The 90004-nt window shown below is 70.5% G+C and carries 72 protein-coding genes, 1 tRNA gene and 2 pseudogenes; 46 read left to right on the forward strand and 29 right to left on the reverse strand.

The window, feature by feature from the left end:
• Positions 1-42: 42 nt before the first annotated feature.
• The 3 genes from ACLQ2T_RS25880 to ACLQ2T_RS25890 form a co-directional block, all read right to left on the reverse strand.
• Positions 43-1686, reverse strand: a complete 1644-nt coding sequence (locus ACLQ2T_RS25880) for a type I restriction-modification system subunit M (protein ID WP_425768957.1) — start codon at positions 1684-1686, stop codon at positions 43-45.
• 345 nt (positions 1687-2031) lie between these two features.
• The gene (locus tag ACLQ2T_RS25885) at positions 2032-2226 is read right to left on the reverse strand and encodes a DUF397 domain-containing protein (protein WP_425768958.1); all 195 of its coding nucleotides are present in this window, start codon (positions 2224-2226) and stop codon (positions 2032-2034) included.
• Positions 2219-3118, reverse strand: a complete 900-nt coding sequence (locus tag ACLQ2T_RS25890) for a helix-turn-helix domain-containing protein (RefSeq protein WP_425768959.1) — start codon at positions 3116-3118, stop codon at positions 2219-2221. The genes ACLQ2T_RS25885 and ACLQ2T_RS25890 overlap by 8 nt, the downstream gene beginning before the upstream one ends.
• Before the next feature lie 633 nt (positions 3119-3751).
• Between ACLQ2T_RS25890 and ACLQ2T_RS25895 the strand changes: the two genes are divergently transcribed.
• From ACLQ2T_RS25895 to ACLQ2T_RS25915, 5 genes are read left to right on the forward strand one after another with little or no spacing between them, the layout of a single operon-like run.
• Complete coding sequence (locus ACLQ2T_RS25895) at positions 3752-4006, forward strand: hypothetical protein (RefSeq protein ID WP_425768960.1); 255 nt, start codon at positions 3752-3754, stop codon at positions 4004-4006.
• Positions 4003-4230, forward strand: coding sequence for a hypothetical protein (locus ACLQ2T_RS25900; protein WP_425768961.1), 228 nt, complete (start codon positions 4003-4005; stop codon positions 4228-4230). Before ACLQ2T_RS25895 ends, ACLQ2T_RS25900 begins: the two co-directional genes overlap by 4 nt.
• Positions 4227-4967, forward strand: coding sequence for a GOLPH3/VPS74 family protein (locus ACLQ2T_RS25905; RefSeq protein WP_425768962.1), 741 nt, complete (start codon positions 4227-4229; stop codon positions 4965-4967). Before ACLQ2T_RS25900 ends, ACLQ2T_RS25905 begins: the two co-directional genes overlap by 4 nt.
• Positions 4968-5007: 40 nt before the next feature.
• Positions 5008-6501: an APC family permease gene (locus ACLQ2T_RS25910; RefSeq protein ID WP_425768963.1), complete on the forward strand. Its 1494-nt coding sequence runs from the start codon at positions 5008-5010 to the stop codon at positions 6499-6501.
• Between the two features lie 13 nt (positions 6502-6514).
• Positions 6515-7171, forward strand: a complete 657-nt coding sequence (locus tag ACLQ2T_RS25915; protein ID WP_425768964.1) for a GNAT family N-acetyltransferase — start codon at positions 6515-6517, stop codon at positions 7169-7171.
• A 111-nt stretch (positions 7172-7282) separates the two neighbouring features.
• On the opposite strand, the gene ACLQ2T_RS25920 is transcribed toward ACLQ2T_RS25915, so the two are convergent.
• Positions 7283-7891: a TetR/AcrR family transcriptional regulator gene (locus ACLQ2T_RS25920; RefSeq protein WP_425768965.1), complete on the reverse strand. Its 609-nt coding sequence runs from the start codon at positions 7889-7891 to the stop codon at positions 7283-7285.
• 93 nt (positions 7892-7984) lie between these two features.
• On the opposite strand from ACLQ2T_RS25920, the gene ACLQ2T_RS25925 reads away from it, so the two are divergent.
• Positions 7985-8941, forward strand: coding sequence for an NmrA/HSCARG family protein (locus ACLQ2T_RS25925; protein ID WP_425768966.1), 957 nt, complete (start codon positions 7985-7987; stop codon positions 8939-8941).
• 212 nt (positions 8942-9153) lie between these two features.
• Here ACLQ2T_RS25925 and ACLQ2T_RS25930 read toward each other — a convergent pair whose 3' ends face one another.
• Positions 9154-9744, reverse strand: a complete 591-nt coding sequence (locus tag ACLQ2T_RS25930; RefSeq protein ID WP_425768967.1) for a DUF1707 SHOCT-like domain-containing protein — start codon at positions 9742-9744, stop codon at positions 9154-9156.
• Between the two features lie 189 nt (positions 9745-9933).
• Positions 9934-11262 (reverse strand): glycosyltransferase family 4 protein, encoded by a 1329-nt coding sequence (locus tag ACLQ2T_RS25935; RefSeq protein WP_425768968.1) that lies wholly within the window; start codon positions 11260-11262, stop codon positions 9934-9936.
• A gap of 370 nt (positions 11263-11632) precedes the next feature.
• Here ACLQ2T_RS25935 and ACLQ2T_RS25940 point away from each other — a divergent pair, with 370 nt between their 5' ends.
• Positions 11633-13543 (forward strand): Xaa-Pro dipeptidyl-peptidase, encoded by a 1911-nt coding sequence (locus tag ACLQ2T_RS25940; RefSeq protein ID WP_425768969.1) that lies wholly within the window; start codon positions 11633-11635, stop codon positions 13541-13543.
• Positions 13544-13617: 74 nt separating this feature from the next.
• On the opposite strand, the gene ACLQ2T_RS25945 is transcribed toward ACLQ2T_RS25940, so the two are convergent.
• Positions 13618-15552, reverse strand: coding sequence for an amylo-alpha-1,6-glucosidase (locus ACLQ2T_RS25945; RefSeq protein WP_425768970.1), 1935 nt, complete (start codon positions 15550-15552; stop codon positions 13618-13620).
• A gap of 42 nt (positions 15553-15594) precedes the next feature.
• On the opposite strand from ACLQ2T_RS25945, the gene ACLQ2T_RS25950 reads away from it, so the two are divergent.
• The 3 genes from ACLQ2T_RS25950 to ACLQ2T_RS25960 all read left to right on the forward strand — a co-directional run bounded on the left by ACLQ2T_RS25950 (position 15595) and on the right by ACLQ2T_RS25960 (position 20592).
• Positions 15595-18294: an MGH1-like glycoside hydrolase domain-containing protein gene (locus ACLQ2T_RS25950; RefSeq protein ID WP_425768971.1), complete on the forward strand. Its 2700-nt coding sequence runs from the start codon at positions 15595-15597 to the stop codon at positions 18292-18294.
• A 591-nt stretch (positions 18295-18885) separates the two neighbouring features.
• The gene (locus ACLQ2T_RS25955) at positions 18886-19581 is read left to right on the forward strand and encodes an HAD family hydrolase (protein ID WP_425769022.1); all 696 of its coding nucleotides are present in this window, start codon (positions 18886-18888) and stop codon (positions 19579-19581) included.
• A 450-nt stretch (positions 19582-20031) separates the two neighbouring features.
• Positions 20032-20592: a cysteine hydrolase family protein gene (locus tag ACLQ2T_RS25960; RefSeq protein ID WP_425768972.1), complete on the forward strand. Its 561-nt coding sequence runs from the start codon at positions 20032-20034 to the stop codon at positions 20590-20592.
• Positions 20593-20669: 77 nt separating this feature from the next.
• Here the strand turns inward: ACLQ2T_RS25960 and ACLQ2T_RS25965 are convergent, their stop codons facing one another.
• The 3 genes from ACLQ2T_RS25965 to ACLQ2T_RS25975 all read right to left on the reverse strand — a co-directional run bounded on the left by ACLQ2T_RS25965 (position 20670) and on the right by ACLQ2T_RS25975 (position 22249).
• Complete coding sequence (locus ACLQ2T_RS25965; RefSeq protein ID WP_425768973.1) at positions 20670-20939, reverse strand: hypothetical protein; 270 nt, start codon at positions 20937-20939, stop codon at positions 20670-20672.
• A gap of 47 nt (positions 20940-20986) precedes the next feature.
• A complete protein-coding gene (locus tag ACLQ2T_RS25970; RefSeq protein ID WP_425769023.1) occupies positions 20987-21418 on the reverse strand; it encodes a hypothetical protein in 432 nt (143 codons plus the stop codon).
• 252 nt (positions 21419-21670) lie between these two features.
• Positions 21671-22249 carry a DsbA family protein gene (locus ACLQ2T_RS25975; protein ID WP_425768974.1) on the reverse strand — a complete coding sequence of 193 codons (579 nt, stop codon included), beginning with the start codon at positions 22247-22249 and terminating at the stop codon, positions 21671-21673.
• Between the two features lie 246 nt (positions 22250-22495).
• Between ACLQ2T_RS25975 and ACLQ2T_RS25980 the strand changes: the two genes are divergently transcribed.
• The 5 genes from ACLQ2T_RS25980 to ACLQ2T_RS26000 all read left to right on the forward strand — a co-directional run bounded on the left by ACLQ2T_RS25980 (position 22496) and on the right by ACLQ2T_RS26000 (position 27682).
• Entirely contained in the window at positions 22496-23776 is a 1281-nt protein-coding gene (locus tag ACLQ2T_RS25980) for an ABC transporter substrate-binding protein (RefSeq protein WP_425768975.1), read from the forward strand.
• Between the two features lie 28 nt (positions 23777-23804).
• Complete coding sequence (locus tag ACLQ2T_RS25985; RefSeq protein ID WP_425768976.1) at positions 23805-24806, forward strand: carbohydrate ABC transporter permease; 1002 nt, start codon at positions 23805-23807, stop codon at positions 24804-24806.
• Position 24807: 1 nt separating this feature from the next.
• Complete coding sequence (locus ACLQ2T_RS25990) at positions 24808-25644, forward strand: carbohydrate ABC transporter permease (protein WP_425768977.1); 837 nt, start codon at positions 24808-24810, stop codon at positions 25642-25644.
• 10 nt (positions 25645-25654) lie between these two features.
• A complete protein-coding gene (locus ACLQ2T_RS25995; protein WP_425768978.1) occupies positions 25655-26836 on the forward strand; it encodes an ABC transporter ATP-binding protein in 1182 nt (393 codons plus the stop codon).
• A 150-nt stretch (positions 26837-26986) separates the two neighbouring features.
• Positions 26987-27682: a class I SAM-dependent DNA methyltransferase gene (locus tag ACLQ2T_RS26000; protein WP_425768979.1), complete on the forward strand. Its 696-nt coding sequence runs from the start codon at positions 26987-26989 to the stop codon at positions 27680-27682.
• A gap of 13 nt (positions 27683-27695) precedes the next feature.
• Here ACLQ2T_RS26000 and ACLQ2T_RS26005 read toward each other — a convergent pair whose 3' ends face one another.
• Entirely contained in the window at positions 27696-29402 is a 1707-nt protein-coding gene (locus tag ACLQ2T_RS26005; protein ID WP_425768980.1) for an L-lactate permease, read from the reverse strand.
• Between the two features lie 337 nt (positions 29403-29739).
• Between ACLQ2T_RS26005 and ACLQ2T_RS26010 the strand changes: the two genes are divergently transcribed.
• Both ACLQ2T_RS26010 and ACLQ2T_RS26015 read left to right on the forward strand, forming a co-directional pair.
• Entirely contained in the window at positions 29740-30975 is a 1236-nt protein-coding gene (locus ACLQ2T_RS26010) for a hypothetical protein (protein ID WP_425768981.1), read from the forward strand.
• A gap of 108 nt (positions 30976-31083) precedes the next feature.
• Entirely contained in the window at positions 31084-31497 is a 414-nt protein-coding gene (locus ACLQ2T_RS26015) for a hypothetical protein (protein WP_425768982.1), read from the forward strand.
• Here the strand turns inward: ACLQ2T_RS26015 and ACLQ2T_RS26020 are convergent.
• The 7 genes from ACLQ2T_RS26020 to ACLQ2T_RS26050 all read right to left on the reverse strand — a co-directional run bounded on the left by ACLQ2T_RS26020 (position 31481) and on the right by ACLQ2T_RS26050 (position 37611).
• Positions 31481-32545, reverse strand: a complete 1065-nt coding sequence (locus ACLQ2T_RS26020; RefSeq protein WP_425769024.1) for a winged helix DNA-binding domain-containing protein — start codon at positions 32543-32545, stop codon at positions 31481-31483. The two genes, ACLQ2T_RS26015 and ACLQ2T_RS26020, sit on opposite strands and share 17 nt — an antisense overlap.
• Before the next feature lie 364 nt (positions 32546-32909).
• Positions 32910-33500: an HAD family hydrolase gene (locus ACLQ2T_RS26025; RefSeq protein ID WP_425768983.1), complete on the reverse strand. Its 591-nt coding sequence runs from the start codon at positions 33498-33500 to the stop codon at positions 32910-32912.
• Positions 33501-33536: 36 nt separating this feature from the next.
• Entirely contained in the window at positions 33537-34025 is a 489-nt protein-coding gene (locus ACLQ2T_RS26030) for a GNAT family N-acetyltransferase (RefSeq protein ID WP_425768984.1), read from the reverse strand.
• A 100-nt stretch (positions 34026-34125) separates the two neighbouring features.
• Entirely contained in the window at positions 34126-34743 is a 618-nt protein-coding gene (locus ACLQ2T_RS26035; RefSeq protein WP_425768985.1) for a response regulator, read from the reverse strand.
• The gene (locus ACLQ2T_RS26040; protein WP_425768986.1) at positions 34740-35951 is read right to left on the reverse strand and encodes a sensor histidine kinase; all 1212 of its coding nucleotides are present in this window, start codon (positions 35949-35951) and stop codon (positions 34740-34742) included. The genes ACLQ2T_RS26035 and ACLQ2T_RS26040 overlap by 4 nt, the downstream gene beginning before the upstream one ends.
• Positions 35948-36775 (reverse strand): ABC transporter permease, encoded by an 828-nt coding sequence (locus ACLQ2T_RS26045; protein ID WP_425768987.1) that lies wholly within the window; start codon positions 36773-36775, stop codon positions 35948-35950. Before ACLQ2T_RS26045 ends, ACLQ2T_RS26040 begins: the two co-directional genes overlap by 4 nt.
• Positions 36772-37611, reverse strand: coding sequence for an ABC transporter ATP-binding protein (locus tag ACLQ2T_RS26050; RefSeq protein ID WP_425768988.1), 840 nt, complete (start codon positions 37609-37611; stop codon positions 36772-36774). The genes ACLQ2T_RS26045 and ACLQ2T_RS26050 overlap by 4 nt, the downstream gene beginning before the upstream one ends.
• Before the next feature lie 149 nt (positions 37612-37760).
• On the opposite strand from ACLQ2T_RS26050, the gene wrbA reads away from it, so the two are divergent.
• On the forward strand, positions 37761-38378 hold the full coding sequence (gene wrbA, locus ACLQ2T_RS26055; protein WP_425768989.1) for an NAD(P)H:quinone oxidoreductase: 618 nt from the start codon (positions 37761-37763) through the stop codon (positions 38376-38378).
• An 88-nt stretch (positions 38379-38466) separates the two neighbouring features.
• Here the strand turns inward: wrbA and ACLQ2T_RS26060 are convergent, their stop codons facing one another.
• Positions 38467-40380 carry an anthranilate synthase family protein gene (locus tag ACLQ2T_RS26060; protein ID WP_425768990.1) on the reverse strand — a complete coding sequence of 638 codons (1914 nt, stop codon included), beginning with the start codon at positions 40378-40380 and terminating at the stop codon, positions 38467-38469.
• Between the two features lie 254 nt (positions 40381-40634).
• On the opposite strand from ACLQ2T_RS26060, the gene ACLQ2T_RS26065 reads away from it, so the two are divergent.
• The 3 genes from ACLQ2T_RS26065 (at position 40635) to ACLQ2T_RS26075 (ending at position 45060) form a co-directional block, all read left to right on the forward strand.
• Entirely contained in the window at positions 40635-42020 is a 1386-nt protein-coding gene (locus ACLQ2T_RS26065; protein WP_425768991.1) for an FGGY family carbohydrate kinase, read from the forward strand.
• Positions 42021-42091: 71 nt separating this feature from the next.
• The gene (locus ACLQ2T_RS26070; RefSeq protein WP_425768992.1) at positions 42092-44641 is read left to right on the forward strand and encodes a nitrate- and nitrite sensing domain-containing protein; all 2550 of its coding nucleotides are present in this window, start codon (positions 42092-42094) and stop codon (positions 44639-44641) included.
• The gene (locus tag ACLQ2T_RS26075) at positions 44638-45060 is read left to right on the forward strand and encodes a roadblock/LC7 domain-containing protein (protein ID WP_425768993.1); all 423 of its coding nucleotides are present in this window, start codon (positions 44638-44640) and stop codon (positions 45058-45060) included. Before ACLQ2T_RS26070 ends, ACLQ2T_RS26075 begins: the two co-directional genes overlap by 4 nt.
• A 79-nt stretch (positions 45061-45139) precedes the next feature.
• Here ACLQ2T_RS26075 and ACLQ2T_RS26080 read toward each other — a convergent pair whose 3' ends face one another.
• Positions 45140-46633: a GH1 family beta-glucosidase gene (locus ACLQ2T_RS26080; protein ID WP_425768994.1), complete on the reverse strand. Its 1494-nt coding sequence runs from the start codon at positions 46631-46633 to the stop codon at positions 45140-45142.
• A 950-nt stretch (positions 46634-47583) separates the two neighbouring features.
• On the opposite strand from ACLQ2T_RS26080, the gene ACLQ2T_RS26085 reads away from it, so the two are divergent.
• The 6 genes and pseudogenes from ACLQ2T_RS26085 to ACLQ2T_RS26110 form a co-directional block, all read left to right on the forward strand.
• On the forward strand, positions 47584-50484 hold the full coding sequence (locus ACLQ2T_RS26085) for a glycoside hydrolase family 48 protein (RefSeq protein ID WP_425768995.1): 2901 nt from the start codon (positions 47584-47586) through the stop codon (positions 50482-50484).
• Positions 50485-50882: 398 nt separating this feature from the next.
• Positions 50883-52085 carry an IS110 family transposase gene (locus ACLQ2T_RS26090; protein WP_425768996.1) on the forward strand — a complete coding sequence of 401 codons (1203 nt, stop codon included), beginning with the start codon at positions 50883-50885 and terminating at the stop codon, positions 52083-52085.
• A 23-nt stretch (positions 52086-52108) separates the two neighbouring features.
• A complete protein-coding gene (locus ACLQ2T_RS26095; RefSeq protein ID WP_155222115.1) occupies positions 52109-52603 on the forward strand; it encodes an HAD domain-containing protein in 495 nt (164 codons plus the stop codon).
• A 275-nt stretch (positions 52604-52878) separates the two neighbouring features.
• The gene (locus tag ACLQ2T_RS26100) at positions 52879-53766 is read left to right on the forward strand and encodes a phosphatase PAP2 family protein (protein ID WP_425768997.1); all 888 of its coding nucleotides are present in this window, start codon (positions 52879-52881) and stop codon (positions 53764-53766) included.
• A gap of 323 nt (positions 53767-54089) precedes the next feature.
• Positions 54090-54425: pseudogene (locus ACLQ2T_RS26105) on the forward strand (maleylpyruvate isomerase N-terminal domain-containing protein); the annotation flags it as partial.
• A 129-nt stretch (positions 54426-54554) separates the two neighbouring features.
• Positions 54555-55085 (forward strand): annotated as a pseudogene (locus ACLQ2T_RS26110) (maleylpyruvate isomerase N-terminal domain-containing protein); the annotation flags it as partial.
• Between the two features lie 22 nt (positions 55086-55107).
• On the opposite strand, the gene ACLQ2T_RS26115 reads toward ACLQ2T_RS26110, so the two are convergent.
• Positions 55108-56028 (reverse strand): DUF1028 domain-containing protein, encoded by a 921-nt coding sequence (locus tag ACLQ2T_RS26115; RefSeq protein ID WP_425768998.1) that lies wholly within the window; start codon positions 56026-56028, stop codon positions 55108-55110.
• 132 nt (positions 56029-56160) lie between these two features.
• Here ACLQ2T_RS26115 and ACLQ2T_RS26120 point away from each other — a divergent pair, with 132 nt between their 5' ends.
• Positions 56161-57141: an LLM class F420-dependent oxidoreductase gene (locus ACLQ2T_RS26120; RefSeq protein WP_425769025.1), complete on the forward strand. Its 981-nt coding sequence runs from the start codon at positions 56161-56163 to the stop codon at positions 57139-57141.
• Between the two features lie 33 nt (positions 57142-57174).
• On the opposite strand, the gene ACLQ2T_RS26125 is transcribed toward ACLQ2T_RS26120, so the two are convergent.
• The 5 genes from ACLQ2T_RS26125 to ACLQ2T_RS26145 all read right to left on the reverse strand — a co-directional run bounded on the left by ACLQ2T_RS26125 (position 57175) and on the right by ACLQ2T_RS26145 (position 67008).
• Positions 57175-59481 carry a transglutaminaseTgpA domain-containing protein gene (locus ACLQ2T_RS26125; RefSeq protein WP_425769026.1) on the reverse strand — a complete coding sequence of 769 codons (2307 nt, stop codon included), beginning with the start codon at positions 59479-59481 and terminating at the stop codon, positions 57175-57177.
• A 41-nt stretch (positions 59482-59522) separates the two neighbouring features.
• Positions 59523-60725 carry a DUF58 domain-containing protein gene (locus ACLQ2T_RS26130; protein WP_425768999.1) on the reverse strand — a complete coding sequence of 401 codons (1203 nt, stop codon included), beginning with the start codon at positions 60723-60725 and terminating at the stop codon, positions 59523-59525.
• Between the two features lie 14 nt (positions 60726-60739).
• Positions 60740-61735: an AAA family ATPase gene (locus ACLQ2T_RS26135; protein ID WP_425769000.1), complete on the reverse strand. Its 996-nt coding sequence runs from the start codon at positions 61733-61735 to the stop codon at positions 60740-60742.
• A 26-nt stretch (positions 61736-61761) separates the two neighbouring features.
• A complete protein-coding gene (locus ACLQ2T_RS26140; protein ID WP_425769001.1) occupies positions 61762-64383 on the reverse strand; it encodes a fibronectin type III domain-containing protein in 2622 nt (873 codons plus the stop codon).
• 186 nt (positions 64384-64569) lie between these two features.
• Positions 64570-67008, reverse strand: coding sequence for a tetratricopeptide repeat protein (locus ACLQ2T_RS26145; protein ID WP_425769002.1), 2439 nt, complete (start codon positions 67006-67008; stop codon positions 64570-64572).
• Positions 67009-67193: 185 nt separating this feature from the next.
• On the opposite strand from ACLQ2T_RS26145, the gene ACLQ2T_RS26150 reads away from it, so the two are divergent.
• From ACLQ2T_RS26150 to ACLQ2T_RS26160, 3 genes are all read left to right on the forward strand, one after another.
• A tRNA-Leu gene (locus ACLQ2T_RS26150) sits at positions 67194-67277 on the forward strand.
• A gap of 246 nt (positions 67278-67523) precedes the next feature.
• Positions 67524-67850, forward strand: a complete 327-nt coding sequence (locus ACLQ2T_RS26155; RefSeq protein ID WP_425769003.1) for an AbrB/MazE/SpoVT family DNA-binding domain-containing protein — start codon at positions 67524-67526, stop codon at positions 67848-67850.
• Complete coding sequence (locus ACLQ2T_RS26160; protein ID WP_425769004.1) at positions 67847-68878, forward strand: tyrosine-type recombinase/integrase; 1032 nt, start codon at positions 67847-67849, stop codon at positions 68876-68878. The genes ACLQ2T_RS26155 and ACLQ2T_RS26160 overlap by 4 nt, the downstream gene beginning before the upstream one ends.
• A 205-nt stretch (positions 68879-69083) precedes the next feature.
• Here the strand turns inward: ACLQ2T_RS26160 and ACLQ2T_RS26165 are convergent, their stop codons facing one another.
• Both ACLQ2T_RS26165 and ACLQ2T_RS26170 read right to left on the reverse strand, forming a co-directional pair.
• Positions 69084-70202 (reverse strand): tyrosine-type recombinase/integrase, encoded by a 1119-nt coding sequence (locus ACLQ2T_RS26165; RefSeq protein ID WP_425769005.1) that lies wholly within the window; start codon positions 70200-70202, stop codon positions 69084-69086.
• Complete coding sequence (locus ACLQ2T_RS26170) at positions 70199-70555, reverse strand: hypothetical protein (RefSeq protein WP_425769006.1); 357 nt, start codon at positions 70553-70555, stop codon at positions 70199-70201. The genes ACLQ2T_RS26165 and ACLQ2T_RS26170 overlap by 4 nt, the downstream gene beginning before the upstream one ends.
• Positions 70556-71594: 1039 nt before the next feature.
• On the opposite strand from ACLQ2T_RS26170, the gene ACLQ2T_RS26175 reads away from it, so the two are divergent.
• Positions 71595-72044 (forward strand): hypothetical protein, encoded by a 450-nt coding sequence (locus tag ACLQ2T_RS26175; protein ID WP_425769007.1) that lies wholly within the window; start codon positions 71595-71597, stop codon positions 72042-72044.
• 157 nt (positions 72045-72201) lie between these two features.
• On the opposite strand, the gene ACLQ2T_RS26180 is transcribed toward ACLQ2T_RS26175, so the two are convergent.
• A complete protein-coding gene (locus ACLQ2T_RS26180) occupies positions 72202-72507 on the reverse strand; it encodes a hypothetical protein (protein WP_425769008.1) in 306 nt (101 codons plus the stop codon).
• Between the two features lie 136 nt (positions 72508-72643).
• On the opposite strand from ACLQ2T_RS26180, the gene ACLQ2T_RS26185 reads away from it, so the two are divergent.
• From ACLQ2T_RS26185 to ACLQ2T_RS26250, 14 genes are all read left to right on the forward strand, one after another.
• The gene (locus ACLQ2T_RS26185) at positions 72644-73231 is read left to right on the forward strand and encodes a hypothetical protein (protein ID WP_425769009.1); all 588 of its coding nucleotides are present in this window, start codon (positions 72644-72646) and stop codon (positions 73229-73231) included.
• Positions 73228-74145 carry a transglutaminase domain-containing protein gene (locus tag ACLQ2T_RS26190; protein ID WP_425769010.1) on the forward strand — a complete coding sequence of 306 codons (918 nt, stop codon included), beginning with the start codon at positions 73228-73230 and terminating at the stop codon, positions 74143-74145. Before ACLQ2T_RS26185 ends, ACLQ2T_RS26190 begins: the two co-directional genes overlap by 4 nt.
• A 78-nt stretch (positions 74146-74223) precedes the next feature.
• Positions 74224-75102 (forward strand): diiron oxygenase, encoded by an 879-nt coding sequence (locus tag ACLQ2T_RS26195; protein ID WP_425769027.1) that lies wholly within the window; start codon positions 74224-74226, stop codon positions 75100-75102.
• Complete coding sequence (locus ACLQ2T_RS26200) at positions 75083-76672, forward strand: AMP-binding protein (protein WP_425769011.1); 1590 nt, start codon at positions 75083-75085, stop codon at positions 76670-76672. Before ACLQ2T_RS26195 ends, ACLQ2T_RS26200 begins: the two co-directional genes overlap by 20 nt.
• A 13-nt stretch (positions 76673-76685) precedes the next feature.
• A complete protein-coding gene (locus ACLQ2T_RS26205) occupies positions 76686-78623 on the forward strand; it encodes an NAD-dependent epimerase/dehydratase family protein (RefSeq protein ID WP_425769012.1) in 1938 nt (645 codons plus the stop codon).
• Positions 78620-79789, forward strand: a complete 1170-nt coding sequence (locus tag ACLQ2T_RS26210) for a DegT/DnrJ/EryC1/StrS family aminotransferase (protein ID WP_425769013.1) — start codon at positions 78620-78622, stop codon at positions 79787-79789. Before ACLQ2T_RS26205 ends, ACLQ2T_RS26210 begins: the two co-directional genes overlap by 4 nt.
• A gap of 49 nt (positions 79790-79838) precedes the next feature.
• Entirely contained in the window at positions 79839-81110 is a 1272-nt protein-coding gene (locus tag ACLQ2T_RS26215) for a B12-binding domain-containing radical SAM protein (RefSeq protein ID WP_425769014.1), read from the forward strand.
• 103 nt (positions 81111-81213) lie between these two features.
• A complete protein-coding gene (locus ACLQ2T_RS26220; RefSeq protein WP_425769015.1) occupies positions 81214-81999 on the forward strand; it encodes a phytanoyl-CoA dioxygenase family protein in 786 nt (261 codons plus the stop codon).
• A complete protein-coding gene (locus tag ACLQ2T_RS26225) occupies positions 81986-83104 on the forward strand; it encodes a nucleotidyltransferase domain-containing protein (protein ID WP_425769016.1) in 1119 nt (372 codons plus the stop codon). Before ACLQ2T_RS26220 ends, ACLQ2T_RS26225 begins: the two co-directional genes overlap by 14 nt.
• Positions 83105-83124: 20 nt before the next feature.
• Entirely contained in the window at positions 83125-85011 is a 1887-nt protein-coding gene (locus tag ACLQ2T_RS26230; protein ID WP_425769017.1) for an ABC transporter ATP-binding protein, read from the forward strand.
• Positions 85008-86894: an ABC transporter ATP-binding protein gene (locus ACLQ2T_RS26235; protein ID WP_425769018.1), complete on the forward strand. Its 1887-nt coding sequence runs from the start codon at positions 85008-85010 to the stop codon at positions 86892-86894. Before ACLQ2T_RS26230 ends, ACLQ2T_RS26235 begins: the two co-directional genes overlap by 4 nt.
• Before the next feature lie 24 nt (positions 86895-86918).
• The gene (locus ACLQ2T_RS26240; RefSeq protein ID WP_425769019.1) at positions 86919-87983 is read left to right on the forward strand and encodes a phytanoyl-CoA dioxygenase family protein; all 1065 of its coding nucleotides are present in this window, start codon (positions 86919-86921) and stop codon (positions 87981-87983) included.
• Positions 87980-89020 carry a glycosyltransferase family 2 protein gene (locus ACLQ2T_RS26245; protein ID WP_425769020.1) on the forward strand — a complete coding sequence of 347 codons (1041 nt, stop codon included), beginning with the start codon at positions 87980-87982 and terminating at the stop codon, positions 89018-89020. Before ACLQ2T_RS26240 ends, ACLQ2T_RS26245 begins: the two co-directional genes overlap by 4 nt.
• Complete coding sequence (locus tag ACLQ2T_RS26250) at positions 89020-89934, forward strand: DegT/DnrJ/EryC1/StrS family aminotransferase (protein ID WP_425769021.1); 915 nt, start codon at positions 89020-89022, stop codon at positions 89932-89934. Before ACLQ2T_RS26245 ends, ACLQ2T_RS26250 begins: the two co-directional genes overlap by 1 nt.
• Positions 89935-90004: the final 70 nt, after the last annotated feature.

The raw sequence follows: 90004 nt of genomic DNA on the forward strand, positions 1-90004 counted from the left end.
CGCATTCGTCACCCTCGCCGCCGCCCTGACCTGCCACAAGCGCTACCTCAAACTCACCACCTGAGACACGCTCTTAGTCTTGGCCCAGTCGATCCAGGCGTCAGGCACATTCGGCTTCACCTCGATGTCGAAGTAGGCCTGAATGACCTCGACCTTGCCGGCCGCACCGGCAGTCGAGCCGCCGTAGGTGAACGGGACGTTCTCGGTGTCGCGCTTCTTGGTGTTCGGTTTGGTTTTTCCCTTGCGGTCGAGCACTGGCTGGCCAGAATCGTCGAGGAGGGGGCGTTCGATGGTGATAGTCCAGTAACCGAACTCGTCGTTGCGCAGCACCTTGGAGTAGTCCGGGTCGGCGTCGGTAAAGGCGGCGTACAGCTTGACGACCCTGGCGAGATCAGCGTCGCTGATCTCGCGGCCCTTGGAGCCGAGGTTCTTCCGCATCTTGGTCCAGAATGACGTGCCGTCTATGAGCTGAACCAGGCCCCTGCGGTCGGGATGCTTGGTGTTGTCGAGGATCCAGATGTAGGTGGCAATTCCGGTGTTGAAGAACATGTTGGTCGGTAGAGCGACGATGGCATCGACTAGGTCGTTCTCCAGCAGCCATTTTCGAATGTTGGAGGGGCCGGATTCGGCGGCGCCGTTGAAGAGCGGCGAGCCGTTCATGACGATCCCGGCCCGGCCACCGCCGTCCTCCGGTGCCCGCATCTTGTGGGCCAGGTGGAGCAGGAAGAGCATCTGTCCGTCCGAGGTCGACGGGAGGCCGGGGGCGAATCGGCCGTAAGGCCCGGCTTCGTCGCGCTCTTTCGTGACCGCCTTGGCGTACTGCTTCCAGTCGACACCGTAGGGCGGATTGGACATACAGAAGTCGAACGGGCGACCCTTGAAGGCATCGTCGGTAAGCGTGTTACCGAAGGCGATGTTGCTCGCATCGTAGCCCTTGGCCAGCAGGTCAGACTTGCAGATTGCGTACGACTGCGGGTTGTACTCCTGGCCATACAGCCTCAGTTTCGCACCGGGGTTCTGGGCAAGCAGGTGCTCCTCGGCTAGGGCAAGCATGCCACCAGTGCCTGCAGTGGGGTCGTACAGCGAGCGGACGATGCCGGCCTGAGTCAGGTCAGCGTCCTTCTCAGCGAAGAGCAGGTCTACCAGCAGTCGGATCGCGTCCCGCGGAGTGTAGTGGTCGCCGGAGGTCTCGTTCGCGGCCTCGTTGAACTTACGGATGATGTACTCGAACGCGTCGCCCATATCGGCATTGGAGACGACGTTCGGATGCAGGTCGATGGCCTTGAAGGACGTAATGATCTCGCGCAGGAGCCCTGCCTTCTCCAGGGCGAGGATCTCTTTCTTGAAGTCGAAGTACTGGAACACGTCGACATCAGGCGAGAACCGGTCGATGTAGTCGGCCAGGTTGTCCGCCAGCCCATCGGCGTCAGTCAGCAGATTGGCGAAGGAGTAGTTCGAGGTGTTGTAAAACGGCTGGCCGGTCGCCTTCTTGACCTCGATCTTGAGCCGGTTGGGATTGTCGTACTTCGCCGCCAGCGCGCGCACCGTGTCCCGGTCGGGTTCAAGGATGCAGTCGAGTCGTCGCAGGATTGTGAGCGGGAGAATCACGTTGCCGTACTGGTTGGGGCGGTAGGGGCCCCGAAGCTGGTCGGCGATAGACCAGATAAAGCTACCGAGGGTGCTCACAAAGCTCCTTACGGGATTCACTCGACGATAGGTGTTGGACGCCCCGCACTAGCCCGCGCACGCCGTTAGAGCAAGCGGCGCACAGTCTGCAGCAGCCGGTGCGTCACAAGAACATCATCAGCCATCAGACACGATGCGTGTCATGGGGGCGGCGGCACCACGCCGGTCACGTTGAGTAAGTCCTCGTAACCGATCGAACGCCGCTCATGCCGCAGATAGGTCACTACGACCGGTGTCCGCCGATGCTGAACCGACGAGGTTCCGTGCTGGAAACCGATCGGGATAAGAGCTGGTAGTGGCCGCTGGGTCAGCGGCCACCACCAGCACAGGGATGGGGTTGCGGGTCTAGGGGGTGGGGGTACGCAGGCTGGTGGTGAAGGTGGTCCAGGAGGTGGGGGAGAAGGTCAGTACGGGGCCGTTGGGGTCCTTGCTGTCGCGGACGCCCACGCCGCCACCGGGAAGTGCGTCGGCAACTTCGACGCAGGCTCCCTGGTTGCCGCTGCGGCTGCTCTTGCGCCACTGGACAGTCGTGTCAGCCACGGGTGAATGCCTCCATTGTTGCGGTTATCAAGGTCCTCGACGACTCCTCGTCGAGTGCTCGTGAGGTCACGTCGTCCCACGCGAGTTTGTACGCCGCGACCTCGGTTGCCTTGTCGAGGTAGAGCGCACCGGTGAGGCTGTCGACGTAGACCAGCGGTGGCTCAAGGGGTTCCGAGGTGCCGGGCACATTCGGGAACTCCAAGATGAAGAACGCGGATGTCATGCCGCCATGCGCCCCGGCTGCGAAGGGGAGGATCCTGATCGTCACGCTGGGGGACCGGCTGACATCGAGCAGGTGTTGAAGCTGGGCTGCCATGACCTCCGGCCCGCCGACGGCTCGTCGGATGGCGCCTTCGCCCAACACGACCGCAAGGTGCGGTGGTCGCGGGTTGGTGAGCAGGCGTTGACGCTCCATCCGGAAGTCGACCTGCCGCTTTACATCCTCGGGGTCGATGAGGCCCTTCGGCACACCCGTCACGGCCGTGGCGTATTCACGGGTCTGGAGGAGTCCGGGCACCGCTTCGGGGCCATACTCCCGAATCCGCTCGGCACTGCTTTCCAGCCTGACGAACAGGCCGAACCAGCTCGGTAGGCGGGTGTTGGTGTAGTCGTGCCACCAGGCGCTGGCGCCCTTGGTGCGGGTTTCGCCGCCGAGGGCGAGTAGTTCGGCGCGGTCTTCGGCGCTGGCCTCGTACAGCTCGCACATCGCCTTGATCTCGATGTCGCGGAACTTGATGCGGGGGTCGCCGGCTTCGATTCGGTGGATGGTTGCGGGGCTGCGTTGGAGAAGGATGGCAGCCCTCTCCTGACTCATCCCTGTCTCTTTGCGGAGGGCCGCCATCTTGCGGCCGATCCTCCGCCTCAACAGGGCCGATCCGTCAGTGTCGGACACGGAGCCTCCTATCACCACTTTGCCAAACAGCAGCATACAAACGATGGGCCACTTGATCACGTTCTGCGCATTGCTGCCCTGACCAGGGCTAACGTCTTGTGAAAGCGCTAATGTGCAATCCCTTTCATGATTTGGATTGATGTGCTGCATTGCATTCTGCCCTATCGCAGCCAGACGATGACTCTCAGCAAGTTGTCCGGCATCCCCGGCGACAGCAAAACCTCACTTGTGGACGGCCAGCGGCTGTCCGTTGAGGACTTACCCGCCCCACCGTGCCGCCCACAGGCGCCACGAGCCGGGTGCGGGGATCGCACCGCTTCCCCCGATCGGAGCGGTCCCCGCACCCACCCCGTCGGGGTGCGCGGTCGGTGCCAGGGAAGGCCCGGCCGCGCATCTCTCGCAGAAAGGTGATGGCAGTGCGCCTCAAGTGGTTCGTACCGGCCAACGCCGACCACTCGTTCCCCCCGTTCGGCCTCCGCCCCACCGGGACCCCCACCCGCCCAGTTGATCGAGAGGTTCTGGTCTCCGGAGATGCCCATCGAAGACCAGAACCTCTTGATCAACCCCGAAGCGGCGGGGGCGACGACCAGGGCGGGCGCGGTGGGCGGGAGGGGGTGGAGCATGGGGCGGGCGGTGCCTGAGGTTGCGGCGGGGACGCTGCTGCGGCTCGATCCGGGTGACTGGTCGTACGGCCGGGACCTGATCCCCGGTACCGCCGTGGCCGTGACCGTCGCCTGCGTCCGTGAGCTGCCGAATCGGGCGGACGAGTGGGTGTGGGTGCTCGGTCACCGGCCGGAGTGCGAGTACCCGCACGTCGACCGGCATCCGCCGTGCATGGAGGTGCGGGTCAAGGTCACCGCGCTGCATGACCAAAGGCAGGCGAGGTGACCGGCACCGACGACGGTGACCGTCCCGTCGATCGCTTCGAGGCCGCGCGCAACACCGTGCGCCAGCACCGCGACGGGCGCACCTGCTTCCACTGTCAGGACGGCGGGTGCGGGCAGCACACCTGGGCGGTCGAGGAACTCGGTCGCCATCCCGGCGGCCGGAAGCTCCTTCGGCGGCTCGGGTTTCCCATCGACGATTCGACCGAGGAGGGCCGGCCGCGGTGAACAGCACACCCCATGGCGACTATGCCCCACACCTGCGCGAGCATCCGGCGCCGGTCGAGCCGGCCCGGCCGGTGCGCGCCGTCGGCAGCGCCGCGATGCCGAACAGCGTGCGTCTCGCCGACGAGTTCTTCTACCTGGCGCACGACGACCAGACCGGCCGGTCGCGGCTGTTCGAGTCGGCGACGGCGTACGGCCTGTCCGCCGCGCTGCTCGCCGAGCTGTACGGCGAGGGTCGGATCACCTTCGAGGGCCGACGCCTGCGGGTGATCAACGCTGTCCCGCCGAAGGACTGGCTGCAACACCTCGTCCTCGACCGCCTGGTGGCGGAGCCGCGTCACACCGAGACCCGTACCTGGTTGGCGTACTTCGCCACGGCCGCCTACGAGCAGGTGGCCACCCGGATGTGGCAGCGCGGGCTGCTCCGCCAGCAGCAGGTCGGTCGGCTGTGGCGGCAGCGCACCGTGTACGTGCCGACGGACATGAACACGGCCGCCTGGTCGTGGGCCCGGCTGTCCTTCCAACTGCGCAACCATCGACCCCTGAACGCCTTCGATGTGGCCCTAGCCGGTCTGGCGATGCACACCCAACTCGATCCGATCCTGCTCGACGGCACACCCCTCGCCGTCCGTGGGTTCCTGCGTCAGCAGGTCGAGCAGGCCCCGCCACCGCTGCGGGACCTGCTCGCCGACCTCGGTGCCGTCGTCGGCAGCGCCGTCCTGAGCCACCGCACCACCTGACTGTCCCTTTCGTTCATCCCTTCTCGTTGAGAGAGAACCCATGTCCCACTCGAAACCCGACACCGTCTCCGCCGTCCTCGCCCGAGGGCGGCTCGGTATCCCCTCGGTGGTGTTCTTCGTGATCGCCGCCGCCGCACCGCTCACCGTCGTCGCGGGCGGCGCGACCACCGGGTACGCGGTCACCGGGGTCACCGGCATCCCCGTGTCCTATCTGGTGGTCGCGGCCGTGCTCGCGTTGTTCGCGGTCGGCTACGTGGCCATGTCCCGCCGGATCGTCAACGCGGGCGCCTTCTACACCTACGTCACCCGGGGGCTCGGCCGCCCGGCCGGGGTCGGCGCCGCCATGATCGCGCTGCTCGCCTACAACGCCATGCAGATCGGCCTCTACGGTGGGGCCGGCGCTGTCACCGCCCAGTTCCTCAACGACCGGTACGGCGTCGACCTGACCTGGTGGGTCTGCGCCCTCGCCGTGTGGGCGGTCGTCGCGGTGCTCGGTGTCGCCCGGATCGACCTCAACGGCAAGGTCCTCGCCGTCGTCCTGGTCGCCGAATGCGTCGTCGCCCTGACCTTCGACGCCATCATGGTCACCCACCCGGCCGACGGGACCGTCAGCTTCGACACCCTCGCCCCCTCCCACGTTGTCGCCGCCGGTATCGGCGCGGCCCTGGTCACCGCGATCACCGGGTTCGTCGGCTTCGAAGGCACCGTCGTGTTCAGCGAGGAGACCAAGGACCCACGGCGCACCATCGCCCGCGCCACGTACATCGCGGTCGCCGTCACCGGTCTGCTGTACGGACTGTCGGCCTGGGCGATGTCCGTGGCCACCGGCCCGGACCGCATCGTGGCGGCGGCCCGCGCCGACGGCACCGACCTGATCTTCAACCTGGTGTCGCCGTACCTGGCCGACAGCATCATCACCGTCGCCCGGATCCTCTTCATCACCTCGCTGTTCGCCGCCCTGCTCAGCTTCCACCACACGGTGGCCCGGTACCTGTTCGCGCTCGGCCGCGAGCGGGTGCTGCCCGCCGTGTTCGGTCGCACCAGCCGCCGTACCGGCGCCCCGAAGGTCGGCTCCCTCGCCCAGAGTGCGCTCGCGTTCTGCGTGCTCGTCGGCTACGCCGTGGCCGGGGCCGATCCGATCGTGCACCTGTTCTTCTGGGTCACCGTCACCGGTGGGCTCGGGGTGCTGATTCTGATGACGATCACCTCCGCCGCCGTGATCGGCTTCTTCGCCCGCATCACGCATACCGAAGGACCGTGGCGGTCACTGATCGCACCGGGCCTGGCCACGGTCGCGCTGGGCGGGATCCTCACCGTGACGCTGCGGGAGTTCGCCACGCTGCTCGGCGTCGCGCCGGACTCGCCGCTGCGCTGGGCATTCCCCGCCGGGTACGCCGCCGTCGCGCTGCTCGGCGTCGCATGGGCGCTGGCCCTGCGCACCACAAACCCCGAGGTGTACGCCGCAGTCGGCCTGGGCGCGGACCGCGACACCGGACCCCTGCGCACCCCCGACACCCTCCGCCAGCCCGCCTGACCAGGGAGAAGCCGTGACCGTCAGCAACAACGATCTGCTCGTCCGCCCCGCCGCCGAGGCCGACGCCGGGCCGCTGATCGGCGTCCTCGCCGAGGCGTTCCACGAAGGCCCGCTCGCCGACTGGCTCATTCCCGACCCGGTCGACCGGCGGACCGTCTACTACGAGTACTTCGCCGACGCCTTCCAGCACGGACTGGAACACGGGCAGGTCTACACCACCGGCGACCAGACGGCCGTCGCGATCTGGTACCCCCGCCTCGAACCCACCCCGGTCGACACCCACAGCCGACTGGCGACGTTGGAACGCATCGCGGGCCCGTACGCCCCGAAGTTCGTGCTGCTGGAGGAGATGTTCGACGCCTTCCACCCCGACGACCCGCACCACTACCTCGCCTACCTGGCCGTCGCCCCGACCCGGCAGAACCGGGGCATCGGCGCCGCGCTGCTCGCCGACCAGCACCGTCGTCTCGACCAGCTCGGCCTGCCGGCGTACCTGGAGGCCAGCAACATGCGTAACCGGCGGCTCTACCTCCGCCTCGGCTACCACGCCGGCCCCACCATCGTGCTGCCCACGAAAGGGCCCGTCATCTGGCGGATGTGGCGCGGCGCCCCCACCAGCGGCGGCCGGAGCCCCTTCCCGCGCACCCGGCTACACCGGCGGTCCCTGTGACCGCCCCCCACCACCCGCGACCAGCTACCGGTCACCGTCGACCTCGACCCCCGCAAGCTTGCCGTCGACTCGGGTGAGCCCGCACGGCAGGTCGGCCGGCGTGGGGGTTGATCAGGTCCGGCGCGAGGTCGCCGAGTCGGCCACCGCCGAGCCGATCCCGGGACTGATGCCGGTGATGGCCAGGTCGAGCAGGCGGGCGGCCTCGGCGGCGGGGTCGGGGTGGTGGGTGGTGGCCAGCGCGATGCCGGTCATCAGGGTGAGCAGGTCGTCGATCGTCACGCCCGGAGCGAGAGCCCCGGCGGCGGACGCGCGCCGGACCAGTGGCTCGCCCGCGGCGGTGAGTTGCGCGCAGGCACAGTAGACGTGGGTGTCGTCGGGGCCGGCCACCCGGTCGCGATTCAGTGCCTCGGCCAACCCGCTGATGGTGGTGGCGGAGGCGATGACGGCCCTGAGCCACTCCAGCAGCGCGGCACGCGGATCGGCTCGTTCGGCCCGGTCGGCGGCGTGCGCCGCGAGGGCCTCGACGCGCTCGCGGAAGACCGCCGCCAGCAGTGCGTGACGGCTGGGGAAGTGCCGCCGTACGGTGCCTGAGCCCACTCCGGCGACGCGGGCGATCTGCTCCAGGGATGCGTCGGCGCCGTGTGCGGCGACCTCCTCCACCGCGACGGCGAGCAGGCGTGCGTAGTTGCGCCGCGCGTCGGCGCGCTGCGCAGCGGTCATGGTCGCTCAGCTCCAAGGTTGCTAAGTGGCGGGGTCCGCCGTATCTTACCGGAGTAGAAACGGCGGGCCACGCCGTTTAGCGAGAGGGGTCTCATGTCCAACGAACTCGTACCCGTTCTGGTCGTCGGCGCCACCGGACGACAGGGCGGCGCGACCGTCCGCGCGTTACGGGCGGCGGGCGTACCCGTCCGAGCGTTGGTGCGTGACCCGGAGACCGACCGAGCGAGAGCCGTCGCCGCTCTCGGTGCCGACCTGCGGACCGGTGACCTGAACGATCGTGGCTCCCTGATCGCGGCCGCGGAGGGAGCCCGCGCGGTCTTCTCGGTCCAGATGCCCGAGCTGAAGGGGGAGTCCCTCGACTTCGACGGCGAGGTGACTCAGGGCGTCAACCTGATCGAGGCGGCACTTGCCGCCGGGGTGCCACAGTTCGTGCACACGTCTGTCTCCGGCGCCGGGCAGCACGCCGAGGCCCCCGGCTGGCACGAGGGCCGGTGGACTGCCCTGAAGCCCTACTACGACGCCAAGACCGCCATCCAGGATCGGGTACGCACGGCCGGGTTCCAGCACTGGACGCTGATCAAGCCGGGGTGGTTCATGGAGAACTTCCTGCCCTCGATGGCCTACCTGCTTCCCCGGGGCGTCGAGGGCGGGCTGGTGACCGTGCTGCGGCCGGAGACCCGGTTGTCCCTGGTCGCGGTCGACGACATCGGTCGAGCGGCGGCGGCGGCGATCGCGGCACCGGAGCGCTTCCACCAGGTCGAGCTGGAACTGGCCAGCGACTACCTGTCGATGACGGAGATCGCCGAGGTCATGTCGCGCGCCCTGGGTGTGCCGCTGACCGCGCCGAGGATGACCGAACAGGAGGCGCTGGCGGCCGGTATGCCGGCGTTCGGGGCCGTCTCCCACTGCTTCGTGGAGGTGGCCGGGCAGCCCGCCCGTCCGGAGTTCGCCCGGGACCTCGGCATCCCGCTCACCTCCTTCGAGGAGTGGGCCTCGCGGTACCTGTCCATCGGGGTGCGGCCGGGCGGCGAGGACCCGGGTCAGGACTAGCTCAACCACGCCGCCGCGCCGGACAGCGCGGCCGATTGACGCGGCGACGAGGATCCGCCCAACCACGCCGCAGCGCCGCACAGCGCGGCGGTTGACGAGGTGATCGACTCCGTTTCGCCGTAACGGCGGGGTGCGGAGCGGTGGGAAACCGCCGTTTCGCCGAAACGGCGGCGGGCGGCCGAACGGCGGCGGCCAGCGTCGGTCAGCGTCGGTCAGATCTTCCAGCGTTTGCGGGGTGGGCGGACGGTGAGGTCGCCGAAGACGACCCGGCAGCGGACCTCGATGACCGGAGCGCCCGGGGCGACCGGACCCTTCAGTTTGGACTTCTTCTCGCCGAAGACCGCGGAGCCGGTGAGCCGGACCTCCGTGCCCTCCGGCACCACGATGGTGATACTGCCGAAGATGACGTTCGCCTCGATGGTGGTCACCTGTCGAGGCAACCGGGCCTCGTGCAGCTCGATCCGGCAGTCGCCGAAGACGGCCCGGGCGTCGATGTGTTCCGGCACCGACCAGGCGCCCTTGCGCACCTCGCTGCCGAAGACCGCGAGCAGCTTCTCCGTCGTCTGGGCGAGCGCCCCGGCGGGGCGGGCGGGGGAGCGGCCGGGGGCGTTCGGCAGGTCCGTGGTCAGCCGGGCCAGCTCACCCCGGGTCTGCGCGGAGTGGGCCGCGCCGACCCGATCGGTGTACTCGTCCAGGGTCAGCCGGCCCTCGGCCGTGGCCTTGCCGAGCAGTTCCACGATCTCCTCCCGTTCCCGGTCGGAGACGCGCAGTCGGTCATCGTCGTTGTGCCGTTCCCACTCCACGCACCGAGCCTACTGGTGCCCCGCACCGACCTGGGCAGCCGATGGTCCGGGCTTGCCCTGCCCCACAGGCTGCGGGCCGGAGCCGGTCGCCGCGATCCGTTTGCGCCCTCAGCTCGACAGGGCTCGCCGACCACCTGTCGCCCTCCGTCCCACCATTCCGGGCGCGGGCCGGAGAGCTGGACGACAGAGCTAGCAGGCGGCCGTGCCGACGAGCAGGTTGCCGTGTGGGATGTCGATCGATTGCCGGGGGGCCGGCAGGTCGACGGTGGGACGGCGGGTCTGTGCCGGGGCGTGCGCCCGGCGGGCCACCGCGTAGGTCTCGGCGGTACGGGCGGCGATGGTGGCCCAGCCGTACCGTTGGCCGACCATGCTGCGGGCCTGCCGGGCCACCCGGCGGGCGAAGACCTCGTCGCCGATGAGTCGACCGACCGCCCCGGCCAGGGCCGGTGGGTCGCTGTGCGGGAAGGTCACCCCGGTGACGCCCGGCTCGACGATCTCGGCCAGGCCGCCGGTACGGGCCACGGCCAGCGGTGCTCCGGCCGCCGCCGCCTCCAGGGCCACCATCCCGAACGGCTCGTAGAGACTCGGTACGACCGTCGCGTCCGTGGCGCCGAGGACCGCCGGCAGTTGGGTGTTGTCCAGGAATCCCGCGAAGCGGACGGTCCCGCCGAGACCCAGTTGCCGGGTCCGCTCCTCCAACTCGCCCCGGTAGGGGCCGTCACCGGCGATCAGCACCCGCAGCCCGGGGTGCCGGTCCCGCAACTGCGGCACGGCGTCCACCAGGTGCTGTACCCCCTTCTCGTAGACCAGTCGGCCGGCGTACCCGATCAAGGGGCCGTCGGCGGCGAACCGGGCGCGGGCGGCGGCGACCGCGCGGGGGCGGGCCCGCCAGGCCCGGTCGTCCACCCCGTTGGGCACTACGGCGACCTTCTCCTGCGGCACCTCGAACAGGGTGGTGACCTGATCGCGCATGTACCCGGAGCAGGCGATCAGCCGGGTGGAGGCGGTGCTGAGCCAGTGTTCGACACCGTGGATGGTGCGGTTCATCTCCTCCGGCAGCCAGCCCTGGTGCCGGCCCGCCTCGGTGGCGTGCATGGTGGTCACCAGGGGCAGGCGCAGGTGCTCGGCCAGGGTGATCGCGGTGTGCGCGACCAGCCAGTCGTGGGCGTGGATGACATCGAAGTCGCCGGTGGCGGCGGCGTGCAGGGCGGTGCGGGTCAGGGTGTGGTTGAACGCCATAGTCCAGGCCAGCAGCGAGCTGGTGGCCAGCGGAAAGGTGACCGGGTCCTCGGCGGCCCGCAGGATGCGTACCCCGTCGAGGTGTTCGGACAGCGGCGCCCCCGCGGCGTGGCGGGTGACGACGGTGACCTCGTGGCCGGCGGCGGCCAGTGCCACCGACAGAGCGTGCACGTGCCGGCCGAGGCCACCGACCAGGACCGGCGGATACTCCCAGGACAACATCAGGACCCGCTGCGGACGTACGGGGTTGATGTCGATGACGTCAGCGTTCGGTGACATGCGCGCCCCTTCTTGAGATGTCTGTGCGCGGCCCCGTCCCTGCGCCCGGCGGGTGGTGCTGCGCGGCTGCGGCCCAGTCACGACCCATCCTGCTGGCAGCTGGATAACCAGCGGAGACATCCCGATTGCGGGGCTGTAAAGCCCGTCGGTACGGCCGTCGGCGGCACCGGGATCGGACGCCGGGCGACATTGCGCCCAGGCCTGCGACAGGCGTAGCAGTCGGTGACCCGCACCTCCCGCATCTGTCTGATGACCTTGCCATGGCCCGGTTCGTAGGTTCTAACCGGACGCAGCACCGAGGGGCTCATGGCCCGTGCGCCAGAACCGGCGGGCGGTGCTCGGCACCCGGTGCCTGGAAGGAGAAACCACAATGCGAACCACGAGGCGATGGTTGGGTAGAACGGTGGCGGTCGCTATGACCGCCGCCGTGCTGCCGGTGACCCCCGCGCTAGCGCAGCCCGTGCAGGCGAACCAACTGGTCATCGCGAACGGTGTCACCCAGCCGGTCTTCGGCTACGCCGACGCCATCCGCGAACGGATCTTCGTCACCTCCGACGTCGACACCGACTCCGACGGCGCCCTCGACGTCGTGGCGATGGACATCATCCGGCCCAAGGCCAGCGACCAGGGCCTGCGGGTGCCGGTGGTCATGGACGCCAGCCCCTACTACTCGACCGTCTGCCGCGGCAACGAGACCGAGTGCAAGGCCGATCTCGACGGCGACGGCCTGCTCGACCAGTGGCCGCTGTTCTACGACAACTACTTCGTGCCGCGTGGCTACGCGGTCGTGCTGCTCGACATGATCGGCACCAACAACTCGACCGGCTGCCCGGTCACCGGCGGTTACGCGGACAACATCAGCGCCCCGACCGCGATCGACTGGCTCAACGGCCGCCGCAAGGGCGTCGACGCCGACGGCAACGAAATCGTCGCGAACTGGCACAACGGCAAGTCCGGCATGATCGGCAAGTCGTACGACGGCACCCTGGCCAACGCCGCCGCCGCCACCGGCGTCGACGGCCTGTCCACCATCGTGCCGATCTCGGCCATCTCCAGCTGGTACGACTACTCGCGTAGCAACGGTCTGGTGACCCGGGCCAACAACTACTCGGGCAGCCTCGCCAACACCGTCACCAACCCGAACCGTCGGGCGTACTGCGCCCCGGTGCGGACCCAGCTCGGCCAGGCTGGCGACGACGCCACCGGTGACTACAGCGACTTCTGGGCCGAGCGGGACTACGTGCCGCACGCCGACAAGGTCAAGGCCAGCGTCCTGCTGGTGCACGGCATCAACGACGACAACGTGCGGGCCGACCACTTCAGCAAGTGGTGGTACGCCCTGGCCGAGAACAACGTGCCGCGCAAGCTGTGGCTGACCGGCACCGGTCACATCGACCCGTTCGACTTCCGTCGCGCGGAGTGGGTGGACACCCTGCACCGCTGGTTCGACTTCTGGCTCCAGGGCATCGACAACGGCATCATGCGTGAGCCGATGGTCGACCTCGAGCGGCTGCCGGACGTCTGGGAGACCCACGCCAACTGGCCGATCCCCAAGTCCCAGCCGACCCAGATCTGGCTGCGCCCCGGCACCGACGGCGACCCCGGCGACATCTCGGTGAAGCCCGGCCCCGGCAACAAGAAGGCCACCTTCACCGACACCCCGACGATGAGCCAGGCCAACGCGATCCGGCACCCCTCGGACCCGGCGGCGAACAAGAACAACCGGCTGGTCTTCCTGTCCGAGCCGCTGAAGGCGCCGCTGCACATCTCCGGCACCCCGATCGTGCGGATCAAGGCCTCGGTCAACGGCGAGGACACCAGCTTCGCCGGTCTGCTCGTCGACTACGGCACCCGGGAGCGGTTCAGCACCTCCGGTGACGGCGTCCGCACCGTGACCACCGAGGACTGCTGGGGCGAGTCGGCCAACTTCGGTGGGCACAACGAGGAGGCCTGCTACCGGCAGGTCGTCAAGAACGTGGCCAGCAACCCGCAGGAGCTGGTCACCAAGGGCATCTACGACGGGCTCAACCTCGACTCGCTCTACACCTCCACGCCGCTGGTGCCGGGTGAGAAGAACGCCGTCGACATCCCGCTGCAGCCCGAGGACTACGTCTTCGAGGCCGGCCACCAGATCGGTGTGGTCCTGCTCGGCTCGTACTCCGGCTACAGCAGCCGGGCCAAGCAGACCCGCGCCGAGATCACGGTGCACTTCGACAGCACCCGGATCACCCTGCCGATCGTCGGTGGCCGTCAGGCCGCCGTGGCAGCCGGTCTGAACTGATCGAACGGTGGGACGCCCTCAGGGGCGTCCCACCAACCTCGCGTTCAGCTATGCGACGGGCCCGTCGGTGCGTGTCACCGGCGGGCCCGCAGCAGTTCCGCCACCGACCAGGCCTGGAAGGGGCAACCGGTGGCGGTGTGCGGTGCCGAGCCGTCGGCGGTCTCGCTTACCGAGCCGAGGCCGTACTCGCGCAGGTGCGCCTCCAGGCCGGTGAACAGCTCCGCCACCGGCAGGCCCGCCCGGCGGCCGGCGTCGGCGTACGGACCGATCAGCCACGGCCAGACGGTGCCCTGGTGGTAGGCGCTGTCCCGCTCGGCCGGCCCGCCCCGGTGCCGTCCGGTGAAGCCGGGGCAGTCCGGGGAGAGGCTGCGCAGACCCAGGGGGGTGAGCAACCCCGCACCGACCAGACCGACCGCCTGCGGGTCCGGCCGCAACGGCGCGTTCGGCAACGACCAGGCCAGCAACTGGTTGGGTCGCAGCAGGTCGTCGTCGTGGACGGCCGCACCCCCCAGGGGGTACGCGGGCGCGGGCGCGTCGACCACGTCGTGCAGCCAACCGGCCGGGGCGGGGAAGCGCCGCCGGAAGGCCTCGACCGCCTGCTCGTGCAGCCGGTGCAGCCCCTCGGCGTCCTGCCCGGCCAACTCGGTCAGCTCGGCGACCCCGGCCACCCCGTTGATCCACAGGGCGTTGACCTCGACCGGCTTGCCGTGCCGGGGGGTGACCGGCACCCCGTACACCCGGGCGTCCATCCAGGTCAGGGCGGCCCCGGGGGCCCCGGAGGTGAGCAGCCCGTCGGCCGGGTCGACAGCGATGCCGTACCGGGTGCCGGTCAGGTGGGCGTCGACCACCCCACGCAGCGCCGGCAGCAGTTCGTCCCCCAGGTCGGTGTCACCGGTGACGGTGACGTGCCGGCTGACCGCGTGCAGGAACCACAGGGTGCCGTCCACGGTGTTGTACTCCACCCGGCCGGTGTCGGCCGTGTTGGCCAGCATCCCCTCCGACAGGGTCGCCGCGTACCTGCGCAGCAGTTCCCGGCCCAGGTCAGCACGGCCGGTGCAGAGGAACAACCCCTCGTAGGAGATCATCGTGTCCCGGGACCAGGCACCGAACCAGGGGTAGCCGGCGACCACCTCCACCGGCGAGTCGTTCGTCCGCACCACGAAGGCGTCGGCGGCCAGGGCCAGGGTGGCCGCGACGTCGTCGGCCGGCTTGGCCGCCGCCACCACCTCCCGGTTGCGTCGCCGGGCCGCCGCGACCACCTCGACGGCGGACGGCGGGGCCGAGTCGGGGTCCTGGGCCCAGGCCAGCACGGACACCGTGTCGCCGGGGTGCCGCAGCAGGTCGCGGAACTGGCCCGCGTACCAGAGATCTTCTTCCGGATGCAGGCCCCGGGCGGCCTCCTCCCGGTGGTAGGCGCCCTGCCACCAGTGGCCCTGCGGGGTCCAGCCCGGCCCGGAGAGCCGGTACGCCCCCTCGATCACCGCCCCACCCTCGACCGGGTCCATCCGCAGGGGCGGCCCGTCGGCCCGGCGCTCGCCGTGCGCGTCGCGCCAGGTGCAGGCGGCGGCCAGTTCCAGCTCGACCGGCCCGCCGCTGACCAACCGGTGCACCACCGCCACACAGGAGCGGCCGTGCAGCATGGCCAGCTCCCGTTCGATCACCACCTCGCCGATGCGCCACCGCCAGCGGGGCAGCCCGTCGGTGAGGTCGAACCCCTCCAGCAACTCGAACCCGCGCGGGTCCACGTCGCCGGAGGCCCACTCGTGGGCACCCAGGCGTACCCGGGCGCCTGAGGGCAGCACCACGGCCGGATCGAGACTGGCCAGTCCCACCTTGCGGGAGGCCGGGGTTTCCCCCGGTACCACCAACAGCCCGTGATACCGGCGGGTACGCAGCCCGGCGACTGTGCCCATCGCGTATCCGCCGAGGCCGTCGGCCAGCAGCCACTCCCGACTGGCGGCGCTGGTCAGCTCACCGCAGACCTGGGTACCGAAGCGAATCTCGATCAACTTTCCTCCACCGGCGGCGAGGTGTAACACGACACGACGACAATGGTCGCTGTGGTGAAGTACCCCAGCGGCATCCAAGATGTAAAGGTGATCATTGACGGTTCGCCCTCCGCCCCTGACGCCGAACGAGTCCGGCTGGCCCAGGCCGATGCCGGTGAGCAGGACTGGCGGGCATGGGGTCCCTATCTGTCCGAACGGGCGTGGGGGACGGTACGGGAGGACTACAGCGAGCACGGCACAGCCTGGGACTACTTCCCCCACGACCACGCGCGGTCCCGAGCCTACCGGTGGTCCGAGGACGGCATGGCGGGCGTCTGCGACGACCGGCAGACCTTCTGCTTCGCCCTGGCGCTGTGGAACGGGCGCGATCCGATCATCAAGGAGCGGATGTTCGGCCTCGGCGGCGACGGCGGCAACCACGGCGAGGACGTCAAGGAGTACTGGTGGTACGAGGACTCCACGCCGACCCACTCCTGGATGCGCTGGCGCTACCACTACCCCCAGGCCGCCTTCCCGTACGACGAACTCGTCGCGGTCAACGGGCTGCGCGGCCGGGACGACACCGAGTACGAGCTGGTCGACACCGGCATCTTCGACGACGACCGGTACTGGGCGGTGACGGTCGACTACGCCAAGGCCGGCCCGACGGATCTGTGCATCACGGTGACCGTGACCAACCGGGGGGCGGAGCCGGAGCGGCTGCACGTACTGCCGCACCTGTGGTTCCGCAACACCTGGGGCTGGGGGCTGCCCGGCACGGACGAGCGGGTGCCCCGCCTGGTCGGGCAGGGCCGACGGCTGGTCGGCGAGCACTGGGTGCTCGGGCAGATCGTGCTGGAAGGTGACGGTGACCCGACCCCCCTGCTGTGCGACAACGACAGCAACGCCGAACGGCTCTGGGGGCTGCCCAGCCGCACCCCGTACCCGAAGGACGGCATCAACGACCACGTGGTGACCGGGGCCGACACGGTCAACCCGGAGCTGACCGGCACCAAGGGGGCGCTGCACTACGTGCTGGACGTGCCGGCCGGGGCGCAGCGGCAGATCCGGTTGCGGCTGACCCGTACCGCTCCGCCGCCCGGCGACGGCGACCCGCCCTCGGCCGACCTGGGTGACGACTTCGAGACCGTGGTGTGGGCGCGGCGGGCCGAGGCGAACCACTACTTCGCCGGAGTGATCCCCGAGCAGGCCAGCGCCGACGAGGCCGCCATCGCCCGGCAGGCCATCGCCGGGCTGATGTGGGGCAAGCAGTTCTACCACTTCGACGTCAAACGGTGGTTGGAGGGCGACCCGGGCTCCACCCCACCGGCCGGGCGCCGGCACGGGCGCAACAGCGCCTGGGCGCACATGACCAGCTTCGACGTCATCTCCATGCCGGACCCCTGGGAATACCCCTGGTACGCGGCCTGGGACCTGGCCTTCCACTGCGTGAGCATCGCCCGGGTCGACCCCGGCTTCGCCAAGGAGCAACTGCTGCTCCTGCTGCGCGAGTGGTACCTGCACCCCAACGGCCAGATCCCGGCCTACGAGTGGGCCTTCGGGGACGTCAACCCGCCGGTGCACGCCTGGGCCGCGTTGAAGGTGTTCGAGATCGACGGCAGCCGGGACCACGACTTCCTGGCCCGGATGATGCACAAGCTGCTGATGAACTTCACCTGGTGGGTCAACCGCAAGGACACCGGCGGCAACAACGTCTTCGAGGGCGGCTTCCTCGGGCTGGACAACGTCGGCCCCTTCGACCGGTCGGCGGCCCTGCCGGTGGCCGGGGTGCTGGAGCAGTCCGACGGCACCGGCTGGATGGCGATGTACGCCCTCAACCTGCTGGACATCGCCATCGTGTTGGCCGAGCACGACCGGACCTGGGTGGACACCGCGACGAAGTTCTTCGAACACTTCGCGTACATCGCCGCAGCCGCGTACGACCAGGGACTCTGGGACGAGGAGGACGCCTTCTTCTACGACGTGCTGCGGCTGGCCGACGGCACCAAGGTCCCGCTGAAGGTCCGTTCGGTGGTCGGGCTGCTGCCACTGGCCGCGGTGACCCGGCTGCCCGCACGCACCCTGCACCGGCTGCCCGAACTGGGCGCCCGGCTGCGCTGGTTCCTCACCAACCGCCCCGAGTACGCCTCGGTCATCGGCGCCCGCCGGATCGGCCCGGACGGCCGCCAGCAGCGACTACTGTCCATGTGCGGCCCGGAACAGATCGTCCGGCTGCTCGCCCGGATGCTGGACACCGACGAGTTCCTCTCCGAGTACGGCCTGCGTACCCTCTCCCGCGCCCACCTGGACAAGCCCTTCACGGTCACCCTCGGCGGCCAGGAGTTCTCCGTCGGCTACGAGCCGGCCGAGTCGACAAGCGGCCTGTTCGGCGGCAACTCCAACTGGCGCGGCCCGATCTGGATGCCGACGAACTTCCTGCTGATCAGCGCGTTGCGCGATCACGCGGCCTTCTTCGGCGACGACCTCCAGGTGGAATACCCGACCCGCTCCGGAGTGAAGAAGACCCTCGACGAGATCGCCGACGACCTCTCCGCCCGGCTGATCGCCCTGTTCACCCGCGACGACTGGGGACGCCGGCCGATCTACGGGGCGGCCCAACTGTTCCAGACCCACCCGGACTGGCGGGACCTGATCGCCTTCCCGGAGTACTTCCACGGCGACAACGGCGCCGGCCTGGGTGCCTGGCACCAGACCGGCTGGACCGCCCTGGTAGCCGACCTGATCCTCACCCTCCGCCGCTAGCCTGCCCCGACCCCCGACCCCCGACCCCCGACCCCCGACCCCCGACCCCCGACCCCCGACCCCCGACCCCCGGCACCGGCCCGCTCGCGCTGTCTGCCGGCGCCGCTTGCCTGCCCCGCCCGCGCCACTTGGCCATGCTGCTGGCCCGCGTCGCGTGCGTTGCTGGCTGGCCGGGCCGCTTGCCTACGCCGTTACGCCGCGATGGCGGTATCCCGGCGCCCGCGATACCGCCATTCCGCCGAAACGGCGAGTTCGTTGATCACGCTGGGTGCGTGGAGCGGCCTCGCGGCTTGGTGATGCCCCCTCGCGGCCGACTCCGCCCCGAGGCCCACGACCAGCCAAGCCCCTCAGCCGCCACCTCCCCGCCCTCCCCAACCCATCCCCACCCCCTGCCCGTCGATCTTGCACTTTTGGTCGCCTATATGCCCCTGTTTGAAGCTTTTGTGGAGGCAAAAAGTGCAAGATCGCGGCGGATAGCGGGGCGGAAGACGAGGCGGGATGGGGGAGGGAGGGGGAGCAGGAGGGGGTGGGGTTATTGGGTCGTGGGGGAGGGGTGGGGGTGTTTAGAGTCGCGGGGTGACTGGTGAGGTGATGGGGGTCGAACCGGGGCGGGTGCTGGTGTTCGACGCCGACGACACGCTGTGGGAGAACAACGTCGTCTTCGAGCGGGTGATCGACGACTTCCTGGCCTGGCTCGATCATCCGACGCTGGACCGGGTGCAGATCCGGGGTGTCCTGGATGACATCGAGCGGGCCAACGCGGTCGCCCACGGGTACGGCAGCAAGGTCTTCCTGCGCAGTCTGCGGGAGTGCCTGGAGCGACTGCGGGAGCGACCGGCCACCATGGCGGAGCAACACGAGATCGACGAGTTGGCGATGGCGCTGGTGAACCACCAGGTCGAGTTGATGCCCGGGGTGGCCACCGCGTTGGACGAGTTGGCCGGCCGCCACGAGTTGCTGTTGCTGACCAAGGGCGAACGCGAGGAGCAGCAGCGCAAGCTGGATGCCTGCGGGCTGCTGCACCATTTCACGGCCGCCCACATCGTGTCGGAGAAGAACGTCGACACCTACCGGTGGCTGGTCCGGGAACACGGGATCGACCCGACTCGGGCATGGATGATCGGTAACTCGCCGCGCTCGGACATCCTGCCGGCCCGCGCCGCCGGTTGGCGTGCCGTGTTCATCCCGAACGCCAACACCTGGGTGTTGGAGCACGACGAACTGGACCCGGCGGACGAGGGGGTACTGCACCTGCGGGCCTTCCCGGAACTGCTGCACCACTTCTGAGGTACGGCCCGATTTCGATCAGCGCTGGCGGCCTGCGTGCTGTTACCACCTCCGGCGGCTTTTGCACCCTGCTGGTAATCGTCCGGTCGGGCGGGCCCGGGCCGCCTTCGGGCCACCTAACCTCCCCTGCGGTGTCGCGATTCGCCAGGGGTCGGTCGCGACACCGAAGTTCGGTGTGGGCACCGTGGAGCTGAGTGCGGGCGCGCCGCCCGCCGCCCTGGCGACGGTCGATGGACCGGACCAGGGCATCGGTTGGCCGCTGCCACGCCGAGCTTGGGGTCAGGGCCGGGGCGTGCGGATCCGGTCCTGACCCGGCCCGGGGCACGCGGGGAGGGTGCCCCCGGGTCGCCGAAGCGCCCCGCACCTGGACGACGGAGGGGCGGCGATGCCTGCGCCGTTCTGTCGGACCCCCCATCTAGTGTGGCCACACATCTATCCGACGGGGGAGTCGTGACCACTCTGGAGAACCGGCCGCACACCGCCTTGCTCGTCATCGACGTGCAGAACGGGGTCGTCGCCACGGCGACCCGACGGGACGAGGTCGTCGCCAACATCGCCGTTCTGATCGACCGTGCACGTCAGGAGGGCGTGCCGGTGGTCTGGATCCAGCATTCCGACAAGGGGCTGGCCCGGGGCAGTGAGGACTGGCGGATCGTCCCGGAACTGACCCGGGACGACACCGAGCCACTTGTGGAGAAGAGCTACGCCGACTCCTTCGAGGCGACCGACCTGGAGGCCGTCCTGGCGGGGCTCGGCGTCGGTCGGCTCGTGGTCAGCGGAGCACAGACCGACGTGTGCATCCGCTCCACCCTGCACGGGGCGTTCGTGCGGGGCTACGACGCGACACTGGTCAGCGACGCGCACACCACGGAAGATCTCACCGCCTGGGGTGCACCCCCGCCGGCGCAGGTCATCGCCCACACCAACCTGTACTGGGCGCACCATTCCGCCCCGGGCCGCACCGCCGGCACGGTCACCACGGCCGAGGCCACCTTCGCCACCGCGCCCTGAACGCCGGCTGCCCGGCGCCGACGGGCCCGCAAAGCTTCGTTCCCGCCGCAGCCACACCGCCGGCCGGGCGCGTCGTCTCAGGGGGCCTCGCCCCGCACGATGGCGACCGCGACCCGGCAGAACTCGTCCATGTCGGGTTGGAAGCCGGCGGCGATGTCGGGGTGTAGCCCGACTCGGGTCTCGTCCAGCAGTCGTTGGCAGACCAACTCGACCGGCTCCCCGGCGTACTGGCCGCGGACCCGGTCGATTGCTGCCTGAAGCGCCGACGTCAGCTGCTGCTCCAGCGGCCCGCGCAGCTTCTCCTGCACCGGGTCACGGGGTTCCAGCGTGACATGTGGCTCCGACATCGGCGCTCCCTTCGTCGGCGGCTGCGGTACCCCACCGCGGCCGTCGGTCAAACCGCCTCTGGTACGGCCGCGACGCGAACCTGGTACGAGAACTCCTCGGCGGGTTCCTCGGCGTACGAGAGCCGGCGGATCTGCTTGTCGTCGCCGTAGACGGCGACATCGACCAGGACTCCGAGGTGGGCCAGCCCGATGTTGGCGACCCGCTTCTTGTCCTGCAACACCGCGCACACTCCACCCAACAGGGTGCTCGCGTCGGAGGTGCGACGCCCGGGTGGACAGCGCAGGGTCAGGTCCACCTCGATCGGGCCGGACAGTGGGGTCCAGCCGGTACGCTGCGCCGCCTCGCAGGCAGCCTGGAGCAGCGCGCGTACCCTGGTCGCCTGCCGGTGCCCGGCGGCGAAGATGGACAACGCCTCGGTTTTGACCGGTGGCAGGCCGCTCACCTCGAAGGTCAGGGTGAGAGCGCGGGTGTCCTGCACCACGACGGCACCTCCTCGTTGGAGATGATCCTGCCCAATCGGTGCGGCGGTGCGCTGTTCGCGGGAGAACCAACCGATCGGGCGGATCGGGGTCGGCCGGTGGCGTATCGACGGCGACGGCGTACGCGCTGACGGCGATGCGCGTTCAACGCTAGTGGGTCAGACAACTTCGGGGAAGATGTCCCTGCCGGCGTGGCGAGGCGACATCTTCCCCGAAGTTGCACGAGATCCCGGTCGAGATCCCGGTGAAGGTCAGTGGCGGCCGCGTTTGATCTCGTGGAAGGACGGCATGCGCATCAGGGGGAGCATGTTGTCCCAGATGGTCAGCGCGTCCTCGGTGCCGGGCACCTCGGTCAGGATCGGGCCGTGGATGCCTCGGTCGGCGCCGGGGACCATGAGCACCGGTGAGCCGATGTCCGGACCGGCGGAGGCGTACGCCTCGGCGTGGGAGGCGTGGACGGCCTCGTCCCAGCGTTCGTCGTCGAGGGCGGCGACCATGTCGTCGAGCCCGGCCGCCTCGACGGCCGATTCCACCAGCTTGCCGCTCGGCGGATTCCCGGCGTCGTGGGTGCGGGTGCCCAACTCGGTGTAGAACCGGCCGGCGTCTGCGTGGCGGCCCTCGGCCCGCAGTGCCTCGACCAGCCGCAACGCCCGACCGGAGGCGGCCACCGCATCGGCGTACTCCGGGGGGATGTTGCCGCCGCTGAGGATGCTCAGGCTGAAGGCCCGCCACTCGATGCTCAGGCCACGTGTCTCGGCGACGGCCACCAGCCAGCGGGAGCTTCGCCAGGTCCACGGGCAGGCAGGGTCGAAGAAGAAGGTCGCATCCATCGTCCGAGGGTAGCGCCGGGCGGTACGGGCTCCGGTCGGGTGTGATCTGGGCCACCGAGGCGGCTGTCGATGTCGGCTCACCTGGGTCAGGTTTCGCGCCTCCGCAGGTCGGGCAGTGTTGCTGGCACGACACGTCGGGCCCGGAAACCAGCAGGTCACAGGCCCTGACCGTCTCGCCGTGCGCCGGGGCACGGAACCCTCCCCGGATGTTGGCCCACCTAGGAGGAGGGGGAGGGGGATGCCGACATGAATGACCCGGACGAGGGCCGGCGCCGACCCCGCGTACGTGTGGCGGCTGCCGCCGCGGCGCTGACGGTGATGGCGCCGCTGGCGGCCTGTGCCTCAGGCGACGACACCGGCGTACCCGTGATCAATCTTTATTACCCGCCGGAGCAGAACCTTCAGCAGGTGGTGGACCGGTGCAACACCGAGGCCGCCGGGCGCTACCGGATCGTCAACCGGGTGCTGCCGCGGGAGGCCGACGAGCAGCGGGTGCAGTTGGTGCGACGGCTCGCCGCCTCCGACGACGGCATGGACGTGCTCGGTCTCGACGTGACCTGGACCCAGGAGTTCGCCGGCGCGAAGTGGATCCGGGAGTGGACCGACAAGGACCGCGCCGAGGTGGAGGAGGGCACCCTTGAGGGCCCGCTGGAGACCGCGCGGTACGAGGACAAGCTCTACGGGGCGCCGAAGAACACCAACGTGCAGCTGCTGTGGTACCGCAAGGACCTGGTGCCGGAGCCGCCGACCAGCTGGGACGAGATGATCTCGACGGCGCAGGGGCTCAAGGAACAGGGCAAGCCGCACCAGGTGCTCACCATGGGGGCCCAGTACGAGGGCCTGGTGGTGCTCTACAACACCCTCGTGGCCAGTGCCGGCGGCAACCTGCTCAACGAGGACGGCACCGAGGCCGTGGTGGACGACGGGGCGGTGCGGGCCCTGGAGGTGCTGCGTACCTTCGCCACCTCGGGGGTGGCCTCGCCGTCGTTCAGCAACGCCACCGAGGACCCGGTACGGCTGGAGTTCCAGTCCGGCTCCGGGGCGTTCCAGGTGAACTGGCCGTTCGTCTACCCGGCGATGCAGGAGGCCAACCCGCAGCTCGCCGAGCAGGTGGGTTGGGCCCGGGTGCCGGGGGTCGACGGGGACACCCCGAGCCGGGTGACCATCGGCGGGGTCAACCTCGCCGTCAGCCGGTACTCCAAGCATCCTGAAGAGTCCTTCGAGGCGGCCAAGTGCCTGCGCAACGCGGAGAACCAGAAGTTCTCCGCGATCAACGACGGGGTGCCGCCGACCATCGAGAGCGTCTACGACGACCCGGAGATGGACGAGGCGTACCCGATGAAGGAGACCATCCTCGAACAGTTGCGGGATCCGGCCGTCCGGCCGCTGACCCCGGCGTACCAGAGCATCTCCACGGTGACCTCGGCGATCCTGTCGCCGCCGGCGGCGATCGACCCGCAGAACACCGCGAAGGAACTGCGTGCGGCGATCGCCGACGCCCTGGAGTCCAAGGGGGTCCTGCCATGAGCCGGCGACACCACACGGGGGTGCGGGCATGAGTGTCAACGCCACCCCGGCGGGCGCGGACGTGGCCGCCGACGGGACCGACACCCGCACCGAGGGTCGGCACGCCGCGGTCCCCGCGCAGCGGAACAACCGGCGGCGCAGGACGCCGTTGAGCGAGAACAAGCGGGCCGAGCGTCGGCTGGGTCTGCTGCTGTGCGCCCCGGCCGCGCTGGTCATGATCGCGGTGACCGCCTACCCGATCCTCTACTCGGTGTGGCTGTCGTTGCAGCGCTACGACCTGCGTTTCCCCGCCGAACGGGAGTTCGTCGGCCTGCAGAACTACGTCACCGTGCTGACCAACGAGTTCTGGTGGACGGCCTTCGGGGTGACCATGCTGATCACGGTGGTCACCGTGGCCGTGGAACTGGTGCTCGGCATGGGGCTGGCCCTGATCATGCACCGTACGCTCGTCGGCCGCGGCATCGTGCGGACCTCGGCCCTGATCCCGTACGGCATCGTCACGGTCGTCGCGGCCTTCTCCTGGCGGTACGCCTGGACCCCCGGCACCGGCTACCTGGCCAACCTCTTCTCCGACGGGGCGCCGTTGACCGAGCGGGCCAGCTCGCTGGCGATCATCATGCTGGCGGAGATCTGGAAGACCACACCCTTCATGGCGTTGCTGCTGATGGCGGGCCTGGCCCTGGTGCCGGAGGACCTGCTCAAGGCGGCCTCCACCGACGGGGCCACCGCCTGGCAGCGGTTCACCAAGGTGATGCTGCCGGTGATGAAGCCGGCCATCCTGGTGGCGCTGCTGTTCCGCACCCTGGACGCCTTCCGGGTCTTCGACAACATCTACGTGCTGACCTCCGGGGCCAACGAGACCTCGTCGGTGTCGATGATCGCCTACAACAACCTGATCCGGGGGCTCAACCTCGGCATCGGCTCGACCATGTCGGTGCTGATCTTCATCGCCGTGGCGATCATCGCGTTCGTCTTCGTGAAGTTGTTCGGTACCGCTGCCCCCGGCAGCGACGACGGGGAGAGGCGTTGACATGGCTGACACCACCGCCCGCCGCGCCAAGCTGCAATGGGGCCTGCTGAACGCCGTCGTGGTCGTCTTCGCCCTGATCCCGGTGCTGTGGATCATGTCGCTGTCGTTCAAGACCCCGGCCACCCTCACCGACGGGAAGTTCATCCCCCGGGAGTGGACCCTGGACAACTACCGGAACATCTTCGGCACCGACCAGTTCGTCCGGGCACTGATCAACTCGATCGGCATCGCGATGATCGCGACCGTGATCGCCGTCGTGCTCGGCGCGATGGCCGCGTACGCGATCTCCCGGCTGGACTTCCCCGGCAAGCGGCTGCTGGTCGGGGTCTCCCTGCTGATCGCGATGTTCCCCCAGGTGTCACTGGTCTCGCCGCTGTTCGAGATCGAGCGGCAGTTGGGTCTCTTCGACACCTGGCCCGGCCTGATCCTGCCGTACATCACCTTCGCGTTGCCGCTGGCGATCTACACCCTTTCGGCCTTCTTCAAGCAAATCCCCTGGGATTTGGAAAAGGCGGCCAAAATGGACGGCGCCACCCAGGCGCAGGCCTTCCGGCGGGTGATCGCCCCGCTGGCCGCGCCGGGGCTGTTCACCACGGCCATCCTGGTCTTCATCTTCTGCTGGAACGACTTCCTGTTCGCCATCTCGCTGACCTCCACCGAGCGGTCCCGCACGGTGCCGGTGGCGCTGTCGTTCTTCACCGGCGCCTCGCAGTTCGAGGACCCCACCGGGGCCATCTGCGCCGCCGCCGTGGTGATCACCGTACCGATCATCCTGTTCGTCCTCTTCTTCCAGCGCCGCATCGTCTCCGGCCTGACCTCCGGCGCCGTCAAGGGATAGGTGAGTACTCGTGGCTGACATCGTGCTCGACAAGGTGAGCAAGAAGTTCCCGGACGGCACCACGGCGGTACGGGACGTCGACCTGGAGATCGCCGACGGCGAGTTCGTGATCCTGGTCGGCCCCTCCGGCTGCGGCAAGTCCACCACCCTGAACATGATCGCCGGACTGGAGGACATCAGCTCCGGTGAACTGCGCATCGACGGGCAGCGGGTCAACGACAAGGCGCCCCGGGACCGGGACATCGCCATGGTCTTCCAGTCCTACGCGCTGTACCCGAACATGACCGTCCGGGAGAACATGGCCTTCCCGCTGCGGCTGGCCAAGCTGGACAAGGAGACCATCACCCGGAAGGTGGATGAGGCCGCCAAGGTCCTGGAGTTGACCTCCCTGCTGGACCGCAAGCCGGCCAACCTCTCCGGCGGCCAGCGCCAGCGGGTGGCCATGGGTCGGGCCATCGTCCGGCAACCCAAGGCCTTCCTGATGGACGAGCCGCTGTCCAACCTGGACGCCAAGCTGCGGGTGCAGATGCGTACGGTGGTGTCCCGCCTGCAGAAGAAGCTCGGCACCACCACGGTCTACGTCACCCACGACCAGACCGAGGCGATGACCCTGGGCGACCGGGTAGTGATCATGCGGGGTGGGGCGATCCAGCAGGTCGGCCCGCCGCAGGAACTGTACGACCACCCGAACAACCTCTTCGTGGCCGGTTTCATCGGCTCACCCTCGATGAACTTCCTGCCCGCGACGGTCGAGGAGGGCCGCCTGCGTACGGCGTTGGGTGACCTGCCGATCGGCGACCGGATCCGCCGCGAGTTGGAGGGTGCCGACGCTCCCCGGGAGCTGATCCTCGGCATCCGCCCCGAACACTTCGAGGACGCCGAACTGGTCGACGAGCAGAGCCGCGACCAGGGCATGGAGTTCACCGCGCCGGTGGACATCGTCGAGTCGATGGGCTCGGACAAGTACGTCTACCTGACCGTCGAAGGGGGCCGGGCCACCGCTGCGGAACTGGAGGAGTTGGCCGCCGACGCCGGTGCCGCCGACTTCGCCGGTGCCGGCTCCAACCTGGTCACCCGGCTGTCGGCCGAGTCCACGGTGACCGAGGGGGAGGACCGGCGCATCTGGTTCAACCTGGAGAAGCTGCACCTGTTCGACCCCTCCAACGGCCGCAACCTCACCCTGCCCGACTGAATGTAAGGAAGGGCACCTTATTAACGCCTGCGGTAGAGGAAGGGCCCCCTGCTAACACGCGTGCATGGCGGGCCTACGGACGCCGCCGCCCGCGCCCGGCGACGGGGATGTCGCCAGCGCGGGTGGCGGCGTTGGTGCGATGATGCCGCCGTGAGTTCCACGGCCCCGGCTCCCGGTGAATCCGTCCCCTCGCCCCCCGGCGGGTACGCCGGCGTGCGGCGCGCCTACGACACCGTGGCGCAGGACTACGCCGCCCACTTCTCGGACACCCGGGCGGAGGCGCCGCTCGACCGCGCCATGGTCGACGCGTTCGCCGAGTCGGTGCCGTCCGGCGGCGACGCACGGGTGCTCGACGCGGGGTGCGGCACCGGCCGGATGAGCCGCTACCTGGCCGACCGTGGCTGCCGGGTCCAGGGCGTCGACCTGTCGCCGGGCATGATCGCCATGGCTCGACGGAACAACCCGGACCTGGCCTTCGCGGTGGGCTCGTTGACCGAGCTGCCCTACCCGGACGACCGGTTCGACGGCGTGCTGCTGTGGTATTCGATCATCCACACGCCGCCCGCCGGTCAGGCGCAGATCTTCGCCGAGGTCGCCCGGGTACTCCGCCCCGGCGGACATCTGCTCGTCGGCTTCCAGTCCGGCGAGGAGATCCGCGACGTGTCCGGGGCGTACCGTCGGTTCGGCCACGAGATCCAGCTCGAACGCCACTGCTACCGCCCCGACCAGGTCGCCGCCCACCTTGCGGCGGTCGGCCTACGCGAGGTCGGCCGGATGGTACGACGTGCCCGGGAAGCCGAGCGGGACGACCACGCTGCCCTGCTGGCTTCGGCCGGGCCTGCCTGACCCGGTACCGCCGTTACGGGACCATCCAGCTCAGCACCGGAGTGGCCTGCAAACCGACCAGCAAGGCCATCGCGCAGATCAACACCACGCTCCAGCCGAACATCCGGCGGAACAGGTCGCCCTCGCGGCCGTCGAGCCCCACCGCGCTCGCCGCGATCGTCAGGTTCTGCAACGAGATCATCTTGCCGACCACTCCGCCGGAGGCGTTGGCCGCGGCGAGCAGCACCGGGTCCAGACCGGCGCGCTGGGCGGCGGTGACCTGCAGGGCACCGAACAGCGAGTTGGACGAGGTGTCCGAGCCGGTGAGCGCCACCCCCAGCCAGCCGAGCACCGGTGAGAGCAGCGCGAACAGGCCCCCGGCACCGGCCATCCAGGTGCCCAGCGTCGCGGTCTGCCCGCTGCCGTTCATCACGAAGGCCAGCGCCAGCAGTCCGCACACGGTGAGGATCGCCCAGCGCAGCGAGGCCAGGGTCTGCCCGTACGCGACCAGCGCGGTGCGTGGGGTGACCCGCAGGAGCGCCATCGTCACCAGTCCGGCCAACACCAGCAGGGTGCCGGTGGAGGAGAGCCAGTTGAACCGGAAGACCGGCAATGTCGACGGCGTCCCCGACACGGTCAGCAGGTGCAGTCCGGGCCAGTTGAACGTCACCGTGACCGCGTTGAGCGCGTCCGCGATCGCGGGCACCTGCGACAGACCGAAGATCGCCACGATCACCAGGTACGGGGCGTACGCCCGCCACACCTCGCCGGAGGTGTCCGGCGGCTGCGAAGCCACATCCGTACGACTGGCGACCGCCACCGCAGGGTCTGCCGGTCCGCCCGGTCCGCCTGGCGTGCCCGACGTGGCCGGCGTGCCGCGTTCCGCCGGACCGTCGGCGTCGGTCACCTGGTCAACGTGGCGTCGAGGGGGCCACAGTCGCGCGGTCACGGTCACCACCACGGCGCTGACCAGCCCGGCGACGATGTCGGCCAGGGCCATCGCGAAATAGTTCGAGGTGAGGAACTGGGCCAGCGCGAACGACACACCGCAGGCGAGGGCGATGTGCCAGGTCCGGCGCAGCCCTCGGCGACCGCCGACCATGCCGACGAGCAGCAGCGGAATGAACAGCGCGATCACCGGTACCTGTCGTCCGGCCATCGCGCCCAGGTCGCCCGTGGGCAGGTCGGTCACCCGGGCCAGGGTGGTGATCGGCAGGCCGAGCGGCCCGAAGGCGGCCGGCACGGTGTTGGCCACCAGCGCCACCGTGGCCGCCTTCATCGGACTGAAGCCCAGCGCCAGCAGCATCACCGTGGTGATCGCGACCGGAGTGCCCTGGCCGGCCAACCCCTCCAACAGCGAACCGAAACAGAACGCGATCACCAGCGCCTGCACCTGCTGGTCGTCGCTGACCCGGGCGAACGAGCGCCGGAGCACGTCGAAGTGTCCACTCGTCACGGTCATCCGGTAGATCCAGATGGCGGTGCCGAAGGTCCACACGAGCGGGAACAGCGCGAACGTCGCGCCCTGGCTGGCGGTGAGCAGCGCCTGTCCGGTCGGCATCGAGTACGCCAAGACGGAGACCAGCAGCGCGACGGCCAGGGCGCCGAGCGCGGCCAGCCACGCCCGTACCCGTAGCACGCCGAGCAACAGGAACAGCGTGACGATCGGCAGCCCGGCGACGAGGGCGCTCAACGCCAGCGAGTCGGCGAGCGGGTCCAGGATCGGGCGGTACACACGCACCTCCGGGCACCATGTCGGCCGGCCGATCGCCGCACGAGAGTGCGCCCAGTGTGCTCGGTCGACCACGCCGCGTCTTCTTCGTGATTGCGCTGTTTGCGCACAAGACCGCCAAGATCTCCGCGCCCCGCGGCAGAGGCCCACCCCGAGCCGGGATCGTCGTGTGTCGTTGATGACCGGCGGAGAGCTGTTCGGGCCGCGTCGGGTGCCGGTCACCGCAGTCGCCCTGAGCCGCGCTCTCGCGTCTGCGGGATCGTCCGATCCACCCGACCTTGCGAGTGGTCGGTACGGACAGGTATCGTCGGCAGCAAATATCTGTCGCCTTTGCTTGCGGGGGAAAATGGCGCAGTTGCTGCGGCGACGCATGCTCTCATCGATTTCTGTCTTCGTCGTACTGGTCGCCGCCGTCACTCTTCCCGGTCGATCCGCTGCCGATCCGAAAGCGCCTGATCGGGCCTTTGCAAAGCTGGTCAGCGAACCTTCGCTCATGCGTCACTCAGAGGTGGCCCAGGCAATTGGTGAGCTGGGCCATGGCGACTACCGCACAATTTTCTCGGGAATGCGAGTCGATCCGGCCAACGATCGGGTGACTGTGTATGCGACGGACCTCGATCAGGCTCAGCTACTGCTGGATCGTGGCGTCGGTCCGCTCTCATCGACCAAGCGGGGTGCCACCTCCATCGAGGTACGGAAGGCCAAGTACTCGCGTCACCAGATGGAGGCTGCCAGCAAGGGCATCTGGGACGCGGCAAAGCAGTGGAAGAGCGTGGGTGCGCAGGTCTACTCCATAGTGCTGCTCAGCGACGGCAGCGGTCTGGAGGTCCGCACCAGCGATCCGGCTCGGGCGGCCTCGAACGCGTCGAGATCCTTGTCGCCAAGCATTCTGGACGCGGCGGACATCCGGTACGTCAAGGGCAGTCCGGTCCGTCCTGCCGACCGACACAGTCCGTCTGCTCCCTGGCAGGGGGGAATCCCTATCCGACACGACGTCAACATCTCCGGATACCAATGCACATCGGCCTTTGGTGTTCGTGACCGGACCTACAACGCCGAATATCTCGTCACCGCCGAGCACTGCTTCAGCGTCGGAAACGGAATCGAAGCGCAGGGTGGCACGGGAATTGGTCGGGTCCAGCAGGAGAACAATCCGCATGATGCGGCGATCATCAATGCGAACGCGTCGTCCCAGGTGTGGGTCAATGACGACTACGTATTCAACTTCGGTGCCGCTCAGTACTCATGGGACGGTGAGTACGTGTGCCAGAGTGGGTACACCAGTTACCCCAACCGCTGCAATATCGTGGTGACGAACGAAGCCGTCCAATGGGACTTCGGTGACGGCAAGGGCGTACGACTGGGGGTTGAAGGCTGGCAGTGCTCCGGTTGCGCGGCGGTCGCGAAGGGTGACAGCGGCGGGCCGGTCTGGGCGACTCGCTCCGATGGCGTGTTGACGAGTCGAGGAATCGTGAGCGGATTCCACACCGATGTGGATCCCGGACGGTCCGGCGAGTTTATTCTCTGGACGGAAACCCCGTCCGTGTTGACGGTGCTCAACCTGTCACTGCAAACGTCGTAGGTGGCTTGGCAGGTCCTGCCACCGACACCGCCGGGTTGACCGGGCACGGCACCGACCGAGGGTCGGTGCCGTGCCCGCGTCATGGTCCGCATACCGTGGGAAGATGTGATGTCGAAGGTGGTCATTCGAGCCGCCGCCGTCGCTGGCGCGGCAGGAACCCTCATCGCGGTATTCGGCCTGCCCTGGGCCTGGTACGGCGACCGGGCCGTACGCCTCACCGAGTTTCCCGGGTGGGCCTGGTATGTCGGCGCGGCCGCCTTGCTCAACATTGTCACCGCGGGGACGATCGTCGGGCCGGGCCGTCGAGGATGGCGGATGCTGGTGGCGGGTGGGCTCGGTGTCGTCACGATCGTGGCCGCCGTCGTTGTCATGACCCACTACGCCAACGTGTTCCTCGGCCCGGTCGTCCCTTCGGTCCGTCCGTCGCTCGGACCTGGCGGACCGGTCGCGGTGCTGGCCGCCCTCGCCAGCATGACCGCCGTCGTCGGCTCGCCGTACCCGCGGTTCAATCGCTCCAGGTGACCCGGGGCGGCAGGGCGAGGAAGCCGGCGTACCGGCCGAGAGCCTGCTCGACCTGCGCCCGTCGGGCCGCTCCCAGGTCGACCAGGGGCCGCACGGCCAGGGTGACGCGGGTCTTGGCCAGGCTTCGTTTCCAGGTGCCGACCACCCGGCCACCGACCACGACCGTGGCCTGGAAGACGCCGTTGCCGCCGGGAATGATCGCCTGCTTGTGCTCGGGGTCGAGCATCAGCGCGCGGTCCTTGAAGCCGAGCAGGTACTCGTCGAAGCCGGGCAGCACCAGCACGTCGTCTCCCGGCTCGCGGGGCGCGTCCAGCGTCGGTGCGTACAGCGTCGCCTCGGTGCCGTCGACGTGCACGGTGACCAAATCGTCACCGGCGGCGGCGATGGCGCGTTTCGCGTCGGCGGCGGTCAGGCCGGTCCAGCCGGCGAAGTCCTGCCGGGTGGTCGGGCCGTGGCTGCGGAAGTAGCGCAGCGCCAGGGCGGCCAGCGCCTCGTCCCGGTCGAGCCGCTGCTGGCCGGGTGCCCACTCGTCGAGCAGCGCGAAGGTCTGCTCGGTGCCGATGTTGGGGGCGATGCAGGTGACACCGCGCTGGGCCGCGTACCACAGCAGGTGGTAGCCGCGCTGGCCGGCGCCGTCGATGCCGGCCGCGACAAGTGCGGCGATGCACTCGGCGCGGGTCAACCGGCCGCCGCCGGCCAGCGCCTCGCCCAGCACGTCGACCGCCCGGTCGGCCTCGGCCTCGGACAGGCCGAGGAACTCCCGCCGCTTCGCGGCACCGGCCAACGCGCGTACGCCGGTCAGCTCCAGCAGCCAGCGGGCGTCCCGGGCCGGAACCAGGTGGATGGTGCCGCGCATCGGCCAGGTCCGCAGGGCCTCCCGACGCTCCAGGGCGGCGTGCACGTCCGCGTGGGTGGACCCGGGCAGTCGTACCCCCAATGACCACATGCCGCTGGCCAGGTCCTGCGCCTGCATGGCGCCGAACCACTCCACCACCTCGGCCACCGTGGCGGGTGCGGTGGCGGTGGGAGCCAGCAGCAGGCTGGTCATCCGCAGGGTGAGCGCCTCGGCGCCGGTCAGCGCTGTCGAACCGGTGGGTGCCACGAGATGGGCCGCCTTCCCTTGCTGGTGGTCCACGCAGCATAGGAGGGGCCACCGACATCAGCGGGCCACGGCATCCAGGCGCGCAGCACCCCTGATCGCGCGGGGTACACCCCTGATCGCGCTACGCCAGCATCGTTGGTGGCGGAGCGCGATCCCCCGTTCAGGTTCGCCGCTGCGGGTTGGCGATGAGAGTCGCCGATCCCGTCTTCTCAGGATGGCGCTTTCCACTCCGGCCGAGAACCATGTGCAGGGCACCTTGCGGAACTCTTGAGCAAAGGCGCTAGCCCGGGTGGTGGCCCGGCCGCACCGCTCAGCCCTGGCGGGGCTGCGGCACCCGGACCGCCGCCATGCCGGCGGCCGTGGCGGCTTCGATCCCAAGGTCGGCGTCCTCGAAGACCAGACAGGCCTCCGGAGGTACGCCGAGCAGTTCGGCGGCGCGCAGGAAGGGCTCCGGGTCGGGCTTGGGTCGGGTGTAGTCGCCGGCACAGACCAGCACCTCGAACCGGTCCAGGATGCCCAGCGCGCCGAGGGAGGCGGTGACGGCCTCGCGGGTACTGCCGGAGACCACCGCGAAGGGGATCCGGCCGTGCGCGTCGTCGATGTGGTGCAGCACCCCGGGGATGCCGGCCGCGGTGGGCAGCAGTTGCTGGTAGAGCGCCTCCCGCCGGGCGATGACGGCCTCCAGGGGCATGTTCAGCCGCTGCTGTTCGTTGAGGGCGGCGACGATGTCGGCGGTGGGTCGACCGGCCCAGGCGTAGAATAACTCCTCGGGGAAGTGGCAGCCCCACTCGTCCAGGGCCTGCCGCCACGCCGAGTAGTGCTGGGGCATCGAGTCGACGATGGTGCCGTCGCAGTCGAACAGGTACGCCTGGAAGTCGCCGGTGGGCAGGGGAAGCATCACGCCGCCCAGGCTATCCGGCCGTACGGAGGCCCTGGATCAGAGCCGCTGGTACATCACCAGCAGGTCGTCGTAGCTGTCGTCGGGACGCCGGAAGCCCTCCGGGATCCGCCCGACCACCTCGAACCCCAGTGACCGCCACAGGGTCACCGCCCGGGTGTTGCCGGCCACCACGGCGTTGAACTGCATCCCCCGGTAGCCGTCCGCGCGGGCCAGGTCGAGCACATGAGCGCCCAGGGCCCGGCCGATGCCCCGCCCGGCCGCCCACGGGGCCACCATGAAGCTGGCGTTGGCCACATGGTCGCCCGGGCCGAGCTGGTTGGGGGTCAGCTTCGCCGAGCCGAGCACGGTGCCGTCGGGGTCGACCGCGACCACCGTACGACCGGGTGGGGACACCAGCCACATGCGGCGAGCCTGTTCCTCACCGATTTCGCGGGGCCAGGTGTACGTCTCCCCGGCCGCGACGATGTCGCGCAGGAAGGGCCAGATGCCCGGCCAGTCCGCGGCCGTCGCGATCCTGATCTCCATGGCCGCGAGGATGTCAGACGACACCGGCCCCGAGCCAGCGATTTCGGCGCAGCCCACCCGGCTCACCGCAGCCCACCGGGCTCAAAGCAGCCCACCCGGCTCACAGCAGGCCGGCGGCCATGGCGGTGGTGACCGCGGCGGTCCGGTCGGCGACGTCCAGCTTGGCGAAGGTACGCAGCAGGTGGGTCTTCACGGTCGCCTCGCTGATGTGCAGCTCCCGGCCGATCTCGGCGTTGGACAACCCCCGGCCGACCAGCCGCAGCACCTGCACCTCGCGGGCGGACAACATGCCCCGGGCCGGTCGGCGGACCTGGTGCAGCAGCCGGGTGGCCACCGAGGGGGCGAGCACGGTGCCCCCGCCGGCCGCCGTGCGTACGGCGGCGATCAGGTCGGCCCGGGTGACGTCCTTGAGCAGGTACCCGGCCGCACCGGCCTCGACGGCCCGCAGGATGTCGGTGTCGGTCTCGTAGGTGGTGAGCACCACCACCCGGGTGGCCGGTGACTCGGCGAGGATCTGGGCGGTGGCGCTCACCCCGTCGCCGTCGGGCAGCCGGAGGTCCATCAGCACCACCTCGGGACGCCGGGACCGGGCGACCGCGACCGCCTCGGCGGCGCTCCCGGCCTCCCCGACGACCTCGATGTCCTCGGCGGCGGCCAACATGCCGGCCACCCCGGCCCGGACCAGCGGGTGGTCGTCGACCAGCAGTACGGTGATCACCGGCCCGGTACCTCCACCCGGATCGTGGTGCCCGCACCCGGTGCCGAACGGACCGTCAGCGACCCCTGCACCTGTCCGACCCGGGCCCGGATGCCGGGCAGTCCGTAGCTGTCCGGGGCGTCGGCCAGGTCGAAGCCGACCCCGTCGTCGGTCACGTCCAGCACGATCCGCCCCTCGTCGTGGTGCAGCCGCAGGGCGACCGAGGTGGCACCGGCATGGCGGCCGACATTGGTCAACGCCTCCTGGGCGGTACGCAACAGCACCACCTCGGTGGCGGTGCCGACCACCCAGCCGCCAGGCAGGTCCGTGGTGCAGGTGACCGGCACCGCGCTCTGCCGGGTGAACCGTTCGGCCAGCCGGTGCAGGGCCTGCTCCAGCGGGGCGCCGTCGAGTTGGGTGGGAGTCAGGGCGGCCACCAGGGTCCGTACCTCGATCAGGTTCTCCCGGGCGGTCTGCCGAGCCAGGTCGAGGTGGTGGCGGGCCCGCGTGGCGTCGTCCGCCAGGTCCGCCTCGGCGGCCTGGATGAGCATCACCACGCTGGACAGGCCCTGCGCCACGGTGTCGTGGATGTCCGCGGCCAGCCGCTGGCGTTCCTCGGCGACCCCGGCCTGACGGGACAGCTCGGCCAGCTCAGCCCGGGTGCGTTCCAGCTGGGCGATCAGCTCGGCCCGGCGACCGCTCTCGGTCACTGTGTGTTGCGACCAGACCCCGAGCACACTGACCACGAAGACGGTCAGCAGGGCGATCAGCAGCGGGGCGGTCAGTTCGCCCAGCTCCGGCAGGCGGACCGCCAGCACGATGACGTGTACCGAGGTGAGCAGCAGTACCGCGCTGACCGCCGGTACGGCCGGGAGCACCATGAACGCCTGCGGGCAGAGCACGAACAGCAGGAACGAGGCGTTGCCGTCGAGGAGTACCGCCGGCACGTACAGCACGACCACCCCGGCCAGGTACAGGTAGCCGCGCCAGTCCTCGACGGCGTCGCGCATCAGCCGCCGCCCGAAGCCGACGTACCAGCCGGCCAGGGCGAGGAACAGGGCCAGGACGCCGATCCGGGCCCCCGGTGACCACCCGCCGCGGGTGGTCACCGCCACCGCCACGGCCACACCGGTCAGGGCGAAGTAGCTGTCCCAGAGCCAGAACCGGTCACCCCAGGCGTCCGTGGTGACGCCGGCCCCGGTGAACGGTGAGGTCGTGGACCCGCTCATCGGCCGCGTCGGCCCTGCCAGCGGAAGGTGGTCAGGCACAGCACCATTCCTCCGATGCACCAGGCGGCGAGCACGAGCGCGACGCGGCCGTGTTCCCAGGAGGGTACGACCTCCTGGCTCAGGATGGTGTCGGGCAGGAACACCGACCGGAAGCCCTGCGCCATCCACTTGAGCGGAAACAGCGAACCCACCGTGATCAGCGGTTCGGGCAGTGCCCGGATCGGGGTGTAGAAGATCCCGGAGATGAAGGCCAGCACCAGGTAGGGCAGGTTCATCACCGCGGCGGCGCTGCGGGCCGACCGGGCCAGGCTGCTGGCGGCGATGCCCAGCAGGGCGCAGGCGGTGGTCCCGAGCAGGAACACCCAGCCGAAGGTGAGCCAGCGGGCGGGCTCGGTGGGCAGCCGAAGGTCGAAGGCGGCCACCGCGACGCCCAGCAGCAGGACCGTCTCGCCGATCGTGAGCACCAGCGCCATCAGCACCTTGCCGAGGAGGTACGCGGCCGGGGGCATCGGCACCCCCCGTAGCCGGCGCAGGGTGCCGTCGTCACGGTCGGCGGCGATGCCGGTGCCCAGGTTGATGAAGGTGGTCGAGGCGATTCCGGCGGCGATCATGCTGGGTGCCAGGTACTGGGCGGAGGTGACCTCGCTGCCCGGGTAGACCCCGTCCACGATGGAGCCGAGCAGGGTGAGGATCACCACCGGCAGGGCGAGGGTGAACACCACGGCGTCGCGTTCCCGGAGGAAGCCGGTCAGTTCGATCGCCGCGCGGTGCAGCGCCAGCCGGGCCAGGGAGGGGCGGCGGTCGAGGTCGGGGAGGGCGGTCACGAGGCTGCCCCGATCAGGTCCAGGTAGACGTCCTCAAGGGTGGGTCGGCTGACGCTCAGCCCCGGCACGGTGCCGCCGTAGCGGCGGGTCAGTTCGGCGACCAGGGCGGCCGGGTCCTCGGTCTCCTGTCGGCCGTCGGCCCAGATCACCACGCTGCGGGCGGTGGCCCGGCCACCCAGAGCGGTCGGGGTGCCCTCGGCGACCACCCGACCGGCGACGAGCACCGCCACCCGGTGGGCCAGCGCCTCGGCCTCCTCCAGGTAGTGGGTGGTCAGCAGGATCGTGACCCCCTCCTCATGGGCCAGCCGCCGGATCAGGGTCCAGAACTGTCGGCGGGCCTGCGGGTCGAAGCCGGTGGTCGGCTCGTCGAGGAAGAGCAGCCGGGGTCTGCCGACGACACCGATCGCCACGTCCAGGCGGCGGCGTTGACCGCCGGAGAGGGTACGCACCCGGGCCCTGGCCTTGCCGGTCAGGCCCACCAGCTCGACGACCTCGTCCGGGTGACGGGGGTGCGGGTAGTAGCGGGCGAAGTGGCGTACCGCCTCCTGGACGGTCAGTTCGGCGAGGTCCGCGCCGTCCTGGGTGACGATGCCGATGCCGGCCCGCCAGTCGAGGCCGGCGTGCGCGGGGTCCTGGCCCAGCACGCTGACCGTACCGGCGTCCCGGTCCCGGTGGCCCTCCAGGATCTCGATGGTGCTGGTCTTGCCCGCACCGTTGGGACCGAGCAGGGCCACCACCTCCCCGGCGGCGACCTCCAGGTCCAGGTCGGCGACGGCGAGGGTGCCGCCGTAGGTCTTGCGTAGTCCGCGTACGCGGATGACGGGGTCAGGGGTCATGCCTAGATCGTCGGCGTGCACCTGCGGGGTCCGGGACGACCGGTGGACGGAAAGGAGTTGTCCGTCGACCGGTGGACAACGCCGGTGTTTGTCGGCGCAAGCATCGGGTAGACGCCGAAGCTAACCCCGAGGCAGGAAGGACGCGTGCGATGGCGGCAAAGGTCAAGGTAGCGGTGATCTATTACAGCGCTACCGGCATCACCTATCAGATGGCTCAGGCGGCCTGCGAGGCCGCAGGCGACGCGGGGGCGGAGGTACGCCTGCGCAAGGTGCGGGAGTTGGCGCCGGACGAGGCGATCCGGTCCAACGCGGGATGGTCGGCGCACCACCTGGAGACCCAGCACGTGGAGGAGGCCGAGCCGGACGATCTCAGCTGGGCCGACGTGGTCATCTTCGGCTCGCCCACCCGGTACGGGATGATCGCCGCCCAGCTCAAGCAGTTCATCGACACCACCGGGCCGCTGTGGGCCAGTGGTGCGCTGGCCAACAAGGTCTACTCGGCCTTCACCTCCACCGCCACCAAACACGGCGGGCAGGAGTCGACCCTGCTGTCGTTGTTCAACGTCTTCTACCACTGGGGCGGGATCGTGGTCACGCCCGGCTACACCGACCCCAGCCAGTTCGTCGCCGGCAACCCGTACGGTGCCTCGCACGTCAGCAACAACGGCGAGACCGCACCGGATGACATCGCCCTGGCGGCGACGGCCCTGACCGCCAAGCGGGCGATACAGATCGGCGCGGCGGTCAAGCAGGGCCTGGCCGGCTGACAGCCGGCGGACCGGTGGTCCGGGCGAGGGCTCTCAAACCCGCCCGGTCCACCGGTCCTTTCTCCAGCGCTACCCCGGATCGGGGCCGCTATGCCTGTCCGGCGGGGGACAGCTCACCGGCCGGCGCCGGCAGCAGCTCCGCCAGCAGGTCGACCAGCACGGCCAGGCCGTCCGGACTGAGCACGGACTCGGGGTGGAACTGCACCCCGGCGAAGCCCCGGCCGCGCAGCGCGTGCACCGCCCCGTCGGTCTCGTCGCGGGCCAGCTCGACCGGACCGTACGGGCTGTCCTGACGGTCCGTGGCGGCCCGGGCGGTGAAGGTGGCGTAGAAGCCCAGCCGCCGCAGAGCGCCGAACAGCGGCACCGTACGTTGCAGGCCCTGGTAGGGCGCGGCCCGGCGGTCCACCGGCAACCCCAGCAGCCCGGCCAGCAGCTGGTGGCCCAGGCAGACGGCCAGGGTCGGTCGGCCGTCCGCCAGCAGGGCCCCGAGCAGGCCGCGCAGACTGCGCATCTTCGGGGTGTCGCCGTTCGGGTCGCCGGGGCCGGGGCCGACCACCACCAGGTCGTACCCGGCGACCGGTGGGTCGGTGTGCCAGGGCGCCACGGTCACCGCCAGCCCCAGCGCGCCCAACTGGTGAGCCAGCATCCCGGTGAAGGTGTCCTCCCCGTCGACGATCAGGGCCCGGCGGCCGGTCAACCCGGGCACGGCCAGGGCCCCCGGCGGTCGCTGGTCCAGCCAGAACCGGGACAGCGGCGCGTTGCGGGCGGCCAGCGCCGCGCGTACCTGGGGATCGTCGGCCAGCCGGCGCACCGGGCCGGTGCCGGTGGTCGGTGCCTGCGGCCCCAGGCCCAGGGCGGCCAGTACCCCGGCGGCCTTGGCGTGGGTCTCGGCCACCTCGGCCGCCGGAGTGGAGTGGCGGACCAGGGTGGCCCCGACCGGCACCCGCAGGGCGCCGTCCGGGGTGATCTCGGCGGTACGGATGAGGATCGGCGCGTCGAGGGTCTGCCGACCCGTGTCGTCCTGCCCCAGCAGGGCCAGCACCCCGGCGTAGTAGCGACGGCCGGTGCCCTCGTGCCGGGCGATCACCCGACAGGCGTTCTCCATCGGGCTGCCCGTCACCGTGGGGGCGAACATGGTCTCCCGAAGCACCTCGCGGACGTCCCTGGAACCGCGACCGGCCAGCAGGTACTCGGTGTGCGCCAGGTGGGACATCTCCTTCAGGTACGGCCCGACCACCTGGCCGCCGTGCTCGGCCACGGTGGCCATCATCTTCAGTTCCTCGTCGAGGACCATGTACAGCTCCTCGACCTCCTTGGTGTCGGCGAGGAAGCGCAGCAGGGCGGCCCGGTCGGCCGCGACCCCGGTGTGCCGGAAGGTGCCGCTGATCGGGTTCATCATGACCAGCCCGTCGTCGACGCTGACGTGCCGTTCCGGGCTGGCCCCGACCAGGGTGCGGGTGCCGGTGTGCACCACGAAGGTCCAGTACGCCCCGCGTTCGCGCAGCAGCAGGGACCGCATCGCGGCCAGCGCGGCGGTCAGCGGCGCACCCTGCACCCGGGCGTGCAGGGTGCGGTGGATGACGAAGTTGGCCCCCTCGCCGCGACCGATCTCCTCGGCCAGCACCCGGGCCACGATGTCGGCGTACTCGTCGTCGCCGATGTCGAAGGCCGCCTCGGTGGTGCGTACCGGGCCCTCGGGAAGGGCCGCCAAGGCCTCGGCCAGGGGTAGTCGTACCCGACGGTCGATGCGCAGGCACTCCAGCGGCACACCGTCGTCCAGGCAGGCGAAGCCGCGCTCGGCCACCTGCCGGAACGGCACCAGAGCCAGGGTGGCCGGACCGGGCGGCCCGGCCGGTAACGGAATGTCGGCGAGCCGGTCGACCGTGCCCACCGGGCCGGTGAACAGGTCCAGATGCTCGGCACCCTCGCGGCGGATCAGGGCGAACGGGCCCGGATCGACGCCTTCGGCGAGGGCGGTCAGCAGGTCGGTCAGCGGTGTCATCGGTCTCCTCGGGCCGGGTGCCGCCGGAGGAGGCGGCCCAGGGGCCGGGAGAGTGGACCGGCGGCCGCCTCGTCGGGCGGCCGCGGGTGAAGCTAGGCGCGGAGGTGGGCCGCCGGGTCGGCGGGCCACCAGCAGGACAGTCGCGCAAGCATGGGCTCACCTTACGCGCGGGACCGGCGGTGGGGAAGCCGATCGGCGTACCCGGGTGCCCGGTGAGGTTGTGGCCCCCGAACCAGCGGGTACGTTGATCAGCGATGAGCATTCTGGGGCTGGACCTGGGCACCTCCTCGGTGCGAGGGCTCGTGCTGGACGGCGACCTTCAGCCGGTACCGGGGGCGTTGGCCCGCCGCAAGATGGAGCTGACCGTCGACGACGACGGCACCGGCACCCTCGACGCGCGCGGCTACCTGGCCTGCCTGCTGGAGTGCCTGGACGAGTTGAGCGAGCAGGGGTGGCTGCACGAGATCGAGGTGGTGGCGGTCAGCGCCCAGTGGCACTCCGTGCTGCCGCTGGGCATCGACGGCCATCCCCTCGGGCCGGTCCTCACCTGGATGGACACCCGGGCCGAGTCGCCCGCTGACCTGACCGGTCCGGCTGATGCCGATGCCTACCACCAACGGACCGGCACCTGGTGGCACCGCTGCTACTGGTCGGTGCGGCTGCCCTGGCTGCGGGCCCACTGCGGCAGCCCGGTGGCCGGGTTCACCGGCCTGGTCGAGTACGCCCTGAGTCAACTGCTGGACGAGGCGCCCATGTCGGTGTCCCAGGCTTCCGGCACCGGCCTGCTGGATCTGCGTACCCTCGACTGGGATCCGGAGGCGTGCGCCCTGGCCGGGGTCACCGGCGACACCCTGCCGGAGCTGGCACCGGCGTACTGGCGGGGACGGCTGCGCCCGGCGTACGCCCGCCGCTGGCCGGGCCTCGCCCGGGCGCAGTGGGCCCCGCCGACCGGTGACGGTGCCGCCTCCAACGTCGGCTCCGGCTGCATCGACCACACCCGGGCGGCCGTGACCGTGGGTACCTCCTCGGCGGTACGGCTGCTTCAGCGGATGCCGGCCCACGCGCCGCTGGCACCCCTGCCACCGAAGCTGTGGCGGTACCGCGTCGATCATGATCATGTGGTCACCGGGGCGGCCTACTCCGCCGGGGGGAACCTGTTCGCCTGGGCCGACCGGGAGCTGCGGCTCCCGCAGGGCCCGGCCCTGGAGGCGGCGCTGAGTCGGTTGGGGCCGGAGGGTCGGCGTCCGGTCAGTGTGGCCTTCGGCGGTGACCGGCCACCGGGCGGCCGCCGGGCCGGCGCGGGTGAGCTGGGCGGCCTGAGCTTCCACACCACCGCGGTGCAACTGCTGGCCGGACTGATGTACGGAGTGTGCGATCAGGTCGTGGACGACCTGGCCGCCCTGGAGTCCACAGTCTCCGCTCCGGTGGAGGTGGTCCTCGGGGGTGGGGCGATGGCCGCTTCACCCTGGTGGCGCGCGGCCTTCGCCGAGGTGCTGGCACCCCGCCAGGTGTGGTTCGGACGGCACCCGGAGATCGGGGCCACCGGCGCCGCACTGGTGGCCTGTGGCCGCATCGCCGACGCCGTCGCGTTGACCGACATCGGCCAGACGGATGATCACTCCCCGGCGGGCAGGGCATAGGGTGACGCCCGGCGGTGCACTCCTGAACCAACGTAAAGCAGGGCGTTGACACTGGTCCGGGGCCTGGTTGGATGAACGACGCTCCCCGGGCGGCGGTGGACGCGCGGGAGGAGGAGCGGGTGGCGACAGGGCCGGACCAGGACCCGACGGTGTCCCAGCATCGTCGGCGTCGGTTCGATGTCCGGGTGGTGCCCCACCGCCGTCGTTCCGCTCTGCGCATCCACGACTGGCGGATGCGGACCAAACTCGCCACCGTGCTGGTGATCCCGTCGGTGGCCTTCCTGGTCCTGGCGGGGGTGCAGACCCAGAACCTGGTCAGCCAGGCCAACACGTTGAGTGACTTCTCCGCCCAGGTGGGCATCGGGCAGGAGATCGCCGAACTGGTGCACCGGTTGCAGCAGGAGCGCGACCGTACGGTCGGTGAGCTGCCCGCCCTGCGGGCCGCCGCCTCCGAGGAGGAGACCGGCCAGGTGACCGCGGCCCTGGCCTCCTACCGCGCCGACACCGACCAGGCGGCCCAGGCGCTGCGTCGGGCGGCCGAGCCGGTGGGCAAGGGGGACGCCGCCTGGCAGGACGCCTTCACGGTGGCGTACCAGGCATACCAGCAGGTCGGCTACATGCGTAGCGTCACGACCACTGTGGTGTTGAGCAACGACACCATCCTGGGTAACTACAACCGGGCGGTGGACGCCCTGCTCACCCTGCTCTCCCAGCCGGCCCCCGGCGCGGATCGGCCGGACCTGTCCGAGGCGGTGTCACGCTACGTGCAGTTCGCCCGGGCCAAGGAACTCACCTCGCGGGTACGCGCGGAACTCTATGCGGCGGCCCGCAGCGGCGAGTACGAGTCCAACGACCGGGCACAGCTCAACGACCTGCGGGCCCGCCAGCAGACGGCCCTGGGCACCTTCCGCATCGCGGCCAGTCACGCCCAGGTGACCCGCTACGACCGGATGAGTCAGCACGACGCCTTCGTCCAGGCCGGCCGGTTGGAGGAACGGGCGCTGACCCAGAACCCGACCGCCCTGACCCTGCTGCCGGACGACGACTGGTGGACCTTCAGCGAGGTACGCCACGATCTGCTGCGGGAGTTCGAGGCCGGGGTGCTGAAGGACTCGGCCGCGCAGGCCGAGACGGCCAGCGACACCCAGTGGCGGGAGACCCTGCTGATGGTCGGTGTGATCATCACGGTGCTGCTGGTGGCCGTACTGATCTCGGTGCTCATCGGCCGTTCGCTGGCCAGGTCGATCCGCATGTTGCGCTCGCAGGCGTTGCGGATCGCGCAGATCGAGCTGCCCGAGGCGCTGGCCCGGCTGCGCTCGGTCTCCGGCGGCGTACCCCACATCGAGGTGGCCCCAGCGGTGGTGCGGTCCCTCGACGAGATCGGCGAACTGGCCGAGGCCTTCGTCGCGGTGCACCGCAGCGCGGTGGGGGTGGCCGTCGAGCAGGCCAACATGCGGCGCAACGTCAACGCGATGTTCGTCAACCTGGCCCGTCGTAGCCAGGTGCTGGTGGAGCGGCAACTGGAACTGCTCGACGACCTGGAACGCGAGGAGAACGACCCGGACCAGCTGGAGAACCTGTTCAAGCTGGACCATCTCGCCGCCCGGATGCGCCGTAACGACGAGAGCCTGCTGGTGCTGGCCGGCACGGAATCGACCCGCCGGTGGAACCGACCGATCGGGTTGAACGCGGTGTTGTTGGCCGCCAGCGCGGAGATCGAGCAGTACCAGCGGGTGCGTTACGCGGCCGTGGCCGACCTGCATCTGGTGGGCCATGCCGTCGGCGAGGTGGTGCACCTGCTGGCCGAGTTGCTGGAGAACGCCACCGCCTTTTCCCGCCCTGACACGGCAGTGCAGGTCACCGCCCGCGAGGAGGGCGACGGGGCGGTCATCGAGATCGCCGACCAGGGTCTGGGGATGAGCCGGACTGCACTGGCCGAGGCCAACGCCGTGCTGGCCACCCCGCCCGACGCGGACGTGGCGACGGTCGAGCGGATGGGTCTGTTCGTGGTCAGCCATCTGGCGGCCCGACACGGCATCGAGGTGCGGTTGCACGGCGGGACCGGCGGGCTGGTGGCCCGGATCCGGCTGCCGGGTGCCCTGCTGGCGACGCCGTCGGCGGAGCTGGAACCCTTCGCACCGCAGCGTCCGCTACCGGTACCCCGGTCGGCGCCGCCGGCACAGACCGGCCACGGTCCGATCGAACTGCCGGTGGCCGGGCGGCGACCGACCACGGTGCCCCGACAGGCGCACCCCGTGCCGGTACGCGCGGAGAACGTGCTGCCCCCGGTGGCGGCCCCGGCGTCCGGCGGCGGGTGGTGGTCCCCGGAGGGACCCTCCTCGACGACCACCGCCGGTAGCGCGGCGCCGCCGGAGGTGCCGGTGACGGCGGGCACCAACGCCCGGGGACTGCCGGTGCGGGTGCCGATGGCCCAGTTGCAGTCCGTCACCCAGCCGGCCCGTCCCGGCCAGCAGCGGACCACCCGGCACGACCCGGACCCGGAGGCGGTCGGGGGCATGTTGTCGAAGTTGTACAGCGGTGTGCGACGGGCCGAGGCCGAGGAGACCACCGAGATACCGGTACCACCGCCGGGGACGTGGAGTGAGGGAGGACTCAAGTGACAACGTTGTCTCAGGAGGCCCGGGACCTGAGCTGGCTGGTCAGCGGGTTCACGCAACGGGTGCCCGGTGTGGCGCACGCCGTGGTGGTGTCCTCCGACGGGCTGCTGGTCGCGATCTCCGACCATCTGCCGCGCGACCACGCGGACAAGCTCGCCGCGGTGACCTCGGGCCTGATGAGCATCACCGCCGGTGCGGCCCAGATGTTCGACGGTGACGTGGTCAAGCAGACCGTGGTCGAGATGGGTCGTGGCTACTTCCTGGTGATGCAGATCCGTGACGGCTCGATCCTGGCCACCCTGGCCGGGGCGGAGGCCGACATCGGGGTGGTGGGCTACGAGATGGCCCGGCTGGCCAAGCAGGCGGGGGAGATGCTGACCCCGGCCCTGCGCGCCGAACTCCAACAAGCCCTGCCCCGCTGAGGTAGACGGTCTCCCCGCCCTGGGGCGTGCCGGGCCGGCAGCGGTGATCCGCGTGCCGGCCCGGCGCCTCAGTCGAGACTCACAGGGCGTTGTCGGCGATGACCTGGCGGTACCACTGGGCGCTGCGCTTGAGTACGCGCCGCTGGGTGGGGTAGTCGACGTAGATCAGTCCCCAGCGCTGGTCGTACCCCTCGGCCCACTCGAAGTTGTCCAGCAGTGACCAGACGTGGAAGCTCTCCAGCGGCACCCCGTCGGTGATGGCGCGGTGGGCGGCGGCCAGGTGGTCGCGCAGGAAGGTGACCCGGCCGGTGTCCTCGACGGTGCCGTCGGCGGCGAGGACGTCCGGGGTGGGCAGCCCGTTCTCGGTGACGGTCAGCGGGATCGGGCCGTAGTCGCGGGTCACCCGGGTCAGGATGTCGTACATCCCGTCCGGGTAGATCTGCTGCCAGCTGGCCTCGGAGGTGGGCCACCGGCGGGTGGTGCCGCCGGTGCCGGTGACGTAGATCGGGGTGTAGTACTGCACGGCGAGCACGTCGATCGGTGAGGAGATGATCTCCAGGTCGCCGTCGCGGATGCCGCGCACCATCCGGCTGTCCGGCCCCAGGTCGGCCAGGACGTCCTCGGGATAGCTGCCCTTGAGCGCCGAGTCGAGGTAGAGGCGGTTCTCGTAACCGTCGTACAGCCGGGCGGCCTCGGCGGCGGCGGGGGAGTCGTCGGCGGGGTAGCAGGGGTGCAGGTTGAAGGCCGGGCCGATGCGACCCTCCCGGCTGTTGGCGCGTAGCGCCTGCACCGCGAGGCCGTGGGCCAGTTGCAGGTGGTGGGCGACCAGGTAGGCGGCGTCGGGATCCCGCCGGCCGGGGGCGTGGTGGCCGTGCAGGTAACCGTTCTGCACGACGGTCTTGGGCTCGTTGATGGTGAGCCAGACCGGCACCCGGTCGCCGAGGGCGTCGAAGAGGGTGGCGGCGTAGTCGGCGAAGCGGTGGGCGACCTCGCGGGACTCCCAGCCGCCGCCGTCCTGCAGGGTCTGCGGCAGGTCCCAGTGGAACAGGGTGGCCATCGGGGAGATGCCCCGCTCGTGCAGCCCGTCGACCAGACGGCGGTAGAAGTCGAGACCACGTTGGTTGGCGGCACCGCTGCCGTCGGGCTGGATGCGCGGCCAGGAGATGGAGAACCGGTAGCTGCGCAGCCCCAGGTCGCGCATCAGATCGAGGTCTTCGGCGTAGCGGTGATAGTGGTCGGCGGCGACGTCACCGGTGTCGCCGTTGCGGGTGCGTCCGGGGGTACGGCTGAAGGTGTCCCAGACCGACTCGCCCCGGCCGTCCTCCTTGGCGGCCCCCTCGATCTGGTACGCCGAGGTGGCCGCGCCCCAGCCGAAGTTCACCGGGAACTGCAACCGGGCGGCGGCGCTGGTGGCCGGATCGGTGGGTGCGGTGCCGTCGTCGGTGGCGCAACCGGTGAGGGCGGTGGCACCGGCCGCGGTGGCGACCGCGCCCAGGGCGGCACCGGCCGGCGTTACGGCGGTGGCCGACAGCGCCGCTTGGCGCAGCAGGTGTCGCCTGGTGAGCATCGACATGGATTCTCCTCGTGGGTGGGGGTGGCCGCCGGCGCCCCTCGGGAGCGCTCCCAATGAAGGGTAAAGGGTAGGCGACCGCCGCCGGTGCGTGATCGTCTCAGATCACGGACGACCGTAGTGGCGGAGGTGGCAAGGTGAGGGTTCTGGCGTCGGCCGGTCGGGCATCGGGTGTGGCGGGACCGGGAAACGCCGAGTTCCGCGGGCGGACCGGCGGCGTGCTCCCGGAGGTGGTCGGCGGGGCAGCGCACGGTCGGCGGGCGGGGCTTACTGCCGTGCGGGGCGCGCGGGTGATGCGCGTCTGACCCGATCGGCCTCTTTTCCCATCGTGAACGGGGGTTTAGTGTGGGGACGGGGGAGGGCAACCCCCGTCCCCACCATGTTGCGGTACACGCACGTGCGGATTGGCGTCCCAGTCGTGCGTGTCGCGCGGGAGCCGGGCCACGCGAGTGGCTGAGGATCCACCTCCCCTCACTTCTTGTGGGGTGACGGCTGACGGCGGTGTCCGGGCTGGCCCGCCGTCGGCCTGCGGTCTTAGTACCCATTGCCGTGGGCACGGCGCCGGGTAATCCAATGCTTGGAACTCCGTCGATGGAAGCGCTCCCATCGACGTTGCTGCGACTGTAACGCCCGTCACGGCTTTGTGAAAGCCCCAAAATGAGATCGAAACAACCGAGTGCTTCCGGAAGTGCGATCTCTGGTGCTGGGAGCGCTTCCATGGCACACTGTCGATCGACCACGTGGAGCCAGGTAGACGTGAGCGTGGGGCCGCCGAGGGCTTCCGGTGATCCGGACGGCGCCCTGATCGCAGCGGTGTGGAGCTCGTTCCCGCTGCTGTGTTCCGGCCGCTTGGCCGGTCACCACCATCCACTGACGTCTCGCGTTCTGTCGTCTGCGAGGCGTCTCGCCGGGGCAGCACCGCACCCGGCCTGGTTCGAGGAGACACCGCGCAGATGAAAAATCTGGCAAGACGCCGCCGCTTGGCGTGGCTCGCCGCCGCGGCGTTGGCGATCGGCGGGGTGACCGTACCCGCCGGCGCCGCACAGGCCGCACCGGCCTGCGACGTGGTCTATACGACCAACGACTGGAGCAACGGCTTCACCGCCAACATCACCCTCAATAACCTCGGCGACCCGGTCAACGGCTGGACCCTGCGGTTCGCCTTCCCCGGCAACCAGCGGGTGACCAACGGCTGGTCGGCCCGGTGGAGCCAGAGCGGCAACGAGGTCACCGCCGTCAACGAGGCGTGGAACGGCAGCATGGCCACCGGCGCCAGCACCACGATCGGCTTCAACGGCTCCTACACCGGCAGCAACCCCAAGCCCACCTCGTTCTCCGTCAACGGGGTCACCTGCGGTGGCGTCGCCCAGCAGCCCCCGACGGTGAGCCTGTCGATCCCCGCCGGGCCGTTCGTCGCCCCGGCGACCGTCCCGCTGACGGCCACCGCGAGCGACCCGGACGGCACCATCGCCCGGGTCGAGTTCTACCGCAACGGCCTGCTGGTCAACACCGACACCACCGCGCCGTACGCGTACACCATGGAGAGCCTGCCGGCCGGTGACTACACCGTGCAGGCCCGGGCGTACGACAACAGCGGTCTGTCGGCGATCGCCGAGCGGGCGTTCAGCGTGACCGCCGCGACCTCGCCGGCCCTGGTGGCCACCCCGACCGCGCTCAGCGTGCCCGAGGGTGACAGCTCCACCTTCAACCTCAAGCTGAACCGGGCCCCCACCGCCAACGTCGCGGCCAGCCTGGTCCGGACCGGCGACTCGGACATCACGGTCTCGCCGACCTCGGTGACCCTGACCCCGAGCAACTGGGAGACCGGCGTCGACGTGACCGTCCAGGCCGCCGAGGACTCCGACACGGTCGGTGGCACCGCGACGATCACCGCCTCGGCCACCGGCCACACCCCGGCCACGGTCACCGTCACCGAGATCGACAACGACGTGCCGGGCGGGGACGGCGAGTACGTCCAGCGCTTCCTCACCCAGTACGGCAAGATCAAGAACTCCGGCTACTTCAGCCCGGAGGGGGTGCCCTACCACTCGATCGAGACCCTGATCGTCGAGGCCCCCGACCACGGTCACCAGACCACCTCGGAGGCGTTCAGCTTCTGGCTGTGGCTGGAGGCGTACTACGGTCGGGTCACCCAGAACTGGGCGCCGTTCAACAACGCCTGGACGGTGATGGAGACCTACATCATCCCGTCCACGGCCGACCAGCCGACCGCCGGCTCCGCCGGCGACGCCTCCTACGCGGCCGAGCACGACCTGCCCAACCAGTACCCGTCGCAGCTGGACCAGAACGTGCCGGTGGGCCGCGACCCGCTGCGTTCGGAACTGCAGCAGACCTACGGCACCGGCAACATCTACGGCATGCACTGGCTGCTGGACGTGGACAATGTCTACGGCTACGGCCACTGCGGCGACGGCACCACCCGCCCCGCGTACATCAACACCTTCCAGCGGGGCACCCAGGAGTCGGTGTGGGAGACCGTGCCGCACCCCTCCTGCGACACCTTCGCCCACGGTGGCCCGAACGGCTACCTCGACCTGTTCATCAAGGAGTCCGGCACCCCGGCCAAGCAGTGGAAGTACACCAACGCCCCGGACGCCGACGCCCGCGCCGTGCAGGCCGCCTACTGGGCGCTGACCTGGGCCAAGGAGCAGAACAAGCAGGCCGACGTGGCAGCCACCGTGACCAAGGCCGCCAAGATGGGTGACTATCTGCGGTACGCCCTGTTCGACAAGTACTTCAAGCGCGTCGGCAACTGCGTCGGGGCCACCCAGTGCCCGGCCGGTAACAACCGCGAGTCCGCCCACTACCTGCTGTCCTGGTACTACGCCTGGGGTGGCGCGTACGAGACCAGCCAGAACTGGTCGTGGCGGATCGGTTCCAGCCACAGCCACTTCGGCTACCAGAACCCGTTCGCGGCCTGGGCGCTGACCAACGTCAACGAGCTCAAGCCGCGCTCGTCGACCGCGGCGGCGGACTGGAACAACAGCCTCACCCGGCAGTTGGAGCTCTACACCTGGCTCCAGTCGGCCGAGGGCGGCATCGCCGGTGGCGCGACCAACAGCTGGGGCGGTCACTACGGCACGCCGCCGGCCGGCACGGCCACCTTCTACGGCATGTTCTACGACGAGGACCCGGTCTACAACGACCCGCCCTCGAACCAGTGGTTCGGTATGCAGGCCTGGTCGATGCAGCGCATCGCCGAGCTGTACCTGGTCAGCGGCGACGCCCGGGCCAAGGCGCTGCTGGACAAGTGGGTGCCGTGGGCCATCGCCAACACCACCCTGGGTGAGGACTGGTCCATCCCGGCGGATCTGAAGTGGACCGGCCAGCCCAACAACTGGAACCCGACCAACCCGCAGCCGAACACCAACCTGCACGTCGAGGTGATCGCCAAGGGTCAGGACGTCGGCATCGCCGCCTCCTACGCCCGTACCCTGATCGCGTACGCGGCGAAGTCGGGCAACGTGGCGGCGAAGAACACCGCCAAGGGGCTGCTGGACGCGCTGCACGGAGAGAGTGACGCCCAGGGTGTGTCGACGGTGGAGAAGCGCGGCGACTACCGGCGCTTCGACGACGTCTACGACGCCTCCACCGGGCAGGGCCTGTACATCCCGCAGGGTTGGACCGGCCGGATGCCCAACGGTGACGTGATCGCCCCCGGCAAGAGCTTCATCGACATCCGGTCGTTCTACAAGAACGACCCGGCGTGGCCGAAGGTCCAGGCGTACCTCGACGGTGGACCGGAGCCGGAGTTCCGTTACCACCGGTTCTGGGCCCAGGCGGACGTCGCCATGGCGTACGCCGACTACGGGAAGCTGTTCCCCAACGGCTGAACGACGTCCTCCGGGTGGGCGGTGACCCGCCCGGAGGCTCCGGCCGGGCCTCGGGGGTAGAGGCAGGACCGGCCGGCGGCCTGACACCCACGGTCAGGCCGGGGTGGGTCGGCCCTCTGGCCGACGCAGCGGAGAAGTCGACCCACCCCACCGCCCGTTACCTTTTTGATCGTCCCCAGCCGGGGACTGCTCGGTCGCCCGGCTCGGTATGACTTACTGCCCCTGTCGTACGGATGATCCGGGGGGTGTTGTCGCCGGGCCGGGTGGCGTCGACGGACCGCTGATAGGGACACGGCCGCCCGCTCGGTTGGGGTAGGTCTCTTCGTAACGTGGCTGCCGGCAGTCGACGCCAGACTGGCGACCGAGACGGGAACGCGACGTCGCGGGGAGGCGATGCGATGCACGGCGACTACCAGGTGTTTCTCGGTCTTGATGTCGGCAAGGACGGCCATCACGCCGTCGCCCTCAGCCGGGACGGCAAGCGGCTGCACGACGCGGCGCTGGTCAACACCGAGGGCAAGCTGCGGCAGGTCTTCGACAAGCTGGCCAAGCACGGCCCGGTCCTGGTCGTGGTTGACCAGCCGGCCTCGATCGGAGCGCTGCCTGTCGCGGTCGCTCGTGCCTGCGGCCAGCAGGTCGCCTACCTGCCCGGGCTCGCGATGCGCCGGATCGCCGACCTGCATCCCGGCAGCGCGAAGACCGACGCCCGCGACGCCTACGTGATCGCTGATGCGGCCCGCACCATGCCGCACACGCTGCGCCGCGTCGACGTCGGCGACGAAGCCCTCGCCGAGCTGGAGGTACTGGTTGGCTTCGACGACGACCTGGCCGGTGAGGCCACCCGGCTGACCAACCGCATCCGCGGGCTGCTCACCCAGATTCATCCAGCTCTGGAGCGAGCTTTGGGCCAGAACATTCAGCACAAGGCCGTCTTGGAGCTGCTGTCGCGCTGCGGCGGCCCGGCCGGGCTGCGCAAGGCCGGACGCCGCAAACTGATGTCGATCGCGACCAAGAACGCGCCGCGCATGGGCGAACGCCTGGTCGAACGGATCACGACCGCGTTGGATGAGCAGACCGTCATCGTCCCGGGCACCGCCGCGGCCGAGACGATCCTGCCGAGGCTGGCCGACAGCCTGCGCGACGTGTTGCAACAGCGTGACCAGGTCGCCGCCGAAGTCGACAGGATGCTTGATGCGCACCCTCTTGCCGCGGTCCTGACCTCGATGCCCGGCATCGGCGTCAGGACCGCCGCAAGAATCCTGCTCGAAGTAGGCGACGGCACCTCGTTCGCCACCCCCGGACATTTGGCCGCCTACGCCGGCCTGGCACCGGTCACCCGACGCTCCGGCAGCAGCATCCGCGGCGAACACCCCGCCCGCGGCGGCAACAAACAGCTCAAACGCGCATTCTTCCTCGCCGCGTTCGCTGCCCTGGCCGACCCAGCCAGCCGTGCCTACTACGACCGCAAGAGAGCCCAAGGCAAACGCCACAACGCCGCCCTGATCTGCCTGGCCCGCCGCCGCATCGACGTCCTGTTCGCCATGCTCCGCGACAAGGTCCCTTACCAGCCGAGGCCAATCGTCGCGGTCACAACCGGCTGACCACACCAGGCACAATCCTCCGAATGAGCCGACCCCTGCTGCTGCTCGACGTCGACGGTGTCCTTAACCCCTACGGAACCACTCAGCCGCCGGCCGGCTACACCGAGCACCACCTGTTCCCTGAGGACGAGGAACCCGTTCGTGTCAACCCCACACACGGCGCCTGGATCACCGAAGCGAGCACCGTCCTGGACATCGCATGGGCCACAAGCTGGAACGACGAAGCCAACCAGCTTCTCGCTCCGCTTCTGCACATCACGGCCCTACCCGTGATCACCATGCCAGCCCCACCCTTCCACCCCAGCGACAAGATCCCACTCATTGCCGCCTACGCCCTGCAACGGCCCGCGGCATGGATCGATGACCTCCACACACCCGAAGCTCACAGCTGGGCCGCCACACGCACCAGCCCCACCCTGTTGATCACCACCGACCCGACGATCGGCCTCACCCGCGACGCCATCGACCACGTCATCGCCTGGGCCAAGACCCTCGACGCCCCATTGACAAACCCATAGGGACACCCCCCCGATCCGACAGGCACACCGCGCAGATCGCGGAAAAAGTCACCGTTGCGGGATAACAACACCGCCGGGGACGGAGTAACGTACATCACTGGAGAGGCCGCTCCCCCCGTGGCGGCCTCTCCCTTTTCGTCGCCGCGACCCCTGCCGCTGCGCACCGGCGGGTTCGGCCTGCCGGTCACCGTCGCCCCTGCTCAGCCGTCCCTTCGCGGCGCTGCCGATCCGGTCGGCGGGCCACTGACAGGCCGATGGGGAAGGGTCGCTAAGTTGTGCGGGTGCGCGTGACGCCCAGGGGTGGGACTGCGGTCTGGCTGGTCGGGTTGGCTCTGGTCCAGACGGCGGTCTTCATCGTGGTGTGGCGATTCGCCCTCTACAGCGAACTCGGGCAGTGGGTCGACACGGTGGCGCTGACCGGCAACCGGATCGGCCGCGACCACATCGACGAGCCGGTGAACCGGATCCTCAACGCGATGTCCGTGGTGTCGCTGCTGGGGGCCACGGTGATGATCGGGTTCATCGCCCTTATCCGGGGCCGGGTGGCCCTGGCGGTGGCGGCCACCCTGCTGATCGTCGGAGCCAACGTCACCACCCAGGTGCTGAAGTACGGACTGGTCCGGCCCGACTACGGCATCGACCCGGAACGGACGGGCGTCGGCAACAGCCTGCCCAGCGGGCACACCACGGTCGCCGCCTCCGTGGCGGTGGCGTTGGTGCTCGTGCTGCCGCCCAAGGCACGGGCCTTCGCCGCCGTGGTCGGTGCCGCCTACTCGGCGGTGGCCGGGGTGGCGACCCTCTCCGCGGGCTGGCACCGGCCCAGTGACGCGGTGGCCGCGTACCTGGTGGTCGGCGTGTGGGCGGCCCTGGCGGGCATCCTGCTGCTGGTCACCCAGCGGGAACAGGCGCAGGTGTCCTCCGCCGACGCGCACCGGGGGGTGGCGCTGCTGCTCGGCATCGGTGGGCTGCTGCTGGTCCTGGCCTGCGCGCTGGCGCTGTTCTGGCTGACCAGCCTGCGTCCCACCGCGGCGGCCGACCTGTCCCGCCAACCCCTGTTCGTCGGGTACGCCGGCAGCGCCGCCGGCATCGCCGGAACGATGGCAGTGGTCATGGCGCTGGCCATCTCCGCCGTGCATCGGATCGTCCCCCGCGACCAGGGCTGACCGCTGCCGGCCTGCACCTGCACGACAACCCTGACGGTGTGGAATCCCGCCGGACGGCCGGCCTTCACCCGGTCCCGGACGGCCGGCCTTCACCCGGTCCCGGCCACGCGGTGCCGACCACGTCGACTCGTCCCACCCGTGCCCCAACACCACCGCGTCCGGCCCTGCCCGCAAGATCGTGCTCGATCCAGGATCGAGTGGTTTCGTATGAAAACGAGGCCACTCGATCCAAGATTGAGCACGATCATGAACCGTCGGGAACGCCAGCGGTGCCTCGGGCTGACGATGAGGGATCAGCAGGTCCAGTGGAGGGTGGAGAGGTGATGGACGGGCGATCGGCGGTGTCCGTGACGGGGGCGCCCGAGGTGGGGGCGCCCGAGGTGGGGGACGCCGACCTCGTTCGGGCGGCTTTCCGCGAGGAGTGCCTGCGGCTCGGTGAGGTGCTGGCCACCCTCGATCCGAAGGACCTGGCCCGGCCGACCGGCTGCGTGCCGTGGACGGTGGCCGAACTGCTGGCACATGTCCGCACCGGTGCGGGCCGGCTGACCGACATGCTGGCCGCACCGGCGCCGACCGGTGCCCTGGTCGACGCCGCCGGCTACTTCGGCGCCGCCAAGTTCACCCCCGAGGTCGACGCCGCCCGCATCGAGTCGGCCCGCATCGAGTCGGCCCGCATCGAGTCGGCCCGCATCGAGTCGGCCCGCATCGAGTCGGCCCGCGCCGAGGCGGCTCGTGCCGAGTCCGTTCGCATCGAAGCCGCGGGTGGCGCTGCTCAGGCCGAGGCCGGTCGCATTGAGGCCGCTGGTGCCGCGTCGGCCCGTGCTGAGGCTGCTCCGGTCGAGGCGGCTCGGGTCGAGGTCGCTCTGGGCGGAGCGGCTCGGGCAGGAGACGGGCGGGACGAGGGTGGTGAGGAGAGCTTCGACTCGGACGGCACGCGTCGAGGGGTCGGGTCGGGTGCGGACTTCGACCGGGCATGGCGCGCTGCCCTCGCGGCCGTCGAGGCGTACCCACCGGACCGGGTGGTGCGCACCCGACACGACGATGCGATGACGGTGACGGAGTTCCTGCGTACCCGGGTGGTGGAAGTCGGGGTGCACGGCCTGGACCTGGCTGCGGCGCTGGACCGGCCGCCGTGGCTGACCACGGCCGCCAGCCGGGTCATCGCCGATCTGCTCACTGCGGGCCGCTCCCTGCCGGCGGAGCTGGGCTGGGACCGGCTGACCCTGATCGCCAAGGTGACCGGGCGCACTCCATGCAGCCTGGCCGAGCAGGCGGCACTCGCCCGGGTCGGCCTACCGCGGCTGGCCTTCGGCCGCTGATCCCCGCCGAGGGCGTGAGGCGTTACCGTGCCGACTCGGGCTGGCCGCCCAACCGGGCCGGGAAGTCACCGCCTGGGTCACGCTCCGCACTTCGGGGTGCGGGTACGTGGGGGAGGGCGGCACGCAGTTGGGCCAGCACCACCGGGTCGATGCGGCCGGGAGCCAGCCGCTCCTCCAGGTTCTCCAGCCCGGCCCACTCGACCAGCGCGTCCTGCGGGTCGGCCGGGTCGGCCGGGTAGCCGAGCGCGGTGAGCAGCCCGGCCACCTCGACGGCCACCGCCCCGGTCAGGTCGAGCAGGGTGGCCGGGTCGGGCCGGCTGAACATGAAGGTGTGCACGGCCAGCAGTCGGTCGAGTTCGGTGATCGGATCGGGGTGGTCGTCGACCCGCAGATCGATCATGAGATCGCCGGTGCCGCCGTACCCCCCGCCGCGTCGGACCACGACCAACCCGGCGCTCTGCTGGCCCCGTCGGTCGCCCCCGGCCTGCTGCCCGGCGCGCAGCGCGGCGAGCAGCCGCTGCGCGAAGGGCAGGTCGGTACGGGCCAGCCAGGTGTCCCGCAGGGCGTCGATCACCTCGGGGCCGGTGAGGATGTTGCCCTGAGCGGCCCAGCCGTCGCCCGCCTGGCCGCCCGCCCAGTCCCGGCAGTGCTCCCCGGTGTAGGTGGCACCGGGGCCGGTGGCGGCCACCACACCGACCTGGCGGTGATCGCGTTCCGGGTCGGCGGCCACCAGACCGGCCACCACACCGGCCGCCGTCACCCCGGTCCGCAGCAGGGCCATCCCCTGCGGCCGGTAGGCCAGGTTCACATGCGCCTGGGTGGCGATCGCGCCGAGGTCCGCCTCGGCCGCCGGGACCAGAGCGCCGGCGGCCAGGAAGCGGCTGGCCACGGCGACACCATGCAGGTGGCCGTCGGCGGAGCGGGCGACGAGCGAGAAGGTCACGCGGCAAGGTTAGCGCTGGTCACGGCCCTCTCCCTGGATCGGCGCAGCCGGTCGGTGGACCGGTAGGGCACCAAGATCTTGCTAGGGAGGCCCCCCGCCGGGCAGGATCGATCGATGACGACACGATGGGCGATGACGGTGCCCCTGGACGGGGTGGGGCTGGCCGACCACGCCGCGGTGTACGCGGCCCTCGCCGAGGCGGGCTTCACCGAGGTGTGGTCCTCCGAGGTCAACGGGGCCGACGCCTTCACCCCCCTGGCGTTGGCCGCCGCCTGGCAGCCGCAGCTACGGCTGGGCACCGCGATCGCGCCGGTGTTCACCCGTGGACCCGGACTGCTGGCGATGAGCGCCGCCGCCCTGGCCGACGTGGCACCGGGTCGGTTCGCGCTGGGCATCGGGGCCTCCTCGCCGGTGCTGGTGTCCGACTGGAACGCGATCGAGTTCACCGAGCCGTTCCGGCGTACCCGGGACGTGTTGCGGTTCCTGCGGGCGGCGCTGCGGGGGGAGACCGTCGACGGGGCCTTCGACACCTTCGCGGTGCGGCGGTTCAGCCTGCAGAGGCCGCCGGCCGTACCCCCGCCGGTGCTGCTGGGCGCGCTGCGGCCGGGCATGCTGCGGCTGGCCGCCGCCGAGGCCGACGGGGTGATCCTCAACTGGCTGGCCGCCACCGACGTCCCCCGGGCGATGGCCGAACTGGGCGAGCGCCGCCCGCAGTTCGAGGTGGTGGCCCGCATCTTCGTCTGCCCCACCGAGGACGCCGAGTACGCCCGCACCCTGGGCCGACGCATGATCACCAGCTATCTGACCGTGCCCGCGTACGCGGAATTCCATCGCTGGCTCGGCCGCCAGGAGGCGCTGGCGCCGATGTGGCAGGCCTGGGCGGCCGGTGACCGGCGGGGCGCCCTGGCCGCCATACCGGACGAGGTGGTCGACGCGCTGATCGTGCACGGCTCACCCGAGCAGTGCCGGGCCCAGGTCCGCCGCTACGCCGAGGCCGGAGTGGACGTCCCCGTGATGGCCCTGCTGCCCACCCCCGAACTGGCGGCCGGCGGGGTGGCGGCCCGGACGACCATGATCGCCCGGCTCGGCCCCGACACCGGGGAGTCGACCTGAGCCCGACCCGGCGGCGCTGATCACCTCTCAGTCTCACCAGCGCAGCGGCCCCGGGTGCACCGACCAGAGCAACCGCCGCCACCGGGGCCGGTCGGCGCGCAGCGCCTGGGTGCAGGCCGTGGCCGCCTCGGCGGCGGCCTCGGCCTGCGCCTCGGTCACCTGACCGGGGGCGAACCCGACCTGGTTGACCAGCCGAGCCAGTTCCTCCACCGCCCGGTGAGCGGCCTCATCCCGAGGCCCGGCCCGACCCACCGCGCCCTCGGGATGAGCCCCGGCTCGGCCCACCCCCGACTGAGGCCCGGCCCGACCCACCGCGCCCTCGGGATGAGCCCCGGCTCGGCCCACCCCCGACTGAGGCCCGGCCTGGCCCGCTGCGGCCGGTAGCAGTGCTGCGTCGGACAGGGCGCGGCGGGTCGCCTCGGCGACCTCGGTGGCGGACAGGTCGGCGGGGACCGGCCGCCCGGCCAGCCGCAGGGCGTCGGTCAGCTCCCGCCAGGCTCCGGCGACCCGCAGGTCGGCCGGGCCCCGGTGCAGCCGGTTGCGGGTCAGCGTGCGACGCATCCCGGCCAGGACGGCCAGCGCCGCCACGACCAGCAGCAGAAACCCCCCGGTGACGGCGGTGACCAGGACCGGGGTGGACACCCCCGGTCGACCCTCGCCCTCCTCGGGAGCGGCCTGCGGTGGGGGAGTGGTGCTCGGCTCCACGGTCGGCTCCGGCTGCTCCGAGGGCGGCGGCTTCTCCGGCTGCGGCCGGAAGTCCTCCTCCACCGGCCGGGGCTCGTCCTCCGGCCGGGGCAGGGGGTCGAAGGGCACCCAGCCCACCCCCTCGAAAAGCACCTCCGGCCAGGCGTAGGCGTCACCCGCCCGCACCGGCCCGTCACCCGGGGCGGCGAACCCGACCACCACCCGGGTCGGCAACCCGGCCAACCGGCCCAGCACCGCGAAGGACGCCGCGAACTGTTCGGAGGTACCCCGCTGTCCGCCGCCGTTGCGCGGGCCGAACAGGAAGAACGCCAGATTCGGGTACGCGTGGCCACTGGGGGCGTCGGCGACCAGCCGGTAGTGCTCCGCCAGCCACTGCTCGATCGCCATCGCCCGGGCGTACGGGGCGCCGTTGTCCTGGGCCAACTGGGTGGCCAGCCGGTGCAACTGCTCGGGCGCACCCTCCGGCACCTGGAGCACCCGGGCCACCTCGTCACCGGCCGGGGTGTTCGCGGTGGCCAGCAGGTTCGCATCCGGGCGTTCCCGGGCGGAGGTCACCGTGTAGCGCAACCCCGGACTGAGCCCGTCGGGACGGATCAGGGTGCCGGTGCCCGGGTCGTACGCCACCCGGGCGCCGCTGACCTCGCGGGGAGTGGGCACCGCCGGCAGCAACTGTCCACTGAGCTCACCGATGGTGATCTCCTGCCGGACGGTCTCCACGGTGGCGTGCGGCGCCGGTGGCACGGTGGGCAGGATCCGACCGGCGTTGCGGTAGGTGGCCCCGACCCGCCAGGTCACCCCGTCGTAGTCACTGAGCACGGCCAGCCGGATCCGGGTCCCCCCACCGGCACCGGCGGTCTTCACCTGGAACAGCTGCTGGTCGGGGTTGAGCGCCCACCCGGAGATCCGGATCAACGGGTTCTCGTCCAAGGTCTGGACCTGCGGCGGTTCCACGTAGCGGCGGGGGTCCACCGGCCGCACCTCCACCAGGGCGGCCACCGCCGGGCCCAGCAGGGTCGTCGCCGCGACCACCACCGCCGTACCGGCGGCCGAGGTCACCGCCAACCGGGTCCGCACCCCGGACGGCACCGTCGGCGCCGGACCGTCGACCGGGTCACCCTCGCGTCGGGTCGAGGCGGCCAGTCCGAGCCCGGCCACCACCACCAGCGCCACGGTCGGGCCGATCGCCGGCTCGGCGTTCGGCCCGACCACGTACACCGCCCCGACGTGCAGCAGCACCGGCGGCAGGTAACCCAGCAGCACCCGGCCGGCGCGCAACGCCACCTCCGCGCCGGCCAACCCCGCCAGCCAGGCGCCCACCACCGGCACCAGGACGGTGTCCGGGACCGGTTCCACCGGGATCATCGCGGTCAACAGCCGGGGAATGCCGTTCCCGGCGGCGTCCCGGACCACCTCGGCGAAACCGCCCGGCAACCCGGCCCGGTCAGCGGTCAGGTACAGACACCACCCCGTCCAACCGACCATCACCAGCACCGACACCGGGGCGACCAGCCAGGAGGGCAGTCGCCGCGCCGCCACCGAGACCAGCACCGAGCCGAGGGCAGCCCCGGCCACCAGGAGGGTCAGCAGGGAGCCCGCGTACACCCGGTCCAGGGTCACCCCGGCCAGGACGACCATGCCGACCAACGCGGTCGGCACCGCCAGGGCCCGCAGCAGCCTCACCACCGACGCACCCCGTCCCACTCGGCGGCGAAGGCCGCCCCGTCGGCCGCGTCCACCACGAGCAGGCCGCCGGTACCCGCCGGGGTCGGTTCCGTCGCCCCGAAAACCCCTACCACCACCGAGGGGTACGCCCCACGCAGGGCGCCGACGTGTCCCAGGTCCTCGCGCCCACCCGGCCCGGTGAGCACGACGAGGGTGTCGCCGAGGCGCTCCCGGCGCAGCCGGGCCACCGCGGCCTCAAGGGTGCCCTCGCCGGTCAGCGAGACCGCCGCCAACCGGTCCAGCGGCCCGGTCGGTCCCCCCTGGACCGTCCCGTTGCCGTGGGCCGCTTGGCCCTCGTGCCCGGGGCCCGCCTCGGCCAGGTCAGCCGGGGCGGCGACGAACAGCAGCACCACCGGCAGGTCCTCCCGTACCGCCGCGGTGACCACCGAGGCGGCGGCCTCACAGGCCGACTCGAACGACTCGGCCGTCCCGCGTACCCGCTGCGGATGCGCGACCGTCCGGTTGTCCAGCAGCACCACGATCCGGGGCAGGCTGGTGTCCACGTTCTCCCGCACCATCAGCTCACCGACCCGGGCGCTGGTACGCCAGTGCACCCGCCGCAGCTCGTCGCCGACGACGTACTCCCGCAAGGAGTCGAAGGTGATCGAGCCGTGCGGCACCGCGTCGACCTGCCCGTCCAGGCTGCGGCCGGCACCGGTGGGCACCGCCCGCAACGGGTGGACGCGGGGGTGCACCCACACCGGCACACTGTCGCCGTAGGTGCGGGCCAACACGACCAGACCCAGGGGATCACGGCGGGTCACCCGCAGCGGGCCCACCGGCACCACCCCCCGGCGGGCGGTCGGCACCTGGTAGCGGACCGTGGTGTCCGCACCCGGGCGTAGCCGCAGCACCGGCACCGGTACCACCTGGTCGCCGCAGCGGTCGACGGCCAGCAGACTCGCCGCACCCAGCCGACCGGTGTTGCGCAGAGTCAAGGTCATCGTCGCCGGCTCACCCCGCGCCACCCGGTCCGGATCCGCCTGCCGCCGCACCTGCAACCGGGGCCGCCATGCGGCCGTCAGCACCGCGATCGCCACGGCGACCCCGGCCGCCGCGCCCAGCACGGTCAACTCCGGGTACCCGAAACGGAAGCCGGTCCCGAGCAGCAGCACCCCGGCGACGAGCAGACCGATGCCCCGGGCGGTGATTCCCACGCCTTCCCCGCCGATCAGGGGTACGCCGAGGCCGGCTGCCCCGACGGCAGCGGCACCGGCACGGACGCGATGGCCTGACGCAGCACCTCCCCGGCGGTCATCCCACGGACCTGGGCGTCCGGAGTGAGCAGCAGCCGGTGGGCGAAGACCGGCTCGGCCAGGGCCTTCAGATCCTCCGGCATGATCCAACCTCGGCCGTCGACCAGGGCGTACGCACACGCCGCCCGGGTCAGGGCGATCACCCCACGGGGACTGACCCCGACCCGCACCTGCGGATGGGTACGGGTGGCCGCGGCCAGCCGCACCGCGTACGTGTAAAGGGGCTCGGCGATGTGCACCCGCCGGGCCATCCGGACCATCTCCCCGATCGTGGCCGTGTCGGTGACCGGGGCCAGGGCCTCGGGGGAGCGGACCGTGGCCCCGCGCAGCACCTCCACCTCGACTGCCTCGTCGGGGTAGCCGACGGAGAGCTTGACCAGGAACCGGTCCAGCTGGGCCTCCGGCAGCCGGTAGGTGCCGTCCATCTCCACCGGGTTCTGGGTCGCCACCACCAGGAACGGCTGCGGCACCGGATGGCGTACCCCGTCCACGGTGACCGTCCGCTCCTCCATCACCTCCAGCAACGCCGACTGGGTCTTCGGCGAGGCCCGGTTGATCTCGTCGGCGATGACGATGTTGGCGAACACCGGACCGGCGTGGAACTCGAACCCCCGGGTGGCCTGGTTGAAGATGGTCACCCCGGACACGTCCGAGGGCAGCAGGTCGGGCGTGAACTGGATGCGCCGCCACTGCCCCTTCACCGTGGCCGCGATGGCCCGGGCCAGGGTCGTCTTACCCACCCCGGGCACGTCTTCGAGCAGTACGTGCCCCTGGGCGAACAGCGCCGTCAACGCCAGCCGGACCACCTGCGGCTTACCGAGCACCACGGAGTTGACGGTCTCGGCCAGCCGGGCGGCCAGGGCGGCGAAGCCCTGCACCTCCTGCTGGTTGAGGGGTTCCTGGCTGTTCACGGCGGTGCTCCTTGCCTGGGGGCGGATCAGCAGGTGGGCAGGACGTTGATCTTGTCGCCGCCCTCCAGGTTCAACCAGACCCACGGGATGTAGTTGCGTCCGCTGTACTCGACCCGCACCCACCAGGTGCTGCGCTTGTCGTCGTTGTAGACGTACGCGTACACCTCCTCGCCGCGGACCCGGCACAGCGCCTTCAGACGGGTCCCCGGCTTGGCCCAGCCGACCTGCCGGTCGTTGTCCTGCCGGGGCACCGAGAAGATCTCGTTGCCGTTGCGGCCGTCGCGGTCCCGGTCGCAGTAGGTGCGCTGCTCCGGCTCGCTGCCGTTGACACAGGTGGCGATGCCGTAGAGGGCGTCGGTCTGCTGGGCCCGGGTGGCCGTACCCGACCCGGCAGCGTTGGTGGCCGTAACCGTGAAGGTGTAACGGGTACCCGGGGTCAGTCCATCCATGGTGATCCGCGAACACGGGCCGCTGACGGCCGGCTCACCGGAGCGGGTCAGGGTGCAGGTCGCCTGCCCACCGCCGGCATCCACCGTGAAGGCCACCGTCGCCGAGGTGGCGGTCGCCGAGGAGCCGGTCACGGTCACCCGGGGCGGGGCCACCGTCCGCGCCGTCGTCGTCGCCTGCGGCCCCTCACCGGCCTCGTTGACCGCCCGGACCCGGACGGTCACGTTCTGCCCGTCACCCAGGCCCTCCACCCGCGTGCGGGTGTCGGTGACCTCGGTGCGCTTGTCGCCCACCTCCACCAGGTACCCGGTGATCGGCCGGCCGTTGGCCTCCGCCGGTGCCCACTGCACCGCCACCGTGCCCGGCCGGTCCGCCACCGTGCTGGCGGTCAACTCCACCGGCTCCCCGGGGACGGTGAACGGCACCACGGTGTCGCTGACCGGCGAAGACTCCGACGCCGCACCCTTGTCGTCTACCGCCACCACGGTGAAGGCGTACTGGGTGCCGTACTCCAACTCGCCGGCCTCGATCACCAACTCGGTGCCCTCGGACTCCCCGGCCGGGGCGTTCGCACCCGCCGAGGTGGCCGTCACCGCGTACCGGGCGATCTTGTTGCCCTGCCCGTTCGCCTCCGGCCATTTCACCACCACGGTGCCGTCCGGCCGGGCCTGCGCGGAGACGCTCGTCGGCGGGTCCGGCACCTCCGCGGTCGGGGTGACCGGGTTGCTCTTGCGGGACGGACCCGCACCCTTCGCGTTCACCGCATGCACCGAGAAGGTGTACGTCTCCCCGTTGGTCAGCTCCTTGACCTGCACCGACCGCTGGTTGGCACCCACCTCCAGACGCTGCCCGGCACCCTCCACCACATAACGGGTGATCTCCGCACCGTTGGGCGCCGCCGGGCGCCAACTCACCCGCGCCTGCGCGTCACCGGCCGAGGCGGTCACGCTGCGCGGCGCCCCCGGCTTGCTGACCTGGGGCTTCTTCGGCGGGGGAGGCGGGGGTGGCGGCGCCTCCTCCGGCGGGTCACCACCGAGCACGTCATTGGCGTACTTGTCGACCTCACGCACCTCGTGCCGGTCGTTGACCACCCGGGCGGTCGCCGCGTTCGGCGCGTTGATGAAAAGGTGGTTCTCCCGCACCTCCAACTCCAGCGGCCCACCCCAACGGCCCCGGATGGTGTCCACCACCTGGCCGGTCGCGTCGAAGGCGTACACCACCCCGGCCGCGTCGTCGGCACAGTAGATGCGACCCGCCCAGGCCACCGCGGCACCCAACCGGTCACCCTCACCCGGCACCGTGAACGACCGCACCTCGCCCTCGGTGACCGCGTGCACCTGCCGCTCACCGGGCACCGTCACCGGCACCACCGGTCCGCTGGTGCGCGTCGGCAAGGTGCCCGGCCGGGCCAACTGCTCACCCAAGGGGGTACGACGGGTCTCCCCACGGACCACCGTGACCAGACTCCCGGCCGTACGATCCAGCACCGCCACCCCGTCATCCAGGGTGGAGACCACCAACTCGTGGCTGGGCTCGGCCACGTCATGGGTCTCGACCTTGCTGGGGGAGACCGACGCATCCGCTGCCGCCGAGGCGGGCAGCCGGGCGGCCGTGATCGCCGACACCGTGCCCTCGGCCGGCACCGCGATCCACAACCGACCCTTACCGTCGAAGGTGCCACCGGTGATACCCGGCGGGTACCGCACCGGCTCACCCACCGGGGCCAGGGACCGGGGATCCAACTGCCGCACCACACCCTGCACCGCGTCCACCACGAACGCGGCATCCTCGTGCAAGGCCACACTGACCCCCAGCCCGGGGGTGGTCGGGGTGGTCGCGGTGATCTGCAAGGTGGCCAGGTCCAGGGCGCTGATCTGACCGGTGTGCAGGTCACGCAGCACCAGCATCCGATCCGTCTGCACCACCTGCATCGGGTGCCGCCGGGCGGCGGGCACCTCCATCCGGGTGTCCACCCGGGCGGTCACCCCGTTGACCCGGGCCAGTTCGCTGCGGGTCGCACTCCACAACCAGGAACTGGCGTCGTAGCTGGCCACCGCATTGTCCGCCGAACCCAGTCCGAGCACGGTGAGGCCCATCGCCGCCAGGAGGGCCAGCACCGTGGCCACGGTGACCAGACCACCCCGCAGTCGGGACCGGGATCGGGTCGCGCGGGCCGGATCGACCTCGTCCATGATCGCCATAGCTGGCGCCTCCCGTGTCGTCCTGGCAGGTGGCGCCCCCCGTACGGCGACCCCTCCCCTGAGCCGGGAGCCATCATATGGTCACGCTACGAACGCCGGGTACCCGCATTGTCCGCTGCCGGACACCCAGGGTGGCGTGTCGTCGGCGTGTCCTGGCTGCACTGTCGGACCGCGACGGTGCCCCGGTCAGTCGGCCGGACCGTCGCTCTTGCGGCTGGTACACACCTGGCCGGAGGTGGCGAACTGGTCGGTGCCGTAGACGGCGAGCACGGTGAAGCAGTAGTCCACCCGGGAATTCAGTCCGTTCACGGTGTACCTGGTCTCCCCGGGACTCACGGTGGCCATCACCCCCAGCGGCTGACCGGAGCGCCCCCCGGCCACCATGAAGGGCACCAGCCCGTCCGCCGGGTCGGTCCAGGTCAACGTGATCGTGGCGGTGTCGTCGCGCAACACGAGTTGGGTGGGCGGCGCACCGCCCTGCGGCTGCCCCGACGAGGTTGGTGTTGTCGGCGTAGCGCCGGACCACCGATCGAGGAGCATCAACCCGACCCCGATCACCGCCGCGAGCGCCACCACCACCGCGATCACCGCCACCACCACCGCCGCCCGACTACGGCCACGCGCCGGCTCCCCCTGGTACCCCGGTTGGGCCGGTTGTTGCCCCCATCCCCCCGAGTGGGCCGGCCCACCGGAGACGGGCGGGGGATAGGCCTGCGCCGTCGGATAGGCCCCGGGCTGCCCGGGTGCAGCCGAGGGCGATGCCGGGGGGTACGCCTGCTGCCCCGGTGGCGGGTACGTGTGCTGCCCGGGCGGTGGGCCTGCCTGCTGTGCGGGTGGTGAGTACGCCTGCTGCTGTGCGGGAGTCGGGTGCGTCTGCTGCGTCGGTGGTGGGTAGGCCTGAGCTGCGGGCGGGTGCTGGGGGTAGGCAGAAGGCGCGGGCTCCGGCGGGTAGGCGCTACCCGGGTACTGCTGCTGACCGTCACCCAGGGGCGACCCGGGTGGGCTGCTGACCGGGTAACCGTGTCGCGCCCCACCGGTCGGACCGTACGGCGATGGTCCATCGACCGGCCCGGGACCGGATGGGGTGATCATGCCGTGCTGGTCCGGCTGCGCACCGGCCGTTCCGAACGGGAACGGCACCCGGCCCGGAGGGCCGCTGGTCGGTCCCGGCTGGGGCAGGGCGGCGGTCAACTCGTGCGCCGGTGGGCCGCCCGGCGCGGATCCTCCTGCCCCGCCGAACCCGGGCACCTGGTGCCTCGGAGACTGCGGCCGGGACAGATCGACGGTTGGTGCGGAAGGCGGTGCACTGACGGACGCCGCGCTGTCCGGTGGCCCGCTGCTCGGTGGTGCGCTGACGGGCGCCGCGTTGTTCGGTGGCCCGCTGACCGGTGGTCCGCTGTCCGGTGGTGCGCTGACGGGGGTCGCGCTGGCCGGTGCCGCGCTGGTGGGCGAGCCGGCGCTCGGTGGTCCGCTGGTGGGTGAGGAGGCATGGACCCCCGGTGTCCTGACCTGCTCACCGGGGCCGCGCCGGGCCGCCTCCTCGGCCAACAGCGGCCCGATCTGCTGGACCGCGATCGTGGGATTCGCCCACTGCGGCGTGGCCGGCCCTGCCGGTCGGTCGACACCCTGCTGCACCGGGTCGGTAGGCAGTGATGTCGTCGGCCTGCCGATCGCTTCCGTGTCCTCCACCGCCCCCGGCAACGGTGCCGTGCGGGACCCCGCCGCGGATGACCCCTCCGCCGGCGCACCCGCCTCAGGTAGCGCCGGGACGGGCACGAAAGGCCGGGTGGGCTCATCGTGGTAGCCGGTCCTGGGGGCGGGCACCAGCGGCACCGTCGGTGCCGGTCGCACCGGAGCCGGCGGCGCACTGACCCGCGGTGCGCTGCTGACGGGTGGCGCGCTCGTGACCGGCGGCACGACCCTCGGGGAGGGCGACGGCACCGGCGGGACCGTCGGCGCGGGAGGCGACACAACGGGCACCGGGGGGACGGCCGGGACATCGGGAGTCACCGGACGCAGCGGGGCGGTGGCGGTGGCCGCGTCGTGCGGCTGCCAGGCGGTCGACAGGACTGCCAAGGACATCGTCGGTTCGGCGAGAGCGTCATGCGGCGCCGGGCCGACCGCACTGGGCTGACCGGCAGGGGGAACCGCCGGCGCAAGCGCGGGCGCGGCATCGCCGAGATACTCGCGGGCCGCCCGTACCGCAGGATGATCCACACCGAGCACGGCGGGGCCGGCGGTAGCGACGCGCAGGTAGTTCCGTCGGGCCTCATGCCGGTTACCCAGCTCGGCCGCGACGGACCCCAACTCGTACGACAAGGCCAGCATCAGCGGATCCGAGGTCGGCCATCGCCGCTCACCGGCCGCGAACGCCTCCTCCAGCACCCGGCGGGCGGCGCTGGGGTCGTCCGCCTCCCGGTGCAGTCGAGCCAGCAGGTGCGCGGTGCTGAGGACGTCCGGATGATCCTTGCCGAACGGCGGTCGGGCAGACTCGAAGGCGTCGCTGAGCAGGTCACGGGCTGCGGCAAGGTTGCCCGCCCCGCGCAGTGCTAAGGCGCGCTGCTGGGTGATGGCCAGGGGAGAGGCATGGGGCACGTGGCCCATGCTGCCGGGTACCGCCGCCATGCCGCTACCCGACCCGGGTACGTCCTACGCGCTGCCACAACCCGGCTGCTCCGCGCACCGGTGGGCGGCGGACACCGATGTGCATGATCCATCTGGGGCGTGTACAGTAACTCCCCGTGCGGTCCACTGGGCTGGCCTTCGGATGGTGGACCACCGAGGGCGGCAGAGTAGGCTGAACGAAGCAAGTCCGGGTGGCGGAATGGCAGACGCGCTAGCTTGAGGTGCTAGTGCCCGTATAGGGCGTGGGGGTTCAAGTCCCCCCTCGGACACAGTTTCCCCGCATATCTGCGTGATGTGACGTACCGGTGGTCAAACCCGTTTGACCACCGGACTCCAGTTCCCAGCGTTGTCTTCCCCGCCTCGTCTCGGGGGTGGTCGTGGTGACTACCCGGGTCGTGGCAGCGGTTGTACCGCCCTCGATTCCTGCTGGGCCGAGGGGTGAGCCGATCAACGGTCGGCGTGCCTTGCCGGTTGCGCAGCTTGCTCCCGAGGCGCGGCCGACGGTGCTGTATGGGATGGCGGCGATCGATCGTGATGGTCGGCTGACCGAAGCGGTGGTTATCCCTGCGCTGGGCTGGCTACCGGGTACCCGGGTGGATGTCCGGGTGCGTGGTGGCCTGGTGCTCGTGACCGCCGATCCGCACGCTGCGTTCCGGGTGACTCGGCCTGGTCAGGTTCGGTTGCCGGCGACGGTCCGGCACTGGTGTGGGCTCACCGCCGGCAGTCGGGTCCTGCTGGTCGCTGACCCGGCCGTCGGGCGGCTTGTGGTCCATCCGCCGGCCGCCGTGCACGCAATGATCACCGCATCTCATACGGCTGCGTTGGACGGTGAGGCGGCATGACCATGCAGCCATCTTCGAGTCGGCCGAGCCAGGCTGACCTGGACGCGGCGATGCTGCTGCTGTCCCGGCTCGGTATCTCACCGGGCGACCTTCAACAGACCGCGCCTGCGGGTCCGCCGGCACCGACGTTCGCCGAGTACATCCCCGTGGTGTCTGAGGCGGTCAGCGCCGGTACCCGCCGGGTCTACGCCTCCTACTGGAACCGCGTTCTCAAGGAGTGGGGCCACCGGCGGTTGGACGAGCCTGATCCCACCGAGATCAAGCGTCTCGCCGAGCACGTCAAGGCGCACGTCGTTACGCGCCGCAACGCCCGCGGCGGTCGCAGCGCGGCGGAGCACCTGATCGCGGCTCTGCGGTGTCTCTACAACCACGCCGTCGCCGACGGGCATCTCGCCGAGGCGGACAATCCCGCCCGTAAGGTTGCCAAACCACGGCGCCTACCCAGCACCCGCCGCGCGGTGCCGGACACCCGGCTCGCCGAGATCAATCAGGTCGCCGCCACGACCGGCGACGATCCGGCTCTGGACTGCCTGCTGCTGCGGCTACACACGGAGACAGCCTGTCGTCGAGGCGGAGCGCTGGCTCTACGGCCAGCGGACCTTGACCCGGATCAGTGCCTCATCATGCTGCACGAGAAGGGGGAGACGGTGCGCTGGCAGCCGGTGTCGCCTACCTTGATGCGGCACCTGCAACAGCACGTGGAGGAGCGGCCGGCCGCCCCGACAACGCCGCTGCTGCGTTACCGCAACGGCAAGCCGATCACGTATCGCCGCTACGACTACCTGTGGGAGCGCATCGGCAGACACCTACCCTGGGTAGCGACCCAGCAGATCAGCACCCACTGGCTACGCCACACCACGCTGACCTGGGTCGAGCGGAACTTCAGCTACGCCGTCGCCCGCGCGTTCGCCGGCCACAACGACAGCGGCGGCGACACGGGCACCACGACCACCTACGTGCGCGCCAGCCTGCAAGAGATAGCCGCCGCCGTGGCAGCCCTTACCAGCGAGCCGCACCCGTTGGCGTAGACACACGAGTTGACTCGCCTGGTCACGCGGGGCGGCGGTCTGCCATCACTGGCAGCGTGCTTTCCAAAGCCGCGAGATCGGGCTGAGGTGGTCGCAGACGGTTGTCGGGAGCGTTACGCGGTAACGCTCCCGACAACCATCTCTGCGGGACGGAGTCCGCGCCGATCCCGTCAACGCACGAGGCGCAGCCTGGGGCCATGACTCGTTAGCTCAGACCCCGGCCGGTGATCGCGCCGAACATCCCGCCGAGCCGCTGTTCTGGGCCGTCAACCTCTGTCTTGTGCTCGGCCAGCGGGTGGGATTCGCCCGTCAGCGCCGCCAGGGCCTGCGCGACTTCGTACACATCGGCGCGTACGTAGGTCGACGTGGTACCGGCGTCACTCTTCCCGTCGTGCCCGGCGAAGGCTCGCGCGACGGCGTAGCCGAAGTTCCGCTCGACCCAGGTCAGGGTGGTGTGGCGTAGCCAGTGCGCCGTTACCTGTTGGGTCGCGACCCATGGAAGGTGAAGGCCAAGCCGCTGGAACAGGTGGTCATAGCGGCGGCTCGTGATCGGGTTGCCGTTGCGGTAACGAAGCAACTCGCCCTTACGATCGCCGTCGCCTCGCTCCTCGACGTGTAGAAGAAGGTGCTGCGCCAGGGTCGGTGATATCGGCTGCCACCGAACGGTTTCCCCCTTCTCGCTGAGCCGCACGAGGCATTGCACCGCGTCGAGGTCGCAGGGGCGTAGTGCGAGGGCGCCGCCCCTGCGACACGCTGTTTCGGCATGAAGCCGAAGTATCAGCGAGTCGAGTTCGGGGTCGTTGCCGGTGCTGCCTGCTACCGCGAACAGTTGCGCAAGCTGCTTCTCGGGCAGTGCCCTCCGTGTGCTTGCCAGCCGTCGCGGTTTGGCTACCCGCAGGGCTGGATTCTCGGTTTCATCGATGAGGCGGTCAGCGACGGCGTACTTGTAGAGACATCTCAGAGCCGAGATCAGGTGTTCGGAGGCCGTACGACCTCCGCGGGAGTTGCTCCTTACGATCGCCTCGGTCTTCACCTGTTCGGATAGTTGCTTGACCTCCAACGGGGTCGGCTCGTTCAATCGACGATCCCCCCAGGCGTCACGCACGCGTCGCCAGTAGGAGTCGTAGACGCGACGTGTTCCGGGGGTAACCGCGTCCGCAACGCGATCGATGTACTCGGTGAACGTGGGCATCTCTCGGCTCGGTGGGGGCGCCACGTCGCCCGGACTGAGCAGTTGCTCAGGTGTGATGCCCAGGCGCGCGAGAATGAGCCGTGCGGCCTCCACCTCGCCGCTGCTGAGGGAACGACCCGCCGCCGACGTCACCGTGGGGCTCCGAGGTGATAGGCCAGGACCATCGCGTCGACCACAGCAACCGGATATGCGAGGAGCAGGTCCAGAGACGCGGCGAGCAGTAGCCGGTCTCCTGCTTTCAACCGGGTGAGGTGCCGTGCGGTGGCCGGCAGCCGAAGATGCCCCTGCCGGTCGAGCACATGGGTGCTCTTCTCATGCGGTGTGATGACAAGGGCGTGCTGGGCGGCGGTGACAGCGACGGGCAGTCCAGGTTGCCATCGTAGCGCCGCCAGGGCCGACCGGGCTGCAAGGCGACCGTCGACATCGATCGCGGTGACCGAGTAGTGCATCGCGTTGCGTTGCTCAGGCGTGCGTAGGTGTGGCATCGGCAGGCTGCGACCGTACCCACCGGGCGACGGACCCTCTGACCGCAATGCTGACCGGAGCCGGTCGATGTACGGCGCCGGGACGTCGACGGGAGGCAAGCCCGCCGAGGCGGAATGAGAACGCTCATCGGAGATAGACATAGCCCCACATCCATGGCTCGATGGAGGGGCGCGTGCCGGGTACGGACGAGCACCTCAGCTCGGCCGCCCGCGTGGCGGCATGCGATGCCTACGCCGCGCCCTCGTCTGCTTACGAGAATCAGCCTGTCCATGCGACGTTGGTGGCAGCGCTACCAACGGCTACCGGCGGTGTTACCAGGAACAGAACGGCTCCGGCGCTATCTGCCGTACGGAACAGCCGTTGCCGCCGTTCCCTGTTCCATCGCCATCCGGGTCAGCTTGTTCCCGATGCCATTCCCTGTTCCATCCCGGCTGGTAGCCGCCGGCCAGGCGTACCCGCTGTTCCCCGGCTGCACGACGAAACGCACAGCGACGGATGCGGCGTTGCCGGCTACCGCTGCCCTGTGTGCGAACGATGAACGGCGGCGCGAGCGCAGGGAGCGTCGGACCCAAGCGGCGGACTCAGACCACGGTGAACGGAGTCTCCTGCCGGCCATCCTCCACCGACCGATCGGTCGCCGTGGCTGTCCGCGAGAGGACATTCAGGGAACAAGCAGGCCCCATCGGGCCGGCCCCAACGCACGGGGGCCTCCCGCCTCAACAGGCCAGTCACCTCCCGATCCAGGGTGCTCACCCTCATCGGATCCGGCCAACGACAAGCAGCGCTCGACGGAATGCGGATGACGCGGGGCGCCACCCAAGGCGACACAACGGGGTTTGGGCACGAAGCGCCGCCAGATTAGGGAACGGTTCCCGATCCGCCGCACCTCCTGATGGCTACCGGTCGATGCGGGCCAGCGAACAGCGCGCGACCAGGATCGCGACGTCCACGCGGTAGCCATCCGGCAGCGCCTGCCTCCGAGCCTTGATCGCGGTGCGGCGGCCAGGGAGGGCCGGCGCCGGCGGAGGTGACGGAACGATGAGGCAGACCGAGGCCAGGGGTGAGTGTGCCGCTGGCGAGTGTCGGGGAACAGGGAACGGTCTCGACGCGCTGGGTGGTTGGGTTCTCGACGTGGGGGCGCTGATCGCGTTCGCGAAGGCCGACACCTTTGTCGGAGCCATGGTGGCCTCGTGCCGTCGTCGCGGGCAGACCGTGCTGGTCTGTGACACAAGCGTTGCCTTGGCGGCCGAGGCTGTCCCGCAGCACACCGACCGCCTTCTGGATCTCGTTCAGGATGCGAACACGTGGCTCGCCGAACTCGCGGCTGCCGACCGGGTTGCTGTTGACGCTCTTCTTTCGCGTGCTGGCGGAGATCTCAGTCTTGCCCATCTCGTCTACGAGGCGGCACGGCGGGGCTACGCGGTGCTGTCCGATCGGCAGGCGGATGTTCTGGCGGTCGACGGAGAGCTTTTCGTAGAGGCCGCGTAATCCGCACGCATGGAATGGCATGAAGGACCGCTGCGCCACAGCGCGGCCGATACGGGTGGCACCAGATCGGGGTTGTCTTCCCTCGGATCACCCGGGGCGACCCTGCACCGAAAGGGGTGCCCCGGCCCGCACGGCACCGGCCGGGGCACCCCCTGGTTCAGAGTGGTGTGGAGCAGACGGCGAGGCTGTGTTCGTATGCGGTGCCGCATGAGGCACTCGCGATGGCCCGTTCGCGTTCGGCGAAAGTCACGGCGGGGTCGTGCGGTACCGGTGTACCGGCGCGTTCTTCTACCTCGATGGGGCAGCGACCGGTTTCGTCGTATTCACCGCCGCGCCAGGGGTTCCGGCTGCCGGCGAGGCGCAGGTAGAGGTAGATGTGGTGGCCGCAGTGGCGGCAGGTGGCGACTTGGGTGCCGCTGCCGTCGGCGAGCTGGGTGTAGGTTCCTTCGGCCAGTGGGATCACCCCTCAGACGTTCGCGACGCCAGCGACCATCTGGCACGCGGTTGAGAGTTTGTGCGCCGCGGGACACACGCTGGGCGGCGCGCAGTCGAGATAGGCATCAGGAGCGCGCCGTCGAGGCAGACCTCAGGAGATCGACATGCACCCGCCTCATCGCGAGCCCGTCGAGGGCGACCAGCCGGCCATCAACCTGATCTGCCTCGCCGACGGACCAGCGGCCGAAGCGGTCTACGCCGTCTGGGCCGCTCGTCGTCCGCGCTTCGGGGTAACCGTCGCGTCCTGTCCCGGGAACGCACAGGACGCGGGCGATCGGGACCGGCTGCGGCGTACCGCCACCGAGGCTGGCCCGCGGTACGCCGTCTTCGCGCACGACGCCGCCGCCCGGCACCTGCCCGCCCTCGCGATTCCGGGACCCCAGCGGCCACCACTGCACGTCTTTCTAGCAGCCGCACCGGTTGACAACTACGAGCCGTTGGGCCCCGCCACCGTACCCCTGACGGTCTTCGCAGCCGCGTCGACGGCGGACGGCCGGCAGGCGGCGATGGCCGACGGCATGGCCTGGCGCGAGCGGTGGGGCGGCGAGTTCGACATGCGCCTCTTCGACGCGGGGCAAGACTTCCTGACCGCCTGCGCCACCGAAGTGCTTTTCCTCATCGAGCAGGAACTCTCCGTCGTGGGAGGGGCGATTCCCGCCATCCGGATACCCGCGAACGGTGTGCGCACATGACGGCCACGCGGGTGCTCTCCGACGACATCGTCACCGATGCGGTGGAGTTCGTCCACCGGTTGCGACGCATCCCGTGGTCGGCACGCCGGTTCGCGGCCGATCCGGTCCAGGCGCGGCGGGAGTTCGGCCTCGCCGGTCCGGTGCCCGACGCGGTCTGCTCGGCCGGTCTGCCGCGAGTCGCCCATGGGGAAGAGGCGCTCTTCGACGTTCTCGATCTGATGAACCTGGGACTGCACCTGCGCCTGCGGGGGCCGCATCTGGGCGCGATGCGGTTCTGGGGCGCGTTGCTGGACCGCCCACTCGGCGAAAACCGTAGGTACGAGGTCAACTACAATCCAATCTGCCCGGTGCCCGGACACGCGTCGGACTGCGAGTATTTACTCCGGACTCCAGACGAGACCACCATCCGGGTGCGCCAACCCGCAAACGAAAGCGGGACGGTGCACACCGCCACGGTGCAGCTGCGCAACGACTGGCCGGACGCGCCGCCGTCCGTGCGGGCACTGATCGAGGATGTCACCCATATTCAGCAGGTCCGGCTGCCTGAGATCCTCCGCTGGGACACCAGTTTCGCACTCGCCTCCGGCATCGGCGACTGCGCCGGCATCGCCCGGCTGCTGACCGAGCGCGGTCGCGCGCGTGGCTTGGCGGTGCGTCTCCGGTACGGGCTGATCGTCGCGCCACCGTACTCGATGCAGCATTTCTGGGCGGAGTTCTTGGTCGAGGACCGCTGGGTGCCCTACCAGCCGGGACTGGTCAACGCGCTGATCCGCTGGGGTGTGCTTGCCGCCGATCGCTGGCCCGCGCACCGGTCACCGGGCGCGGTCCTCGTTGGCCTCTCCAGCCAGGTCGCCCGGGCGGCCACCCATGACCACTTCAACGTGTGCATGTCGTTTCCCACTCGATTGATCTGACGGGCGGTGGTCTTGGTGGTACGGGGACACGGTGATCCGCCCATGACGAACAAAGAGACGGCAGTGGTCGGAGGAGTGATGACGAACCCCTGGCAACGCGTCACCGACGTGGCTACCCGCTTGAGTACTGTTTCCCGGGAGAGCCGCTACGACCCCTACGCCCTCTTCGACTGGCCGCCGTCGCTTCCCGACAACCAGTACTGGATGAGCCCGGAGTTGATGACGGGTTACGGCACGGCGTTCTGGGACGAGCTGGACGAGCCGCAGCGGGTGATGCTCAGTCGCTACGAGGCGGTCAACTTCTTCAGCGTCAACGTCCATCTGATCCGCGAGCTGATCGGTGGCGTCGCCGACCGGATCTATACGACGTGGCATCCGGGGTTGTCGGAGTTCTTCCACGACTTCATCGCGGAGGAGAACGTTCACGCCTGGTTCTTCGCCACCTTCTGCCAGCGGTACGGCGGGAAGGTCTACCCGATCCGGCGGATCGATCTGGGGAGTTCGTCCGCGGACGGCATCGTGCGCGACCTCGTCGTCTTCGGACGCATCCTCATCGCGGAGGAGCTGTGCGACTTCTTCAACGTGGCGATGGCCGACGATGATCGGCTCCCGCCGATCTGTCAGCAGATCAACCGGGTGCACCATCAGGACGAGGCGCGGCACATCGCGTTCGGGCGCCAGCTCATGCGGGCGCTGCGGGACGAGGCGATCGAGCGCGTCGGCCAGGAGAAGGTCGCCGAGACGGGGGAGCACCTGGCGCGCTACATCACGTTCTGCGTGCGGTCCCTCTACAACCGGGACATGTACGCCGACGCGGCGCTCCCCGACCCGGCGGGAGTGCGCAACCGGCTGCTCGGCGACCCCCAGCGGACCGAGATGCACCGGCGGGCCGTGGGGCGCACGGTCGCGTTCTTCAACCGGATTGGAATCGTCGACGGTGACCGCGTCCGCCTGTAGCGCGATGGAGCCGACCTCCCTCGCCGACTGGTTCGTCCGCGGATTGCACGCGGCACCGGAAGGGCTCGCGCTGCGCGTCGGTACTGATGCCTGGACCTACTCGGAGTTGTACGGGCGGGCGCTGGCGCTGGGCGGGACGGTGGCCCGCACAACCGGCCGCTCCCCGGTCGGGATACTGGCGGCCCGCAGCGTCGAGTGCTACGCCGGCATCCTCGGCGCGATGTTCGCGGGTGCCCCGGTGGTGCCACTGAACCCGACCTTTCCGCTGGACCGTACGGTGGCGATGGCCAGCCGCGCCGGGGTGCGGGCGGTCATCGCCGACCGCAGTGGCGCGGCGGTGGTACCGGCGCTGCGGGCGGCGCTGCCGGACCTGGTGGTCATCGCGCCCGATCCGGCCGTGCTGGCGGTCACCGACGGTGTCGAGGCCGGCGACCCGCTGCCCGCGCCAGTGGCCGTAAGCCCATGCGACATCGCGTACACGCTCTTCACCTCCGGTTCCACCGGAGCCCCCAAAGGCGTGCCGATCACCCACGCCAACGTGGCGCACTTCCTCACCACCAACCAGGCGCGGTACGGGTTGACACCGAGGGACGTCTGCTCCCAGACCTTCGAGGCCACCTTCGACCTCGTCATGTTCGACCTGTTCATGACGTGGGGTAGCGGCGCGGCGCTGGTCTCCACTCCGGTGCACGTGTTCGGCTCGCTGCCGGAGTTCGTCGCCGACCAGGGGCTCACCGTGTGGTTCTCCGTGCCGAGCGCCATCGCGCTGGTACGCCGCCGCGGCGGGCTGTCGCCGGGGAGCATGCCGTCACTGCGATGGAGCCTCTTCTGCGGCGAGGCGTTGCTCGGCGCCGACGCCGAGGCATGGCAGGCGGCCGCGCCGAACTCCACGGTGGAGAACCTGTACGGCCCAACCGAGCTGACGATCGCCTGCAGCGCGTACCGGTGGGATCCGCGGCGTTCGCCGGCGGAGTGCGTCGACGGCGTGGTGCCGATCGGGCGGATCTACCCCGGCCTGGATCACCTACTGCGGAACGAGGCCGGAGAACGAACCGGCGACGAGGGCGAGCTCTGCGTGGCCGGGCCGCAGACGTTCCCCGGGTACCTCGACGCGCGGGACGACGAGGACAGGTTCGTGGAGTACGACGGCGTGCGCTGGTACCGCACGGGCGACCTCGTGCGGAGTGTCCGGGCCGGCCTGGCCTACCTGGGCCGGGTTGACCACCAGATCAAGATCCGCGGATATCGGGTGGAGCTCGGCGAAATCGAATGGCACCTGCGCCGGGCAGCCGGCGTCGAGGAGGCCGTGGTGGTACCGGTGCGGGACGCCCTCACCCATCGCCTGGCCGCCTGGTACACGGGACGGGGCGACCTGGCCGGGCGCCTGCGCGGGCACCTCGCGGCCAGCGTGCCGGCGTTCATGGTGCCGCATTGGATCCACCACACGAGCGGGCTGCCGCGCAGCCCGAACGGCAAGATCGACCGACGGGCTCTGGCCGAGTTGGCGCAGCAGCGGGCGGACGGCCACGCCTCCGTCGAACAGGTCGTCCAGCAGCATGGACACGGATAAACGGGGAGACGAATTGCGCGTTGTTCTCTTGGGCGGAGCGGGCTACATCGGCTCGGTCGTCGGTGCCGAGCTGGTTGATCGGGGCCACGACGTGGTGGCGGCCGACGACCTGATCTACGCGCGTGACCCGGAGGCACACCCCGCTACCCGGACGACCCTGATTCGCGGTGACTACCGCGACGAGGAGCTGTTGCGCCGCGTGCTGCGCGGCGCCGACGCGGTCGTCCACCTGGGCGGCCTGGTCGGCGAGCCGGCATGCGCGGTGGACGAGGTGCTCAGCGTCGAACTCAACTTCGCCGCCGCGGTGCTCGCCGGCGAGGTCGCGGTCGAGGTCGGGGTACCCCGCTACATATTCCTCTCCACCTGCAGCGTCTACGGCCGCCAGGAAGGGCTGGTGAACGAAGGGACGCGCCCCAACCCACTGTCGGTCTACGCCTGGACGAAGCTGGCCGCCGAGCACCAGTTGGCCGAAATTATTCAGGGCAACGCGCACCTGGTGGTATTGCGGCTCGCCACGGTGTTCGGGCTTTCGCCGCGGATGCGGCTGGACTCCGTGGTCAACTCGATGACCTCCCGCGCCGCCACCACCGGGGAGATCCCGCTGACCGGCGGTTCGGCCTGGCGGCCGCTGGTGTACGTCGGGGACGTGGCGGACTGCGTGCGGAGGTTGGTCGAGGCACCCCCGCCGGCACCCAGCGGTGCGCCGCTGATCCTCAACGTGGGTAGCGACGCCAGCAACCACACGATCGCCGATATCGCGCGGACCGTACAGGAGCATGTGCCGGCGGCCCGGATCCGCCTCCAGGGAACCGTGCAGGACGAGCGCGACTACCGCGTGTCGTTCGAACACATCAGTCGGGTCCTGCCCGGAGCGTGCCAGACACCGATCACCTCCGGTATCGAGGAAATCGCCGCGGCGGTACGGGCGGGCCGGTTCACCGACCCGGACGCGATCGAGTTCAACAATCTGCGCGGCCTGCGGGCAGCGCTCGCCGAGGGACGCACGGCGGCGTTGCGCAACGGCGCGATGGAGCGGCTGCGCAAGGACTATGAGGCTCGGGTCGAGGCCGGTCCGCCGCCGGTCATCACCGCGTCCGTCGCGCCTGGGGACACCGGCTCGGCCCGTCCGGCCGAGGCAACCGGTTACGACGAGGCCGCCGCGGCGGCCTACTGGAGTCGGGAGCGGCTGTCCGGCGTGGCGCCCGGCGAGGTACCGGCGGAGGACGCGATCGTGCTGTGCCAGGGCAAACCCACGCCGATCAGCGAGGGTTACGCCGATTGGGAGAGCGACTGCCTAACGGCGATGCTGCCCGACCTCGGCGGCCAGCACGTGCTTGACCTGGGCTGCGGCGTGGGGCGGTTGCTGCCCGGACTGGCCGCCCGATGCGGGCACGTCACCGGCGTGGATATCGCACCCGGCATGCTTGAGCGGGCTCGCGCGCGGGTCGCCGACGCGCCCAACGCCCAGCTCCTGCTCGGCAGCGTGGCGGACGTACCGCTGCCGGACGCCAGCGTCGACGCGGTGGTGTGCCTCGGTGTGTTCGAGCACGTCCCAGCCGAATTCCGCGAGCGGGCGCTGACCGAGGCGGCGCGCCTGCTCCGCCCCGGTGGCAGGCTGCTGCTGGAGCTGAACAACGCGGGGAGCGTGCTACTGGCCAGCGCCCACGACGACAACCCGTACCGGCGGGGGACGCAGCTGACCAACGGCTACTTCTGCGAGTTGATCCAGGTGGAGGCGGTGCTCGCCGCCGCGGAGCGGCTCGGGTTGGCGGTGGTCGAGCGCGTCGGCAACCCGTTCTTCTCCGCGACCCGCCACGGTGCGGACGTGGTCGCCCCGGAGGCGTTACCCGACCTCATCGAACACGCCCGCGCGCTCGACCGGACGCTGGGCCGCTCCCGCGCGCTGCATCCACTGGCCGACCAGCTCATGATCCTGCTGGTGAAGCAATGACCGCCGAGGTGGCGCGGTCGCCGGAGGTGCTGCCGTGGAACCGCCCGCAGCTCGGGCCGGAGGAGATCGACGAGGTCATCGACACGCTGCGCTCCGGCTGGCTGACCACGGGTCCGAAGACGGCGCGGTTCGAGTTGGGGGTGCGGGAGCTGACCGGCGCCGAGGACGCGTTCGCGGTCAACTCATGCACCGCGGCCCTCCACTTGGCGCTGCTGGTCAGCGGCATCGGGCCGGGTACGGAGGTCATCACACCCAGCCTCACGTTCTGCGCGGTCGCGAACGTGGTTGTCCGGGTCGGCGCCACACCGGTCTTTGTCGATGTCGAGCCGGACACGCTCAACCTCGATCCCGAGCAGGTGGCCTCGGCGGTCACCGACCGCACCCGGGTGATCGTGGCGATGCACTACGGCGGCCATCCGTGCGAGATGGACCGGCTGCGCCAGATGGCTGACGACCACGATCTGCTCCTGCTGGAGGACGCCGCGCACGCGATCGGCGCCGACTACCGGGGCCGGCCGGTCGGATCGCTCGGCGACGCGGCGGCGTTCAGCTTCTACGCCAACAAGAACATGACCACCGGCGAGGGCGGCATGCTGGTGGGGCGCGCCGATCTGGTGTCGGCCGCCCGCCTGCTGGGTCGGCACGGGATCGATCGTGGGGCATGGCTGCGGCACGGCAGCCGTGGGCCGGCGGAGTACGACGTGGTCGACGCCGGGCTGAAGTACAACATGTCCGACATCCTCGCGGCGATCGGTCTGCACCAGTTGCGGCGGCTCCCGGCGTTCATCGCCCGGCGCACCGAGATTGCTGAGCGGTACACCCACGAACTGGCCGACCTGTCCGCGCTGTGGCTGCCCCGCGCCGCCGGGCACGTGCGACACGCCTGGCACCTCTACCCGGTGCAGATCGACCCGGACCGGGCCGGCCTCGACCGGGACGGACTGGCCGCCTCGCTCGCCGCCGCCGGGATTGGCACGTCGATGCACTTCACACCGATCCACCGGCTGCGAACCTACCGGGGACTTGCCGACCCGGCCACGCTGCCGCACACCGAGCGGGCGGCGGATCGCCTGCTGTCGCTGCCGTGCTACCCGGCGATGAGCGATGACGACGTCGGCCGGGTCGTCGGGGCCGTGCGACGTGCCCTTATGGAACGGCGGCCGTGATGCCGCCGACGGAAGCTGAGCTCCGGTACCCCAGGTTGGGAGGCCCGCCATGCATGTTGTTTTGATTCGAGCCCCGGAAGACGAGCTCCACGACGATCGCCTGGATCCGCCGCTGGGACTCATCTATCTGGCCTGCGCCGTGGAGGACGCCGGACACGAGGTGTCGCTGGTCGACCTGTGCGGCGGCCGAGATCTGAGCGAGATCCCGGCCGGCGACCTTTACGGAATCTCCGCCTTCACCACCAGCTACCACGTGGCGCTCAAGATTCTGCGGTACCTGCGTGAGCGCGAGCCCAACGCGGTGGTCATCGCGGGCGGTCCGCATGTGTCGGCGGTGAAGGGCAAGGTGCTGACAGAGGGGTTCGACTACGCGTTCGTCGGTGAGGCCGAACGAACCCTGCCAGAAGCGGTGGAACCGATCGCGCGGCGCCGCTACCTCAACCGGTTGATCGAGGGACCAGAGGTACGTCCGCTCGACTCGGTACGGTTCGACTTCGGCGTGGTGGACCTGCCGTCATACAGCCGTACCGTGGAAAACCGCCGCTCCGCGACGCTGCTGTCAGCGCGCGGCTGCCCGTACAAGTGCCGGTTCTGCTGGACGCCGAACAACTTCGGCGCGATCCGGTTCCACTCCACGGAGTACCTCCGGGATCAGCTGCTCGTCATGCGGGACGAGTACGGCATCGACGCCGTCACGTTCCACGACGACAGTTTTCTCGCCGACAAGGAGCGTGCCTTCGAGGTGATGGACCTCCTCGCCGACCTGGGCTTCATCTGGCGGGCCGAATGCAACCTGCTGCACCTCAAGCCGGACGTGTGCGAGCGGCTGGTGCGTACCGGTTGCAAGCACGTACTAGTTGGGGTGGAGACCGGCAGCGTCGCGATGCTGCGGGCGATGCGCAAGCCCCAGAACCAGAGCGTGATCAGCGAGGGAATCCGCAACGCCGTGGCCGCCGGGCTGACGATCCGGGCCAGCCTCCTGGTCGGGTTCCCCGGTGAGACCTGGGACACCGTGCGCGAATCGGTCGCGTTCCTCAACGAGCTGCCGTTCCAGGAGTACAGCCTCTACAACTTCACCCCGTTCCCGGGGACCGATCCATACGAGAATCCCGAGCGGTACGGCATCGAGTGGATCAGCGAGGACTACGCGGACTTCTATCTCCTCAAGGGCTACAACCAGGCCAACTACAGCTACCGCACAAAGGACTTCGGGCCGGAGCAGCTCGCCGAGTGGCGCGAGTACATGATCACCGAGCTGGACCGCTGGCATGCACCGAGCGTCCGCGTGGAAGGCAAATGGACCATCGGGTCGGAGAAGTAAACCATCGGCGGGAAAGGTAAGGGGAGACATGGCGGCGCGAACGGTTCCCACCGGCCTCGGGTACGACGACCACGTCCGGCGGCTGGACGTGTGCGGCTTCACCGTGATCGAGGACGCGCTCGATGCCGGCCTGGTCCAGCAGGCGCGTCGGCGAATCGAGGAGCTCTACCGCGCCGACCCAGGCGTGGCCGCGAACCGGTCCACCCCGACGGGCACCTACCACCTGGAAAACCTGGCCAACAAGGGCCGGATCTTCGAAACGTTCTTCGTCAGCAACGGCCTGGTGCTGAAGCTGGCCGAGCGGTTCCTCGGATCTGACTTCATCGCTCAGGACGTCTGGTCCTTCGGTATTCCGCCGCACTCGCCCGCGTACCGGCTGCACTCCGACGACGACGTGCGCACGCCCGGCACACCGCTGTCCATGGTGACGATCTACCCGCTGGTGGACTTCACCGCCGACAACGGCGGTACCCGCGTCGTGCCCGGAAGTCACTGGATACCGCGCTATCCGGACGGCCCCGACTGCCCCGGCGAGATCAACATCGAGGCGCCGGCGGGTTCGTGCGTGATTCTCTTCGGATCGTTGTGGCACTCCTCGGGCGCCAACCGCACCGATGCCATCCGCACCTCCATGTCGGCGTACTTCACCGTGCCCTGGATTCGTCAGGAGCTCGACTTCAGCCGCGCCCTCTCACCCGAGGTACTCTGCCGGGCCACCCCCGACGTCCGGCGCATCCTCGGGCTACGCGGCCGCGCCCCCTACACCGAGCGGTGGCAGTGGGACGAGAACACGGGCATGCCGAGGCCGGAGCATCACGCCGCGCTTTCCGCCGGCGGCGTGGGGCGCTGCTGCTTGCCGGACCTGGAGGCCCGCGATGACGATCGGTAGCGAGGCCGCGCTGCTGCTGCGGGTGGCGCGGCCGGCGTTGCTCGACACCGAGGTCGACGAGGTGCGAGGGCTCATCGCGGCCCAGGATGACGAACTGGACTGGGGTCTCTTTATCGACCTGGCGTTTCGGCACCACGTGCTGCCACTGGCGAGCCGCAACATGCTGCACTACCAACTGCACCCGGGACTTGCCCGCCAGGGCGGGTTCCTCTACGAGGAGATGTTCACCAACGCGTACCAGGTCAACCAGGTGCGCAACGAGGCGCTCGCGCGGGAACTCGTGACGATCCTGCGCGAGCTGGCCCGCCGGTCGGTCCGACCGGTGCTCCGCAAGGGCGCGGTCCTGGGTCAGGAGCTGTACGGCGACGTCGGGGTCCGCCGTTCCTTCGACATCGACCTGATGGTGGAGCCGGACGAGCTGCCCGTCGTCGAGGAGGTGCTGGGCGCGTTGGGGTACGCCGAGGGTAACCTGTCGGCGAACCGGCGCGTCGTCGTTCCCCGGGACCGCAGACAGGCGCTGTTCTGGGCGATGCGGGTGCCCAACCGGCAACTCCACCGCCCCACCAGCGAGCGCTTCGTCAACACGTTCGTGGTGGACATCTGCCTCAATCACTTCCTGCCCGGCACGAGGTACGACCTGCCCGCCGCCGACCTGGCCAACCGGTCCCGAACGGTGTACCTGTTCGGCGTCCCCGCCCGGGCCTTCACCCCGGAGGAGACAGTCATCGACCTGACCACCCACCTGTTCAAGGAGGCGACCTCGCTGCATTACCTGAAACTGGCCAAGGACCTGACACTGTCGAAATTCCTCGACATCGCCACGCTCGCCGGCACCCAACCGATCGACTGGTCGGTGGTTCGCGAGCGGGTCGACTCCTACGGGGTCCGCGAACCGGTCTACTTCGCCCTGCACTACACCGATGTCGTGTATCCCGGTGCGGTCCCCGGCGACGTGCTGGATGCGTTCCGCGTGTCCGATCTGGCTTTCTTGCGGGAGATCGGACACGTCGACAAGGATGTCCGGCAATGGCAGGGCGATTTCATGTCGCGGCTGTTCGATTCTCGGCGCGCCGCGGACCTGCCGTTTCCCCGCGTATCCCTATGAGCAGGTCCGGAGGAGGCGCCATGCGCGCGGCGGTGGTGGTGCGGTGGTGGAATAGCCTGAGCCCGCCCGACGGTCTGTGGCGAAGCGCTTCCACCGTAGCGCGCGCGGTATGGTCGGTCAGCCCGCTGCTGACCCTGTCGCTGGCCGCGACCCTGATCGCCACCGCGGTCTTCCCGCTGGTCCAGATGATCGCGGTGAGCACGGTCGTGGGTGGACTGCCCGAGGCCGCCCGGGACGGCACCGGATCGCCGGCCGCCTCGGCGGTCTATCTGGGGCTGGCGACGATGGCGGTGGCGTACTTCGCCGCCCAGGTGGCACCGGCCGCGCAGTGGTCGCTCGGGCGGGTGCTGGGCGCCCGGGTGGACGTGCTGGCCCGCGACCGGATCGTGGACTCGGCCCTGGACCCGCCCGGGCTGGAGCCGGTGGAGCGCGACGCGGTACGCGAGGCGGTGACGCTGGCACAGGACGCCCGCTCGGCCACCTTCGGCGCGGACGACGCGATCCGAGCGGTCGCCAATCTCGTCTCCGGGCGCGTGCAGGGACTGGTCGCGGCGGGAATCCTGGTCACGTTTCACTGGTGGGCGCCGCTGGTGCTGCTGCTGACGTTCCTGCCGTGGGACGCGTACTTCCGGGCTGAGCACGGCAAGGTCGCCCGTAGTTGGGTGGAGCGTACGCCCGAGCAGGCCCGGGCCGCCTACTTCCGGCGGTTGGGAACCGACGCCGCGGCCGGTAAGGAGCTGCGGGTGTTCGGCCTCGCCGGCTTCGTCCGGGGCCGGTTCGCGGCACACTACCTGGCCGGGATGACCCCGCTGTGGCGCGAGCGCACGACCAACCTGCGCCGGTTCATGCCACCGGTGTTCACGGTGACGGCCGGCTACCTGACCGTCTTCGGGGTCCTGGGGTGGGAATTCGCCACCGGACGGCAGTCATTGACCGCCACCGCGCTGTACCTGCTGATGGCCGGTCAGGTGTGGCGGCTGGCGCCCAGCTTCAACGATTTGAGCCGCCTCGCCATCGGCGCCACCCTGCTGCTGTCGGCTCGACGTCTGGCGGATGCGCCACCGGAGAGCGCCGCGCGGACCGCCCCGGCCGGGCGTGCGGACGTACGGCCCCCAGGGCAGATCAGGTTCGAGGGGGTGTCGTTCGCGTACCCGGGCGGCGCGGAGGTGCTCAGCGGGTTGGATCTGACGATCGAGGCTGGGCGGTCGCTCGCCATCGTCGGGGACAACGGCGCTGGGAAGACCACACTGGTGAAGCTCCTCTGCGGCCTCTACCAGCCGACCGCCGGTCGGATCACGGTCGACGGCACCGACCTGCGCGACCTTGACGCCTTCGCCTGGCGCCGGCACGTGGCCGCGGTGTTCCAGGACTACGTGCGTTACCCGCTCACCCTACGGGAGAACGTCGCCATCGGGGCCGGTGACGACGCGGACGGCGACGGCGCCGGGCGGGCCCTGGCCGATGTCGCCGCCGCCGACCTGGTCCAGCGACTGCCGAGCGGACTGGACACCGTGCTGGGGCGCGAGTTCGCCAGCGGGGTGGAACTGTCGGGCGGGCAGTGGCAGAAGGTCGCGGTGGCGCGGGCGCTAGCCGGTCTGCACGCCGGCGCGAGCGTTCTCATCCTCGACGAACCCACCGCCAACCTCGACGTACGGGCGGAGGCGGCGCTCTTCGAGCGGATCCTGACGGTGCACCAGGGGAGTACCACGCTGCTCATCTCGCACCGGTTCGCCAACGTGCGCCGGGCGGACCGAATCGTGGTGTTGGGCGGGGGCCGGGTGGTCGAGGACGGCTCCCACGCGGGACTGCTCGCGGCCGACGGTGTGTACGCCGCGGCGTTCCGCCTACAGGCCGAACGCTTTCAGGACGCGCACGCGGCCGGCACTCCGTCGGGGGAGCGGCGATGACGGGGCGGCGACCGGGACCGATCGGGCGACTGGGACCGATCCTGCGCGACGTGCTGCGCGCCGACCCACGGCTGGCCGCCACCGTCGTCACGATGCGGCTGGGCGCGGCGGTCCTCACCCCGCTGGACGCGGTGGCGCTGGGTCTACTCGTCGACGCCGGTCTCCGCGGCGACGTGCGGGCGGCCGTGGGTTGGGCGGCCCTGCTCGCCCTCTCCGACGTGGGCAGTTCCGCCCTCAACCATCCGGCGGGCAAACTCGAGCTGACCCTTCGGGAGAAGACGAACTTCGTCCTCGAACAGCGGCTGCTGCGCGTGTCGACCGCGCCGGGGAGCCTGGAGCACCTGGAACGCCCCGAGTACCACGACCGCATCGAACAGGCGCGCGACCGGTCCTCGTCCCTCGGCGATCTGCTGGTGCGGGCGATCGCCCTCGCACAGGCTGTGGTGTTGCTGGGCGCTGTGCTATTCGCCCTGGTCAGCGTGGACTGGATACTGTTGGCGCTGGTGGCGGCCGCCGTACCGGCGGTCTACCTCGCCGGCCGGGGCGAGGTGCTGCGGATCCGGGGAACGGAGCGGGCGGCCCCGTCGCTTCGGTTGGCCGACCGGCTGTTCGAAATCGCCTGCCAGGCGGGTTCGGTCAAGGAAGTCAAGATCAACCGCGCGGAGCGGCTCCTGCGCGTCCGCTTCGGCGCAGCATCGCGAGAGGCGTACCGTGCCCTCGATACGGCCGAGGCACGGGCCGTCGCGTTCACGGTCGCGGGCTGGCTGGTCTTCTCGCTGACGTTCGTTCTCGCGATGGGGTACGTGGTCCGCGAGGCCGCGGCGGGGCGCGCCACACCGGGCCAGGTCCTACTGGTGCTGGCGCTGGCGATCCGGCTCACCGAGCAGGTGGACGAGCTCAGTGGCGCGGTGAGCGGGGTGCGGCGGGCGGTGCTGGATGTGCGGCGCCTGCGGTGGCTGTACGAGGTAAGCGGGGTCGAGCCGGCCGCGACGCAGCCGTCACCCGCGCGGCCCGAGCCGCCGCGGACCGGCCCCGCGCGGCCCGATCCGCTGCGGCCGAGCCCCGCCCAGCTGGTCGGGGCCGCCGAGCCGGGGCCCTCGGACGGCCGGGCGCCCGGCGACATCGTGCTGCGGGAGGTGAGCTTCCGGTACCCCGGTACCGAGGTCGACATCCTCCGTGGCGTGTCGCTGCGGCTGCCGGTCGGTACCACGGTCGCGCTGGTCGGCGAGAACGGTGCCGGCAAGACCACCCTCGTCAAGCTGCTGTGCGGGCTCTACCCCCCGAGCGGCGGGGCCATCACGGTCGGCGGCATGGATCTGCGGATGATCGGCCAGGACCGGTGGTCGGCGGCGCTGTCCGCCTCGTTCCAGGATTTCGTCCGCTTCGAACTACTGGTGCGCGAGGCGGTTGGCGTGGGCTGGCTCGAACGGATGGATCACGACGGTGCGGTGCGGGCCGCGATCGACCGCGCCGGCGCCCGCCAAGTCGTCGAAGGGCTGCCGCGCGGACTGCGAACCCAACTCGGTCCGCAGTGGCCGGATGGAGCGGAACTGTCGCTCGGGCAGTGGCAGAAACTGGCTCTCTCGCGGGCCATGATGCGCCCGTACCCGAGCCTGCTCGTCCTCGACGAGCCGAGCGCCAGCCTCGATACCGCCGCCGAGCACGCGCTGTACGAGAGATTCAGTCGTGCCAGCGAGTTCGGGGCGGCGACGAGCGCGATCACGTTGCTGGTCTCGCACCGGTTCTCCACCGTGCGTATGGCGGACGTCATCGTGCTGCTACGGGACGGCCGGATCGGCGAGGTCGGCAGCCACGACGAGCTGATGCGGATGGGCGGCGGGTACGCCGAGTTGTTCGAACTACAGGCCCGGGGCTACCGGTGAGCAAGCGGGAGGCGGGGGAGCGACATGACAGAGTACGGAGAGCTGACCACCTCGACGGGCGTCGACACCGATTCCGCCGTGTTGCGGCAGCGGATCGACACCGACGGGTACCTCTTCCTGAAGGGACTGCTGCCCACCGCTGAGGTGGCGGCGGTACGCGCCGATATCCTCCGCCTCTGCGCCGAGGCGGACTGGCTCGCCGAGGGCGGTGCCGGCGACGGCGTGGTGGATGTGACGGCGTCCTGCCAGCCGCCGGACCCGCGGTACTACGCGGTCTACCAACGCGTGATCAGCCTGGAGTCGTTCAACCGGCTGGCGCACGCGACACCGCTGTTGGACATGATGAAAACGCTGCTCGGGCACGACGACGTGATTCCCCGGCCAGCGCGGCTCGCCCGGCTCATCTTCCCGCAGCCGGACGTCGGCGCCACGCCGCCGCATCAGGACTACCCGCACGAGCAGGGCACGCCCGAGGCGTACACGGCGTGGGTCCCTCTCGGGAAGGTGCCTCGACAGCAGGGCGGCCTGGCGGTCTGGCCGGGCTCGCACCGACACGGTGTGTTCGACCACGGCTTCGTGCCGGGCGTCGGCGGCCTGGGCATCCGGGTGGACGGGCTGGGCGCGTCGTGGCTGACCGCCGACTTCGATCCGGGCGACGTCGTCGTCTTCCACAGCATGACCGTGCACAAGGCGCTGCCGAACCGAACCGCCGACCGGATCCGGATCTCCGCCGACTTCCGTTACCAGCGGGCCAGCACTCCGCTGGCACCGCACATGCTGGAGCCGAGCGGCGGAAAGCTCTCCTGGGCGGACGTCTACGCCGGCTGGTCCAGTGACGGGCTGAAGTACTACTGGAAGCAGTGGGACCTCACCACCACGCCGTACGACTACCGCTACTACCGCCGCCGTGACGAGCAGGCGCTGGAGTTGGCTCGTGCCGGCGACCGGAACGCCCGGGAGTTCCTGCGGACGATAAGCGTCCGGAATCCGGACCCCGATCTGCGGTCGGCCGCGGCGCGGCTGCTGGCCGAGCTCTCTTCGGACGGTGCCCAGGCAGGTTCGGATCAAACCGCCGGGAGTACGACGTGAGCGCACCCGAGCTGGCCGTCGTCATCCCCGCGTACTGCACCGAACGCCGGCACGGATCCTCCCGACTGTGGTTGGCGCTGGTGTCGCTCTGCCGTCAGACCCTGCCGCCGGACCGGTACGAAATCATCGTGGTGGACAACGGCAGTGAACCACCCGTGGCCGAGCTGTTGCCGCGTTGGGACCTGGCCGATCGGGTTCGGGTGGTGACCCGGGCCCGCAGCGGGATCTGCGGCGCGTTCAACGCGGGCATCGCCGCGGCTCGCGCGCCATTGGTCCTGCTCGGCACCGACGACGAGATCTTCGGACCCGGTGCGCTGGAGGCGCACGTGCGCCACCACGCCGGGTTCGATCAGCCGCAGGTCGGCTTCGGCGTGTGTTACATGGCATACCACACCGAGGTTTTTCACGACGTCACCACCGCCGAGGTGGTGCCACAGGTACGGGCCCGGATGGCCGGTCGGGCCGAGTCGGCGTGGCTGGCGGGCGCGTTGACGGCGCTCGGGCTGGTTGAGCGGGCGATCACCCCGGCCGACGTGGAGTCGGGATTCGACCAGCTGCTGCGGCTCTCCGGCAAGGTCGCCCTCTTCGCCGACATCGAGCGGACCGTGGGATCCGGACGTTGTCACCGGTTGACCGCCGGGTGGCTCGCCATGCGCCTGGGCAACCACACGGTACCGACCGAGGCGTTGCGGGCCGTTGGCGGCTTCGACGAGGAACTGGACGGGTACGGCGGCTGGCTTTCCGATGTCGAGCTTGGTTTTCGCCTGGTCGCGCACGGGTTGGCGTTCGGACTGGTCGCCGACGCGCCGTCTATCAACCTGCCGCACCCGCGCGGCGACGGATATCTGATGGGGGAGGTCCCGGCCATGGCCTATGTGATCAATAAACACCGCCGGATGGACGTCGCGCTGGCCCCGCTCTACTTCCAGCGGGGTTACGGCATCGCGTCCTTCTCCCGCCTGCTCGCCACCGCGGGTGCCGCCACTGGTGGGCCCGCCTGGGTGGCGCCCCCTGCCCGCGAGGAGAGGGTTGCCTAGTGGACGACAACCGCAGCGTGCCGTTCGTCGACCTGCCGGCCCAGATCGCGCTGGTCCGGGAGGAGATCGAGAAGCGGTTCGCCCAGATCATCGACACCACCTCGTTCATCCTGCGTGAGCACTGCCAGCGCTTCGAGGAGGAGTTCCGCCGCTATCTCGGCGTCGGCCACGCCCTTGGGGTGGGCAATGGGACCGACGCACTCGTTCTCGCGCTCCGGGCGATTGGGCTGCGACCGGGCGACGAGGTCATCACGGCGGCGAACTCCTTCATCGCCACGGCGGAGGCGATCGTGCTCGCCGGCGGGCAACCGGTCCTGGTCGACGTCGATGCGAGGACCTACAACATCGATCCGGCCCGGGTCCACGAGGTGGTCACCCCGCGCACCCGCGCGCTCATCCCGGTCCACCTGTACGGGCAGCCGGCGTCGATGCGACCGCTGCTCGACCTGGCCCGCGACCGCGGACTGGCCGTCATCGAGGACGCCGCCCAGGCGCACGGCGCCCGGTACGACGGCCGGCGGGTGGGCTCCCTCGGCACGTTGGGCTGTTTCAGCTTCTACCCCACGAAAAACCTGGGGGCGTTCGGTGACGCCGGTGGGGTGGTGACCGACGACGACGAGTTGGCGGTGCGGGTCCGGATGCTGCGCGACCACGGCGGCCTGACCGCGGACGATCATGACATCGTCGGCCAGAACAGCCGGATGGACGCGTTGCAGGCTGCGGTGCTCAGCGTCAAGCTGGCCCACCTCGACGAGTGGAACGACCGCCGGCGCCACCGGGCGGCCTGCTATGCGGAGCGGCTGTCAGCCCTGGAGGACCGGGTCGTGGCGCCGCACGCCGACGGAGACCACATTTACCACATCTACGTGATCAGAGTCGCGGCGCAGCGCCGCGACCCGCTGCTGCGGTACTAGTACTCCAGCCGCACTTGCCTGACCTGAAGTTTTGGCAGCTCGTCGGCTTGATCGCCGCCTGGCGGAACCG

The organism is Micromonospora sp. DT229, from assembly GCF_049844505.1.
Taxonomy (GTDB): domain Bacteria; phylum Actinomycetota; class Actinomycetes; order Mycobacteriales; family Micromonosporaceae; genus Micromonospora.

What these genes read in the sequence shown, in the direction of transcription:
- ACLQ2T_RS26195 (WP_425769027.1), top strand. Translation starts at nt 74,224, where the DNA reads ATGACGAACCCCTGGCAACGCGTCACCGACGTGGCTACCCGCTTGAGT.
- ACLQ2T_RS26240 (WP_425769019.1), top strand. Translation starts at nt 86,919, where the DNA reads ATGACAGAGTACGGAGAGCTGACCACCTCGACGGGCGTCGACACCGAT.
- ACLQ2T_RS26225 (WP_425769016.1), top strand. Translation starts at nt 81,986, where the DNA reads ATGACGATCGGTAGCGAGGCCGCGCTGCTGCTGCGGGTGGCGCGGCCG.
- ACLQ2T_RS26160 (WP_425769004.1), top strand. Translation starts at nt 67,847, where the DNA reads ATGACCATGCAGCCATCTTCGAGTCGGCCGAGCCAGGCTGACCTGGAC.
- ACLQ2T_RS25920 (WP_425768965.1), bottom strand. Translation starts at nt 7,891, where the DNA reads ATGACCGCTGCGCAGCGCGCCGACGCGCGGCGCAACTACGCACGCCTG.
- ACLQ2T_RS25975 (WP_425768974.1), bottom strand. Translation starts at nt 22,249, where the DNA reads ATGGATGCGACCTTCTTCTTCGACCCTGCCTGCCCGTGGACCTGGCGA.
- ACLQ2T_RS26185 (WP_425769009.1), top strand. Translation starts at nt 72,644, where the DNA reads ATGCACCCGCCTCATCGCGAGCCCGTCGAGGGCGACCAGCCGGCCATC.
- ACLQ2T_RS26125 (WP_425769026.1), bottom strand. Translation starts at nt 59,481, where the DNA reads ATGGTCGTCCTGGCCGGGGTGACCCTGGACCGGGTGTACGCGGGCTCC.
- ACLQ2T_RS25980 (WP_425768975.1), top strand. Translation starts at nt 22,496, where the DNA reads ATGAATGACCCGGACGAGGGCCGGCGCCGACCCCGCGTACGTGTGGCG.
- ACLQ2T_RS26230 (WP_425769017.1), top strand. Translation starts at nt 83,125, where the DNA reads ATGCGCGCGGCGGTGGTGGTGCGGTGGTGGAATAGCCTGAGCCCGCCC.
- ACLQ2T_RS25925 (WP_425768966.1), top strand. Translation starts at nt 7,985, where the DNA reads ATGTCCAACGAACTCGTACCCGTTCTGGTCGTCGGCGCCACCGGACGA.
- ACLQ2T_RS26090 (WP_425768996.1), top strand. Translation starts at nt 50,883, where the DNA reads ATGCACGGCGACTACCAGGTGTTTCTCGGTCTTGATGTCGGCAAGGAC.
- ACLQ2T_RS26040 (WP_425768986.1), bottom strand. Translation starts at nt 35,951, where the DNA reads ATGAGCGGGTCCACGACCTCACCGTTCACCGGGGCCGGCGTCACCACG.
- ACLQ2T_RS25965 (WP_425768973.1), bottom strand. Translation starts at nt 20,939, where the DNA reads ATGTCGGAGCCACATGTCACGCTGGAACCCCGTGACCCGGTGCAGGAG.
- ACLQ2T_RS25990 (WP_425768977.1), top strand. Translation starts at nt 24,808, where the DNA reads ATGGCTGACACCACCGCCCGCCGCGCCAAGCTGCAATGGGGCCTGCTG.
- ACLQ2T_RS26080 (WP_425768994.1), bottom strand. Translation starts at nt 46,633, where the DNA reads ATGTCGATGCTCACCAGGCGACACCTGCTGCGCCAAGCGGCGCTGTCG.
- ACLQ2T_RS26060 (WP_425768990.1), bottom strand. Translation starts at nt 40,380, where the DNA reads ATGACACCGCTGACCGACCTGCTGACCGCCCTCGCCGAAGGCGTCGAT.
- ACLQ2T_RS26020 (WP_425769024.1), bottom strand. Translation starts at nt 32,545, where the DNA reads ATGACCAGCCTGCTGCTGGCTCCCACCGCCACCGCACCCGCCACGGTG.
- ACLQ2T_RS26085 (WP_425768995.1), top strand. Translation starts at nt 47,584, where the DNA reads ATGAAAAATCTGGCAAGACGCCGCCGCTTGGCGTGGCTCGCCGCCGCG.
- ACLQ2T_RS26070 (WP_425768992.1), top strand. Translation starts at nt 42,092, where the DNA reads ATGAACGACGCTCCCCGGGCGGCGGTGGACGCGCGGGAGGAGGAGCGG.
- ACLQ2T_RS25985 (WP_425768976.1), top strand. Translation starts at nt 23,805, where the DNA reads ATGAGTGTCAACGCCACCCCGGCGGGCGCGGACGTGGCCGCCGACGGG.
- ACLQ2T_RS26095 (WP_155222115.1), top strand. Translation starts at nt 52,109, where the DNA reads ATGAGCCGACCCCTGCTGCTGCTCGACGTCGACGGTGTCCTTAACCCC.
- ACLQ2T_RS26050 (WP_425768988.1), bottom strand. Translation starts at nt 37,611, where the DNA reads ATGACCCCTGACCCCGTCATCCGCGTACGCGGACTACGCAAGACCTAC.
- wrbA (WP_425768989.1), top strand. Translation starts at nt 37,761, where the DNA reads ATGGCGGCAAAGGTCAAGGTAGCGGTGATCTATTACAGCGCTACCGGC.
- ACLQ2T_RS25910 (WP_425768963.1), top strand. Translation starts at nt 5,008, where the DNA reads ATGTCCCACTCGAAACCCGACACCGTCTCCGCCGTCCTCGCCCGAGGG.
- ACLQ2T_RS25935 (WP_425768968.1), bottom strand. Translation starts at nt 11,262, where the DNA reads ATGTCACCGAACGCTGACGTCATCGACATCAACCCCGTACGTCCGCAG.
- ACLQ2T_RS25940 (WP_425768969.1), top strand. Translation starts at nt 11,633, where the DNA reads ATGCGAACCACGAGGCGATGGTTGGGTAGAACGGTGGCGGTCGCTATG.
- ACLQ2T_RS25950 (WP_425768971.1), top strand. Translation starts at nt 15,595, where the DNA reads ATGGTCGCTGTGGTGAAGTACCCCAGCGGCATCCAAGATGTAAAGGTG.
- ACLQ2T_RS26145 (WP_425769002.1), bottom strand. Translation starts at nt 67,008, where the DNA reads ATGGCGGCGGTACCCGGCAGCATGGGCCACGTGCCCCATGCCTCTCCC.
- ACLQ2T_RS26155 (WP_425769003.1), top strand. Translation starts at nt 67,524, where the DNA reads ATGGCGGCGATCGATCGTGATGGTCGGCTGACCGAAGCGGTGGTTATC.
- ACLQ2T_RS26120 (WP_425769025.1), top strand. Translation starts at nt 56,161, where the DNA reads ATGACGGTGCCCCTGGACGGGGTGGGGCTGGCCGACCACGCCGCGGTG.
- ACLQ2T_RS26010 (WP_425768981.1), top strand. Translation starts at nt 29,740, where the DNA reads ATGGCGCAGTTGCTGCGGCGACGCATGCTCTCATCGATTTCTGTCTTC.
- ACLQ2T_RS26030 (WP_425768984.1), bottom strand. Translation starts at nt 34,025, where the DNA reads ATGGAGATCAGGATCGCGACGGCCGCGGACTGGCCGGGCATCTGGCCC.
- ACLQ2T_RS26215 (WP_425769014.1), top strand. Translation starts at nt 79,839, where the DNA reads ATGCATGTTGTTTTGATTCGAGCCCCGGAAGACGAGCTCCACGACGAT.
- ACLQ2T_RS26140 (WP_425769001.1), bottom strand. Translation starts at nt 64,383, where the DNA reads ATGGCGATCATGGACGAGGTCGATCCGGCCCGCGCGACCCGATCCCGG.
- ACLQ2T_RS26235 (WP_425769018.1), top strand. Translation starts at nt 85,008, where the DNA reads ATGACGGGGCGGCGACCGGGACCGATCGGGCGACTGGGACCGATCCTG.
- ACLQ2T_RS26175 (WP_425769007.1), top strand. Translation starts at nt 71,595, where the DNA reads ATGAGGCAGACCGAGGCCAGGGGTGAGTGTGCCGCTGGCGAGTGTCGG.
- ACLQ2T_RS26170 (WP_425769006.1), bottom strand. Translation starts at nt 70,555, where the DNA reads ATGCCACACCTACGCACGCCTGAGCAACGCAACGCGATGCACTACTCG.
- ACLQ2T_RS26190 (WP_425769010.1), top strand. Translation starts at nt 73,228, where the DNA reads ATGACGGCCACGCGGGTGCTCTCCGACGACATCGTCACCGATGCGGTG.
- ACLQ2T_RS25955 (WP_425769022.1), top strand. Translation starts at nt 18,886, where the DNA reads ATGGGGGTCGAACCGGGGCGGGTGCTGGTGTTCGACGCCGACGACACG.
- ACLQ2T_RS26015 (WP_425768982.1), top strand. Translation starts at nt 31,084, where the DNA reads ATGTCGAAGGTGGTCATTCGAGCCGCCGCCGTCGCTGGCGCGGCAGGA.
- ACLQ2T_RS26210 (WP_425769013.1), top strand. Translation starts at nt 78,620, where the DNA reads ATGACCGCCGAGGTGGCGCGGTCGCCGGAGGTGCTGCCGTGGAACCGC.
- ACLQ2T_RS26065 (WP_425768991.1), top strand. Translation starts at nt 40,635, where the DNA reads ATGAGCATTCTGGGGCTGGACCTGGGCACCTCCTCGGTGCGAGGGCTC.